General features: G+C 40.6%; 110 protein-coding genes (2 of these 110 only partly in view). 64 read left to right on the plus strand and 46 right to left on the minus strand.

Going from position 1 to position 115,343, the window contains the following annotated elements; translation table 11 throughout:
- Together FLL45_RS18295 and FLL45_RS18300 are read left to right on the plus strand one after the other, a co-directional pair.
- On the plus strand, window positions 1–267 hold the 3' portion of the coding sequence (locus tag FLL45_RS18295; protein ID WP_142943500.1) for a hypothetical protein. 255 nt of this gene lie to the left of the window's left edge; only the last 267 of its 522 coding nucleotides appear in the window; its start codon lies beyond the left edge, outside the window; it ends in the stop codon at window positions 265–267.
- 83 nt (window positions 268–350) lie between these two features.
- Complete coding sequence (locus FLL45_RS18300) at window positions 351–956, plus strand: SecDF P1 head subdomain-containing protein (protein ID WP_142943501.1); 606 nt, start codon at window positions 351–353, stop codon at window positions 954–956.
- A gap of 60 nt (window positions 957–1,016) precedes the next feature.
- Here the strand turns inward: FLL45_RS18300 and FLL45_RS23140 are convergent, their stop codons facing one another.
- Both FLL45_RS23140 and FLL45_RS18310 read right to left on the minus strand, forming a co-directional pair.
- Window positions 1,017–2,498: a methyl-accepting chemotaxis protein gene (locus FLL45_RS23140; RefSeq protein WP_142943502.1), complete on the minus strand. Its 1,482-nt coding sequence runs from the start codon at window positions 2,496–2,498 to the stop codon at window positions 1,017–1,019.
- Window positions 2,499–2,509: 11 nt separating this feature from the next.
- Window positions 2,510–3,058, minus strand: a complete 549-nt coding sequence (locus tag FLL45_RS18310; RefSeq protein ID WP_185964538.1) for a DUF6436 domain-containing protein — start codon at window positions 3,056–3,058, stop codon at window positions 2,510–2,512.
- A gap of 392 nt (window positions 3,059–3,450) precedes the next feature.
- On the opposite strand from FLL45_RS18310, the gene FLL45_RS18315 reads away from it, so the two are divergent.
- Window positions 3,451–5,232, plus strand: coding sequence for a Na/Pi cotransporter family protein (locus tag FLL45_RS18315; RefSeq protein WP_142943504.1), 1,782 nt, complete (start codon window positions 3,451–3,453; stop codon window positions 5,230–5,232).
- A gap of 116 nt (window positions 5,233–5,348) precedes the next feature.
- On the opposite strand, the gene FLL45_RS18320 is transcribed toward FLL45_RS18315, so the two are convergent.
- From FLL45_RS18320 to FLL45_RS18330, 3 genes are all read right to left on the minus strand, one after another.
- Window positions 5,349–6,971, minus strand: coding sequence for a M20/M25/M40 family metallo-hydrolase (locus tag FLL45_RS18320; protein WP_142943505.1), 1,623 nt, complete (start codon window positions 6,969–6,971; stop codon window positions 5,349–5,351).
- Between the two features lie 203 nt (window positions 6,972–7,174).
- On the minus strand, window positions 7,175–8,392 hold the full coding sequence (locus FLL45_RS18325; protein ID WP_142943506.1) for a pyridoxal phosphate-dependent aminotransferase: 1,218 nt from the start codon (window positions 8,390–8,392) through the stop codon (window positions 7,175–7,177).
- Window positions 8,393–8,705: 313 nt separating this feature from the next.
- A complete protein-coding gene (locus tag FLL45_RS18330; protein ID WP_142943507.1) occupies window positions 8,706–10,205 on the minus strand; it encodes an FG-GAP repeat domain-containing protein in 1,500 nt (499 codons plus the stop codon).
- A gap of 160 nt (window positions 10,206–10,365) precedes the next feature.
- Between FLL45_RS18330 and FLL45_RS18335 the strand changes: the two genes are divergently transcribed.
- The 5 genes from FLL45_RS18335 (at window position 10,366) to FLL45_RS18355 (ending at window position 14,106) form a co-directional block, all read left to right on the plus strand.
- Window positions 10,366–10,797 carry a hypothetical protein gene (locus FLL45_RS18335; protein ID WP_142943508.1) on the plus strand — a complete coding sequence of 144 codons (432 nt, stop codon included), beginning with the start codon at window positions 10,366–10,368 and terminating at the stop codon, window positions 10,795–10,797.
- 38 nt (window positions 10,798–10,835) lie between these two features.
- A complete protein-coding gene (locus tag FLL45_RS18340; RefSeq protein ID WP_142943509.1) occupies window positions 10,836–11,990 on the plus strand; it encodes a multidrug effflux MFS transporter in 1,155 nt (384 codons plus the stop codon).
- A 195-nt stretch (window positions 11,991–12,185) separates the two neighbouring features.
- A complete protein-coding gene (locus FLL45_RS18345) occupies window positions 12,186–12,944 on the plus strand; it encodes a thiol:disulfide interchange protein DsbA/DsbL (RefSeq protein ID WP_142943510.1) in 759 nt (252 codons plus the stop codon).
- 16 nt (window positions 12,945–12,960) lie between these two features.
- Window positions 12,961–13,644, plus strand: a complete 684-nt coding sequence (locus tag FLL45_RS18350) for a DNA-3-methyladenine glycosylase I (protein WP_142943511.1) — start codon at window positions 12,961–12,963, stop codon at window positions 13,642–13,644.
- A gap of 147 nt (window positions 13,645–13,791) precedes the next feature.
- The gene (locus FLL45_RS18355) at window positions 13,792–14,106 is read left to right on the plus strand and encodes a PilZ domain-containing protein (protein WP_142943512.1); all 315 of its coding nucleotides are present in this window, start codon (window positions 13,792–13,794) and stop codon (window positions 14,104–14,106) included.
- A gap of 9 nt (window positions 14,107–14,115) precedes the next feature.
- Here the strand turns inward: FLL45_RS18355 and FLL45_RS18360 are convergent, their stop codons facing one another.
- The 3 genes from FLL45_RS18360 to FLL45_RS23145 form a co-directional block, all read right to left on the minus strand.
- The gene (locus tag FLL45_RS18360) at window positions 14,116–14,568 is read right to left on the minus strand and encodes a GNAT family N-acetyltransferase (protein WP_142943513.1); all 453 of its coding nucleotides are present in this window, start codon (window positions 14,566–14,568) and stop codon (window positions 14,116–14,118) included.
- 59 nt (window positions 14,569–14,627) lie between these two features.
- Complete coding sequence (locus tag FLL45_RS18365; protein WP_142943514.1) at window positions 14,628–15,149, minus strand: SRPBCC family protein; 522 nt, start codon at window positions 15,147–15,149, stop codon at window positions 14,628–14,630.
- A gap of 207 nt (window positions 15,150–15,356) precedes the next feature.
- Window positions 15,357–15,485: a hypothetical protein gene (locus FLL45_RS23145; protein WP_281282217.1), complete on the minus strand. Its 129-nt coding sequence runs from the start codon at window positions 15,483–15,485 to the stop codon at window positions 15,357–15,359.
- A gap of 221 nt (window positions 15,486–15,706) precedes the next feature.
- On the opposite strand from FLL45_RS23145, the gene FLL45_RS18370 reads away from it, so the two are divergent.
- The 4 genes from FLL45_RS18370 (at window position 15,707) to FLL45_RS18385 (ending at window position 20,289) form a co-directional block, all read left to right on the plus strand.
- On the plus strand, window positions 15,707–17,095 hold the full coding sequence (locus FLL45_RS18370) for a Na+/H+ antiporter NhaC family protein (protein ID WP_142943515.1): 1,389 nt from the start codon (window positions 15,707–15,709) through the stop codon (window positions 17,093–17,095).
- 175 nt (window positions 17,096–17,270) lie between these two features.
- Window positions 17,271–18,179, plus strand: coding sequence for an oxygen-dependent coproporphyrinogen oxidase (hemF, locus tag FLL45_RS18375; RefSeq protein ID WP_142943516.1), 909 nt, complete (start codon window positions 17,271–17,273; stop codon window positions 18,177–18,179).
- Window positions 18,180–18,325: 146 nt separating this feature from the next.
- Window positions 18,326–19,336, plus strand: coding sequence for a porphobilinogen synthase (gene hemB, locus FLL45_RS18380; RefSeq protein WP_142943517.1), 1,011 nt, complete (start codon window positions 18,326–18,328; stop codon window positions 19,334–19,336).
- Window positions 19,337–19,452: 116 nt separating this feature from the next.
- Entirely contained in the window at window positions 19,453–20,289 is an 837-nt protein-coding gene (locus FLL45_RS18385) for a sulfurtransferase (RefSeq protein WP_185964539.1), read from the plus strand.
- A gap of 12 nt (window positions 20,290–20,301) precedes the next feature.
- Here FLL45_RS18385 and FLL45_RS18390 read toward each other — a convergent pair whose 3' ends face one another.
- Genes FLL45_RS18390 through FLL45_RS18400 form a run of 3 tightly spaced genes read right to left on the minus strand, consistent with a single transcriptional unit; the run spans window position 20,302 to window position 22,526 of the window.
- Entirely contained in the window at window positions 20,302–21,534 is a 1,233-nt protein-coding gene (locus tag FLL45_RS18390; RefSeq protein ID WP_185964540.1) for an MFS transporter, read from the minus strand.
- 11 nt (window positions 21,535–21,545) lie between these two features.
- The gene (locus FLL45_RS18395; RefSeq protein WP_142943520.1) at window positions 21,546–22,004 is read right to left on the minus strand and encodes a PaaI family thioesterase; all 459 of its coding nucleotides are present in this window, start codon (window positions 22,002–22,004) and stop codon (window positions 21,546–21,548) included.
- A 3-nt stretch (window positions 22,005–22,007) separates the two neighbouring features.
- Complete coding sequence (locus FLL45_RS18400) at window positions 22,008–22,526, minus strand: MerR family transcriptional regulator (RefSeq protein WP_142943521.1); 519 nt, start codon at window positions 22,524–22,526, stop codon at window positions 22,008–22,010.
- Between the two features lie 137 nt (window positions 22,527–22,663).
- On the opposite strand from FLL45_RS18400, the gene FLL45_RS18405 reads away from it, so the two are divergent.
- The 10 genes from FLL45_RS18405 to FLL45_RS18450 all read left to right on the plus strand — a co-directional run bounded on the left by FLL45_RS18405 (window position 22,664) and on the right by FLL45_RS18450 (window position 34,634).
- Window positions 22,664–23,260, plus strand: a complete 597-nt coding sequence (locus FLL45_RS18405; RefSeq protein WP_142943522.1) for a carboxymuconolactone decarboxylase family protein — start codon at window positions 22,664–22,666, stop codon at window positions 23,258–23,260.
- 91 nt (window positions 23,261–23,351) lie between these two features.
- Window positions 23,352–24,428 carry a TRAP transporter substrate-binding protein gene (locus tag FLL45_RS18410; RefSeq protein ID WP_142943523.1) on the plus strand — a complete coding sequence of 359 codons (1,077 nt, stop codon included), beginning with the start codon at window positions 23,352–23,354 and terminating at the stop codon, window positions 24,426–24,428.
- 19 nt (window positions 24,429–24,447) lie between these two features.
- A complete protein-coding gene (gene arfB, locus FLL45_RS18415; RefSeq protein WP_142943524.1) occupies window positions 24,448–24,861 on the plus strand; it encodes an alternative ribosome rescue aminoacyl-tRNA hydrolase ArfB in 414 nt (137 codons plus the stop codon).
- A 347-nt stretch (window positions 24,862–25,208) separates the two neighbouring features.
- Complete coding sequence (locus FLL45_RS18420; RefSeq protein ID WP_142943525.1) at window positions 25,209–26,189, plus strand: DUF4097 family beta strand repeat-containing protein; 981 nt, start codon at window positions 25,209–25,211, stop codon at window positions 26,187–26,189.
- A gap of 219 nt (window positions 26,190–26,408) precedes the next feature.
- Window positions 26,409–29,156 (plus strand): PKD domain-containing protein, encoded by a 2,748-nt coding sequence (locus tag FLL45_RS18425; RefSeq protein WP_142943526.1) that lies wholly within the window; start codon window positions 26,409–26,411, stop codon window positions 29,154–29,156.
- 279 nt (window positions 29,157–29,435) lie between these two features.
- Window positions 29,436–30,737, plus strand: coding sequence for a HAMP domain-containing protein (locus FLL45_RS18430; RefSeq protein ID WP_142943527.1), 1,302 nt, complete (start codon window positions 29,436–29,438; stop codon window positions 30,735–30,737).
- A gap of 253 nt (window positions 30,738–30,990) precedes the next feature.
- On the plus strand, window positions 30,991–31,281 hold the full coding sequence (locus FLL45_RS18435; protein WP_142943528.1) for a hypothetical protein: 291 nt from the start codon (window positions 30,991–30,993) through the stop codon (window positions 31,279–31,281).
- A gap of 170 nt (window positions 31,282–31,451) precedes the next feature.
- Entirely contained in the window at window positions 31,452–32,498 is a 1,047-nt protein-coding gene (locus tag FLL45_RS18440) for a helix-turn-helix domain-containing protein (RefSeq protein WP_142943529.1), read from the plus strand.
- A gap of 157 nt (window positions 32,499–32,655) precedes the next feature.
- Window positions 32,656–34,128 carry an amidohydrolase family protein gene (locus FLL45_RS18445; RefSeq protein ID WP_142943530.1) on the plus strand — a complete coding sequence of 491 codons (1,473 nt, stop codon included), beginning with the start codon at window positions 32,656–32,658 and terminating at the stop codon, window positions 34,126–34,128.
- A 125-nt stretch (window positions 34,129–34,253) separates the two neighbouring features.
- Window positions 34,254–34,634, plus strand: a complete 381-nt coding sequence (locus FLL45_RS18450; RefSeq protein ID WP_142943531.1) for a hypothetical protein — start codon at window positions 34,254–34,256, stop codon at window positions 34,632–34,634.
- 603 nt (window positions 34,635–35,237) lie between these two features.
- On the opposite strand, the gene FLL45_RS18455 is transcribed toward FLL45_RS18450, so the two are convergent.
- A complete protein-coding gene (locus FLL45_RS18455; protein ID WP_142943532.1) occupies window positions 35,238–37,427 on the minus strand; it encodes a S8 family peptidase in 2,190 nt (729 codons plus the stop codon).
- Window positions 37,428–37,816: 389 nt separating this feature from the next.
- On the opposite strand from FLL45_RS18455, the gene FLL45_RS22840 reads away from it, so the two are divergent.
- Entirely contained in the window at window positions 37,817–38,320 is a 504-nt protein-coding gene (locus FLL45_RS22840) for a helix-turn-helix domain-containing protein (protein WP_185964541.1), read from the plus strand.
- Window positions 38,321–38,438: 118 nt separating this feature from the next.
- On the opposite strand, the gene FLL45_RS18465 is transcribed toward FLL45_RS22840, so the two are convergent.
- Entirely contained in the window at window positions 38,439–39,308 is an 870-nt protein-coding gene (locus FLL45_RS18465; RefSeq protein WP_142943533.1) for an alpha/beta hydrolase family protein, read from the minus strand.
- A 202-nt stretch (window positions 39,309–39,510) separates the two neighbouring features.
- Complete coding sequence (locus tag FLL45_RS18470) at window positions 39,511–39,939, minus strand: MarR family winged helix-turn-helix transcriptional regulator (RefSeq protein WP_142943534.1); 429 nt, start codon at window positions 39,937–39,939, stop codon at window positions 39,511–39,513.
- A 528-nt stretch (window positions 39,940–40,467) separates the two neighbouring features.
- On the opposite strand from FLL45_RS18470, the gene FLL45_RS18475 reads away from it, so the two are divergent.
- Both FLL45_RS18475 and FLL45_RS18480 read left to right on the plus strand, forming a co-directional pair.
- On the plus strand, window positions 40,468–40,884 hold the full coding sequence (locus tag FLL45_RS18475) for a hypothetical protein (RefSeq protein ID WP_142943535.1): 417 nt from the start codon (window positions 40,468–40,470) through the stop codon (window positions 40,882–40,884).
- Window positions 40,885–41,039: 155 nt separating this feature from the next.
- On the plus strand, window positions 41,040–41,435 hold the full coding sequence (locus FLL45_RS18480) for a hypothetical protein (RefSeq protein ID WP_142943536.1): 396 nt from the start codon (window positions 41,040–41,042) through the stop codon (window positions 41,433–41,435).
- Between the two features lie 268 nt (window positions 41,436–41,703).
- On the opposite strand, the gene FLL45_RS18485 is transcribed toward FLL45_RS18480, so the two are convergent.
- Window positions 41,704–42,693, minus strand: a complete 990-nt coding sequence (locus FLL45_RS18485) for a right-handed parallel beta-helix repeat-containing protein (RefSeq protein WP_142943537.1) — start codon at window positions 42,691–42,693, stop codon at window positions 41,704–41,706.
- A gap of 508 nt (window positions 42,694–43,201) precedes the next feature.
- Here FLL45_RS18485 and FLL45_RS18490 point away from each other — a divergent pair.
- The gene (locus tag FLL45_RS18490; protein ID WP_185964542.1) at window positions 43,202–44,317 is read left to right on the plus strand and encodes a PQQ-dependent sugar dehydrogenase; all 1,116 of its coding nucleotides are present in this window, start codon (window positions 43,202–43,204) and stop codon (window positions 44,315–44,317) included.
- A gap of 273 nt (window positions 44,318–44,590) precedes the next feature.
- On the opposite strand, the gene FLL45_RS18495 is transcribed toward FLL45_RS18490, so the two are convergent.
- Window positions 44,591–45,373: a ParA family protein gene (locus FLL45_RS18495; protein WP_142943539.1), complete on the minus strand. Its 783-nt coding sequence runs from the start codon at window positions 45,371–45,373 to the stop codon at window positions 44,591–44,593.
- A 503-nt stretch (window positions 45,374–45,876) separates the two neighbouring features.
- Between FLL45_RS18495 and FLL45_RS18500 the strand changes: the two genes are divergently transcribed.
- The 4 genes from FLL45_RS18500 (at window position 45,877) to FLL45_RS18515 (ending at window position 48,942) form a co-directional block, all read left to right on the plus strand.
- A complete protein-coding gene (locus FLL45_RS18500) occupies window positions 45,877–46,230 on the plus strand; it encodes a hypothetical protein (protein WP_142943540.1) in 354 nt (117 codons plus the stop codon).
- A 353-nt stretch (window positions 46,231–46,583) separates the two neighbouring features.
- Window positions 46,584–46,922, plus strand: coding sequence for a hypothetical protein (locus FLL45_RS18505; protein ID WP_142943541.1), 339 nt, complete (start codon window positions 46,584–46,586; stop codon window positions 46,920–46,922).
- Between the two features lie 365 nt (window positions 46,923–47,287).
- Complete coding sequence (locus FLL45_RS18510) at window positions 47,288–47,632, plus strand: YciI family protein (protein WP_142943542.1); 345 nt, start codon at window positions 47,288–47,290, stop codon at window positions 47,630–47,632.
- A 35-nt stretch (window positions 47,633–47,667) separates the two neighbouring features.
- Window positions 47,668–48,942 (plus strand): RNA polymerase sigma factor, encoded by a 1,275-nt coding sequence (locus FLL45_RS18515; RefSeq protein WP_142943543.1) that lies wholly within the window; start codon window positions 47,668–47,670, stop codon window positions 48,940–48,942.
- Window positions 48,943–49,151: 209 nt separating this feature from the next.
- Here the strand turns inward: FLL45_RS18515 and FLL45_RS18520 are convergent, their stop codons facing one another.
- Window positions 49,152–50,501, minus strand: a complete 1,350-nt coding sequence (locus FLL45_RS18520) for a TRAP transporter large permease (RefSeq protein WP_142943544.1) — start codon at window positions 50,499–50,501, stop codon at window positions 49,152–49,154.
- Entirely contained in the window at window positions 50,498–51,040 is a 543-nt protein-coding gene (locus FLL45_RS18525) for a TRAP transporter small permease subunit (protein ID WP_142943545.1), read from the minus strand. Before FLL45_RS18525 ends, FLL45_RS18520 begins: the two co-directional genes overlap by 4 nt.
- 476 nt (window positions 51,041–51,516) lie before the next feature.
- Here FLL45_RS18525 and polA point away from each other — a divergent pair, with 476 nt between their 5' ends.
- From polA to FLL45_RS18550, 5 genes are all read left to right on the plus strand, one after another.
- On the plus strand, window positions 51,517–54,297 hold the full coding sequence (gene polA / locus FLL45_RS18530; protein WP_142943546.1) for a DNA polymerase I: 2,781 nt from the start codon (window positions 51,517–51,519) through the stop codon (window positions 54,295–54,297).
- A 568-nt stretch (window positions 54,298–54,865) separates the two neighbouring features.
- Window positions 54,866–55,390 carry an RNA polymerase sigma factor gene (locus tag FLL45_RS18535; RefSeq protein ID WP_142943547.1) on the plus strand — a complete coding sequence of 175 codons (525 nt, stop codon included), beginning with the start codon at window positions 54,866–54,868 and terminating at the stop codon, window positions 55,388–55,390.
- A 147-nt stretch (window positions 55,391–55,537) separates the two neighbouring features.
- A complete protein-coding gene (locus FLL45_RS18540; RefSeq protein WP_142943548.1) occupies window positions 55,538–55,921 on the plus strand; it encodes a DUF6768 family protein in 384 nt (127 codons plus the stop codon).
- 290 nt (window positions 55,922–56,211) lie between these two features.
- Entirely contained in the window at window positions 56,212–57,306 is a 1,095-nt protein-coding gene (locus tag FLL45_RS18545) for an efflux RND transporter periplasmic adaptor subunit (protein ID WP_185964543.1), read from the plus strand.
- Between the two features lie 26 nt (window positions 57,307–57,332).
- The gene (locus tag FLL45_RS18550) at window positions 57,333–60,419 is read left to right on the plus strand and encodes an efflux RND transporter permease subunit (RefSeq protein WP_142943550.1); all 3,087 of its coding nucleotides are present in this window, start codon (window positions 57,333–57,335) and stop codon (window positions 60,417–60,419) included.
- A 103-nt stretch (window positions 60,420–60,522) separates the two neighbouring features.
- Here the strand turns inward: FLL45_RS18550 and FLL45_RS18555 are convergent, their stop codons facing one another.
- Together FLL45_RS18555 and FLL45_RS18560 are read right to left on the minus strand one after the other, a co-directional pair.
- Window positions 60,523–60,984, minus strand: coding sequence for a GNAT family N-acetyltransferase (locus FLL45_RS18555; protein WP_142943551.1), 462 nt, complete (start codon window positions 60,982–60,984; stop codon window positions 60,523–60,525).
- Window positions 60,985–60,990: 6 nt separating this feature from the next.
- On the minus strand, window positions 60,991–61,395 hold the full coding sequence (locus FLL45_RS18560; RefSeq protein WP_142943552.1) for a hypothetical protein: 405 nt from the start codon (window positions 61,393–61,395) through the stop codon (window positions 60,991–60,993).
- Window positions 61,396–61,505: 110 nt separating this feature from the next.
- On the opposite strand from FLL45_RS18560, the gene FLL45_RS18565 reads away from it, so the two are divergent.
- The 4 genes from FLL45_RS18565 to FLL45_RS18580 all read left to right on the plus strand — a co-directional run bounded on the left by FLL45_RS18565 (window position 61,506) and on the right by FLL45_RS18580 (window position 64,568).
- Window positions 61,506–62,912 (plus strand): glycosyltransferase family protein, encoded by a 1,407-nt coding sequence (locus FLL45_RS18565; RefSeq protein WP_142943553.1) that lies wholly within the window; start codon window positions 61,506–61,508, stop codon window positions 62,910–62,912.
- 61 nt (window positions 62,913–62,973) lie between these two features.
- Window positions 62,974–63,333, plus strand: coding sequence for a hypothetical protein (locus FLL45_RS18570; protein WP_142943554.1), 360 nt, complete (start codon window positions 62,974–62,976; stop codon window positions 63,331–63,333).
- Between the two features lie 125 nt (window positions 63,334–63,458).
- Window positions 63,459–63,893, plus strand: coding sequence for an OmpH family outer membrane protein (locus FLL45_RS18575; RefSeq protein ID WP_185964544.1), 435 nt, complete (start codon window positions 63,459–63,461; stop codon window positions 63,891–63,893).
- A gap of 24 nt (window positions 63,894–63,917) precedes the next feature.
- Complete coding sequence (locus FLL45_RS18580) at window positions 63,918–64,568, plus strand: hypothetical protein (protein ID WP_142943556.1); 651 nt, start codon at window positions 63,918–63,920, stop codon at window positions 64,566–64,568.
- Window positions 64,569–64,592: 24 nt separating this feature from the next.
- Here FLL45_RS18580 and FLL45_RS18585 read toward each other — a convergent pair whose 3' ends face one another.
- The 5 genes from FLL45_RS18585 to FLL45_RS18605 form a co-directional block, all read right to left on the minus strand.
- Window positions 64,593–65,405 (minus strand): protein-tyrosine phosphatase family protein, encoded by an 813-nt coding sequence (locus FLL45_RS18585; RefSeq protein ID WP_185964545.1) that lies wholly within the window; start codon window positions 65,403–65,405, stop codon window positions 64,593–64,595.
- Between the two features lie 109 nt (window positions 65,406–65,514).
- Window positions 65,515–67,536: a DNA helicase Rep gene (rep, locus tag FLL45_RS18590; RefSeq protein ID WP_342778777.1), complete on the minus strand. Its 2,022-nt coding sequence runs from the start codon at window positions 67,534–67,536 to the stop codon at window positions 65,515–65,517.
- A gap of 164 nt (window positions 67,537–67,700) precedes the next feature.
- Window positions 67,701–67,901: a hypothetical protein gene (locus tag FLL45_RS18595; RefSeq protein ID WP_142943558.1), complete on the minus strand. Its 201-nt coding sequence runs from the start codon at window positions 67,899–67,901 to the stop codon at window positions 67,701–67,703.
- A gap of 310 nt (window positions 67,902–68,211) precedes the next feature.
- The gene (locus tag FLL45_RS18600; protein ID WP_142943559.1) at window positions 68,212–69,732 is read right to left on the minus strand and encodes a YifB family Mg chelatase-like AAA ATPase; all 1,521 of its coding nucleotides are present in this window, start codon (window positions 69,730–69,732) and stop codon (window positions 68,212–68,214) included.
- A 209-nt stretch (window positions 69,733–69,941) separates the two neighbouring features.
- Window positions 69,942–70,361: a hypothetical protein gene (locus FLL45_RS18605; RefSeq protein ID WP_142943560.1), complete on the minus strand. Its 420-nt coding sequence runs from the start codon at window positions 70,359–70,361 to the stop codon at window positions 69,942–69,944.
- 324 nt (window positions 70,362–70,685) lie between these two features.
- Here FLL45_RS18605 and FLL45_RS18610 point away from each other — a divergent pair, with 324 nt between their 5' ends.
- The 4 genes from FLL45_RS18610 to FLL45_RS18625 all read left to right on the plus strand — a co-directional run bounded on the left by FLL45_RS18610 (window position 70,686) and on the right by FLL45_RS18625 (window position 72,688).
- Window positions 70,686–70,880 (plus strand): CPXCG motif-containing cysteine-rich protein, encoded by a 195-nt coding sequence (locus FLL45_RS18610; RefSeq protein WP_142943561.1) that lies wholly within the window; start codon window positions 70,686–70,688, stop codon window positions 70,878–70,880.
- A 25-nt stretch (window positions 70,881–70,905) separates the two neighbouring features.
- Window positions 70,906–71,295: a GFA family protein gene (locus FLL45_RS18615; protein WP_142943562.1), complete on the plus strand. Its 390-nt coding sequence runs from the start codon at window positions 70,906–70,908 to the stop codon at window positions 71,293–71,295.
- Window positions 71,296–71,510: 215 nt separating this feature from the next.
- Window positions 71,511–71,783, plus strand: a complete 273-nt coding sequence (locus FLL45_RS18620; protein WP_142943563.1) for a hypothetical protein — start codon at window positions 71,511–71,513, stop codon at window positions 71,781–71,783.
- A gap of 203 nt (window positions 71,784–71,986) precedes the next feature.
- Complete coding sequence (locus FLL45_RS18625) at window positions 71,987–72,688, plus strand: 2OG-Fe(II) oxygenase (RefSeq protein WP_142943564.1); 702 nt, start codon at window positions 71,987–71,989, stop codon at window positions 72,686–72,688.
- A 6-nt stretch (window positions 72,689–72,694) separates the two neighbouring features.
- Here FLL45_RS18625 and FLL45_RS18630 read toward each other — a convergent pair whose 3' ends face one another.
- Genes FLL45_RS18630 through FLL45_RS18640 form a run of 3 tightly spaced genes read right to left on the minus strand, consistent with a single transcriptional unit; the run spans window position 72,695 to window position 74,642 of the window.
- Window positions 72,695–73,420, minus strand: coding sequence for an NUDIX hydrolase (locus FLL45_RS18630; RefSeq protein ID WP_142943565.1), 726 nt, complete (start codon window positions 73,418–73,420; stop codon window positions 72,695–72,697).
- A gap of 44 nt (window positions 73,421–73,464) precedes the next feature.
- Complete coding sequence (locus FLL45_RS18635) at window positions 73,465–74,034, minus strand: NUDIX domain-containing protein (protein WP_142943566.1); 570 nt, start codon at window positions 74,032–74,034, stop codon at window positions 73,465–73,467.
- Between the two features lie 5 nt (window positions 74,035–74,039).
- Window positions 74,040–74,642, minus strand: coding sequence for a nucleotidyl transferase family protein (locus FLL45_RS18640; protein ID WP_142943567.1), 603 nt, complete (start codon window positions 74,640–74,642; stop codon window positions 74,040–74,042).
- A 210-nt stretch (window positions 74,643–74,852) separates the two neighbouring features.
- On the opposite strand from FLL45_RS18640, the gene FLL45_RS18645 reads away from it, so the two are divergent.
- The 9 genes from FLL45_RS18645 to FLL45_RS18685 all read left to right on the plus strand — a co-directional run bounded on the left by FLL45_RS18645 (window position 74,853) and on the right by FLL45_RS18685 (window position 81,647).
- Window positions 74,853–75,491: an isochorismatase family protein gene (locus FLL45_RS18645; protein ID WP_142943568.1), complete on the plus strand. Its 639-nt coding sequence runs from the start codon at window positions 74,853–74,855 to the stop codon at window positions 75,489–75,491.
- A gap of 62 nt (window positions 75,492–75,553) precedes the next feature.
- On the plus strand, window positions 75,554–76,738 hold the full coding sequence (pncB, locus tag FLL45_RS18650; protein ID WP_142943569.1) for a nicotinate phosphoribosyltransferase: 1,185 nt from the start codon (window positions 75,554–75,556) through the stop codon (window positions 76,736–76,738).
- Between the two features lie 10 nt (window positions 76,739–76,748).
- Window positions 76,749–78,407 (plus strand): NAD+ synthase, encoded by a 1,659-nt coding sequence (locus tag FLL45_RS18655; protein ID WP_185964546.1) that lies wholly within the window; start codon window positions 76,749–76,751, stop codon window positions 78,405–78,407.
- 93 nt (window positions 78,408–78,500) lie between these two features.
- Window positions 78,501–78,860: a hypothetical protein gene (locus FLL45_RS18660; protein ID WP_142943571.1), complete on the plus strand. Its 360-nt coding sequence runs from the start codon at window positions 78,501–78,503 to the stop codon at window positions 78,858–78,860.
- A 139-nt stretch (window positions 78,861–78,999) separates the two neighbouring features.
- Window positions 79,000–79,548, plus strand: coding sequence for an RNA 2'-phosphotransferase (locus FLL45_RS18665; protein WP_142943572.1), 549 nt, complete (start codon window positions 79,000–79,002; stop codon window positions 79,546–79,548).
- 116 nt (window positions 79,549–79,664) lie between these two features.
- Window positions 79,665–80,216, plus strand: coding sequence for a riboflavin biosynthesis intermediates N-glycosidase (locus tag FLL45_RS18670; RefSeq protein ID WP_142943573.1), 552 nt, complete (start codon window positions 79,665–79,667; stop codon window positions 80,214–80,216).
- A 3-nt stretch (window positions 80,217–80,219) separates the two neighbouring features.
- Window positions 80,220–80,723 carry an O-acetyl-ADP-ribose deacetylase gene (locus tag FLL45_RS18675; RefSeq protein WP_142943574.1) on the plus strand — a complete coding sequence of 168 codons (504 nt, stop codon included), beginning with the start codon at window positions 80,220–80,222 and terminating at the stop codon, window positions 80,721–80,723.
- Window positions 80,720–80,971: a hypothetical protein gene (locus FLL45_RS18680; protein WP_142943575.1), complete on the plus strand. Its 252-nt coding sequence runs from the start codon at window positions 80,720–80,722 to the stop codon at window positions 80,969–80,971. Before FLL45_RS18675 ends, FLL45_RS18680 begins: the two co-directional genes overlap by 4 nt.
- Entirely contained in the window at window positions 80,958–81,647 is a 690-nt protein-coding gene (locus FLL45_RS18685; RefSeq protein ID WP_142943576.1) for a penicillin-insensitive murein endopeptidase, read from the plus strand. Before FLL45_RS18680 ends, FLL45_RS18685 begins: the two co-directional genes overlap by 14 nt.
- On the opposite strand, the gene FLL45_RS18690 is transcribed toward FLL45_RS18685, so the two are convergent.
- The 3 genes from FLL45_RS18690 to FLL45_RS18700 all read right to left on the minus strand — a co-directional run bounded on the left by FLL45_RS18690 (window position 81,640) and on the right by FLL45_RS18700 (window position 83,853).
- Window positions 81,640–82,194: a DUF1415 domain-containing protein gene (locus FLL45_RS18690; protein WP_142943577.1), complete on the minus strand. Its 555-nt coding sequence runs from the start codon at window positions 82,192–82,194 to the stop codon at window positions 81,640–81,642. The genes FLL45_RS18685 and FLL45_RS18690 overlap by 8 nt on opposite strands.
- 8 nt (window positions 82,195–82,202) lie before the next feature.
- Entirely contained in the window at window positions 82,203–82,823 is a 621-nt protein-coding gene (locus FLL45_RS18695; RefSeq protein ID WP_142943578.1) for a glutathione S-transferase family protein, read from the minus strand.
- A gap of 214 nt (window positions 82,824–83,037) precedes the next feature.
- Window positions 83,038–83,853 carry a UDP-2,3-diacylglucosamine diphosphatase gene (locus FLL45_RS18700; protein WP_142943579.1) on the minus strand — a complete coding sequence of 272 codons (816 nt, stop codon included), beginning with the start codon at window positions 83,851–83,853 and terminating at the stop codon, window positions 83,038–83,040.
- A gap of 230 nt (window positions 83,854–84,083) precedes the next feature.
- Here FLL45_RS18700 and dapE point away from each other — a divergent pair, with 230 nt between their 5' ends.
- Window positions 84,084–85,292, plus strand: coding sequence for a succinyl-diaminopimelate desuccinylase (dapE, locus tag FLL45_RS18705; protein WP_142943580.1), 1,209 nt, complete (start codon window positions 84,084–84,086; stop codon window positions 85,290–85,292).
- A 10-nt stretch (window positions 85,293–85,302) separates the two neighbouring features.
- On the opposite strand, the gene FLL45_RS18710 is transcribed toward dapE, so the two are convergent.
- The 3 genes from FLL45_RS18710 to FLL45_RS18720 form a co-directional block, all read right to left on the minus strand.
- Window positions 85,303–86,469 carry a hypothetical protein gene (locus tag FLL45_RS18710; RefSeq protein ID WP_142943581.1) on the minus strand — a complete coding sequence of 389 codons (1,167 nt, stop codon included), beginning with the start codon at window positions 86,467–86,469 and terminating at the stop codon, window positions 85,303–85,305.
- 256 nt (window positions 86,470–86,725) lie between these two features.
- Window positions 86,726–88,426: a bifunctional ornithine lipid synthase OlsF gene (gene olsF / locus FLL45_RS18715; protein ID WP_142943582.1), complete on the minus strand. Its 1,701-nt coding sequence runs from the start codon at window positions 88,424–88,426 to the stop codon at window positions 86,726–86,728.
- Between the two features lie 76 nt (window positions 88,427–88,502).
- A complete protein-coding gene (locus FLL45_RS18720) occupies window positions 88,503–89,837 on the minus strand; it encodes a DUF445 family protein (RefSeq protein ID WP_142943583.1) in 1,335 nt (444 codons plus the stop codon).
- Between the two features lie 190 nt (window positions 89,838–90,027).
- On the opposite strand from FLL45_RS18720, the gene FLL45_RS18725 reads away from it, so the two are divergent.
- Window positions 90,028–90,510 (plus strand): thioesterase family protein, encoded by a 483-nt coding sequence (locus tag FLL45_RS18725; protein ID WP_142943584.1) that lies wholly within the window; start codon window positions 90,028–90,030, stop codon window positions 90,508–90,510.
- 34 nt (window positions 90,511–90,544) lie between these two features.
- Entirely contained in the window at window positions 90,545–91,453 is a 909-nt protein-coding gene (rarD, locus tag FLL45_RS18730; protein WP_142943585.1) for an EamA family transporter RarD, read from the plus strand.
- A 5-nt stretch (window positions 91,454–91,458) separates the two neighbouring features.
- On the opposite strand, the gene FLL45_RS18735 is transcribed toward rarD, so the two are convergent.
- Entirely contained in the window at window positions 91,459–91,941 is a 483-nt protein-coding gene (locus tag FLL45_RS18735; RefSeq protein WP_142943586.1) for a DUF6174 domain-containing protein, read from the minus strand.
- A gap of 485 nt (window positions 91,942–92,426) precedes the next feature.
- Here FLL45_RS18735 and FLL45_RS18740 point away from each other — a divergent pair, with 485 nt between their 5' ends.
- From FLL45_RS18740 to FLL45_RS18750, 3 genes are all read left to right on the plus strand, one after another.
- Window positions 92,427–94,007 (plus strand): cation:proton antiporter family protein, encoded by a 1,581-nt coding sequence (locus FLL45_RS18740; protein WP_142943587.1) that lies wholly within the window; start codon window positions 92,427–92,429, stop codon window positions 94,005–94,007.
- A 408-nt stretch (window positions 94,008–94,415) separates the two neighbouring features.
- Window positions 94,416–95,927: a hypothetical protein gene (locus FLL45_RS18745; protein ID WP_142943588.1), complete on the plus strand. Its 1,512-nt coding sequence runs from the start codon at window positions 94,416–94,418 to the stop codon at window positions 95,925–95,927.
- Window positions 95,924–97,627, plus strand: coding sequence for a hypothetical protein (locus FLL45_RS18750; protein WP_142943589.1), 1,704 nt, complete (start codon window positions 95,924–95,926; stop codon window positions 97,625–97,627). The genes FLL45_RS18745 and FLL45_RS18750 overlap by 4 nt, the downstream gene beginning before the upstream one ends.
- 259 nt (window positions 97,628–97,886) lie before the next feature.
- Here the strand turns inward: FLL45_RS18750 and FLL45_RS18755 are convergent, their stop codons facing one another.
- From FLL45_RS18755 to FLL45_RS18770, 4 genes are all read right to left on the minus strand, one after another.
- Window positions 97,887–99,545, minus strand: a complete 1,659-nt coding sequence (locus tag FLL45_RS18755) for a S8/S53 family peptidase (protein WP_185964547.1) — start codon at window positions 99,543–99,545, stop codon at window positions 97,887–97,889.
- Between the two features lie 206 nt (window positions 99,546–99,751).
- Window positions 99,752–102,463: a CHAT domain-containing protein gene (locus tag FLL45_RS18760; RefSeq protein WP_185964548.1), complete on the minus strand. Its 2,712-nt coding sequence runs from the start codon at window positions 102,461–102,463 to the stop codon at window positions 99,752–99,754.
- A 156-nt stretch (window positions 102,464–102,619) separates the two neighbouring features.
- On the minus strand, window positions 102,620–103,699 hold the full coding sequence (locus FLL45_RS18765) for a hypothetical protein (protein ID WP_142943592.1): 1,080 nt from the start codon (window positions 103,697–103,699) through the stop codon (window positions 102,620–102,622).
- Window positions 103,689–104,417: an RNA polymerase sigma factor gene (locus FLL45_RS18770; RefSeq protein WP_142943593.1), complete on the minus strand. Its 729-nt coding sequence runs from the start codon at window positions 104,415–104,417 to the stop codon at window positions 103,689–103,691. The genes FLL45_RS18765 and FLL45_RS18770 overlap by 11 nt, the downstream gene beginning before the upstream one ends.
- 500 nt (window positions 104,418–104,917) lie before the next feature.
- Between FLL45_RS18770 and FLL45_RS18775 the strand changes: the two genes are divergently transcribed.
- Both FLL45_RS18775 and FLL45_RS18780 read left to right on the plus strand, forming a co-directional pair.
- Window positions 104,918–105,448, plus strand: coding sequence for a hypothetical protein (locus FLL45_RS18775; RefSeq protein WP_142943594.1), 531 nt, complete (start codon window positions 104,918–104,920; stop codon window positions 105,446–105,448).
- Between the two features lie 10 nt (window positions 105,449–105,458).
- Window positions 105,459–108,107 carry a VWA domain-containing protein gene (locus FLL45_RS18780; RefSeq protein ID WP_185964549.1) on the plus strand — a complete coding sequence of 883 codons (2,649 nt, stop codon included), beginning with the start codon at window positions 105,459–105,461 and terminating at the stop codon, window positions 108,105–108,107.
- A gap of 248 nt (window positions 108,108–108,355) precedes the next feature.
- On the opposite strand, the gene FLL45_RS18785 is transcribed toward FLL45_RS18780, so the two are convergent.
- Both FLL45_RS18785 and soxR read right to left on the minus strand, forming a co-directional pair.
- Window positions 108,356–108,829, minus strand: a complete 474-nt coding sequence (locus FLL45_RS18785; protein WP_142943596.1) for an NYN domain-containing protein — start codon at window positions 108,827–108,829, stop codon at window positions 108,356–108,358.
- A 3-nt stretch (window positions 108,830–108,832) separates the two neighbouring features.
- Window positions 108,833–109,282 carry a redox-sensitive transcriptional activator SoxR gene (gene soxR / locus FLL45_RS18790; protein ID WP_142943597.1) on the minus strand — a complete coding sequence of 150 codons (450 nt, stop codon included), beginning with the start codon at window positions 109,280–109,282 and terminating at the stop codon, window positions 108,833–108,835.
- 115 nt (window positions 109,283–109,397) lie between these two features.
- On the opposite strand from soxR, the gene FLL45_RS18795 reads away from it, so the two are divergent.
- Window positions 109,398–109,580 (plus strand): hypothetical protein, encoded by a 183-nt coding sequence (locus FLL45_RS18795; RefSeq protein ID WP_142943598.1) that lies wholly within the window; start codon window positions 109,398–109,400, stop codon window positions 109,578–109,580.
- A gap of 14 nt (window positions 109,581–109,594) precedes the next feature.
- Complete coding sequence (locus tag FLL45_RS18800; protein WP_142943599.1) at window positions 109,595–110,011, plus strand: VOC family protein; 417 nt, start codon at window positions 109,595–109,597, stop codon at window positions 110,009–110,011.
- Between the two features lie 114 nt (window positions 110,012–110,125).
- On the opposite strand, the gene argB is transcribed toward FLL45_RS18800, so the two are convergent.
- The 3 genes from argB to FLL45_RS18815 all read right to left on the minus strand — a co-directional run bounded on the left by argB (window position 110,126) and on the right by FLL45_RS18815 (window position 112,719).
- Window positions 110,126–110,956, minus strand: a complete 831-nt coding sequence (gene argB / locus FLL45_RS18805) for an acetylglutamate kinase (protein ID WP_142943600.1) — start codon at window positions 110,954–110,956, stop codon at window positions 110,126–110,128.
- 32 nt (window positions 110,957–110,988) lie between these two features.
- Window positions 110,989–112,047, minus strand: a complete 1,059-nt coding sequence (gene argC, locus FLL45_RS18810; protein WP_142943601.1) for an N-acetyl-gamma-glutamyl-phosphate reductase — start codon at window positions 112,045–112,047, stop codon at window positions 110,989–110,991.
- Between the two features lie 327 nt (window positions 112,048–112,374).
- Window positions 112,375–112,719, minus strand: a complete 345-nt coding sequence (locus tag FLL45_RS18815; RefSeq protein WP_142943602.1) for a TraR/DksA family transcriptional regulator — start codon at window positions 112,717–112,719, stop codon at window positions 112,375–112,377.
- A 252-nt stretch (window positions 112,720–112,971) separates the two neighbouring features.
- Between FLL45_RS18815 and FLL45_RS18820 the strand changes: the two genes are divergently transcribed.
- A complete protein-coding gene (locus FLL45_RS18820) occupies window positions 112,972–113,697 on the plus strand; it encodes a 1-(5-phosphoribosyl)-5-[(5-phosphoribosylamino)methylideneamino]imidazole-4-carboxamide isomerase (protein WP_142943603.1) in 726 nt (241 codons plus the stop codon).
- A 161-nt stretch (window positions 113,698–113,858) separates the two neighbouring features.
- Here FLL45_RS18820 and FLL45_RS18825 read toward each other — a convergent pair whose 3' ends face one another.
- Complete coding sequence (locus FLL45_RS18825) at window positions 113,859–114,509, minus strand: Crp/Fnr family transcriptional regulator (RefSeq protein ID WP_142943604.1); 651 nt, start codon at window positions 114,507–114,509, stop codon at window positions 113,859–113,861.
- A gap of 227 nt (window positions 114,510–114,736) precedes the next feature.
- On the opposite strand from FLL45_RS18825, the gene FLL45_RS18830 reads away from it, so the two are divergent.
- Window positions 114,737–115,279: a tetratricopeptide repeat protein gene (locus FLL45_RS18830; RefSeq protein WP_142943605.1), complete on the plus strand. Its 543-nt coding sequence runs from the start codon at window positions 114,737–114,739 to the stop codon at window positions 115,277–115,279.
- A 20-nt stretch (window positions 115,280–115,299) separates the two neighbouring features.
- Here FLL45_RS18830 and FLL45_RS18835 read toward each other — a convergent pair whose 3' ends face one another.
- Window positions 115,300–115,343, minus strand: the 3' portion of a protein-coding gene (locus tag FLL45_RS18835; RefSeq protein WP_142943606.1) for a DMT family transporter. 943 nt of this gene lie beyond the right edge of the window; only the last 44 of its 987 coding nucleotides appear in the window; the start codon falls outside the window, past its right edge; it ends in the stop codon at window positions 115,300–115,302.

The following is a 115,343-nucleotide window of genomic DNA, read 5'->3' on the forward strand; positions in this document are numbered from 1 at the left end:
GCGATTAAATCAAACTTTAAAGTGTTACCTAAAGATCGCTATCATCGTCAGTACATTGGTTATACCGATGAAGCCGGTGAATCGATCTATATCAATGTTTATCCTGTCTTAAAAGATAGTCGCATTAATGAAACCCGAACACCGATAGTAAGCTGTGATAAGTCACGATTATTTTGGGGGATCAGTTTTAGTATTGAGACATTTAAATTTGGCGAAATCCAGTATAATGACCGACTGGTGATTCCTTTGAGAGAACCTGATATATGAAAAAGCCATGCATTTTTCAGCGTGATTTGAATCATTACATTCAAAGAGCTTAGGAAAAATAAAAATAGGGTAAAGGTAATTGAATGAAAACGTTTGTCGTAATTTTATGCTGTATTTTTTTGTTTGGTTGTGATGAATTAAAGGAAATTAAGCAAAGTAAAGCTGTTTTTAAGATTGAAAACAAAACTATTATTGATAGCGATATTGCTATATTTATAGCTCGTTTAGAGCAGCACCCAGTTTCGATATTTTCTAGCATTGAATATAATCAAAAAACAAATGAAATTATTTTTATTAATGGCACCCCGGATGATGAGCTAGTCAATTATCTTGCCTTGACGATAGGAGACTTTTATTTGCGAGGAGAGCACCCTCTTGATAAATGGATTTTACAGAGTCAGATAGAAACCGCTGCAATCACTGTCAAAGATGAAGAGCGGTATTTAGCTTTAAGTTTAAATCAAAGAGGGGCTGATAAAATGAAAAGAAAGACACGATCAAACATGGGAAAAGCGATGACGGTCATGCTTGATGAAAACGAGCTCGCTTCGGCTTTAATTTCGACCACATTAGGAAAGCGTTTTCAAGTACCTATCAGAAATAAAAGCCCAAAAGAATTGATGAGAATTCTTACTATAATAAAAACTGGTAGGCTTAACAGTCCTATAAAGCTTCGCCAAGTAGCCTGATTATCTATAAGTAATAGTGCAATACCGAGAAGATAATTCTTCGGTATCACACTCGTTGTATTAAACCGAAAAGTTCTTCATTTCATCTTCAAGATTTTCAGCAAGCTTTGCGATTGCGATACCAGTTTGATTACTTTGATCGGCTAGTGCGACGTTTTCCTGTGCTTGAATGCGTATTTTTTCGATTTGCGAGCTGATTTCATTAGTTGCTGATGACTGTTGGTTAACTGACTCAAAAACTTGACTGACTAAACCGTCGATAGCAGCCATTTTGTTTGCCATATCAGTGAGCGCTTCCTCTGCTTGCGCGGCTCTTTCGGCACTTTGTTCAGCTTGACCTTGGCTTTTTTCCATTGAGGCTACGGCTTTCGCGCTGGCGCTTTGTAAACTTTCAACCATCTTTTGAATTTCTTCCGTTGATTGTTGCGTTTTACCAGCAAGATTTCTCACCTCATCAGCAACAACGGCAAATCCCCTTCCTTGTTCGCCTGCACGGGCTGCTTCGATGGCTGCATTTAGCGCTAATAAATTCGTTTGGTCTGCGATACTTTTTATGACGTCTAACACTGAATCAATTTGTTCGTGCTCTAGTGCGAGTTGATTTATTTCACCCGACAGTTGTTTAAAGTCATTCGATAGTTCAAGCATTGCTTCTTTGTTATTAACCACAGTGTCTTTTGATTGCATTGCGCGTTGATTAGTTTCTTCAACAGAACTATTCACTTGTTGCATCTGTTCGTTAACTTCTTGTAAAGAGCTGGTCATTTCTTCAATCGCCGCCGAAATCATGGTGACATGCTCTTGGTTTCGATTGACGCTATCATGGGTATCGCTACTTAAATTTTTGAGTTCGCCACTGTTCTCAGAGAGATGAGTGGCGCTATCGGAAACACTTGTCACCGTTTTAACCATTGAGTCAATAAATTGGTTAAACTGGCGGTTTTCTTCGTCGTCTAAACAACGGGTAGTCAAATCAAACTGTCCTTCATTACGCATAATCTTATGAATCGTTTTGGAAAGATCATCACTGGCTCTGGATTCTTTACCGACTTGAACGGCGAGGTAACATAAAATAATCGCTTCGACGACAACGTAAGCGGCGTGGATAAAAACCAAATTCCAACTCGGCTCAGGAAAGATAAAGACTGCAACTTCGGCCATTTGTAACCAATTAAACAGCATATGGTGAACTGCTATGACTAGCGCGCCGATGATAACTGGAAAAATGTCTCTGTAAATGACCAGCACGGCCATCAAAGCAAAGACACTAAAATGTGCCTCAATAGTCCCCATAGATTGGTGAATGTGTAGCGCCGAAATTACCATTAAGGCACTAGCGTAGAAAAACTGTGATAATCGAGTGGCCGCCGCATTGGCATTAATTAAGAACGTCAAAATCACCAGGGGAATTGTCACGACTAATGAGGAAACCCAAGTACTGTGAAGCGCACTGTACAATATCGAAAAAGCTGAAAGGACGTAAATCAGCACCGATAGAACTTCGGACGCGTGCTTAGTGAGTTTAGGGTTAAACTGGGTCATTGATAACTCCTCTACACATTAAAGGTATCGGTGGTTTCGTTGCAGAAACATCCCTTACCGATGGTGTTTAAAAAAATTGAAGGTTGATTTGAGCGCTCAATTAATCGTGCCCAAATCGATTCTCCTGTTGGCTGGCAGAACTGACCAAAACCATAGGCACCAAAGTATTTGGGTTGATTAGTTTCGCTGACAACCATGAGTGCGGGTGTCGCGGGTAAATTAAATGATAGATTTACCTTATCCAAATCAATCGTCAGTAACTTGACCTTGGCGTTCTTTTTCAGCTCAATTAAGTGTTTGTTAATTAAGTAATTACACCGACAACTACTGCGGTAAAAATGAACCGCGGTTTGCTCGGTGAAGTTTTGTTGCCTCAACCACGGCGTGACCATTTCAGTCACTGATTGTTCGTCATAGAAAACCTGATCGGATGTTTCCGTTAAAAACGGCGATAAGTGAGCGTCATTGAGTACGTAAATAGCCGCCATGCTAGTTGGCAACCAAATTAGCACGCAAAGTAATAACCATTTAGGCGCTTTTGTTCTATCGACCTGATCCATGAGTACTAGAAAATAAACCTTTATCCGAAAAGTTTAGTACAAATATTGAGTCCTGGATCTTTAATCGATAAAGAAATCGTTATATTACAGTTAGATGAGAGGTTGACGGGAGACTCAAATGGCAAATGTCCATTTTAGTTGTAAAGCCTGAATTAGTCGTTTATGAGAATTTTTCTTATTGGGGGGGCACGTTTTATTGATCCTTCTCAGCAAACTGAGACCAATAAAGCTCTAAGATAGTCATAATCAGTAATTTGATATCTCGATACGAGAACTTGTTAAGAAGATTATTGCGATAGTTTAATGGCGTATTTTCAGATGCCAAAAGATCATTAAATCCGAACAACTACAGTTTTTTGCTAAAGTCTGGATTGTAAACTGAAGGAGAGTCGATGAGCTGGATAAGCTTCCTGAATTTAATCGGAGCCCTTGGACTGTTTTTATATGGCATGAAAGTGATGAGCGATGCGTTGATGAGCATTGCTGGCCACAAAATGCGGACTTTAATGGTCAAACTTACTTCTAACCGATTTAAAGGTGTGCTTACCGGCTTAACAATTACAGGCCTTATCCAATCTTCGAGTGCTACGACTTTGATGGTCGTCAGTTTTGTTAATGCGCAGCTGCTCAGTTTAACCGAAGCAATTGGCGTAATAATGGGAGCCAATATTGGGACGACGCTAACCGCGTGGCTAATCACATTATTGGGATTTAAAGTAAAGATTAGCGCAATGGCGATACCATTGATGATTGTTGGCTTTGTTTTGTATATCAGTAAAGTCAAGAAGCGTCACGATATTGGCAAATTTATTGTTGGATTCGCGCTACTGTTTATTGGCTTGCAGTTTATGAAAGATGCAATACCCAACTTAGAGCAAAGTCCAGCCATTTACGAATTCTTTCAAGCCTCTTCAGATAAAGGATTTGGTGGCATTTTATTGTTTGTGTTGATTGGCACAATTTTAACCCTAATCCTTCAATCTTCCAGCGCTACCATGGCAATTACACTAGTGGCGGCGGCACAAGGGCTACTCAGTTTTGAAGCCGCTGCCGCGATTGTACTTGGTGAAAACATCGGCACAACGATTACCGCAAATATGGCTGCTTTAATTGCTGGCACTCAAGCAAAACGAACCGCCGCTGCGCATTTTTTATTTAATATTATCGGTGTTATCTGGGTATTGCTGTTCTTTTATTATTTTTTAGATTTGGTAAGTTTGGTCGCGGGTTATTTTCAGGGCGCTCAACCAATGAATAATCCTACGGATATTCCAATAGGGCTATCAATATTCCACACTAGCTTTAATATTATAAATACGGTCTTATTACTCGGTTTTGTTTCAGTGATTGCCAATCTCGTTACCCGGCTGATCCCCGAGAAACCTCAAGAAATAATCGAGTTTTCTAAGCCCAAATTTTTGAAGAAAAATTTTTTAAAATACCCAGAAACAGCCATTCATGTGCTCTTAAGGGAAACCAGAAGACTCTACCGAAAAACGGTTTTTGAAGCGGTGACTCACGCGCTTAATTTGCATAGAGAGGATGTGATTTCTTCTTTATCGCCGCAGCAAGTGGTAAAGCAATCTTCACAAAAAATACCCATTGAAATTCACTCATTTATTGGTTTGAAAATCAAACCAATTTATAGCGCTATATTAGACTATGCCTCTAAAATTCAAGAACGGTTGGAATTAAATGATGAGCAATGGGATCTGGTTTATCGACTAAAGATAACGGTAAGAGACATTCTACATATCCTACAAAATGCCGCTCGCTTTCGTCATGAAATGAAAAAGTATGCAGACTCAGATAATGAAGCGATGAAGCGAGAAATCGATTACATGCGGGAGCAGGTTGTGATTTTAATGCGTGGTTATCATGACTGGAAGCCGAACTCTTCGCTTAAAAAGCGAAAAAGATTTATTAAATCAATCAAGCGCCAAGCGAGGATTCAAGATAGTGAATTATTAACTCGTGTTGATGGACTTATTCGGAGCGAGGCAATTACCCCGGAGATGGGTGCGGCATTAATAAACTGTAGCTCTTTTATTTTGCACATGACAGAGCGTCTGAATGCAGCGGTAAAAACGCTGAGTTATGTTGCCGATGAATATGATGAGATTGGCCAGGTTCTACTTGAAAAAACACATTATCATGAAAGTATCTCGGCGTAAGCTGTTAGCAGCTGAATTTAGCATTGTTTCAGTCTTTTCCAGAGCGGCCGCTGATTAAGGGGCCTACTCTGGAAGAGTTGATAGCATTCACGTCAATCAATCTATGCTTTGCTCGATTATTTGTTCGCAAGCGCAAAAATGATATCCACATAAGCTTTTTCTATTTCAGCAAGACCAGCGGCTTTGGTTTGATCATTGGGTTTGATTAAAAGAAACTCATTGGGTGCATGGACGCCTGTACCATACCCAAGGCCAGTCGGAATCAAAGGTAAGTTTAAACGCTCAGTAAATTGATAGAATGGGGCGCTACCACCAATTCTTGGTATTACTGAGACGCCATTGGCATATTTATTATAAACCGAAAGTACCGCTTGACTAAGATCTGACTCGACGGAAGTTTGTGCACCAGGATAGCCTGATAATTTGCGAATTTTTATGTCATCAAATCCATGTTTGTCTAGATGCTTGCGTACTTTTTGAAGCATCACATCAGGATCTTGTCCGAGTGGTAATCGGCTATCCATTTTAGCCGTTGCTAAATGAGGTAGAACCGTTTTCACGCCTTCTTCGATATAGCCAGACCAAATACCGTTGATGTTTAAAGTGGGGTTGTAAAGTAAATCTACTGTCGCGGCCCGTCCGGTTTGTCCATCAATCCATTGGGAAACATCGAGGCTTTTTTGTAATGCTTGATCGTCACCCATACTAACCGCTTTATTGATGAGTCGTTGCTCCTCTTGAGTGGGGGGGCGAATATCATCGTAATAACCATCAATTAATATCGTGTTGCCCGTTTTATCAGTCATACTGGCGATTGCTTGGACTAATCGGATGGTGGGTGAATCAACTAAGCCTTTATAGGATCCATGAATCTCTGCTTTTGCAGGGCCACCCCATTCACCCCCTTGTGATTCTAACTCGAAATACAAAATACCTTTGACGCCGAGTAACATACGAGAGCTACCATCGGGTGACTGAGAGATCATCGGGAAGATCACACCTTTGGCGGTTTTCATGCGATCTTCATAGGCGTCGACAATTTGCGGATAGTGAGGAGAACCCAGCTCTTCCTCTCCTTCAGCTGCGATCATAATGTTGATAGGTAATTTTCCTTCAACAGCAATGATGGATTCTAAGGCATTTAAAAAAGCGCGTTGTGGGCCTTTTTGATTAACCGATCCTCTAGCCATCATCACTTGTCCGAGATCGTTTTCGATAATATTGGCTTCAAATGGTGGGCTTTGCCAATCATTCTCATTCACCGGTTGAACGTCATACATCATATAGACGAGCAGTGTTTCTTCAGCGCCAGCATCATAGTATCCCCAAACACCCGGATGGCCGTCTGTTTTGACCAAATTGCTTTCTTGAAATCCTAGGTTGGTTAGATCATCTCTCAGCATCTCTGCCATTTCTTGAATACCGATGTTTTGAGCACTGATGGAAGGTTGTCTCATCCATCGTTGCAAAGCCGCAGTGTGCTGTTCTATCGACTGATCGATATGCTTGTAAATGGCGGTGTGTTGGCCGCTGTAGGGGGCAATCGATTCTGAATCAAAGCTCTCTTCGGTCGAAAACTCATATTGATTACGAGTTTTTTCTTTGCTCAGCGAAGAAGAAATTTTATCCTTCGATTCCCCTTCAACGGCTTTATCGCAAGCAGTGATAATAGTAATGATAAAAAGGAAAAAGATAGCGCCAAATTGTTTTGCAACGGGTAATTTGAATGGGCTTTGCATTCATGCGTCCTTGTTCGGATTTATTATTCGGTTTATAGCAACTAAACTACCAAACCTGACTACAAAACTCAAAAGGATACTGCTCAAAAAAATGACGGTTCAAAAAAGTCTCTGCGCAAAAGCGCTGCTACGAAGACGGAGACTCAAGAAAGATTTAAGGCACAATCGAATTCCTAGTTATAGAATGCGGTGTAATTGAGTGGCTAAGATTGACGATAACTCAAGAGAAAATCTGCCATAGACTCAAGCGCGGTTTTAAGTTGATCTTTGTGCGGTAAAAACACAATGCGAAAGTGATCGGGTTGTTGCCAATTAAAAGCGCCACCAGGCACCAGTAATACCTGCTTATCGACTAAGTAATCGAGTACAAATTGTTCATCATCTTTAATATTAAATTTCTTAGTGTCGATCTTAGGAAAACAATACATTGCCCCCTTTGGGCGAACGCAGCTAAGGCCGGGAATATCATTGATTAAGCGATGACAAAGGTCCATTTGTTGATAAAGCCGACCAGCTGGTGCGACCAAATCTTGAATACTCTGATAACCGCCAAGCGCAGTTTGAATCGCATATTGCATGGGCATATTGGCGCAAAGCCGCATTGAAGAGAGCATGTCCAAGCCACTGATATAATCTTGCGCGACTCTTTTGGGGCCAGTTAAAATCATCCAGCCTACTCGAAATCCAGCGACGCGATAATTTTTTGATAAGCCACTAAAAGTTACACAAAAAACATCATCACTTAATGTTGCAATCGGAATATGCATTGCTTGGTCAAACAAAACCTTGTCATAGATTTCATCACTAAAAATAATCAGCTGATGTTCTCGCGCAAAGTCGGTTATCGCTTGCAAAATTGCTTTATCGTAAACAGCTCCCGTCGGATTATTGGGGTTGATGAGCACAATGGCTTTAGTTTTATCCGTGAGCTTAGCGCGAATATCGTCAAGATCTGGAAACCAATCGGATTGTTCATCACACACATAATGAATAGGATTTCCGCCAGAGAGTTTTATCGCAGCCGTCCATAAGGGATAATCTGGTGATGGTACGAGCACTTGATCGCCGTTGTTGAGTAACGCTTGCATCGCCATAACGATTAATTCACTAACGCCATTTCCCACATAGATATCATCGACCGTTGTATCCAGTAAACCATAAGTTTGATAATACTGGTGAATTGCAACTTTAGCAGAGTAAAGACCGTTTGAGTCTCCATAGCCTTGTGCCGTCGGCAAGTTATGGATGACATCTTTAAGAATATCTTCCGGTGCTTCAAAGCCAAATGGTGCTGGATTACCAATGTTAAGCTTAAGAATTTTGTGTCCTTCGTCTTCAAGCTGTTTGGCTTTTTGCAGTACAGGACCTCTGATGTCATAACTCACACCATGAAGTTTTTCAGACCGGTTAATCGGTTTCATAGTAAATAATTTTAAGTCTTCGATTTTATAGTTGGCTGTGACTGATGATAGGAAAATATCGCAAGAATGGGCAAATAGCATATAAGAATAAGGTGACTCAGATCATGGGAAATGACCATCATTTGACTGCGAATAGTGATAATTGCAGAAAACTTTAGCCTCGGGGGAAACTGTTGGTCGGTTGTTGATGGGTTGATTTGAGTTTTTATTGGCGAGCGAATAAGTGCAATTTTCGGCCCGAGTTGCTCCGCTATTGCGAAAAGTTGGCGGGTTATAGAATGATAGTGGCTACTAATTAACAACCGGTTGGATGTTAGCGAGACATCAGAATAACGACTTTGTTTTTTAACGCCTCATCATCTTGGCGGCCATATCGCACCATAAGGTCTTCTTTTCCATCGTTGTTCAAATCTTTAGTCTCCACGAACTCACCATCTTTGGGTACTGTCACTTTAAATTTGCTCGACTTTCGTTTAAACATGCGCTTTTTATCTGTCCCCATATAGATTTTCATCGATTTCGAACCGTTTGAAAACAATAGGTCTTTTAATCCATCACCGTTAAAATCTGCGGCTTTAACGACAGGCTGACCGCGCTTACCAGACGACAAGCTAAAGCTTAACTCGACATCTTTACTGACTTTGGGATCTTCTTCGTATTTATCGTCCTGATTCATTTTAAACACGTAAACATCTTGGTCGATACTACCTGAGAGCAATGCGCCAATAATTTGTGATACACCAATATCGAGGCTAGTCAGCAGCACCTCAGACTTTTTGTCACCATCGAGGTCAATGGTCTTAACCGCGACGGTTGTTCCGTCAACCTCGAGAACGCTATCAGGTTTGTCAGCAAAATCGACCTTGCTACCATTGGGTTTACCAAGATAAATCTCATAATTATTTTGTCGATCTAAAACTCCATCGGTTTTACTGAATCTCACCATCAAGTCAACGACTGAGTCATTATTAATATCTTTTAATTGAGAAACCGTGCGGTAAGCCAGTGAGCTTTGATCCATTTGCTCGCCATCCGACTCTCGAATTTCCCACCAATTCATCTCCTTAAAATCAATCGGTACTTGGATCAGTTGCGAGTCTGTTTTAAACGTACCGTTACCGTTTTGGTGAAAAACTTGAAAGCTCGCATCTTTAACAACAATAAGGTCATGTTTCTGATCGAGGTTTAGATCGGCGAAATAAACCGGTGTTTCTGAATAAGTGGCGGAACCATTGGACAGGCTTATTTTGGGATCGATTGGTAAAACTTGTTTGCTAAAATCGCCTTGCTCGTTCTGTAAAAAGACTTGGATGTTTCTAAAATCGGGTACAATAATGTCATCGATTTCGTCGCCATTGGCGTCTTTGACAAATTCCCTCTGAGCGAGAAACTGTCCCTTTTCTTTGAGATAGATTGAAGGACTGTCGATAATTTTGATGAAGTTGCGGGTCACCAAATCAAGTTCGTAAATTGCTTCGTTTGATTGAAAGAGAATTTTTTCAGCATCTTTGGTTTTCAGTAAATCAAATGCCAAGAAATTATCGGGTATTACTAACATGGCAATTTCTTGATATCTGAGCTTTTGGGTGTCAGCATCTTTTACCAGTTGATAGGTAGTAAGTATTCTTTGTTTACTCTCGTCTTCGCCAATGATGACTATTTGTGGTTCTTCACCCCCAAGCAAATTCGCAGTGATTACCGGGTGAGTAATTTTAAACTCTGTTTGCAGAAAATGTTCTTCAAATTTTAGTTGAGCCGAAACCGCAGAGCTTAGGCTGAATAGAGCGATACAAAGAAGCCAGCGTATTGTCATGAATAAATCCTCAAATTCTTTTTCTCTGGTAAATTGCGATTTTAGAGATTAGGACACGAATCCAATATTGCATTATACGACCAATAATTAGGTATCTGGTTCAGCAAATTGTTATATTTGATGTCATTAACCCCTGAAAATCTATTAATAGACCGCTATTATGCAATCCATTTCTAATATTGGCTTACCTCGGATGCAAGTTGATCCCGTCTTGGATTGGTTTGCGACTGCGATCAATGAACCGCAACAGCGAATCTTTTTAAGTTACGCATGCCACCGAGACTTTTTATCAGTACCAACCACGCATCAAATAATAGAACTGATTGGCACGTCAGACCGTCCGGCATTGATTTTTCCGTTAAATCAAAACCAGCCAATTGCTAACACTGATTCAGAAGTTCAGCAATTACAGCATGGCGAATATGAACCGGGGCTGTATCAAGTTGATAACCAGCAAGAAAACGGTTGGTTTTTAGTTGAAGAGTCGTCGATTTTTAAATTGAGATTTTCCGACTATAATTGCCTGGAAAAGTGCTACTACCATTTATCCGCAGAAGAAGCACTTGACTCATTCCTGCAAATTAACCCATGAATTAGCAGGCCCACTCGACAACCGATCTAAGGTTTTAGATGCGATTTTTACCGTTATTTGCCGCAATCTTTGCGATCACACCATTGGCTGTGGATATGTATTTACCTGCTTTGGTTCAGATTGCCGATGATTTTCAGGCGCCGATTCAAACCTTACAAAATTCGATAAGTATTTTTTTGGCCGGTTACGCATTGGGGATGTTTTTGTTTGGCCCGATGGCCGATCGCTTTGGTAGAAGGCCGTTATTGCTGATGGGGTTAACCGGTTTCGTCAGTTGCAGTGTCCTTTTAGCGATGACTCAATCGGCCGAGACGTTTTTGGTGTTGCGTTTTTTCCAGGCTTTTTTCGGCGGTGCCGCGACGGTTGTTATTCCTGGTGCTATCCGGATGATATTTGGGAAAGATACCGCCAAAGGCCTGTCTTATGTTTCAATGATAATGATGGTCGCCCCAATGTTAGCACCGGCGATAGGTGGCTACCTTTTACTACTCGACACCTGGCCGCTGATATTCAAAGTGATTGCTGGTTATGCAGGGTTCATTCTCGTAGTAGCGAGTATATTCTTTCCAAACCTAGAGGTGCAGCAACAGACACCAACACAAACCATTAATTTTATAGGTCGCTATAAGATAGTGTTAGGAGAGGCCGCTTGCCGACCGCTGCTGATGGTGACCATGATGACTTCGGTTGTGTTTTTTACTTACATTACTTCGGTATCTTTTTTATATATTCAAGTGTTTGGCTTTAATGAACAAACCTTTAGTTGGTTGTTTGCTGCCAATGTAATCGGAATGATGGGTGCCTCTTTTATTAACACGCGGATTGTCCCTTCATGGGGTTCAAAAAAGATACTTCGCCGGGTAGCGCCGATCGGTGGCTGTGCGGCTTTATCAGTGATGCTCTCGATGTTTTCTCATGCCGCGCCTGGATTGATTATCGCAAGTATTATTCTGATGATCGCGACCTTGATGATTATTTCTGCCAATGCCGATGCGTTGATACTTCAGCAGTTTGGTCAACATGCTGGAACGGCAACCGCGGTTATCGGTACCTTAAGGTTTGGTTGTGGTGCATTAGCGGGGCCCTTGTTAGCACTGGTGTTTGACCCTCAAGGTTATTCCATTGGCATCATTTATGTAACGTGTTTAGCTTTTATCGTCATTGGAATATGGCGTTCACAGCGGGTTTCCTGATGACTAACCTGGGTGACTAAGACTAATAATCGCGACTATCAAAATGTTTTCCTGGGTTGTTATTCGTTTTGTAATGAATCTTAACAATTGTGGAATTCGACACTCCAAATGTACTTTGCCTGCAACATCTAAGTTGCTATGATGCTTGCTGATTTGAAATGATATATGGTGTAACCACCATTTTTAGGAGTTAAGGTGAAACAGTTATTTGGTATTTTGGCTATAGTCCTCTTGTTGGTTGGATGCCAGGGTGAACAAGACGCTGCACAACAACCCGCTGAGTCTCAAGAGGCGAAACAAGAAACCACGCAAGCACAAGCTGAGACACAAGCACCAGCGGAAGATAAGCACCATGAGGCTGATGGACATGACCATGGTAGCCATTCGGCAATTCCTTCAGGTCAAGCTTACTCCGAAGTTGAACCGCAGTACGCCTGTGAAACGCCTGTGGTTTACGAATTTTTCGCTTATCAGTGTCCTCATTGTTACAACTTAGAACCCGAAGCTGAAAAGTGGAAAAAAGCGAATGCTGGCAAAGTAAAATTTGTCTCGGTTCCCACTCATTTAGGACGTGATCAATTCGGGTCTCTGTTATTAGTCCATCATGCGGCGGTCAAATTAGGTGTCTTGGATGGCGTTCAAAAAGCGCTGTTTGATCGGATCCATATCGAGAAAAAACTTTTTGCTTCACCAGATGAAGCTGCTGACTTTTTGGCAACCCACGGTGCCAATAAGGAGCAAGCGCTTACAGTTTTGGCAGATCAAGAAGCGATGACGGCAGCAATCAATAAAGATTTTGAAATGATGGCCAAATATAAAATTACCTCAGTACCTCGGGTGATTGTTAACCATCGATACATGACCGATATTACTGCTGCTGGCGGGACAGAAAATGTTTTCAAGTTAGTTGACGAGTTACTCGCCAAAGAACATAACTGTAAGTCTGGCTCATAGTCGACCCCAGAATATTATGGAAAAGTTTTCCATCATTTATGAGCGCGCCGCCGAGCGAAAAGGCGGCGAAGCTAACTTAGAAGCGCTCCTGCCAGAGATTAAAACGGCAAGTCAGTTAACGCAATTGGCCGACGCGGCCTATCTTTCAGCGATGTCTAAAAAAATATTCCAATCGGGTTTTGTGTGGCGTGTCGTTGAACAAAAATGGCCAGGTTTTGAGGAAGTCCTTTGGGGGTTCGCGCCTGAAAAGCTCGCTATCGCAAGTGATGAGCAAATAGAGCGGATGGCACAGGATAAGCGGATTATTCGCAATTTTACCAAAGTAAAGGCCGTTCGCGAAAATGCCTATTTTGTAAAGCTTGAATCTAAAAAACATAATGGCTTCGGTCGGTTCATCGCTGAATGGCCGGTGGAAGAGATTACTCAACTTTGGCTTTATCTCAAAAAACACGGCTCTCGGTTAGGTGGAAACACTGGCCCCTATTTTTTAAGGGCTGTTGGCAAGGACTCTTTTCTTTTGACTCGCGATGTCGTGGCTTACTTGATTGGTCAGAATATCGTGACGAAACAGCCGACCTCGCAACGTGATCTCAAATTAGTTCAAGAAGCTTTTAATCAATGGCGAGATGAAAGTGGCCGCACTATGGCGGATATCAGTCGAACGATCTCCATGTCAATTGGTGAGAACTTGGTCGTATAATTATCGACTATGGGTGGTCGAGCACGTTAATTGCGCTTTTACTCGGTAGCCCCCTGCAAGGCAGCCCCCCATGCAGCGCCGGATTCTGGAAAATCTCAGGTTTTAGACTAAACTAGTCTATAAAGTGAGATATTTTGAGATAGTCAGATGGCGGTTGAACAACATACTGCTTCGCAGGGAAATCAAACAGGTGGCAAAGACAAACGAAGACACAAGCGAATGCCTATTCGTACTCATGTGTTTGTTTCCGGCGAAAATTTCACTCGTTTTAAATCGCGAACCATGGATTTTTCTGATGGTGGATTATTTATTGAAGGCAAAGCGCTCGCCTTGTTGAGCATTAATACGATAATTCAGGTTCAATCTGCCGAAGGGTTAGAAAACCCGCCGATTCTGAATGCCCGAGTTGCTTGGACCAATCGCTACGGTGCCGGGATCGAGTACTTACAAGAAGCCAGTTAAGGTTGAGCTTTATAGTTCAAGACGCATCGGATAAGACAGAATCCCATTTTTCTCGATAGCACTCCCTTGCTTTTCAAATCCCAACTTTTCATAAAAACCAACCGCGATTTTCGATGAATTAAGGGTAAACTGTCGCTCAGTTGTCTGCTGCAAGTAGTCTTGCCACAGGGCGCGACCAATTCCCCGGCCATGAAGTGAGGGTTCAACAAATAAATGAAATAGATGGGATGGAAGCCTTACTCCCAATACCCCGACAATGTCATTGTTTTGGTTAATTGAAATACGATACCGATAGTTGCTGTCGATATTTCCTGCTATCGCCGAGGCAGTCAAAGAGCCTAGCATTAATTGTTCGCTTGGCTGAGCGAACTCATGACTAATGAACTGTTTTACTATCGGGTGGATAAACTCAGCAATTGCTCCAGCATCATCGGTAGTTGCTTGGCGAATAAGGTAATCCATCGATTAGCGGTTAGTGTCCACTGGTATGGCCCTAGCAGGCTGAACTAAGCTAACCAGGCTTAAACTGTCGACTCAACCAGTTCTTTGAGTTTGTTTAAGCCATCTTCATAGCTTTGACCAACAAATTTATCCATCAGCTGGGCGAAATAGTTACCAATAATGATGGGCTCCATTTTACCCTTCATAAACCAAGTAACAGTCGTCGCTTTACCATCCCATTGATAAGTTAAACCAGAGGTATAAACCGTCGAATCACCTTCAAAGTTCATACTATAGATAACCCCTTCCTCAAGTGAAGATTGAGTGATGGTCAGTGCGCCTGCGCCGCTCTGACCAGCCCAAGATTGCGACGCACCGACGCCTGCGGAAATGTTACCAATGGTCGTTTTCATTGATGGGTCGAGTTCCGCCCATGGTGTCCACTTTGGCCATTGTTTCAAGTCTGAAAGGTAGGGATGAATGGCTTGTGGCGCGGCTTCAATGACAACTTGCCGGCGGACATCAACGCTATTGTCCAACACCAATCCAACAATGATAAACAGTGCGAGTAATACGCCGAAGATCTTTAAAAATAATTTCATAGTCGTCCCAAGAGTTAATCAAGTTTGTTGTTATTAAAAAAAATCGCCAGGGTTTTTATTGAAGAGACTATAACATTTGTGGTTTTGGCGTGTTAAGCAATTTGATTGAAACCGGTGAGAGGTTGCTGAAACAAGTTGAAAAAACTGTCCGTACCCAGCACTTCGCCAGGCACGAACAGCAAGGTGAAAGCGGTATTAAAAGCGCGCTTATTCGGCGGTTTTGGACTTATTATCGTCCATCCAGCGAGAAATCTTGCGCTTGACGACGCGATAAAGGTGGCGCCAAAACTCAGCGAAAGTTGCTCCGATAATGATACCCATAATCAATTCAAACATTTAATCAAACTCCTTGCTTAATAACCGTATGAGAGATGCATAAAACTCAATCGAGCGTTGATTGGTTTTTGATAATTAATCTAAAGCAACTTCCGGACCAATCTATAAGCAATTGAATTTCTTTGAATTTATTGGATTTAACCCTGCGAATAGTGGTTTAATGTGCAACAATTTAGTCAAATTACTTACTACTCGAAGCAAAGAGTCTTGGGGAGCCTATTTTGGATTGGTTTACGTTATTACCACCAGCAATCGCAATTGGCGTCGCTGTGTGGAAGAAAGATGTCATCATTTCATTGCTGACAGCTTTGTTAGTTGCCGAAGTGTTGCTGCAGCAATTTAATCCTGGCCTTGGTTTTCTGGCTGTATTTGATCGCATTGTCGACGTGTTCTCGAGTGCCGGAAATACCCGAATATTAATCTTCAGCTTGCTGATTGGCGCGCTATTGAGCCTTATTAAATTGTCCGGTGGGGTTGCCGCCTTCGTTAATTGGGTTAGTGAGAAAGGCCTTGCTAATAGCCAGCGCAAAGTTGCTTCTATGCCAACCTTGCTGGGTATCGTTATTTTTATCGAGACTAATCTGAGTATATTAACGGCTGGTTTTATATCACGAGACTTGTTCGATAAGGTAAAGATGAGTCGAGCAAGATTAGCCTATATTATTGATTCAACCTGCGCCCCGATCTGCGTAATTATTTTGTTTAATGCTTGGGGAGCTTTTCTGTTAAGTCTCCTCGATGATTATCCGATTGATAACCCCGTGGAAACACTTGTTTATTCCATACCTTACAACCTATATTCTTGGCTCACACTGGCGTTAGTTTTTTACACGGTTTGGAGTGGCAGAGTATTTGGACCGATGAAACGAGCTGAGCAACAACTTGAACAATCAAGCAGTCCCCAAACTGGTAATAATCCGTCAGCGCAAGATGAGCCCGTCCAGCAAGCGACCAAAGTGAGTTTTATGCTGGTACCGTTACTAACGATGATTGGTGGAATTGTCTTTTTTATGTGGTATTCGGGTAATGGCGAGATTTTGAAGGGTTCGGGGTCCAAGTCAGTGCTATGGGCGGTATCGGTGGCGTGTTTGGTCGCTTTTGTAATGATTCGCTTTTCACGTTACAGCCAAAAAGCGACAACTTTAGTAAAGTGGAGCTTCCAAGGGATGTCTGATTTACTGCCGCTGGTAACCACTGTTTTGCTAGCTTTAGCGCTAGGCAACAGCATGAAAGCGCTAGGAACTGGCGAGTTTGTGTCGCAAATGGTTAGTCAGAATTTACCCTTATTTACCGTACCGGCACTAATTTTTATCAGTGCTTCGATTATCTCATTTACCACTGGAACTTCGTGGGGGACATTTGGCATTCTGGTGCCAATTGGCGTTCCAATCGCTTTATCACTGGGTATACCCGTGGAAATTATTATGGCCGCAATTGTCGGTGGCGGCGTGTTTGGTGATCATTGTTCACCCATATCAGATACAACAATTGTTTCGTCACTGGCGGCTGGTTGTGACCACCTTGAGCATGTGAAAACTCAAATCCCTTATGCATTAATTGCCGGTGGAATTAGCATTTTAGGGTTTTTAGTAATCGGTGCGACGGTTTAACCAACAGCAGCGTTCGTTTTACAAAATACACAGCGAAGTTGATAGCGATCAAGAGTAACCTGTCCCAGTATTCGAGTTCTGTTCGATAAAGCGTTAAAATACCCACAAGTTGCACTTCGGCTCTGTTTTTGGTGGCAGAGCCGGCTTTAATAAACAATCCAATCAAGGGATCACAATGGTCGATATCGCTGCGGTTAAGCAATATTTAATGGGTTTGCAAGACACGATTTGTGCTGGTCTAGAGCTGATTGATGGCGCCGGCAATTTTATAACCGACGAATGGCAACGAGAACAAGGTGGCGGAGGTCGTTCGCGGGTTTTGAATCGAGGTGGTGTTTTTGAAAAGGCGGGCGTGAATTTTTCGCATGTTTCAGGTGATAAGTTACCCAATTCAGCGACGGCTATTAGACCTGAACTTGTCGGCCGTAGTTTTCAAGCAATGGGGGTCTCACTCGTCGTTCACCCAAACAACCCCTATGTGCCTACTTCCCATATGAATGTCCGTTTTTTTGTTGCCGAAAAAGCGGGTGAAGATCCCGTTTGGTGGTTTGGTGGCGGTTTTGACCTTACTCCCTACTATGGTTTTGAAGAGGATTGTATTCATTGGCATCAAGTATCTAAAAATGCCTGCGAACCATTAGGTGATGCTGCTTATGATGAATATAAAAAATGGTGTGATGAATATTTCTATATCAAACATCGAAACGAACCGCGTGGCGTTGGTGGATTATTTTTTGATGATCTTAACAAGCCAGGATTTGATAAGTCTTTTGAATTTATGCGTAGTGTCGGTAACCACTATTTGGAGGCTTACGTACCGATCGTTGAACGTCGCAAAGGTGTAGAATTTGGCGATCGAGAAAAAGCGTTTCAAAAAATTCGTCGCGGGCGCTATGTCGAATTTAACTTAGTTTACGATCGCGGAACCTTATTCGGTTTGCAAACCGGCGGTCGTACTGAGTCAATACTCATGTCCCTGCCTGCCGATGTCGGTTGGGAGTACAATTGGCAGCCCGAGGCGGGGAGTGAAGAAGCCAAATTAACTGACTACTATTTGCAAGAAAGAGATTGGTTAAGTAATTAGCTGTTTGCCAGCAAATAGTGATTCAAACGAGCATTACCGATTGATATCTCGAGCACCAGTCGTGTAAATAGATGAGTTGTGTTGATAGATGACTCGGGCCGATACATGAATCGTGCCGATACTAGATTAAACATTAAGGAAAAATAATGGCGCAATATTCAACTGAGAGTCGCTTTCCATTTAAACGTCCACGTCGCATGAGAGCTAATGACTTTTCCCGTCGGTTGATGGCAGAAAACAAGGTTTCAGCCGATGACCTTATATATCCAGTATTTGTTCTAGAAGGTGAGAACAAGACGGAAGCGGTCGCGTCAATGCCAGGTGTTGAAAGAAAGTCATTAGATAATTTATTAGTCGAGTTACAAGAAGTTGTTTCGTTGGGTATTCCTGCAGTCGCTTTGTTTCCGGTAATTGATTCGGCTAAAAAATCATTAATGGCTGAAGAAGCTTTTAACGCGGATGGTCTAGTCCAAAAAACGGTTGCCGCAATAAAAGCTCAGTTTCCGGAGCTGGGCGTGATTACGGACGTCGCTTTAGATCCTTATACAAGCCATGGTCAAGATGGAATTATTGATGAAGATGGTTATGTTGTTAACGATATCACGACGGAAGTTCTAGTAAAGCAAGCTGTCAGTCATGCCGAAGCAGGTGCTGATATTGTTGCGCCTTCAGATATGATGGATGGTCGGATTGGTGCGATACGTGAGGCCTTGGAAGAAAAAGGGTTTGTTAATACTAAAATTCTTTCTTACTCAGCGAAATATGCGTCGGCTTTTTACGGACCATTTCGAGATGCCGTAGGGTCAGCAGGCAACTTAGGTAAAGCGGATAAAAAAACTTATCAAATGGATCCGGCAAATGGCGATGAAGCATTTCATGAAATGGCTTTGGATCTGAATGAAGGTGCAGATATGCTAATGGTCAAACCGGGTATGCCTTATCTCGATGTCATCTACCGAGCTAAGCAAAACTTTAAGGTGCCAGTTATGGCTTATCAGGTTAGTGGCGAATATGCCATGCTAAAAGCCGCGTCAGCAAATGGGTGGATAGACGAAAAAAAATGTGTTCTTGAGGCAATGGTCGGATTCAAGCGAGCGGGTACCGATGCGGTATTAACTTATTACGCGAAAGACGTGGCTCGTTGGTTGAAAGAATAATCATTGATGTTGAGTATTAAAAACTTGACGCCCAGCGGCCGACTGGAGTCGCTGGGTGTTTAAGCTCAGTCATTGCAAAATCGTTTTATATGATTAAGAGAATGGAGTCATTGACAGTGGCGTCAAACATTGTTTCGGTGAATTGGCTGAGTGAAAACCTCAAAAATCCTCAAGTCGTTATTCTTGATGCGACGATGAAAAAAATGCCTAACGGTGAGCCCATAGCAACACCCAAATTAAAAATTGCAGGTGCTAGGGCATTTAATTTTGATACAGAAATTTGCGATCATCAAACAATGCTACCGCACATGTTGCCGAGTGGTGAACAGTTTGAATTGGCGGTTCGAAAACTTGGTATAAATCAAGATTCGATCGTGGTTTGTTATGATGCAATGGGAATATTCTCTGCGCCACGAGCATGGTGGATGTTCAAAATTTTTGGCCATGCTAAGGTCGTTGTACTAGATGGTGGTTTACCGAGCTGGATTGCCGCTGGTTTTTCGACGAATAATGACTATAAACCTGCTGAAAATACCGGTAATTTCAAGAGTCGCTTCAACCGTGAAATGGTCGTTTCAATGGAACAAGTATTTGGTTTAATCAATGATGAGACTTCTCAAGTGATTGATGCTCGTTCGCTAGGACGTTTTAACGGAACCGAACCGGAACCGCGAACAGGCTTAAGCGGTGGACATATTCCCAACTCTTCATGTTTACCCTTTACCGAGCTGCTGCAAGATGGCCTCTTTAAATCGAAACCAGAACTCGCTAAAGTATTTAGCGAAGTTGTCAAAAAAGAGTCTAATCGATTAGTGTTTAGTTGTGGATCAGGTGTCACCGCGAGCGTTCTAGCGTTAGTTGCCGATGAAATTGGCTACCAGCGTTTAGCCGTCTATGACGGCTCTTGGAGTGAATGGGGCGCCAACAAAAATTTACCAACAGCGTCATCTTAAGTTAGTTCAAAATTAGCTTGCATCAGACTCCCTTAGTTGTTTCATTAAATAGTAGAACCCAAACCCTGACCCAAAAATCAACAAAACACAGATTACCGGGATGGCGATGCTCTCGGGTTCAATCACTTTTATCACCGCTTGACCTGCTTGTGCGACTAAGGAGATAAGCGCGATACTGGTTGCGACAAACCGAATATTGAGCTTTATCAGCAGTGCATGTAAATAAGGCTGACTAACCGCTTCTAGTAGACCGATGACCAACACGAAACTAAATATTTGTCCGTAGCCCAGTTGAGCGTAAAGTTGAAAGCTTTGCTGCCATAGCATCAGGCTAATCGTCATAATGGCAGTTAACCATAGCAAGCGCTTCCAACTTTTAACTGAATTGAGACCTAAGAATAAGAAGACGACTAAACAATTAATGGTGACAATTAGGGCAAAGTTTTCTAAGTTGGCCAAGTCAGTATTTAAATTGTTACTCATCAAGTTTTGAATGGAGCCGCCCCAAAATAACTCATCTAGAACGTTGATGGCAATTACGATAATAAAAAGTAATCCCAAGGTAGGTAACCTTGACTGGGTGCTTCTTGAAATATTCGAATAGCTGGCGTCTATCAGTAAAAATTTCTCGCGGAATACATGGAGTAGTAAGGCTGGTATCAGAACAACTAAGCTAAGAATAATAATTGCGCCTATCAACCCAATCGTCTGTGACGCGAGACCGATCACCAAGGCGGCAAGAAAAGCACCAATATTAATTGCCAAGAAGTTGGCCGAGTAAGCTCTAAACAAATGCTGCTTCTGGTTAAAATAAAGTTTACCAATCATTGCGGTGAGATTGGGATTAGCAAGCCCAATACCGATCGAGATAATGACGATTGGCACTAAGTATAAGTCATCAGTGAACTGCCAAGTCATCGCAAATCCGGCGGAAATTAGAAAAAAACCGATCATTGAAACACGACCATTATTATTCAGTTTATCTCCGATAAATCCACCCAAGAGCGACATTAGAATAGTTCCGATTATTACCACACCATAAATTTGTGAAATGTCTTGTTGGCTTAAGCGATTTTCGGTAGCAACGTTTTCGACTAAAAATACAAATAAAATACTGCGCCATCCAAAATAAGCAAATCGCTCGATAAATTTAGCGAGCAATAAGATCGAGACTAAGGACCCCTTGCGAATGTCTTTTCCAAAAGCTTGATTATTCTCTTGTGCTATTGAGTCTTGTTGATTCATGGCATGTCTCATTACTGTGTTATTGCTGGGCGGTCAAATACGGCCATCATCGTTCCGTTCATTGATGCAATGAGCTTTATTGATTCGCCACTCACTGCAAAGAGTTTCGCTTCAGTTACCGTTATCGTTTTTCCCGGCTTTATGACTGTCGCTTTCGCGATAAATTTTTCACCCTTAGCTGGCGATAGTAAATTAGTTTTGAACTCAATGGATAAAACTGCCGCATCAGCGGGCATCAACGAAAATGCAGCATAACCACACGCGGAATCCAGTATCGTTGAACTAATGCCCGCATGAATAAAGCCGTGCTGTTGAGTGAAATCTTCGTGATAGGGAAAGCTAATCTCTACTTCACCGGGTGCGACGCTTTCGAGTTTTGCATTTAATGTTGCCATGACCTTTTGTCGCTTAAAACTATTTGATACTCGCTCGGCATAATTAGGATCTTTAGGGTCAAAACTTGTGGACATAACTCACCTTGACATTTTTCTGATTTGTCGAATTTCTGTTTTTGGAATATTGAGCGACTCTAAGAAAGCCTGATGAGCCTGCGGTTCCATTTTTTCAAATTGGCGATGCCATTTCATCATATCATCATCATTCATACCAGAAGCGCGAAGAATCGCCGTCCATTTTTCTTTAGTCATCGATTGACTATTCGCGAACTCTGGCGAATCCATAAAGGTTACAATCGCTTTTTGTTGTTTCCTGAGAGAACGGATTTCTTGTTCGAGATGATCGAACTGCTTACGGAGAATCTTCTCTTGATCATTATCTTCAGTTTTATCGAGCAAATGTTTGATTTGAGTGATTGAAATGCCAAAAGAACGGTAGTTAACAATTCGTTTTAAGCGTTCAATTTCCTGTTCTCCATACCAACGATAGCCGTTGTCTGAACGAGTCGCTGGAAAAAGGAGCTCCGCTTGCTCGTAATACAAGAGAGTCGTTCTTGATATATTAAAGCGCTTTGCTAGTTTAGATACAGTAAGCAAGTTAAAACTCTTTAAGTGACTTGAAGTCGATCATAGACACTATTCTTCAGCAGATTGGTTTTGCTTGCAATATTCGTGATGAATTCTTATTATATTGCATATGCAATAATATTTGACTTTTAGCTCCGGAGCGACACATGGCACATATGAAACCCCTTGATAAATCTGCGACCCCAGAATTAGCGGACGACTTTGCAATATTCGAACAAATCCTCGGCTTTGTCCCGAATAGTCTATTAACCATGCAACGCAAGCCTGAAATGGTAAAGGGCTTTGGTGTATTGACTAAAGCGGTTATGTCTAAAGATGGTGATGTTGACTTGGGCTTTATGCGGCTCATTGCCCATTTTTGTAGCCGAGCTGCAGGGTGTCAGTACTGTGAAGCTCACTCATTGGTCGCTGCTCAAATTCATGGTATCTCGCAAGAGAAGTTAGATGCAATATGGGACTATAAAACGTCAGACTTATACTCCGACGCAGAGCGAGTCGCTTTAGATTTTGCTTTGGCGGCGGGTTCTGTGCCCAACGCAGTGACCCCTGAGCTCTTTGCAGCCATGCGAGAACATTGGTCTGAGAAGCAAATCGTTGAAATTTTGGGTGCAGTTTGTTTATATGGCTTCTTGAACCGCTGGAACGATTCGATGGCAACAGATTTAGAAGAATCACCTGCGGCAATGGGCAATAGAGTATTATCCCAAGGCGGCTGGGATGGTGGCAAACACCTCCAGAAGTAAGCTCCCGGATAAATTTTAGAAAAGCCCTCCAAGTGAGGGCTTTTTTAATCGTATTTCAAGAAAGCAAGATTTGCTAGGGACCATTATTTAAATGAAAAGAAGAAATTTTATCGCTGCAGCCGGCGCAGCGACCGTGTTAACGGCTTGCGGTCAGCAACAAGATTGTGCCACCGGAGAGGCTAACAATAAGCCTCAAGAAACGATTGAATGGAACATGGTTACCACCTGGCCGCCAGGTTTTCAAGGACTTGGAACAGGCGCTGAATACTTGGCGGCGTTAATTGGCAAGCTGAGTAATGGCAGAATCACAGTAAAAGTTTTTGGTGCGGGCGAATTAGTTCCAGCGCTTCAGGTTTTTGATGCTGTCTCTTCTGGCACGGTTCAAATGGGTCACGGCGCTTCCTACTACTGGAAAGGCAAAATGCCAGCGGCCTCTTTCTTTAGCTCGGTGCCTTTCGGATTAAACGCGCAGGAAATGAATGGCTGGTTACTCAAGGGCGGTGGTCTTGAACTTTGGCAGGAGCTTTATGCCCCTTTTAATCTTATTCCTATGCCAGGCGGGAATACTGATATTCAGATGGCTGGTTGGTTTAATAAAGAAATTAATAGCGTGGATGACTTAAAGGGTCTCAAAATGCGGATCCCTGGTTTAGGCGGCGAAGTGTTAAAACGAGCAGGTGGCAACCCTGAACTTATCGCAGGCGGGGAGATATTTTCTGCACTCGAAATGGGAAGAATTGATGCTGCCGAGTTTGTCGGCCCATATAATGATCTGGCTTTCGGGTTTTACAAAGCTGCAAAGTATTATTACTACCCTGGCTGGCAAGAGCCAGGCACTACCTTAGAAGCGTTAATCAATAAACAGGCATTTGAGCAATTACCGGCAGATCTTCAAGATGTTGTAAAAACCGCTTGTCTAACGGCCAATGCTGATATGCTCGCTGAGTTTACGGAAAAAAATAATGAGGCTCTCAGAATTTTGGTTGAAGAGCACGGCGTGCAAGTGAAAAAGTTACCGCAAGAAGTTCTTGATCATTTAGAGAGTATTTCTGAAAAGCTGGTTGAAGAACAGGGGCAAGCTAATGAATTGTCAAAACGAATTTATGCGTCTTACTTGGACTTTAAAAAGAAAGCAAACGCATGGAAGCAAATTAGCCAAAGCTTATAATTCGCGTCCCCGATAAACGATGTTAATTATCTCGCAGAAAGTCTCAATAGCTGATGAAGATATTGAGCTATCTGCGATTAGAGCACAAGGCGCGGGTGGTCAGAACGTCAATAAAGTTTCATCAGCTATTCACCTGCGATTTGATATCAAGCAGTCTTCCTTACCAGATCATTACAAACAACAACTACTTGGTGTGAGTGATAGCCGAATTAGCAAGGACGGCGTAATTGTTATCAAAGCACAAGAGTTTAGAACCCAAGAAAAAAACAAAGCAGGGGCGCTAAATAGACTCAAACAGATCATCAACAGCGCAGTTGCGGTTAAGAAAAAAAGAAGACCGACTAAACCTACTAAGCGTTCACAGATAAAAAGGTTGGATAAAAAAAGTTCTCGTGGAAGAGTTAAGGCATTGAGAGGTAAAGTAAGAGATTAAAGCTCAGAGAACAAACGGGAGAGTAAAGCTGAGTTATAAGGTAGAGGGAATCTATACTTGAAAAAAACTAGCGGCTTTTATTTTCAAGTCAAGTAGAATCAAGTTATTACTTCGATTCATCGTTAAAAATCATCGCCTGATCAGATAGAACTCGTTACGCGTAAAGGTGTTCGAAATAGCGAGTGAGTGCGTCGATAAAATATCTCTCTTTCATTATAAAAAAATCGATCTGTGGTTTTGAATGTTGAATAAACCAATTTGCAGGGATATGCTGTCAATATTCATTACGCTTGGTGCACACTTTAAATACCTTAAAGTGTTATAAAAATACTAATAAAGACTATCCCATGAAAAAATGCGCTTTTATTCATTTGATGATTGTTTTGTTGAGCATTAAATGCAGTGCCGCACAAAAAACGAATGACCAACTACTGAACAGTGAATCAAGTCAATCTCAACTTGCCAGCTTGGAGCAGGCGAAACAATTAGCGCATGAAATGAAAAGTAATCAATCTAGAAAATTTGAATTAAAGAGTTTTGATTGGAACGGAGAAATTCCACAGTCTCGATTGGTCGTCTTAAACAATCCTTTTGGTAGTATTCGCTCTCGCAACCACTTAGAGCAAAAAGTTTTTATGCATGCCACTATTCAAGAAATCGGCGATAACCCTCTGACGCCTGAATTTAGAATTCGAGAAGTAAATCATCAGTTATTTATTGATGTCGTTTACGATGAAAAAATTAAAAATGCTAATGGAGAGATGAGGGGAAGAGTCGATATCGCTATTTTGTTTCCTGGAGATGTAAGCATCGTCGCGAAAACTGATTTTGGGTTGATAAAAATCGATAAAACCGAAAGTCATGTTCAGGCAGAAAGTAACAGCGGTAACATCAAGTTAACTACTACTGGACTTTTTTCAGCGAAGACAGTCTCCGGTCAAATTGATCTTAGAATGCGGGGGTTTAAAGAATTTGGGTTATCATCTGCTGAATCTCGGTCGGGGAAAATTACGGCGTCTATTTTTAGCGATATGGAACTTTTGCTCAGCGCTGATTCGAAGCAAGCGGTTTTATTAAATGGCGAACAAAAAGCTAGCGGAATTGTTTATTCCAAAGGTAAACAAACTGCGGATGTCGACTTTAAATCTTATTCAGGTGAAATTATCATTGAAGTAGTTGATCCACCTGCATTAGTTCAATCAGTAAAACCGAGTAGTGTCAATATTGTCAATCTAGACTTGCGGGACCTGCCTAAAGCCAAGCCTTGGAAACCCGGAGATCCGGTCTATGATCGCGATGATAAAAGAATAAACAACCGAAAACCTTAAAAAATAATTCACTAAATAGATATTCTCAAAAAGCCAATTTAGTTGGTCTTTTTTCGATCTTTTTAAAAAACTCAATTTACGAATAACTACAAAAAGTAGACAGTGTTAAATTATTTTAAAAAGAGATGAAAATTAAAGTTTACCAGTTTTTGTTTTCATTTTGATTATATTGGTCCTGGTTATAAAAGATACAAAAACGAAACTCAATAGGACCAAACCATGACAATTAAAAAAAATCTCATCAAGCCAATGGTGAAATTTTCTTCTGCTATATTGTTGTCGACTGGTTTTTCAGTCGCTGCAAGCAACCAAGAAAATTCTCAGAATATAAAACCTTGGGTATCGCCACCCGTTAAGCCAACCCAGTTTAATCAAGATATAAGAACCTTGCCTGAGTCTTTGGCTTGGCAACCCGGAGATGAAACCAAGAATATTCCACGTCGTCGAACTAACCCAAATTTTAAACCCCCGGGGCCTCTTAAAAATCCGATCATTGACAAGAATGATCCATTAATCGTTAAACAAAAAGTGGCTAATCTAACACCTAATCAGAGAGTTGTTGAGCAGTCATTTGATGGTGAGGGATTTACCGGAGTGAACCCACCAGATCCCACTGGAGATGTCGGTTTAAATTATTATATTCAGTCGATCAACGGAAGCGGTGGTTCCATTTTTTCGATCTACAATAAAACCAATGGTGCTCGTGTTGCTGGCCCCACTAATATGGATAGTTTAGGTAGTGGAAACTGCGCTAGTGGTGCGGGTGATCCGATTATATTATTTGATGATATGGCACAGCGCTGGCTCATGAGTGAGTTTTCGCGGTCAGGTAATTTTTTATGTGTTTATATCTCACAAACTTCAGATCCAGTATCTGGCGGCTGGTACGCATACAGCTTTCAGTCCCCGACTTTTCCTGATTATCCCAAATATGGCGTTGGTGTTGACGCATATTATGTCGGAACCAATGAAAGCTCACCAACCGTTTATGCGCTAAATCGATCGGCAATGCTTAACGGCCAACAAGCCAACTTTGTTCGATTAACAGGTTCAAGTCTCAGTGGATTTGGATTTCAAATGTTAACCCCTGTTGACCATGATGGAACAACCCCAATGCCAGCAGGTACTCCCGGTTATTTCTTGCGCCAGCGCGATGATGAAGTCCATAACTCAAGCGCCAATAATCCCAATGAAGATTATATTGAGTTATGGCAGTTTAATGCGAATTTCAGTAACAACAATTCAAGCTTCACCAAAGTTATTGATATACCGGTTGCCGAATTTGACTCATCCTTGTGTGGTTTAGTTTCTTTTTCTTGCTTTCCCCAATCGGGTTCTTCATCACGGCTGGATCCGCTAAGGGAAGTGGTTATGTATCGTGCCCAATATAGAAATTTCGGCAGTTACGAAACAATTGTCGGCAACTTTGTCACCGATGTGAACGGTAACGATCGTGGCGGTATCCGCTGGTTTGAATTACGACGCTCAGGTGGTGGTAGTTGGGCACTTCATCAAGAAGGAACTTACTCGCCAGACTCAAAAAACCGTTGGATGGGCTCAATCGCAATGGATGTTGACGGCAATATTGCGTTGGCCTACAGCTGGGGGTCAAGTAGTGACTTTCCGGGTCTCCGATATACCGGGAGATTAGCGACTGATAGTAATGGAACAATGAGTCAACCGGAAGTGATTTTAGTCAGTGCATCTTCTAGCGTATCGAGCAATCGATATGGTGACTATAGTCATATGGCGCTCGACCCAGTTGATGGCTGTACTTTCTGGTATACCGGTGAATATGGTCGATCGGGTGGTCAATGGGGAACTTATATTTCGAGCTTTAAATTCGATTCGTGTGGCGGTGGAACTGGCGGTAATCAGCGACCGACTGCCTCATTCACAGAATCATGTACAGAGCTAGCTTGCAACTTTGATGGTACTGCGAGTTCCGATCCCGATGGTTCAATTGTCAGTTATGCATGGGCTTTTGGCGATGGAACCACTGCAACTGGACAAACCTCGTCTCACACTTATGCAAGTAGCGGGACCTATACCGTTAATTTAACGGTTACCGATAACGAAGGTGCGACAAATTCCACTTCTAAAGCGGTAACTGTCAGTGCTGCAAGTGATTCGGCCCTAGAAAATGGCGTACCGGTTAACAACTTAAGTGCATCAACCGGTGACGATGTTAATTACACATTAGAAGTACCGGCAGGTGCGACCGATATTCGGTTTGAAATCAGTGGTGGATCTGGCGATGCGGACTTATATGTTAGATTTGGTGCGGCGCCAACTGACTCAGTTTATGACTGTCGACCATACCGCAACGGCAACTCAGAAACTTGTACTGGAAGTGATTCTGGCGGGACTTATTTTGTCCGAGTTAAAGCCTATCGAACCTTCTCTGGCGTAAGTCTAGTTGGGAGTTACGCGCTTGATACGAGTCCTAGTTGCCAAATTGAGGAAAGTTTTGAATCAGGAATTGGTGGCTGGACGACTGGTGGTTCGTGTAGCACGGGTACCTTCGTCACGGGTTCACCCACTGAAGTGGTAAATGGTGGCGTGACTACTCAAGTTGGCGGTGCGCAAAGTGGCTCATCCGCATTGTTTACTCAGCCAAATTCAAGTGCTGGAAATGCCGATGTTGATGGTGGAGAATGTACCGCGACTTCTCCGACTTATAACGTGACAGCAGCGTCTGATGTTTCGCTCTATTACTTCCATGGTCAAAGAGATACTGGAGATGATGCCAATGATGGCTTCAATCTAGAAGTATCTGTCAACGGCGGTAGTTATCAATCACTCGTCTCCATTGGTGATGTTGCTACCAATGCGGCTTGGACTTTGGAGAGCTTTTCAGCAAATGCTGGAGATAGTTTACAGTTGCGTATCAGAGCATCTGATGCAGCTGGCGCCGGCGACTTGATAGAAGCAGGTATTGATAATTTGAAAGTATGTGCACAATAGCGGTAGCTTAACCATTCTTATTATTAATTAAGTTTCAGTGTACTTAAGCAACTTCCTACTTAAAGCAGTTGTGCGAGTACACTGAACCTAAAGTATTTTTCATTACTCATTACTCATTACTCATTACTCATTACTCATTACTCATTACTCATCAAGTGACTACTGTTATTATTGGACATTCGTAACTTGATTAGATAATAAAAAAATTAAATTCTCTGTAACATTTTCCTGATTAACGCTTTCTATAACTAAGGATGTCACTCAACTTGGGTAGAGCAAGTGTTTAAGAAAATTAATAAAAGTATCTTTCTTCAGTTTATGCTGGCGATCGTCGTAATGGGAGCAATTTCGGTTGCAATATCAATCAGTATTCAAAACATAGGCGCGCAATCTGTTAGGCTTCTGACCGAAAAAAATCGCGTGGTTAGATTAATCGATGCGGTAACAGAAATCGGTAGAAGTAGCGAAATCTATCAATCAAATGCTGCCCGAGACTATGAGAGTTACTATCGAGATTTAGAAGTTTATTATAAAGTAATAATTAGTCAGCTCGCATTGATAGACAATTCATTTAAAGCCTTAGAGGATTCTAGATCGACGATACTTGCAGTGGCTAACGCTCCCTTTAGCATTGCCTCAAAAGAAGATAGTTTGAGGCTTCTTGAACATATTCAAGACTCGAATAAAAAATGGCAAGCTTTCCAGAAAGGACTCAATGAAAAGTTTGGAGATAATACCGAGGAGCCTCGGCTAGAATGGGGCGCTGAGTTTATCGTTGAAAACGTCGGTAATTTGAATTCAGCCCTGGCACAAATGGGTAGTCAATTTTCAACAATTAGTGAAAAGCAACTAACCTTAGCGCAACGTAGTGCTCAAGTTGAGCTATATAGCATTGTTACGTTTATCATTGCGATAGCTGTGTTTTTTTACTTTCGAATTTCAAATCCAATTAACAAAACCAAGAAAGCATTTCTTCGAGTATCTAATGGTGATTTTGGTCATCAAATAGAAAGTTCATATAATAATGAAGTTGGTCAGCTAGTCGATTCCTTCAATGAAATGTCCTCTCGTTCGCAAACGGTACTTTCCATACTTGGACAGCTACAAACCGCTCAGTCAGCGCAACAAATTCTCCAGTTACTGCATGAAAATATTACTGACTATACTGGATGTGACTTGGTTGCAATGATAACAAGAGAGCAAGGAAAAAATATTTATTCCTATCAAAGTATCGCCCCAGCAAAAGACTTTAAAAACTTAATCAGCAAAAAGATCGTTGCTGAGAGCCAAGCTAGTATTAAAGCGACTGATATAATTCATGAAAAATCAATACCAATTAATATGTCAAATATTAGGGATTATCTAGAGACTGAGGGTGACCTGCCGATTCTCAGTAATTTGGTCAAGTTATACCCATTGAAGTCGGCTATCGTCTTTCCCGTGCAGTCAGTTGAGCAACAAACCTTCCTTATCTTATCAAGTTACCATGAAAGCAAACTTAATCAGCAGCATATGGAGCTCTTGTTGCAGTTAATGCCATTTATCGAATACAAGTTTGCGTCTATTGAACAAGCAGGCTAATGAAATTGGTGTTTGTTAACGTTATTTCGCCTTAGCGACTATAAGAAATTAGGGTGAAGATTGATAGCGCGCGAAATTATCGATATAGTGACTATCATAGATTACTTTCTCTTTAATTAGTTTTTCTTTGATTAGGTTAATAATCTAGATTGATTCGTACCATTTCGTGGATCAGATTTAATTAGATAAACGTTTTGTTTAAGGCTTCGCTGACTTTAATAGGTGATGCCAACAACATCCAATAAGGATCACGATGTCTTTTTTGTGGGTTACAATCGGCGCCTTTTTTCAATTAGGACTCGCTTTTATGCTTTTTATGCTAGCGGCCTTTGCGGGCGGGGGCGTCGCTAATGGAAAAAACTTGTCAGAGTTACAACTCAAGATTCTCGGGATATTCATTTACCTACTACCTTTGCTCTCGGTGATTGCAGCAGCAATTATCATTTATCAATATAGGCAAGGGGGCTCTAGCGCTGCTTATTGGTGGCATGGGTTACCCATTCTCGGTGCGATTATATATCTTGTTTGGATTCGTCGATTATGAGTTGAGTTTTTAGAGAATTAAGTGTCGCTGGTTTTGGTGTATGGGCCGATTGCACAGTTAATATCTGTCGTCCTAAAATACTTTATTTTGTTTAATATGAATCTATCTCACTTAATAATTAGTATTACCTCAATTCTTGATTGTCCCTTAATCAATCGTCTTTTGTCAGTATGCTAGAAATACAACCGATAACTATTTTACAGATCGTCTTTTTCGTTCAGGTCTGTTTTGGCGCGATATTAATCGCCAATCAATCAAGATACCAAGGGTTGAGAAATCTACTATTATTAACGGCAACACTTTTAGTCTTCAATGTTCTCGAAGAAAATAATATCACGCGTTCTATACATTTAGTCACACCAATTTTTTCTTTGCTTACCGGCCCATTGTTTTTTTGGTTTGTCCACCGACTTGTTAAACCGAGTGTGCAACTGACTTCACGCCGAATCATTCATGTGCTCCCTGCGTTACTTTGTTTACCCTTTACTCATTGGGTACAAGTGATTCTGTTTCTGGGAACGTTTAGCCAGATTTCCTACATGGTTTTTAGTATTAAACTTATTCGAAGCTATCATTATGCGACTGCAAATCTTACTGCAGATAGTCACGCTTACCGTATTGATTGGTTAAGAAAGTTACTAGTCGTCGCAGTTACGATAGGGGTAATTGACCTAGTTCGATTGAACCTACAACCAATACTTGCATTAGATTTTGCGATTAAATGGTACTTTGCCACGCAAACCGGTTACCTCATCATGTTTAGTTGGATGATATATAAATCGATAAATCAACCTGAATTGTTTGAAGCGTGGCAGGATAAGACCGTATGGAGCCCGGATGGGAATTTGACTGTTCAAGATGAAGGAGAAACCGCACAAGCCCAATCAATTTTTAAATGGCTCGATAGTAAAGTAATCAATGAACATCTGTATCGACTACCCCGATTAACTTTGCGCCAATTAGCGATTGAAGTCGATATGAATGAAAAAGATCTGTCTTGGGCAATTAATTGCGGTGGAGGCGTGACTTTTAGTGATTATATTAACCGCTTACGAATTAATGAAGTTCAGGCAAAAATTGTAGAAAAACCAAACGCTAATTTTCTTGATCTGGCGCTTGCTGCTGGTTTCAACTCAAAGTCGACCTTCAATGCCGTCTTTAAACAGCAAACTGGATTAACTCCCACACAATACTCTGAGTCTGTTGCTCGTAATTAAAGTTCAATATTATCAATAACCTACTAATTCTGGACGTCCAGTATTCTTATTTCGGACGCCCGCGGATAGTACCATGTGAATAATCCTACTTGTCGATAATCATTCCTTTCGAATGAGTCCCTTTAATATTTAATCAATGTGGTAGGAGTTTTGCTCAGTGAATAAACGAAATAAATTCGATCTTCTAGCAGGTAATTGGCGCTTACTGATACTCAAGTGGCTTTTCAAGCTACTGTTATCTTTGTTGATATTACTGGCGTTAGTCGCAGGCGCCTCGGTTCTCTTTGCTAAACTAAACTCTCCAAATTTTGCAGCACTCGGACAAAAAAAAGAATCTTTAGTCATCCAAAATATCGCCATTGTGGGTAAGTCCGAGGATACAAATGGCTATCAATATGATGTGGTAATACGAGGTAACAAGATTGTCCAAATTTCGCCGACTCCTTATTCAGTAACGCCATCAGATACCGTCATTGATGGTAACGGCAAGTATTTATCGGCTGGGTTGGTCGATATGCATGTGCATGTTTACGACCGATCTGAAATGTTGCTTGCGTTAGCGCATGGTGTAACAACGGTTCGCAATTTACATGGCATGCCTCATCACCTCCGTTTAAAAGAAGAAATTGCTAGTGGTCAATTAGATGGGCCAGAACTTTTTACATCCAGTCCGATTCTCAATCAAAAGAGCCAATACGCTTATGGAGACCATCATTGGTTTCCTGAGTCAACTCAGCAAGCAAGAACATGGGTCAAGTACTTTAAAGAAATTGGTTACGATTTAATTAAGGTTTATGACGGTCTTAGCATCGAGATGTACCGCGCCATTCAAGCTGAGGCTAAGCTGCAAAAGTTGGCTGTGACAGGGCATCCCGCATTTGGATTTTCGTTACAAGAGTTTATTGAGCCAGGATTACAATCGATAGAGCACGCAGAAATGCTTTTTCAAGCATCGCTTAATTATTCTAAAAATCCAGAAGACTTGCCGCAGTTAATTGATACCATTAAACAATCAGGAATTCCCGTTGATATTACGCTTTACAATTTCCATGAACTTGCTGAACTAGCCGTTCACAAAGAAGGTTTTTATAACACGCTATCGGTCAGTTACCTTAATCCAATGATTAAAGAAATGATGCAGCCGAGTATTGATTTCGCGATGTCGGTTAAAAATGCTCAATCTTGGATGAATAAGTCTAATTATATGGGAGTCATCGCGAGGCGGTTGAGTGAAGCTGAAGTGCCCTTGTTGGTTGGTTCCGATGCGGGCGCTGGCTTTACTTTGATGGGAGACGGACTAATCAGAGAGTTGATGAGAATGGAACAAGTCGGAATTTCGAGTGATGTTATTTATACCAGTGCGACAGTGAATGGTGCGCTTGCATTGGGAGCAGGTGAGCGTTTCGGTAAAATTGCAGAAGGCTTTGAGGCTGATTTAGTCTTAACTGAGCAAAATCCATTGGATAATTTTTCGACTTATCTTAAACCATATGGCGTCGTTAATAATGGAAAATATTTTAATAAAAAGGATGTTTTAAAATTAAAAGAACAAGCAAAACTTCATATGAGTCGATTTGAACTGATGGGTTGGTACTTGATTGAGCAATGGCACAGGATCTTGGCTAGGTGATAGTGTCGAGTATTGAGCGCTTTTTATCTTCACTGTTTTTGAATTATCCGAGTCGTAATATTTTGCCCGTTGTTCTCGATTGTGAGTAGTCTTTGTATGAAAAAGTTATGGTAAGCGAGAATCTTATGTATATTAGATTTGTTACTGAAGCGATCCATACAGATTTGAATCAAAAAATCGGTATTTTTCATGCGATACGATATTTACGTGATGATGGTGAGTTGACTGAGGAAGAGTTTAGAGTTGCTGACTCGCTGAAGAGTTGGTTTGAGAAAAGCATGGATTCACCATTTGAAAATATGAGCAGTAAAAAACTAAAGGGCCCAGATAGATACATTAGTTGGTTTAAAGATTCTGCTATTGAGCCTATTAAAAAGGTAAGAGTACTTTCCAGCCTTATTGAAAACAAGGGCTTTGCTATAATTTTTCTTCGGACCAAGCAACCCGGACAGATTGTTTATGAGGATGATTTCCAGATGTTTGCAAAACAATATGGTCGATTCTAGTTTTCTACAGAATGATAGAAATCACTGACAAATCGATTAAGAGTTGGATTAAGGAACTATACTTCAAATTATTTTGACATTATATAAAAAATAGATAGACCGGGATGCAGTAAGTTATGAAAATTAAAGGTTAGAACTACTTACGGAATTTAACTTCGATATTTGTTAATCTCAATTTAAGTTAATATTGAAACAGTGTATATCAGGAGTTTATAGTTAAAGTCAGACTCTTATTTAGTAACCCGCTTACACCACCTGAGCATATTTCTCACATGTATCATTTAAGCTAAAGATATTCGCTACTAATGTTCAAGTTAATCATAGGGTTGTGTCTCTCATAATTTATTTTTTGAACCGCAGATTTAATAATTAAACGAGTAACTCGACTAACAATGCAGCTAGTCTATCGGATCAAAAAGTTATTGATTTCATACTCAGATTTGTACTTAAATAAGTCATTGCCCAATAGTTGATGCCGTAATCAGAATCAGCTCTCAGGCTAAAAGGACGGGTAGAACAAAAACACACAACCCGTTGAGTGTATCGCCTTTTAAAAACAATTAAATATTTACTGGAAGTACCAAAAGTTAGAACGCACTTTATTTAAGGTAGTGGCGCTTCAAGTAGAAGAGCAGCATCAAGTATTCCCGTTCCATAACCCGTTTTGGGAAAATTTTTTGTCCTAAACACGCCGTGTTCCCGTAATATTTGCTTAAAAATGGCTGGGACATTTTTTGCGCCATATTGGCTAACTAAATTATCCTTACCATGATAACTCAGCCATAATGCAGCAGCTCCGCTAACCAATGAGGCGGCGTCTGATGTACCTCTTGCTTTCTTAACGCTATATTCAATCCTACCATCGTTCCGTTCAGTCCGCGCATGAAATATATTGACGCCCGGCGCGCTAATATCAATCCAGGGACCAAATGCGCTGCCAATCCAAGGCGTAAGTGATTCTCGAACGGCTCCTACAGCTATGGTTGTTTCCCAAGCGGCAGGTTTAACTGGAATGCTCGCGGTAAAGTTACTGCCGGCGGCAATAACGATAATCCCTGCATCGTTGGCTCGCTGGATGGCTTGGTGTAATTCAGGAAGGTTTCCCACCCCACCCATTGAGATAGAAATTATATCCGCACCGATATCGACCGCATGATCGACTCCTTTAGCTAACCGCTTACCAGTCGCAATAATAACCGCGTCACTGACTCGTATAGGGACTAACTTAGCGTATGGTGCCGCTCCAGTGACGCAAGGTTCACTAAAGCCCGTAGGACAACCAATTGGGCTGACTATTACACTTGCCGTTTCGGTGCCATGACCGTGGCGTGGAATTAAATTTATAGCGTCAAAGTTATGTTCTGGAAAGCCATCACCATCAACATAGTCTTTTGCTGAACTGATGTCGATAGGTGAGGGTGTAAAGTTGTTCCCTTCCAGTTCTGGGTGCTCACTTATCCCCGTGTCTGTGTGCGCGATAACGACTCCTTCGCCTGGTAATATATTTTTTGAGTGTAATATTTGCCAAGCTTCTAACATTCTTGTTTTTCTCAAACCCCAATTATTATCTGCGGCTCGTTGTTCTTGTGTCGATAGTTGATAGCTGCCTTCTAATGGATTGTTAGCGTGTTTCTTATTTTTATTAGCGAGTCGACTTGAATACCGGTATCTGTCGTCAAAAGGGCTTTTTGTTGTCGCACCATCTATTTGCACAACTGAACCAGTCATGTTATTGGACTGCATTTGCTCAATTCTTAAATCTGAAGTACTGGCACTGGGGGCAGGTAACTCGGCTTGTTCGATTTCAGGTGCTGGGTAATCGATGCTCCAAAAATATCGCCAAGGTGCCGCTAGGTGTTTTTTTCGAAAGTCGAGCGGACCGAAATAATCATTTTTCATTTCAACAAATGCGGTCATATCGTTCAGTTCTTTGTTCTCATCACCAACAAAAATAGTACTCGTAGTAGCTGATGTTCGATAAGATTCAAACACAACACCGAAAGATTGAAGGCTTGCGACATAGTCTCGCATAACTTCACCGACCCAACGACGATTAAGATACTTCTTCTTACCATTTGAAGAAAAAGCGTCCAACAACGCTATACGGTCTGGAATTAGCTTTGGGCTGACACGACCCGACAAACTAGCATCAAGCAAGTTTTTACTCACCGAAATAGCAACCTGACTGCCTAAAGAGTGTCCAACAATTCGTAGATGGCTCCCATCAAAGTTACTCAAATTATTGACTAGGTTATTGCTTAGTAATTCACTAACGTTTAAATCAGTATCAAAGTCTTGGTAATTCCCTGCGACATCTCTCCACCTCATCCTTTTCTTTCCAGTTGCCGTCCAAATTTTAGCTTCGGCATTTTTTACTTGTCGCTCATTAGCGAATTGATTCCAATATAAAATTCCGACATTCCATCCTTTGTTAATCCAAAAATCGGCAAAATTGATATTTGGCCCACCCGCTTCGAGTTGGATCGGATTGAATGTTTCGCGAAACTGAACTTTATCTTTACCGCTGTGCAGTCCATGAATAAAAATTAGGGTTTTATTCTTCGGATTATAAAATTCATTTTGATTATTGCTATCGGCTTTTTGACATTGGTTTTCGGTGCCAAACCAATATAAACCATAGTCGAGCTGTGAATAGACCTCATCATTAAAATTGCAGGCCACGCTATTGTGGCTAACGAACAGGAGTACGACCGTAAAGAAGTACTTATGGTTTCGCGCGGGTAAATTACTTAATTTTGATAGTAAGAGGAACGATAACAGTTGCCTTAACATATAAATCTCCTAGAAATACTATAAATTTTTTGAACAGTGAGCGTTACTTTTGAATCGGCTTTACTACAGAGACTTCAGTGTCGATAGTCTGTGTGAATCATTATCGGTAAGCTGATAAGTCAGGTACATGGTTATCTAAGACAAATGTATGGCATTTAACGACAAGGATAAGAGATAAGGAATTGGTTCACATGGTTTTTTGAGATATGAAAGGTCGTTAACGTAGCGTTTATGATGAGCTAATCACCCCCCAAAAAAAACAACCTAAGGACAGCTAAGATAGTTAGATTAGCAGAGCTCGATCGGGTAGCTGTCGCCTTTCTGTCATTCCCGACAGCCCTTTTTTAGTGTATGTTTAGCAAATATTCAAAACATCGTTAGCTAAGTAAATGAAGTCACTACGATTAAGTAAAGGTTGGTCGCAAGATCAACTTGCCCAAATGAGTGGATTAAATGTTAGAACCATTCAACGGGTAGAAAAAGGCGATACGGTTGGAGCTGAAACACTAAAGTCTTTGGCGTCTGTGTTTGAAATCTCGACAGAGGAGCTATTACAACGTATTGAGGCTGAGAAAGAGCCAAAGTCAATAACAGAAACCGAGCAGGTACAAATCGATTCTAATCGTGAGCAGATAGAAAAACGCGTTGATGGAATAAAGTATTTCTATGCCTTTAGCGCTTTTTTAATCACAGTGTTCGTGCTCTTTATGTTGCCAAACTACAATGAAGGTGAAAACACAGGCCCACTTATTGTGGTATTTTTGTCATTTGCAGTTTTAATTGGTGGACTTGCCATTGTTGTATACCAACCGTTTGGTGAACAATGGAAGAAAAAGAAAGTAGAGCAGATTTTAAAGCAGCAGAGCAGTCACGATCAGGGCAGCGCTGATTAGCCATGCCCTAGCTTGCTTAGGCATTCAAGGTTGATGCAAAATGCTCCCCTCCCCAAGCTCGTAATGCGTTGGTAATCGGAATACAGCTTATATATGTCTTTATATATTTGACTAATTTTTAAGCTGAATGTTTTTCTAGCCATTCGAGTGGTAGTTTCCACAGCGCCTGAGACTTTCGGCTAAAAAATTTCATATGACCAATTTCTGTTAAGTCATAATCTTCAGGTTTTAATGTGAGAGTTTGAGCAGATAATTTAGGGCATACTTTCAGCATATCTTGGACATTAGCATCATTGGCAATGTCATCGTCAGTCGCATTTACCCACATTGAAGGCGTAGTGAGTTCTTCATAGTAGTGTTGTTCAATCGATTTATTAAAAGCCATTTTTACATAGCCACTACCGTTACACCACGTTTGCCATTGTTTAGCGACTTGCTTTGGTAGCGGCTCTCCCATGCCAACCCATTGAGCTTTTGTGTGACCAAATAATGCATTAGAGGTAGGAATGAAAAAATTCATAAAAAAGTGAGCTTTTAACTGATGAGAAAGCCTCATATTCCATAACCGACCTGACGAGCAAGCATAATTAAAAATAGATTTTAATTGTTTGGCGTTCGGGAGTAAGCCAAATAGCTGTCCTCCAGCACTGTGTCCAACTAAATGATAGTGTGTTTTCGGAAAACACTTCATTAATTCATCAAGCGCTGCTGGTTGGTCGAGTTGTCCCCAACATTGCAAGCTAGCCTTACTGTCTTTAACGCTACCATATAATGAATCGCCAATTCCTCGATTATCATAGGTTAAAACAGCAAAACCGTTTTTAGCTAAAAATTGAGCGAAGTTAGCATAAAACTGCCTTTTAATGCCTGTTGCAGGGCCAATTAACACAGCCCCCTTAATGTTTTGAGTAGGTTTAAAAATAGTAGCAGCTAACTGATAGTTGTCTTCACAGATAACTTTAATGTCACGTACAGATATTTCGGTCATGTCAGGTCAGTAGTATTAAAAAGCTTGATATTCTCTTATTAGGCTCATTCATTTATCAATAATGACGAAGCAGAAGATTGAAATGTAATTATTACGATATATTTAATTTTAATTTGGCGCAGTCCACAGCTGGCTAGTGTTTGAGTAAGTTTACAGTGAGCTCAACAATACCAATCAAATTATCAGCAATTATTTTAATTCACTAATCATTCGAAAACGTTGACCTTAGATGCTCCAAAAACCTTGAAACAATGACTAGCTCGTCTTCAGTAAATCCTTCAGATATTTGTTTATTGACACCTTTAAGTAATTTAAGGCCTAGCTCTATTTTTTCATTCCCTTTTGCTGTTACTTTCAAAAGGGAAGCTCTGGCGTCATTTTCACTTGGTACTCTAACGATAAGCTCATTTGCTATCATTCTTTTTGCTAAGCCTGTAACTGCTGACTTATCAAGCATTAAGACTTCAGCAAGCTCGCTCATCAATAAGCCACCGTTTTCTCTTAGCGCCATTAATGCAGTTAATTGCGTCGCTGACACGCCGAGTGTTTCCCGGCTACCTGCATCTAGGTATTTCATCATAGCGTGGCGCGCGACATTGATTTGGTAGATTAAACGTCTTTTTTTTGTCATGTAGTATTCAATTCATTCTATCTTGTAGTCAGATACATCATAATTAATTACTACTCACCTTAATACAATAAAACACCACTTTTATAACTTATTGAGAAATAAGCATGTCTTATTCAATCATGAATATAGTTGATATGTCAACTATATTCATAGGGTGGATGGTGAATAGCTTTGGTTAAGACTGATTTTAAAATGGTACAGAAATAGTTCCGAAATAGTTTAAGACATTCGCTACTTGTGTTGTAGGTTAATCATGATATTGTGCCTGTCTATTTTTTTGACTGCATAATTCAATATTGATGTGTGTGAGAGCGGTCAGAGAACACCTAAGGATTATGATCCAGCTATATGTTAATTTGGGAAGGTAGTGAAGCAAAGAGTTATTGAAGCACAACACATTATAAAGTTAGTAGAACCAGAGTAAATTGATTCAGAAATAGAATCATGAGGTTAGAATTGTTAAAATGTTCGTGTTGCTAACATTAATTTCTATAGCAGAGAAAAGAAATTGTAAAGAGAGTACTAAGAATGAACTTTAATAATGAGCAGTTAATTAAAGACGCAGTCAATGTTTTTAACGAGTTTATGGGGCAGGCCAATGTTGACTATGATACTAGCTACGTTCGATACGCAGAGTTTGGACCTGAACACGTTAGGTTGCAATCTAACTTTGTGAAGGAGTCAAAGTTATACCTCACTAATGTCGAGGATAAATTGAGCGATCGTTATTTTTCAGCTCTCGCTGCATTGTTTAAAAAGATATTTTTGGAAATGGAAAAAACAGAAAGTGGGCGTCCTACCGTAGCGATTATAAAATTATCTAACGATGGTGCGTATGACTTGATATTTGATTATGGAAATCCAAGAGCGTTAGAGATAAATGTATTGTCTCTGGGCCAGGAGAATTCTTATTTTAAAGGGAAAAGCATAACTCGATTTCGCTAGAAAATCGCTACTAGTCTTGTAAGTTAATCATGATATTGTGATTGTCCGTAGTTGTTTGGTAGTTGTTTGGTAGTTGTATGGTAGTTGTATGATAGTTGTTTTTACAAGAGTTGTTTTCCTTTGAAGGATAAAAACACAACAAAGCAAATTAAAATATGAAACAAGAAGAATATACTCCCCCTAAATCTGACATTATCGATACTAAAAGGCTAAGTATCTACCAAGCTTGTATTTTAGTTTTTTCTGTTCTAATTGCTGCTGGGTGCTACTATATTGCTCATGTTTTTCCTATTAAATTCATGGAGGTGTTTGAGAGTTTTAATGTTGAACTTCCTGTTGTAACAGGTATTGTTATTAAAACTTATCCCTTATTTATATTTTTAAGTTTTTTTAGTACTGTTTTATTGATAGGACTTGCAAGTTTCATGATAAATTATCGAAACCAATTGCTTATCTATAGAATTGCGAAAATCAATGCATTTTTATCATTTATTTTATTGATTGTTGTAGTTATTTCAATGTATTTACCTGTGCTAAGTGTAGAACAATAAGAGTTCGGTATGCTTATAGTTAGGTATATTTATAAAAAGTATCTACTAGGTATCCCTGACTAAATTAATCACAAACCTGATTCAGTTGACAGTAGAAATACTTTTTAAAGTAGAGAAAATATAACACGTATATTTTTTGTCTTTTGTTGGTGGTTAGCTACGAAAGAAAGATTGCTTCGAACAAGCAAACAAGACCGCATTGAAATATTAAAGCCGGGCTAATTTATACACTGCTTTTAAAATTAACCCGTTGTCCAAATGTTGATTACTAGCGACGGCGGCAAGCTATCGGCCCACTGTCGTAATTGGTGTTGCCAAATAGTGTTACGTTAGTCAGGTTACCCCGCACATTAATGGCAGGGCAGTTCCCAACACCACTGTAATTGTTACTGCCCCAGAATTGGTTATTTGAGAAAACGCCTGGACCATTGACATCTTCGTGGAAAATCACCGCAGAGAAGCGCGCGCCGTCAACGATATTGCCTGAAGCACTGAAGTTATTTGAGCCACCAACCACATCAAGCCCCCAACCGTCGGCATTGGCAACTCGAGTATTGCGAATGGAGCAGTTATCGCAGTTAACTAGATAAATACCCGATGCACCGGAATTCCAAACGTAGGTGGAGTCAAAGTTCACAAAAGTCGAATCATAAGCGGCCAGTTCACCGTCGCCGCCCGGTTTGTAACCATCGGCCTGGCCATAGTAATTACCGTATTTTACATCCACAAATTGGCTTTTACTGATCCAGATGTGCGGATCGGACCCGGAAGTCCCACCGGCAGACTCATTGTTTGGATCACCGTTGTGATTTGCCCAAACATTACTTATTTTGACCTGGCTCGATAAGTTAACGCCAACCGAAATTTTGAATTGCTCAATGTCCAAAGTCCAGATATTAACGTTCGAAGTGTCATAACTTAGGATGCCAAATGTTCTAGATGCCCGGGTACCACCATTACCAATTAAAGAAAAACGGCTTAATGTCGCGTTTTTACCGCGAACCGAAATGCCTCGACTACCGGAGGCGTAAACTGTCGTCTGCCCTCGACCTTGTCCCTGAATATGCACATTATCTTTGGTCAATCTAAAATCGCTTATAAAGTAAGTGCCGTTTTGTAAGCACACCTTACCGCCTGATGTACTCAATGAGTTAACCGCGTTCGTGATGCTGCCACCACTTGGCACAGTAACATCGCAAGCCATTGCTGTAGTTGATAGCACGCTTAAAGCAAGTGCAATGAATAGTTTGAATGACATAATTTATCTCCTTCTTGATTTATATTTGTTACTTAAAGAAGAGAAAAATTATAGGAGCGGCGTTAAAAAACTTGTTATCAATATCGTGCCAATCGACTATCAAAATTGGGACATTTTCGAATTAGTTATTCATATCGAAAAGTTAGAAGCACAATAAACAAAAAATAAAAAAAAATAAATAAAGACCGAATAAATAAAGACAGTCACTATTAAGTGATTTCTCTCAACCACCTGAGTATATTTCTGACAAAGCCTATTTAGGTTAAAGATATTCGCTACTTGTGTCGTAAGCTAATCATGATATTGTGACTGTCTGTGTTTGTTGTCTGTATCTGTTTGCGCCAAATAAAATATCTTTTCGAATCGACTATTGAGATAGTTCAATAGCAGATTAGCGCGTTTCGAACGAACTATCGTAAAGCCAAGTATATTCATCGATAAAAATTCGAGAAATCGCCTAGTTCGAGGTAACATCGACGCACAAAAATTTAATTTCAGGGACGGGAACGTGCAAAAATATTGTTTTTTCTTAGTCATCTGTTTGTCATACTGTATTTCTTACTCAAATCACGCACAGCAATTAGCGTTTGGCCTTGAACTTTCCAATCGAATTGTCAATCTAGACCGTCCCTGGGGAGCAGCGTTTCTTCCCGATGGTCGGTTGATCGTATCTGAAATGGAGGGCACGTTAAAACTATTTGGCAAGAATTATCGCCTGCTAGACAAACTAGAAAAACCACTCGACCTTGATCAGAGGCGTATTGCACGTTTTGATAACTCCGGCGCTTTCGATGTCGCGGTCGACCCAAACTTTGATACAAATGGATTTATCTATTGGTCATACGCAGCCAAAAGCGAAAAGAACAGTTTTCTTAAAGTCTCTCGAATACACGTTACCGGCAATAAGCTTGTTTTTGACCGTGAGGTATTTAGCGCTACCCCTGCAAACGACGATCGGTTTCACTTTGGCGGTGCGCTAATTTTCGATCATCAAAAAAACTTATTAATCGCAATAGGCGAAAGATTTTCATCGGCAAAAAAACAAGGACAAGAACCGGTGGCTCAAAATCCTGCAGACTCACGGGGTAAGATATGGTCGATTAAAAAGCCTGCAAAAGTTAGCAAAAGCGAAAGTTTTGAAGCCATACAGGTTGCATCTGGACTCCGTAATGTTCAAGCAATGGAAATCATCAGTAATAACGTTTGGATTTCAGACCATGGTCCTATTCTCGGCGATGAACTCAATATTCTTAAGCCCAATGCCAATTATGGTTGGCCTTACCTGACAACTGGAAATTACAAAGACAAAGACTACTTACCTGAAAAAGTAAGCGAGGATAAGTTTGTCGCGCCTGTATATTCCTGGCAAGAATTTACCATGGCACCGAGTGGTTTATTGTTTTATCAGAATAGCAGATACAGATCTTTGAATAACCGTTTATTAGTCTCAGGACTAAGTAGCGGTCGACTATTAAGTTTTACGCTTAACAATGGACGCGTCGTCGATGAACAAGAGCTGATTTTGGGGATACGTATGAGGGATATTATCGCATCGCCCGATGGTCGAATTTTTATCCTCAGCGATGAAACGCAAGGAAGGGTTATCGAGCTTTTGGTAAAGTAAATTCAGTTATCGCAAGGTCATTTCAAAAAGTGGTTTTAAATTGCCTTGTGTTATTCTTGCCTACTCTATCTGACAGCTGAACTCGATTAACCATTGACGTCCTGACTGCGGGTAGTCTTCTGGAATTGACCCAATACTCGGCTCTCTGGTATCTTCGTCTAAAAGATTATTAGCGACTAGGAAAATAAATAAGTGAAGATAGGCACTAATAAGTGACCTTCCTCAATCACCTGAGTATATTTCTGAAAAAACTATTTAAGTTAAAGACATTCGCTATTGTTCAAGCACTTGGTATAACTCAATAAACTGTTGTGTCAACTTGTGCTTGGGAGCATAGTTGATCAATGGCTTTTGTACTCGATGCGACTCTTTCATTTTCACCGAAGAAGATAAAAATGCATCGACTATCGGAAACTTTTCTTGTTTCAATTCTTCGATTAACTCTCTTGGTAGTCTTGCTTGAGAATTAAACTGGTTAACGACAATGCCTTCAATTTCCAGTTCTTTATTATGATCGCCTTGTAGTTCGCTGATATTATTCATTAAGTTAAAGAGGGCCTGGCGCGAAAAACTGTCACAATCAAAAGGGATTAGTACAGTATTGGCGGCAATTAAAGCAGATTTACTATAAAAGTTAAAATTTGGTGGAGTATCAATATATATCCTGTCGAAGTGCTCTTCTAACTCGACTAGCGCCTCTTTCATTTTGTATATGATGTATCGGCTTTCGAGTTCTTTTTCAATTGCGCCAAGCTCTGGGCTTGCTGGCAATAAGGACAAGTTGTCAAAAGGTGTTTGGTGAACAAACTCAATTGGCTTTTTCTTTGTTGAGAAGAATCCCGACGTTTGTTTTAACATTTCTGCAACTGTATTTTCTGGTTTTTGATTGGTTTCGCCAAAAGGAAAGTCAAATCCCGCGTAATAACTACAATTGCCCTGAACGTCTAGATCAATTAATAAGGTTTTTAAGCCTTTCTTTGCACTAATCGCCGCCAGATTACAAGCAATGCTCGATTTACCAACGCCGCCTTTTTGATTAAATATGACTCTTCGCATTGTATCCCTATACTCACTAAATAATTGAAAACAGAAGATGTTTACAGCAATGAGGTTTATTGGTTATTGACTGTACCAGTAAAAATTAGAAATTGCTGCCCAATTATGTTTTGGGTGAGCATCAACAAGTTTCTGATAAGTGCCTGCCAATCATGGAATCTATCTGAGCAAAGCTTAGCTTAACTCGATATTTGAAGGCATTAGAGAGTCGAAACTAAAATAGATCAAAAATAGAACAAGACAGTCACTATTAATTGATTTCTCACAACCATCTGCGCAAATTTCTCTCAAAAAATAGAGAAAGACACTCACTATTAAGTGATTTCTCTCAACTACCTGAGTATATTTCTTACAAATACTATTAAAGTTAAAGGTATTCGCGACTTGTGTTGTAGATTAATCATGATATTGTGACTGTCTGTATTTGTTGTCATCGTAGATTGTGAACCACATGATATTGTGACTTCCGTATTTGTTCTAGTATTTATTAGGGAAAAATTTAAATGAAAAAATTAGTTAGTCTTTTGTTTGCTTCAGTATTCTTAGTAACAAGTCATAATGCTTTCGCGAGTAATGCTTGGTATTGGGGCAAAGTAAATAAAATACAAACTCTTTCACCCGATGGAAGTTTTTTAATATATTTGGAAAATAATACATTAAAAAATACCTGCAGAGATAATAGAGTTGAATTTCACGTGGCGCATATGGGCGCAGAGAGAACACAAGTAGCCATGTCTATGGCGCTTACTGCCTTCACAGCCGGAAAAGAATGGGGTGTTGTAGTCAACTTGCCAACAACAGCCGAATCAGTTTGCTATGCCTCTTCGACTGCTAGTCAAGGTGCAGGCATAAGATAGTAGGTAGGTTGGGGTATAGCATAATCAATTACTGACAGGCACCTTGGAATAAGGGCAAAACTCTCGGGTAGAAGATGCCGCTCAAGCAACAAGAGATTTGGGCTATTTGTATAAGATTGCAGCTAAATCCAGATTTACATGGTTTAACACTATTCAATCTTGCCAATGATAGTAAGTTACATAGTTATGATTTAGCAATAGATCAAGACAGTAACCATTGAGAGATTTCTCTCAATCATTTGAGTATATTTCTCACAAATACTATTAAAGTTAAAGATATTCGCGACTTGTGTTGTAAGTTAATCATGATATTGTGACTGACTGTATTTGTTTTGTATACGGGAGAAAAGGATATGGATGGGCAGTATTTTTCGCGTAATTTGACTTGGAGTATGCTGGATGGGCAACTAGTAGTTCATGATAATATTAGTCCAATGGCTCCCCGAATGGTAACTATGGAAGAATGGCATGAACTTGTATTCTTTTCTGCTGATGGACAGCACACCATCGGTGAATTTGTTAACGCAGTGGGTTCTAAATACGAAGGAACTCCCCCTAATGGACTTCGTGATCAAATCCATAATGTCATTGGTGAGTTGCTAGACCAGCAGATAATAATATTGCATGATGAAGCCGTTCCATTGCCAATGGAATATGCTAATGAATTTGTTCCTAAAGAGTCAATTAAATAAAAAATTACCAAAATGTAGAGTAAGAGTTGCCGGATTCAAAAGCTTGGGAATGGATATACTCTCCTTTACAAGAAGGAGATGAATATTCAGAATGAAACGTAAAACCTAATAGAATAATTAAGTCATATTAGACTCAAATCATCACGTTGAGGGCAGTTATAGACTGGGATAATATTTTAAATAGTGTTTAGTCGACATACCAAGTGAGCTAATAACCCCCTTGGTTCACTTAATATTAATAATAAATTAACAAAAAGTGTCCAAAACTAAAACCTTCATACGTTATGTAAGTATCAGAGCAATATAGCTCTGAGTTGATTTAACTAAAATCAGATTTTAAAGTTACTTATTTAAGGAGCGAAAAGATGGAAAACAAAACTTACATGTGTCTGCTGCGTAGCGAAGAAGGTGGTTGTAAAGAACCCGCTACACCGACAGACATGGAAGCGATGTTTGCGAAATATGAGGCTTGGCAGAAGGAATTTGCAGAGAATATATTGGACATGGGAAGCAAGTTGGGTGGTGCCTCTTCTGTTGTTAGGCATGACGCAGTTAAAGACGGCCCATTTATCGAACTTAAAGAAATTGTAGGCGGGTACATGATGTTAAAAGCGGACTCTATCGAACAGGCATCCGAAGTCATCAAAGCGAGTCCTATGGTTGAAAATCCCGGAACGAGTATTGAGATTCGAGAGATTTCTCGTTCTTAAATTATTCAGACTTTCTAGTGAATTAGACCGTTAGTTTGAGCCATCAAGCAGTAGAGCATTTGTTTCGTCATGAGTATGGACAGCTTGTGGCGTTACTGACTCGTCGTTTTGGGATCGAGCACATCGAAACGATAGAAGATTCTGTGCAGTGGTCGATGGCTCAAGCACTTGAAAAATGGACTCACACAGAAAGCAATCGAGCAACTGTACCGGAAAACTCTTCAGGGTGGTTGTATAAAGCTTCATATAATCGAATCATATCCGAATTAAGGGCGGTTAAGCGACACAACGAGTTATTGCAGAAACAAGCCGATAATCAAACGGCGCTTGCTATTAAAAATTCGGAGCAAAATGAACTATCAGATTTAACTCTAAGTGGTGAGTTAAAAGACTCATTGTTAAGAATGCTCTTCTTTGCCTGTAACTCTGCGCTGCCTGTGGAATCGCAACTTGTATTTACGCTTAAAACGCTCTGTGGTTTTAGTATTAAAGAGGTGGCTTCTAGATTGTTTATCAGCGAAGAAAATGCTTATAAACGCTTTTCTCGAGCCAAGGTTATATTGAAAAAACTTAGTAAGGAATTTCCAGAAATGCCAGAAGAACAACTGAATGATAGGTTAGATTTGGTATACCGAGTTCTTTACCTTATATTTACCGAAGGCTATTTATCTTCTCATGGTAAGGAAGCTATTAGAACTGAACTCTGCGATGAAGCGTTGAGGTTAGCGCTAGTTTTACTGGATAGTAACGTTGGACGTAAGCCGGAGTCGTATGCATTAATCGCCCTAATGTATTTACAGTCGGCTAGGATTAATACCAGGAAAAACTCTAGTGGTGCATTACAATTACTAGAATTTCAAGAACGATCGAAATGGAACTCTGATCTAATTACCAAAGGACTACACTTTCTACACGCTTCTACAAATAGCGAATCAATTTCTCGTTATCATATCGAAGCGGGAATAGCTGCAGAGCATTGTATAGCGAAGTCTTATGAAGACACTCGTTGGGAAAAGATTGTCGACTCTTATTGTCTTCTTGAGAAATTATCACATTCTCCTTTGCATACTTTAAACAGGGCAATTGCTACCGCAGAATGGAAAGGTGCAAAAGCAGGGTTAGATGTTCTAGAGCGCACTAAAGCGCCAGGATGGTTGACTAAGTCTTATCATTGGTATGCAGTTATGGCCGACTTGAACTTTCGGAGTGGTAATAAGGAGCTTGGAACAGAATATATGAATCTAGCTTTTGATACTTCTCCAACTAAAGAAATTGAAGACTTACTCAAACAACGTCTTGAACAATATTGAAGTGCATTAGTTCAGCTTGTCACGGTACTTAATATGTATCGGCTGTTTATTGAAAAGCACATTTCGTCCTTCTCAACTCAGCATTGAATATCCACTTTCGGTAAGGCAAAATAGCCAAAAATCCTCGGCTTTCGGCCGTCCTAAATATGGCACTTCCCGCCGTCAAAAATTATTAAAAACGCCTTACTATCTTAAGTAACTTTAAATCACTACCCATAAATCTTATTCGGTAACCACGTTACTATCTCAGGCCAGATAGCCATAATGATTAACATCACCACTTGAATTAAAATGAACGGTAAAACCCCTTTATAGATTTGAGCAGTTTTAACTTCTTTGGGAGCGACACCTCGCAAGTAAAATAATGCAAAACCAAATGGTGGTGTTAAAAATGAGGTCTGCAAATTGACCGCTATCATAATCCCGAGCCAAATTGGATCAACGCCCATAGCTAATAATGCTGGTGCGGTAAGAGGCACAACAACAAATACGATTTCAATAAAATCGAGAATAAATCCCAGTAAAAACATACTGAACATGACAAGCAGCATGGCTGTGAATAAGCCACCAGGTAAACTGCTTAAAATTGATTGAACCGCATCGTCTCCCTCGAAGGCTCGGAATACTAATGAAAAGATCGACGCGCCGATCAAAATCATAAACACCATCGATGAGGTTTTAGTGGTTGAGCGCGCCACCTCCTTTAACCGTTGCAATGTAAACTCACGATAATAGATAGCTAAAATTACCGCGCCAATTGCACCGAGTGCTGCGGCTTCGCTGGGTGTAGCGACTCCAGAAAGAATTGAGCCAAGCACGGTTAAAATTAACACCAACGGTGGCACCAAAGAGCGCCAGTCAAATTGACTGTCATGTGAATGATTCTTGATAACTGGTGCTTGTTCAGGTTTTAGCTTGGCATAAAAGTAAACATACAAAATATAAAAGACGACCAAAATTAATCCGGGGATTAACGCACCCGCAAACAAATCACCCACTGACACAGGTGTGCCGCCAACGCCTGCGTCGCGATTGGCGCTGGCAATTACATCCCCGAGCAAAACCAATACAATTGAAGGGGGAATAATTTGACCTAAAGTGCCTGAAGCACAAATAACGCCGGTCGACAAACTGGGTGAATAACCATTCTTTAACATCACTGGCAGAGACAATAGACCCATAGTCACAACCGTTGCTCCAACAATGCCTGTGCTCGCCGCGAGCAGCGCACCAACAATAACCACAGAAATGGCCAGCCCACCAGAAGTACCAGCAAATAAGCTCGCCATACTGGTAAGTAAGCGCTCAGCAATCCGTGACTTTTCCAGCATCACGCCCATAAAGACGAATAAGGGCACTGCGATTAAAGTTTGGTTTTGCATGAGGCCAAATAGCCGACTAAACGCAGACTTCAAGATTGCTGGGTGAAGCTCACCGGTGGCCACGCCGATCCCAGCAAACACCAATGCTGTGCCAGCCAATGAAAATGCGACCGGATAACCTGCCAGCAACACTAAGCAGACTGTCAAAAACATTATTAGCGGGATCCACTCCATCATAAGGATTTCTCCGCTTGACCCGTGGTACTTTGGTCATTCATTAAAACCGATAAGTTTTTAAAGAACTGGGCTATGCCCTCAATAATTAATAGTACCGGCATGACAATTAAGAATCCTTTGAGGATCCAAAGGAACGGGAGCCCGCCAGCTTCTGCGGATACTTCACCGATATTCCAACTCAGCAATACAAACGACCAACTTGACCATAGGATGAAGGCACAAACGGGTAACAGTAGAAAGAGCGTCCCCAGTAAGTCCACCAATGCTTTGCGCTTGGCGGTCATTTTCGCGTAAAAAATATCCACTCGGACGTGTTCACCGCGATTCAGGGTATAAGCAGCCGCTAAAAGAAAGTTAGCACTGTGCATCCAGGTGACAGATTCAGTCAGTAAAATCGCACTAACATTAAACAACCAGCTGGAGATCACATTGAACGACAAGATGACAACCATGCCGATGGTAAGCCAACTGACCAGTCGTCCGGTAAAAACCGATACTTTTGATAGGTGATCGGCTAATAAATTAAAAGAATATTTCATTTTGATTAATTTTTATTCTGGAGTATCAATTTGACGTTATTCACACCGGTGTTCACATTATCCACAGGTTATTCAAAATCGCGTTTTACGCTACAAAAATAATATAAGTCATTGATTTTAATCGCAAGAAGCATCTATTTTTAGAGATGATTGATTTTTGAACAATCGTTCTTCCCGAAAATCAGTGATTTTTATACACGATTTTATCCACAGGATCTTCGATATGATTTTTATCCTTATTATTTAATAAGTTAACGCTATTTGTTAGAAATGTCATTAACTTGAAACATTAGTGAAACCACTCACAATTGGGGGTCGGTTCTCACTTAATTCTGAGTTAGAATAACCGCCCTAAGTTGAAGCGAAATCCACCATAACGATTGCAACAATAATGGTCAATGAAAACCGGCTCTCAGGTGGGAATTAATTCAAAGCATCCTTAAGCGCCATAACACGGACATCAAAGTAGAAAAACTATGCAAAATAACACACCACTGATTTTGGTTGACGGTTCCTCTTATCTATTCAGGGCTTATCACACGCTAAACAATGAAAAACTGGGTCGCTACATGGCTACCAGCGATGGTAAACCGAGTGGGGCTATTTACGGTGTAGTGAACATGTTGAAAAGCCTGTTCAAGCAATATGGTCCGGAACAGATTGCCGTCGTTTTTGACGCGAAAGGAAAAACTTTCCGCAACGATATGTACGCCGAGTACAAAGCCAATCGTCCACCAATGCCCGATGACCTAAGGTGTCAGATTGAGCCTCTTCACGAAATCATAAAAGCCATGGGATTGCCGCTTATCTCGGTTGAAGGTGTCGAGGCGGATGACGTTATTGGAACCTTAGCAAGAATGGCCACGGAAGCCGGCCGAGAAACGATTATATCGACGGGCGACAAGGATATGGCCCAATTAGTCAACGAGCATGTCAGTCTTATTAACACCATGAAAAATGAATTTTTAGATGTTGAGGGTGTGACTGAAAAATTTGGGATTCCACCCCATTTGATTATTGATTATTTAGCGCTGATGGGCGATAGCGTTGATAACATCCCGGGTGTTGCTGGGGTCGGGCAAAAAACAGCGTTAGGGCTGTTAAACGGTATCGGAAGCGTAGAGGAAATTTATGCCAACCTTGATAAAGTAGCCACTTTAGAATTTAGAGGTGCAAAAACGCTTGCGGAGAAAAAGCTTATTCCTCACCAAGAAGATGCCAAGTTGTCCTATGAGCTAGCAACCATCAAATTAGATGTTGAGCTCGATTTTGGTTTGGATGACCTTGGGATTAATCCAGAGGATCAAGAGAAACTCAGGGCACTGTTCGGCGAATATCAATTTAGAACATGGTTAAAGCAAGCGGAAGACGGTAAGTCATCATTACCTGAAAAATCAGATGATGCGAGTGTTCCCACTAAACCGGAAAAACCAGAAAGTAAAATTGATACCAGTAAATACGAAACTATTCTCAGCGAAGAGCAATTGAACCTATGGGTTGAAAAACTAAATGCTTGTGAGTTGTTTGCGGTTGATACCGAAACCACCAGCTTAAATATAATTGAAGCCGATCTTGTCGGGATATCTTTTGCTACTCAAGCAGGAGAAGCTGCTTATCTTCCGATCATTCATCAATATGCCGGCGCGCCGGAACAGCTAGCGATGGATTCAGTGATTGAGAAACTTAAGCCGGTTTTAGAAAATCCTAGCATTCACAAGGTCGGTCAAAATATTAAATATGACCAAAGCATTTTCGCCGCCGTTGGAATCGAATTAAAAGGTGTTCAGTTTGATACGATGTTGGAGTCATACACACTCAACAGTGTGGCTAATCGACATGATATGGATACCTTAGCGCAAAAATATTTAAATCATGAATGTATCCACTATGAGGATATTGCTGGTAAAGGCAAAAAACAAGTAACTTTTGATCAAATAGATTTAGAGATTGCCAGTAAGTATGCCGCTGAAGATGCCGATGTGACTTTGCAGCTTCATCAATCGATTTGGCCAGAACTTGAAAAAGAAGAGGGCCCGAAAAATATTTTTAATCAGATCGAAATTCCGTTGGTTAATGTGTTGTCTAAAATGGAGCAACGCGGCGTTTTAATTGACGCAGAATTTTTGAGAAATAAGAGTAATGATTTTGGTAAACGGATAATTGAGCTCGAACAAAAAGCCCATGAGCTAGCGGGACAACCGTTTAATTTAGGATCGCCAAAGCAGCTGCAAGAGATTCTCTTTGAAAAACAAGGATTACCTGTATTAAAGAAAACCCCCAAAAAACAGCCTTCTACAGCGGAAGAAGTGCTGGTTCAGTTAGCGCTAGATTACCCGCTACCCAAAGTGATTATGGAGTATCGAGGACTCACTAAATTAAAATCAACCTACACGGACAAACTACCGTTGATGGTTCAACCCCGTTCGGGAAGAGTGCACACTTCGTATCATCAGGCGGTGGCGGCAACCGGACGTTTGTCTTCGAGCGATCCGAACTTACAAAACATACCGGTTAAGACTGAAGAAGGTCGCTCGATTCGAGAAGCGTTTATCGCGCCAAAAGGCTACAAAGTCATTGCTGCAGACTACTCTCAAATTGAGTTGAGAATCATGGCGCACTTGTCGCAGGACCCTAACTTGATTAAAGCTTTCCAGAATAATTTAGATGTTCACAGTGCGACTGCAGCGGAAGTTTTTGCAACTGATATCGATGCTGTCACTGCTGATCAACGACGCCATGCTAAAGCGGTTAATTTTGGACTCATTTATGGGATGTCTCGATTTGGTTTAGCGAAACAATTGCAAATCACTAATGATGAAGCAGCCCATTACATTGATACTTATTTTGCACGCTATCCGGGCGTCAGCGATTATATGGAGTCGACCAAACAAAAAGCCAAAGAGCTTGGCTATGTAGAAACCTTGTTTGGTAGAAGACTGTATTTACCACAAATTAATGCATCGAATGGCATGCTGAGACAAGCCGCAGAGCGAACCGCAATTAATGCACCAATGCAAGGTAGCGCTGCAGACATTATTAAAATTGCCATGATTGAGATTCAAAAATGGCTCGAAGAGGAAAAGCCTGACTGCTATATGGTCATGCAAGTTCACGATGAACTGGTGTTTGAAGTCGCTGAAGATAAATTAGAAGAATACTCGGCAAAAATTAATGAGCTCATGGCAAGTGCAGTTGAGATCTCAGTGCCTTTAGTGGTTGATGTGGGTGTGGGTGATAACTGGGAACAAGCGCACTAAAAGAAGAAGCGGAGCGCGACTCTTTTTTATTTTGTAGGTTGGGTTGACGTAGGAAACCCAACTTGTATTTGATCGGTGTCGACTCTGCCGAGCGGCTTTAACGCCCCGCGGAGTTCATGAAACTGTTGAAGAAGTGGACTAACTTTCCAGGCTTTTGCTGTCATTTTTCACTGTTAGTCTGTTGTTTCGCGGCACAAGCTTTCCCGCGAGTTCCTTTTGTCCAAAGTCACAAAAGGAACCAAAAAGTCTTTTTCGCTGAATTAACTTTGCTAGTCTTGTTGTTAAGTGAATCCATGCCTTGGAGCTACCTTGTTTTGATAGCGAAACAGTGGGTGGGCTAAAACTCCCTGCGCTCAAACAATTAGCCCACTAGTTCCTCTGTTTCATTGATTCCACAATGCGTTAAGGCCGCTAGGCGAAAGAACATGAAAAGCCAATTATAAGGTTAAAACTTTTTGCTGTCTTATCTGAGCTTCAGCTTGTTTATCAGACTGCTTATTAAAAAAAATGAACCAAAAACCCCTCCCATCCGTTACTATCTATAACAAAACATTTTAGAGAACAACAAATGCATCAAGCCGAAGAAGACTTATTGGTTCTTGCCGCACAAGCAGGTAACCGAAAAGCCTTCAATTTGATCGTCAAGCGATATCACCAGCCCTTATTGCGATTTGCATTTAAGATTTGTGGTGATGAACAAATCGCGCAGGATGCGGTTCAGGAATCTTGGATTAAAACCACATCAGGGATCCGAAAACTAGACGACCCCAGAGTTTTGAAGAGTTGGTTGTATCGGTTAGTGCGTTGGCGTACGACAGACATAGTTCGTAAAAGTGCGCAAATCAATCAGTCGTCAGAAGAGTTTGATGAATCACAATATGCGCAACAACTTGAATCAACGATTGACCAAAGTGAGGAATTGGAAGCGGCGATTAGTCGGTTGCCTCCACTAGAGAAACAAATGATTCACTTATTTTATTTGGATGAGTTGAAGGTGAGTGAAATTGCCAGTGTTCTTGAAACTCCTATCGGGACAATAAAGTCGCGATTGAATAGAGCGCGTAAGCTGCTGAAACAAAAATTTGAATTATAGGTGTTAGTTTTGAGCGAAGAAGTACCTGAATTATTGCGTACCTGATTTATTAAGCACTTGGGTAATTAAGTAACTGAATTATTAGGTAACTGTTTGAAGACATCATTGCGCTAAGAACTAATGCGGGTAACAACAGAGGAATCTATTATGAATATTGATCAACGTATTAAGCAAGAATTGGAAAGTGAAGCCGAATCGATCGATGAAATCTTAAATGATAAACAAGGGTTATTTGATCTGGTTGCTGGGTCATTTAAAGCTGGATTGGGACCATGGGTTGTAGTGATTAATATTATTATATTGGTCGTTACTGGTTTAATGGTTTGGTCGGGGTATGAATTTTTCACCGCAGAACAAATGCAAGATCAAGTATTTTGGGGTGTTTGTTTAGTGATTGCGGCGATGGCTCAAATCGCGATGAAGCAATGGGTATGGTTAGAAATGTATCGTGGTTCATTATTAAGAGAAATAAAGCGAGTCGAAATTGCGGTTGCTAAATTATCGAGTAAAGTGAATTCACAAAACGAGTAATCTTAAAACTCGGATCGATATTTTGCGTTGCAAAACTCGAGGTATTCACCAAGCCTAGTCGCGATAAACTGTCGTTGATAGCAAGCGCATAACAAGACGCTAAAAAAGACCTAACTGGTCGGACATATGTAATTTCATACCGATTAATTATGGCCGCAGCAGCGGCCGATCACCCTTTGTAACAAATTCTGTCTATAATTAGTCATTAGACAAATCTTTTTATGCGAAAATATCGGGTCTTCGTTTTACCGCTTTTCCGTTCAAGCAAAACAACTAATTTCGGATTGTTTATGATACTTCACAAACAAACTTTATACCTCAAGATCATTGCTACTTCGTTGATGATCTCCTTTTGCATTCACGCCGCCGATTCACATGCACAAGGATTTCCCGCACCGAGTGTTAATGTTGTTGATGCCAAAAAAACACTGATTGCGCCGGTTGCCTGGGTATCTGGTTCGGTGGTTAGCAGAAATAATTCACAAATTGCTGCGGAAGTGTCGGGTCGATTGGTAAGTCTAGCTGAGCTTGGTACACGCGTAAAAGCGGGTGATGTAATTGCGCAAATCGATGATACGACGTTAAAAATCCAACTGACTGAAGATAAAGCAAGCGTTCAAAACGCTGAGTCACGATTAAACTTTTTAGAATCAGAAGTTAAACGCAAATCGACTTTGGCAAAACGAAATTTATCGGCAATAACTGACTTAGACGAAACAATATCTCAAAGAGATGTCGCAAAAGGCGAATTAACTGCAGCCAAAGCCCGCTTGGCAAAAACCGAGCAAAATCTTGATTACTCTCAATTAAAAGCGCCTTTTGATGGACTCGTCGCCCAACGACTGCGCAATCAAGGGGAGTATGTTAATAATGGTACCGCGATAATTCGCCTCGTGGAAACGAGTCATTTAGAAGCTTCAGTCTATGCCCCTTTAACCGCTTACCGTTTTTTAAAACAATCAACAGAGTTGCAAGTGGACTCTCCGCTGGGCAAAGGCGTTGCGCCCATTAAATCTTTAGTGCCTGTTGCGGATAACCGGTCTCATCTGATGGAAGTGCGTTTGGACCTATCAACATTTGATTGGCCGGTAGGACTAAATGTAAGAGTCGCGGTCGCCAACGGTGAATCAAAAGAAGTCATTGCCGTGCCGCGAGATGCATTGGTTTTGCGCCGAGAAGGGACAAGTATTTTCCGCGTTAAACAAGATAATACGGCAGAACAGGTTTCAGTATCCGTCGGAATGGCATCAGGAGAATTAATTGAGGTCATTGGTGATATTAACCCTGGTGACAAAATAGTGGTGCGCGGTGCAGAGCGATTAAAGCAAGGTCAAGCTGTTCAGGTTAAAGCAGATAACCAAACCTTGATATCAGGAAAGCAGTAGTTCAATAAACAATCGGATTTAGCAAAATGGTCATTACATCGTCAGCATTAAAAAATCCTACTGCGGTAATCGTCGCAATATTGTTAGTGGCACTTTTTGGAGGGATCAGTTTAGTTAAACTTCCAGTGCAGTTAACCCCCGATATTAGCCAGCCAATGATCGCAATTAATACGAGTTGGCGTGGTGCAGCGCCTGAAGAAATGGAAGCTGAAATTATCGAGCGTCAGGAAGATGTTTTAAAAGGCATTCAAGGACTTGTGACGCTTGAGTCAAATTCAGGTTCGGGTAATGGCAGTATAACGTTGAGGTTTCGCACAGGGATTAACTTAGAAAGAGCGCTAATTGACGTCATGAATGCGCTTAATCAAGTTCCCAGCTATCCGCCAGATGCGACTGAGCCGGTTTTGTCGGTTGGTGGTGCTAGTTTTGCTGATGCCATTGCCTGGTTCGCTTTAAAGCCGACGGCGGACAATACCCGCGATATTACCACCTATCAAGATACCGTTGAGGAGGTTATTCAACCTCGTTTAGAGCGAGTTGCTGGTGTCTCAAAATCAGATGCGTATGGCGGTTTACAAAGCGAATTAAGAATCACGTTTAATCCCTACAAAGCGGCTGCGCTCGGCTTGGATATTCCGGCACTGGCAGCAACACTTCAAGGCAACAATGACGTCTCTGGTGGCTTTAATGATGTCGGCCGTCGCAAGTACACGCTGCGATTTACCGGAAAGTACGGCGTAGATGAGTTACAAAATATGGTTCTCGACTGGCGTGATGGTCAACCCATATTGCTGAGAGATGTGGCTGATGTCGAACTGACCTTTCAAGATCGAACCGGCGTATTGACGCTTGATGGTGAAGTAGCGATCGCAATGAATGCGCATGCAGAGCAAGGTGTTAATGTTATTCAAGTCATGGATGGACTGAAACTCGCTATTGAAGAGCTCAATGAAGGCGCATTGAAAAGAGAAGGATTGCAACTGATACAGATGTACGATGAGACCGTCTACATTGAACGCTCAATGAGCTTGGTTCGTAATAATTTATTTATCGGTGTATTGCTCGCTGTAAGCGTGCTTTGGTGGTTTTTAAGAAAGTTTCGGGCTACCTTGATTGTTGCTGCCGCCATCCCAATTTCAATTGTCGTCACGCTGGTTGTAATGTACGCAACGGGACGCACTTTAAATATCATTTCGATGGCTGGATTAGCATTTGCTGTCGGTATGGTTTTAGATGCGGCGATCGTTGTTCTTGAAAACATTGTGCGCTTGCGCGAGAAAGGTGAGTCGCCACATACCGCATCATTTAAAGGAGCGACTCAAGTATGGGGAGCTTTACTTGCTTCGACTTTAACATCGGTTGCCATCTTTTTACCCATCGCATTTTTAGAAGAAGTTTCTGGACAACTTTTCGCTGACTTAGCGATAACTATTGCAGTTGCAATTGTTGCATCATTACTGATTGCAGTAACCGTGTTACCGACTGCCGCTCGCCGATTACTTAAAGAGGTATCAGAAGAAGATCCTCACAATCATTGGTGGGAAGCAATTACCAAAAAAATTATGTTTATTACCGGAACACCGCAGCGTCGTTATGCTTGGATTGGCGGGTTGATGGCTATTGCATTTTTGGGTAGCTGGTTAATTTTTCCAAAAGTCGATTACTTACCCAAAGGCAATCAGAATTCTTTTCGAGCGTTTATTTTACCGCCCCCTGGATTGAGTTATCCGGCTGCACGTTATGAAATGGCCGATGAAATTAACCGAAGATTAAAACCCTATCTAACTGGTGAAAAACAACCGCAAATTGCACATAACTGGATGGGCTTTTTTGGTAATTTCGGCTTTATGGGTGGTTACGCTGATGATGCGGATGATATCGCGGGTGTTATAGATGCTTTAAACAACGATATGTTAGCAGGCTTTCCTGATACCATCGCTTTTGCTTCTCAAGCGCAATTATTCGAAAACCTTGGCGGCGGGCGCAGAATCGATATTGATATTCAAGGCAATCAAGTCGAAGAATTGCTTCAAGCCGGCCGAGTTGGTTTTGGGGCCGTAATGCAAGCATTACCTGGTTCGCGTGTTCAGCCAACGCCTGGGTTAACTATGGCAGAACCTGAATTAAGAATGAACCCTAATGAAAGACGCTTAGCGGAAGCGGGTTGGACACGCTCGCAAATGTCAGCCATGTCGAGAGCATTAGGCACGGGATTATACGTAGGCGATTATTTTAATGGTCAAAAACGACTCAATGTGTTCTTGCGCTCAACGGATTGGGAGTCTCCAGAAGAGTTGGCGGCGATTCCATTATTTACGCCACAAGCTGGCGTGCAGCCTGTCGGTGAGCTGGTTAATCTTGAACGCACGGCTGGTCCAAGTTCGATTAGACGAATCGACCGAAAACGTACAATCACTTTGCAAGTGACGCCGCCGGACAATGTCAGTTTGGAGGAAGCGATCGACCTTGTGAAAGAAAAAGCCGAGCCGGCCATTTTGGCGCAACTGACCGATAACGGTAGTGTCGCTTATCGCGGTAGTGCCGCAGCTTTAAATGAAGCGCTAGCCAATATGAGCCAGAGCTTTATTTTGGCATTGATCATTTTATATTTACTGATGTCAGCTTTGTTCCGCTCGTTTAAAGACAGTATTCTGGTTGTGCTAACCATTCCACTTGCAACGATTGGTGGGCTTGGTTTACTGAGAATTACCGACGAAATCATTTTTCAACCGCTCGACTTGCTCACCATGATTGGATTTGTCATATTGCTCGGATTAGTCGTGAATAATGCGATCCTATTAGTTTATCAGACGCGATTGGGTGAGGGAGAAGGTCTATCTAGACGTGAGGCAGTTGAGCAAGCCGTAAGGTTACGTTTAAGACCGATATTGATGAGCACCTTGACCAGTATTTGTGGAATGTTGCCGCTATTAATCATCCCCGGTGCTGGCGCCGAACTTTATCGTGGTATCGCCGCGGTAATCGTTGGCGGAATGAGCGTGAGTACTATTTTCACATTAATCTTTTTGCCAAGCTTACTCCAATTAGGCAATGTTTCTGATCAATTAAAAGGCGCTAAAGCCGAGATGAATAAACGTTTCTCAACGACATAGCAATATATCTTTTATGTGAGTTATTTTGCAAAGAAGGGGCTTATGCCCCTGTTCTTTTTTTCATGACTATCGCTTTACGTGTTGAAAATTAAGAAAAAGCACTTTATAAATTTAACTTAAAACCTTCGTGGCTAGCTGTAAATCCTAAACGATTGTAAAACCGGATCGCATCGGGTCTTTTTTTGTCTGAGGTTAACTGAACAATACTGCAACCTCTTTGTTGTGCGCGATTGATTGCCCACTCAAAAAACTGTGTTCCCAGCCCCTTACCGCGAAAGTCCTTGTGAATACGCACACCTTCAATAAGACATCGCCATGAGCCGGTGTGAGTTAAGTAGGGTATAAAAGTCAGCTGCAACATACCGACAACCTGTGAATGTTGCTTAACGATGATTAGCTCATTATTTGGATCTTGCTCTATCGCTCTAAAATTATCGATATACGACTGATTTAATGGTCGACGGGTATCTTCTCGTTGTTGGCCGAGTTCATCGTCCGCCAACATGGTAACTAAAGTATCAATATCGTGAATGGTTGCAGGTGCAAAGGTTAGATCAGTTGTCATAGATAGTTATTCTAGTGTTTTTGGATTAGATGATCCTATTTTCTCAATTGTGGCCTCTATTAATTGCATTGATTTTAGGCTTGGCTTTTGTAAATTAGCGTAAGCTTTTGACGAGCAATAGTAAAAAACAACTTCCTCATCTTGGTTGATGTTCTTTAATTGAGTGAGGAGTAAAACAAGATCACTTTTTAATTCGAGGTTGTCCTTGTACTTAGCCAAAAATGATTGCAATGATGTCAACTCGTGGCCGGATTGTTGACTATTAGCTAAGCCTGCGACATCGTCTGCGAAGGCTAAATCACAACTGTAGGCTTTAACTTCTGGATTTTCTGTAGCGACCGAGTGAGAAATACTGGCGATGTTTAAATCTATAATCGATGTTAGTATTAACCAATAAACAAACTTAAACATGTTAATGGGCCTCGTTTCAATTGCATCTGAAAACCGATGCTTGTTTTATATAAGTGACAATATATAAGATAAAATCGATCAGATGCAATATATTTGATGTAATACACTTGATGCAGTATATAGCTGGCTTAGTTGCTCAATTAAAAATTTTTAATCAAAAGTTCGTTCACACCCAAACGATTCCCTTTGTGGTAATTGTTAGTTACTCAGTTTGCCTTTTTTATTATCTGGTCAATATCACTCCTCATCCGATGGGGATGGATGGTTATTACTACCTTTTACAGCATCGCGCCATTATTGAAACTGGTGAACTTTATGTTAACGACGCACCAATTACATTTTTGATAGTTGCCTTACTGTCATTTCTGTTTTCACCCGTTATCGCGGTCAAACTGGTTAGCATACTGGCGTTAGCGGCTTGTCTTTATTTTTGCTCTCGAATCATTTTTGAATTAACTCATAATGCTTGGTGGAGTCTGCTCGCTGTATTATTAATTTCAACGAGTCCGAATATTGAGTTTTATCTAACTGAGTTTATTAAAAACGGTTTAGGGTTAGCAATCGTAGCTTGGGTAATATTGAAAACGCTGCAATTCAATCGCGAAAAATCAAAGGGCACGCTCGGTTTGATAGCATTATTAATCTTGTGCTTATGGCTGACCCACAAAGCGGCTTTTGGTCTTGCATTAGGTTATCTTATTAGCTGGTCCTTAATTAACTTTACCCTGAGAAAATCACCTGTTCATTTGTTGACAATCTTTTACCTAAGTTTATTTTTAGTTGGGAGCTTAATTGGCTATGGAACGCTCGGCATCGATGACTTTATTAGTCAATCGCAGCCGACAATTCTGAATGCTTCTAGTGACTTATGGCCCTTTGGCTATCTAATTGAAGGTTATTTTTCGCTGATTGCTATCGTTGTTGGACTTTTGGTACTAGCGCTTACTTGGTCACATATTACCCGAAGCGAACTGTGTTTATTACTACCGTCTATCGTTTATTGCTTGGTTACAGTGGTTATTTGGTGGGGGGAATCTTTGAACCCAGAAGGTGTTAAAGCGCGGTTATACTTGATGACGATGATTCCGACGAGCTTTGTCATCACCTTAGGACTGTCGATAATACCTCGTATTCAACTTGCGGTCGTTTTGGCGTTAATGCTAGTCGCGGCTAAACTCATGTTGATCAGTCAAACTCAGTTCCCTCTCAAGCAATATACTAGTCCCGAAAAAGCAGTTAATGAGTTAATAACTAGTATAGAAAAATATATACCGCGAGATGCCGTAATCATTTTCAGTGAGCGATTTTTTGTTTACCGAATTGCCTATGAAACTCGGCGAGCGACACGACTATGTCGCTATGAAAATGATGATCGTCAGTACTGGCGCGTTGATTTAGCTAAAAAAGAAGGTCGACTGCAGTCAAATCAAATTGACTATAGCGAGTACTTTAGTTATATGCCCATGGATGTATGGTTAGCGAATGTACCGAAGGAGAATGATTATTGTCGCCGCTGAAAGCTGTGTTATAGTCGAAGACATTGGATGAGGTGAAGCATGGTTTTTACAGGGTTATGCGGTGTTAAAAGCGAGTGTATTCGTACTTTTCTCTTTATTTGCGGTTATTGATTCGTTAACGAATGATACCTATGCGGTTGTGGCAATCGATAGGTATGGTGACCAATCGAATAATGAGTTTCTCAATGAGACAGGTTACTGGGTCTATGGATTTGAACAAAGTCTGTTTTTAACTTGTGAAGGTAAGCTTTACTGGATGTGGACACCAAGCGATTTTAAAGGCAAATATAGCCAAGAAGGAAGCAAGAATCCGGTGTTGATCGAAGGGTATATTAAGCAGCCTAATCCGATAGAAAATATGGGTTCCACCTTGGAAACTATTGTGATAAAAAATATTCAGCATGTTCAGTCGGTTTGCTAGACAGCCCGTCTCTGTTCAGTTGAATGTTGTATTTGATAAATTTTGGAGTTAGTCAATTGTTATATAAATATTTGATAGCGACAGCACTGTTGCTTGTTAGTTTTGAGTCGATTGCGGGAAAGATTGTGACCTTTGATGCACAACAAGCATTATTAAGAACAAAGGTTGCCCAGAAAAAATTTGAGCGGCTACGAGCGAAGCCCGAATTCGCAAAAATTATGAAAAATGCTGAGGAATTACAAGCCAGCTTAAAGAAACTTGATAAAACAGGAATTGAAAAAGGAATGACCTGGACCGACCAAGAGCGAGTAGAACATCGAAAAAAAATGGAATTTATTCAGGCGGATTTGAAGTTGGCCGGACAAAAGATTCAATCTGAGCAAAGCGCTTTAATGAATACCATAATGACAGAATTAGAGCCTAAATTAGGCAAAGTATTAAGTGATTATATGGAACAGCAAGATATCGATATTATTTTGCGAAAAGAAGCGATCTTTATCTCTAAACCGGTAGCTGATATTACTGAAGATATTATTAAGGAATTGGATAAGCTTAATTAGTCTTTGTTCTAATAAGAAACTAATATGAAAAAAATAATAATAACACTCTCATCATTATTCGCGATATTTTTAGCGGTTCGTTATTCGCCGATGAGCGGTCAGATATTACATCAGCTTATCGCTGACATTTATCCAGCGTTTAGTGGTGAGACGGATAATATGAGTACCAGAGGGGGGCAAACATTTTTACTATTAAATGTTTCCTTTTTGGTCTTTAGCTTAGTTCTAGGTTTAGTTGTGTTATCAGGCTTAGCGATGAGAAAGCATATCGCTATTTACGCATTTTTTATTTTAATATCGATATGCTTGGTCGCGGTTGCTTCACCGTTTTTCTGGCCTCGAGAAGTATTGATGCGTGTCTCCGGTATGCTTTTATTGTTGTTCGTGTTAGCGTTTACTGCTGGTTTATGGACACTGCTTGGTTATTATTATGCTAAGTTAAATGACTTTGCAGAATGGCATCAGTTTGTCCGAATCGCTTTTAAAGGAAGCTTCTTTCTTGTTGTCAGCTTTGGTCTTATGCTGGTCGCTATCTACTCAGTTATTTTATCTTGGGATCTATGGGGAGATTTATCGGCTGGTCTAATGTCAATTGAAAGTATTGCAACTGCTACATCAGTTATTTTTGGACTATTAATTACTTGGAAAGTATTTGCCAATGATTGTCAGGATTAACCGTGAGTAGAATAGGTTTTTCTACTACAAATGAATGTAAACAGTTCCTGCATAAGCATAGGTGATTTCTAATCCTTTATCAGACGCCTCAATGTCAACTCTTGTCGAAGCATACTCGATGTCTTCATAAGGCTCCCATACACCACTAATGCTGTAGGGATTAGTAAAGTCGAAATCACAGCTTTCGTTGCAAGCTGTTTCTACTTTGGTTAAAACCAAACTTCCATCGGATTTAACTTTTTTTACTTCGCCGCGATATTGATAACCTTCGCCAACTGAGTGTGAGTAAAATGTTTTGCCAATGAGGTTCATGGTGAGTAGGTCGGATAAATTAAGCTTTCCTGGTTTATATTTGCCGGTAAAGCCCGGCGCAAAAAAATCTCCCCACTTAAGTCTTTCGAAGCCTACTTGCTCACTGGTAACATCACGCAATGATTCTAAATATTGATGAGACTCTACCGCATCAAATGTCAGATAGCGAAGCAATGCATAGGTTATCATGCCGGTACGATGAATTCCTGCTGCGCAGTGGATATAAAAGTATGCGCCACCTTCCAGTAATGCTTGCCACTGACTAAAAACGCGTCGAAAACTTTGATCGTTTTCACTTGCCGGTGGTTTTGCATTCTCGAGTGGTAACCATAACCAATTGATTCCGGCTGCTTCTACTGCTTTCTTTACCGCTAACGCTCCTTCTTTCTCTGAAATTAAAGTAACGACATGAGTAACACCTTGAGCCTTAATATCGGGCAGTACTTTGGTCTTCAGCCGATGACCGATGGCTATTGCACCGTTATTGATATAAATTGGTTTGAGAAGGTGTTTTGCTGATGACAAACTTATAAAATCCTCGAGTGTTGGTTGTTAAATTAGTTGATAGAGCGGTTTACCAGTGCGAAAGATTACAATATCACAGTATTCTAATAAGCGCGGGAAAACTAGGTGTTTAAGAAGATAGCATCTTACGTAAATTTTCCATCTTAGATTTTCCGCTTTCACGCTTTTCATCATCGGAAACTTGTAGCCGATCTTCTTCCCAATCAAGATCATCTTGCGGCATTTCTTCTAGGAATCGAGAAGGAACTGAGTTGACCATTTCGCCATAACGCGCTCTTTGTTTAGCGACCATAATAGCCAGTGTTTCTTTGGCTCTTGTCACGCCGACATAAGCTAAGCGTCTTTCTTCCTCAACATTATCCTCTTCAATGCTCGATTTATGCGGTAATAATTCTTCTTCCATACCTAATAGGTAGACATGAGGAAATTCGAGGCCTTTGGAAGCATGTAAAGTCATCAACTGAACTTCATTGTTTTCTTCTTCGTCGTCATTGTTTCTGTCGAGCATTTCGCGGAGACAAATTTTATTAACGGTCTTGGCAAATGGGTCATCCTCGTTTGCATTGTCTTCAATTCCCCGCTCGATCCAGCTTAATAACTCGGTGACGTTTGCCCAGCGAAACTCAGCAGCCTTCGGTGAACTCGACGTTTCAAACAAATAGCCGTGATAGCCGATGTATGCCATCAACTCGTTAAGTACCGCAACGGGATCACCACGCTTAATGTTATCACTCGCTCGTGTCATTATTTCGCCAAATTTTCTGACCGCACGAAGTCCTTTACCAGATAAATGCTCTTCTAAACCAACTTCAAAAATTGCCTCGAATAAGCTGATATGTCGGTGGTTGGCGTAAGTGCCGAGTTTTTCTAAAGTTGTAGCGCCAATTTCTCGGCGTGGCGTATTTGATATTCGAATAAAGGCATTGTCGTCATCAGGGTTAACTAATAGCCGTAAATAAGCTAGTACATCTTTTATTTCTGCACGCGCAAAAAATGAGGTATTGCCGCTGACTTTGTAGGGTACCTGTTTATTGACCAGTGCACGCTCGACTAATCGTGATTGGTGATTGCCGCGATATAAAATGGCAAAGTCACTAAATTTAAAATTGCTGCGAATCTTGCGAGCGAGAATTTCACTGACAACTCGCTCCGCTTCATGGTTATCTTCTTTGACTGAAAGAATTCGAATTGGCTCACCATATTCTTTGTCTGACCAGAGAGATTTATCAAACAAGTGTGGGTTGTTAGCAATGAGGACATTCGCGGATTTTAGTATCCGTCCGCAAGATCGATAATTTTGTTCAAGCTTCACGACTTTTAAATTCGGGAAGTCATGTTGTAATAATTCTAAGTTTTTCGGCTGCGCACCGCGCCAGGAATAAATCGATTGGTCGTCATCGCCAACAACAGTGAAACTGCCAAGTTTTCCTGTGAGTAATTTTACCAATTCATATTGGCTTGTATTGGTGTCTTGATATTCATCGACCAATAAATAGCGGATTTTGTTGTGCCATTTAATTCGTATATCATCGTGGTTTCTCAGCAAGAGTGTTGGGATAAGAATCAAGTCATCAAAGTCGACTGCGTTGTAGGCTTTGAGACTTCTTTGATAAGCCTCATAAAGTTTTGCACTTATCAGTTCGTCATTATCCTTTGCTTGTGCAATCGCTTGTTCAGGTAATAGCAGGTCATTTTTCCAAGCCGATATTCGGTTGAGGATGGCAATCAATTCACTTTTATCGGCATCTACGCCAAGTTTGGATAATTCCCGCATCAGTGCGAGCGAATCTTGATCATCAAAAATGGTGAAATTCTGTCTGATACCAAGCGCTTGATGCTCGCGCCGTATAATATTCAGCCCGAGATTATGAAAAGTCGATACAATTAGTCCTTTCGATGCGCCGTCCCCAAGTAATTTAGTCACTCGAGCCTTCATTTCTTTAGCCGCTTTATTGGTGAAGGTCACTGCCGCAATTTGATTGGCTTGATAACCACAGTTTGTGACTAAATGTACAATTTTTTGGGTAATAACGGCGGTTTTGCCACTTCCTGCGCCTGCTAACACTAACAACGGCGACGAGGTTTGTTTGACGGCAAGCGTTTGCTGTGGATTGAGGCGAATAGTCGACAAATGAAATACTTCGGTTAATGCTGTCTGGCTATGACATAGGTATAAGGAATTGAAAAGTATTCTATTGAATCAATCGGAGGTTGCCAAATAAAAAATCAACAAGAAAAGGTTTATCCATTGAATAGGACTATTTTACTCGCTAAGGTGTTGAAATACTGAAATTTTTAATCATCAAACAATGGTTGCCACTCACCGTGTTGCGCAATTTTTTCGACATCAATGGCTTTGCCATCCCAACTTGCCTTAAGGCTCTTTGGGTCCTCTTCGTGTTCCTGATAAACACGAACATTAACCCAAGGCTCAAACGGATTTGGTCGAAATTGATACTTGCCTGGCATCAATTGCCTGACTTTGTGTGAGTGCATACTTCTTCCCTTGTCCCGCTAGTCTTCCAGACCCATCAATGCATTTCCTTGTTATTAGTGATCAGAAGTGAAAAGTGAGTTCTTTTTTATGTTGTCTGCAGATCAAACAAATTAACGGTTCAAATGAACAAATTATTTGTTTACTTGTTCGGATTAGATTTGTCGATAAAGCTTCACTGGATGAACACGACTTTGTGACTTCTCACTGTCACTATAGACAATTCTTTTGAGATAAGCTGATAGATTTCAGGTAGGCCTTGAATAAAGGGGCGTTTTTGTGCGATTTAATCTCAATTTAATGAATACTTGCTCAAGCCACTTGCATTAGCATTCTCTCAAGACGCCGATAACTCAAGGCTTCGGCAAGGTGCGCTTGAGTAACCTTTTTGTGACCGCCCAGATCGGCAATAGTGCGCGACACTCGCAATATTCGGTGATACGCTCGTGCAGAGAATTTAAGCTTTTCAAGGACAGCCAAAATGAAGTCCTCTGCGCCCTCGTCAAATTGGATCTGTTTTTCTAATTCTCGTGGGTTCAGCATTGAATTATATTTCCCTCTGGATTCGATTTGATGTTCCATCGCCGTGATGACTCTTTGGCGAACTATCTCCGACGGTTCAGCGTTAGTGTCGGGAATCGCTTTCAGTTCCTCTTGAGTCATCGCGGGAACATCAACATGCATATCGATTCTGTCGATGAAAGGACCTGATAGTTTAAGGAGATAACGTCGAATCTTGTCAGAGGTACAACGGCAAACCCCTTTAGGATTGCCAAAATGGCCACAAGGGCATGGATTCATCGCGGCAAGAAATTGAAAGTTTGCCGGATACTCAGCTTGACGCGTTGCTCGAGAGATGGTTACCGTTCCTGACTCTAAGGGCTCACGAAGAACCTCAAGAACGTGTCGATCAAATTCCGGTAATTCATCCAAGAATAAAACCCCATGATGGGCCAGGGAGATCTCTCCAGGTTTTGGATTGCTACCTCCGCCAACCAGCGCAGCCGCCGAAGCGGTGTGATGAGGACTTCTGAAGGGGCGTTGTCGCCAGTTATTGGTGTCTAAACCTTGATGGCTGACCGAAGTTATTGCTGCAGATTCAATTGCTTCTTGCTCACTCATCTCAGGTAGAATGCCAGCTAGGCGAGTTGCTAGCATGGTTTTGCCGGTACCTGGAGGCCCAATGAATAACAAGTTATGTCGACCTGCAGCGGCGACCTCAAGGGCCCGTTTGGCTGCATATTGACCTTTGACTTCAATTAAGTCGGGCTGAGGCTCAATTACTTTTTTAGTAGCAGGTAGATCTTCAATGTCAATTTCTCGTTGGCCATGAAGAAAGGCACAGACTTGAAGCAAGTGATTGCACCCGACCGCTTGACTGGAGCCTACCAATTGCGCTTCAGACAAGTTTTGTAGCGGAACCATTAGTTTGCGTTGGGCTTTTTTGGCGGCGAGTGCCCCGGGTAAAACACCGTTAACAGAGCGTAGCTCTCCAGACAGTGCCAGCTCCCCCATAAATTCGTAGGCTTCAATATCATCGACTTTGATCTGCCTTGACGCAAGCAGGATTCCGAGGGCAATCGGTAGGTCAAATCGTCCACCATCCTTCGGAAGATCGGCAGGAGCTAGGTTAATAGTGATGCGACGTGCCGGAAATTCAAAGTTAGCGTTGATTAGCGCACTTCGAACTCTATCTTTGCTTTCCTTTACGGCGGCTTCAGGCAAGCCCACAATATTCAGACAAGGTAATCCATTCGATAAGTGGGTCTCGACGGTAACTAGCGGCGCTTCAATACCAATACCGGCTCTAGTATAAACAATTGATAATGCCATTCAGCCTTCCGTGGCAAGTTCGTGGACTGTTATTAAACGCTAAGGTAACGGTGTAAAACTATCGCTAATCAATTAATTTTGTGTGAGACATACTTAATTCTTAGTGTGAGAAATTTTTAGTAAGTTGACTGTCTGGAATTGAATATCTTCGCTCTACTTAGGCGCATTGGCTTTGATAGAGCTGGTGAGCTTTTTTTGAGTAAGTGAGATTAACCGATAATATTAAACAAGCGTTCTTTAAACGCTTCTTGTATATCTTTAATAATAGATTTCCAAGACGACATCTGATCTTCATTTAATACTCGGGATAATTGATACTCTTGATTATCACTGATTTTTTTCATGGTGGTGAGCAACTCATGCTTTTCTCGAAAATTAAGTCTGACTTTGCGACTGGATTCTAGCGAGATTCGAAATTTCTTCAATAGGCGATCTCGTTTGCGAGTGCTCGAATCGATAATCTTTACCATTTCTTGATGTTGTTCAGAGGTCAAGTCAAAAGTCTTCGCAAATTCGGCTAAATTGGCTCTAGTTTCTTCAGGTTTTGGCAGCGATAAGCTGTTGGCCGATGCGGAGAAAGCCATGGCGTGAAGCGTGGTCATAACAATAAAGAACAATAGCGTTTTCACTTAAAACTCCTGCAAACCAATAATTTGGATAACTATTAAGGAAATAAAATACCATAATATCAGCATTGAAGTAGGATTTTTTACACTCAATTATAGTGAAAGTAATAAACTATTCGATTGTGAGCGATTTGCAGCTAGTTAAAATAGAAACGGCGTCACCACGAATAGGTGGACTTTAAGTTGTAAGTATTCTTTAGTGAACACTCTTTGGCATGTCGACAGAAAGTTTTAAGTCAGATACTCATTCGACTCATAAAATGGCAGACAAGTAACTAATGATTTGTTTAAATAATAAAGCTGAATTCACACTACATTCAATCATCAATGAATAATGAACTTTTAGAACAATCTGTCCAGTGTCCTTATTGTTGGGAGACTATTAACGTACTCGTCGATACATCTGATGCTGATCAATCATATATCGAAGATTGTCAGGTTTGTTGTCGCCCAATTGTGTTTGAAATCAGTCAAGACATGGCTGGGTACTGCCAGGTTATCGTCAAGTCAGAAGATGATTAAGTCAACTAAGCACTGAGGAAGTATTATGAAATTTCAAGGTAGCTGTCACTGTAAAGCGATTCAATTTGAAATCGAAGCACCCAATGAAATTGAAGTCGAAGACTGCAATTGTTCGATGTGCTCAAAAGCGGGATTTTTACATCTGATTTTACCGCTCGAACATTTCAAGTTACTGTGCGGCGAAGAATATATCTCTACATACACATTTAATAGCGGTGTTGCTAAGCATACGTTTTGTAAAAAATGTGGTGTAAAACCTTTCTATACACCTCGCTCTAATCCGGATGGCATTGATGTAAATGTAAGATGCTTGGATACCAAACCCACGACGATTAATGTTGTAAAATTTGATGGTCAGAATTGGGAAGACAATGCCCACAAAGTCGCACATAAAAGTCAGGTTAAAAATCAATAGAAAGTGATTTATTTTAGTATTGGATTTGGCGTGTAGACAAACGGTATCTATCCTATGACCAATGGTTTTTATCGATTCTCTTTTGTATTTTCAAATCTTAATCTCACCATTTATCCGAAAACATCTAACTAATATCTGAGTTAATTTGAACTTTCTTGGGTTCAGTTGAACAATGAATACTCTATTTATAATAAATCGGTTTAGAGGGTAGTAACATGAGCCGTAATCAAGTCAATCTGCATTTAGTTCCGGGTGACGAAAAGGAAGTTGAAATCCATGTTACTGTAGAGCAAGAAGAAGATATTGCTGCATATATGTTTTCTTCTAATCAAGCGCATTTCGCCGAAGTTTTTATTCGTTGGTTGCGAGAGCGTGTTGACCAACCTGTCAGTGATTTCGACTTCAACTTGGCTGGGACAGATCCGGTAAATACTCGCCTGAAAGAAGAACTCGCTAAATCAGGCGCTAATGTCAAACTAGCCGGTTAGTTTATCGTATTCGATATTCTTTACCAATCAGCATCGTTACGCTGTCAATGGTAGTAACCCCAATCACAGTGTCTCGGGTTAGGAACGAGTCTTCAGTCTACTATTCACTAATCAATTAATGTAATTTATTTACATGACAGTAAGCGGATAAAAAAATATACTGTCGATCTGTTGATACAATAACTACATCAATTCAAACAGATATGCATAATTTTATAATTGAATTTAAACAAGCTCTCACTCCTGAGTTCTGCGACTCTTTGATTGCAAAGTTTGAGCAAGACTCCAACAAACAACCGGGTCGTACTGGAGCCGGAGTTGATGTAACCAAAAAAGATAGTATTGATCTATTCATCTCCGAGCAACCGGACTGGCAAAATGAGTGTACTGCGATTAATCAATCAGTGACTCGTGCAATGATCGAATATGTCAAACAATATCCAATGATGTTAACCGGCGCTATCTCGCCGAGCTACGTTGACCCAAAAACAAAGCAACCAAAAGCATTTAGCCATACGGATATTCAACAACTTTCCGAGCAACAGCTCCTCGAATTAATCGGTGCGATTTATCGCCTTGATGCCATTAATATGCAAAAGTATTTCAAGGGCAAGGGTGGTTATCACCACTGGCATTCAGAGCACTATCCTCATCCAACCGATCCTGGTCAAAAATCGCTTCACAGAGTGCTTCTATGGTTAATTTATTTAAATGATATAGAAGAAGGTGGGGAAACGGATTTCTTCTATCAAAATGCCAAAGTAAAACCAACTAAAGGCAGTATAGTTGTTGCCCCTTGTGGTTTTACTCATACTCATCGCGGGTCGATTCCTGTTTCTTCAGATAAATATGTATTAGCGAGTTGGGTGATGTATCGACCTGCAGGTGAGTTATATGGTCAGTAGAGCTATCTATTTCGCGTAAATCTCACGCATGTAAAAATGTAAATCTTCATCTTCTGATTTCCGATAAAGCTGTGCTTTGCGGGTTGCGGTTTGTTTTGATTCGCCCTCGACTTCTTCAACTACATTACCTTTAATTATTCGTCGCCTAAAACCTGATTTATTTAGTTTCCCGCCTAATATAATTTCAAAACTTTGTTGTAATTCAGATAGAGTAAATTTCTCCGGTAAAACATGGAGTGCAATAGTGGTGTATTGCGCCTTGCTACGTAAACGTTGAAAAGCTTCTACGACTAATTCATTATGATCAAAGGCAAGTTCCTCACTGATATTTCCTTCATCATCAATTTCACACCAACGGCTATCATCTTCATAACTTACATCTTCAGCGTTTACTAATGCAAAATAAGTAACTGTTACAGACCACCCTCGCGGGTCGCGAAAACCATTTCCAATCGCGCCGAGTTGTTCGAGGTAAGGTACTTGGTAGCCGGTTTTTTCTTTTAACTTTCTAAGTGCAGTTGCCTCAATTGACTTGTCATGATTAATATCAATAAATCCACCGGGAATTGCCCATTGGTCTTTAAATGGAAAATCTTTTCGCTTAGTAATGAGTACCTGCACTTTTTCATCAATAATCGTGAAAATAACCGTATCCACACTGGTTAATGGCACATCGTAATCATGGATGTTGTAGTTATCTAAAAAAGCTTGTTCCTGAGGATTGGTATTCATCAATATTCTCTATGTTGGGTTTAGCCATGTCACCTAAATTCGAATCATTTATTTTGCGCAAGCCACAAAATTCCGATTGCCGCCGAGGCACTCAACTTTTTGCTTTGGATAAAGCCCAAGGCTTCATCGAGTGGTACGATATGAGTCTTGATATCTTCATTCTCTCCGGTTGCACCAAATACACCTGATGTATCAAGGCTTGCTTCGCAATAAAAAACACTCGTCAATTCAGAGGAACCACCTGGGCTCATATAAAACTCGCCAATTAGTTCTTTCACTTGGCAGCGGTAGCCAGTTTCTTCTTCGATTTCCCGGGCCATTGCGTCGGCCTTATCTTCTCCTTGCTCAACAATGCCTGCAGGTAATTCAAATATCCATGGTGTTTCATTATTCTCCAGAGGACCTATCCGAAACTGTTCGGTAAATAACACCAGCGCGTTCTCGGGATCGTAAACGATAGCACCAACAGTTGGCTCTCTGACAAACAATTCGCGCTTATGCACTTTACTTAGCGAACCATCAAATTTTGGGTATTGGACAGTATGACGTTTCAATTGAAAGAAACCATCATGGCAAACTTCGCTTTGTAAAATATAATCAGATGAGTTGGGCATTGTGTTTAATGAACTCCATATAATTTATTTTCAAAAATGTAATGAGCAATCATATCGTCTAAGTAATTTTTAAACCGAGCAGCAAACAAAAAGCCTGGCCTTGGGTATTCAGCAATCAGCTCTCTTATCATGGTGCTATGAACAGAAACCCGTTCACTTACCGGGCGTATATTCCACCGCTTTAAAATTTCATCGCCTTTATAAAATTTACGCCAAGTTTCAAAACTCGCGTTATCTGGGCCGATAATAAAAGTCAGCTTTGGTTCGATATCAGCCGAACGATATCTCTCTTCTAGAGCTTCCAGTAGATTGAAGGTGAACACTGGAGCTTTATTTTTCTCACCCAGCTCTCTCTCGATCGAGGAAGTTGCGATTGGAGTACTTTGCGTAAATTTGAGGTATTTCTCTTGATGAAATGCTTGCCCTAGCATACTTGCCATATAAAGTCGGTACTGATAAGGGACCATTGATTTTCCAAATGCGTGTCGATAGCTAGGTACTAAAAGGATTTCATCATAATCCCGATACACTTGCTCGATAATGTCTTTATGCCCCAAGTGGGGTGGATTAAACGCCGATCCAATAATGCCAACTCGCTTTGAAATCATGTTTTACTCCTATGCTTGACATAATAGTATACTGTGTGTACTATTAATAGTATATCAAGTGCACTATTAAAGCAAGCGTTCGAAATAACACTTAAAAAATTGTCTCAATTGAGCTTTAATAGTTAAATAAAACAATAGGTTATAAGAATTCTAGTCGATGAGAATATTAGATAAGCTTATTGGTTAAAGCTAACATCAAGGAGTTTAAACATGAACCAGCTTAGTTTTGAAAATACCGCCGCTTTTGATGTTGATGCGCAATATACTTTTACCCCAGAGTGTCCAAAGGAATTGCCTGTCGCAGGTGGCACAGAAATTGTTCCAGCGCTAAATCAGCAAGCTAAGTTAGCAAGGTTACGAGTTGGCTCGAAAGATGCTCATAGTCCCAAAGCGGTATGGGTTGCTCATGAAATACAACCGATGTTTTCTGAAGTGAAAGGTGACAACGTTGATATTGCCTGGAATGAACATGCGGTCCCAGGGACCAAAGGGTTTGAGTTAATCGATGGTTTGCCTCGACCAGCGGAGTATGACTTCTTTGTTTGGAAAGGGATCGAGTTAGATATGCACCCTTATGGTGCTTGTTATCACGATTTGGCTGACCAGATGAGCACTGGTGTTATTGAGTATTTAAAACTGAACGAAATAGAAAATGTGATTGTGGGTGGGTTAGCGACAGATTACTGTGTTAAGACTACGGCTTGCCAATTACGAAGTGCAGGATTTAACGTTATTGTTAATTTATCCGCATGTCGTGGAATTGCCGAAGATACTATCGCGTCAGCAATTGAAGAAATGAAACAACAAGGTATTGTGATTGTTGAAAATATCGAGCAGTTGCAAAATTAACAAGTTGTCAAAAGAATTGACCGATGTAATAACTGGTGAAGTCGTTAAATAAGGATAAAACCATGGCAGTACAACCGATTATAAAATCATTATTGGATACCGATCTTTACAAGCTCACAATGATGCAGGTCGTACTTCATCATTTTCCTGCGGCTGAGGTGGAGTACACATTTAAATGCCGAACTGAGGGTGTTGACCTCGTGCCACTTGCAACGGAGATTCAAGATCAGATCAGACAGTTGTGTGAACTACGATTTACGGAAAACGAAATCCACTACTTAAACAATATTTATTATTTGAAGTCGGATTTTGTCCAGTTTTTAAAGTTATTTCAGTTAGATTTTAACAATGTTCAGTTTGGCCGGGACGAAGCCGGTCAACTTGAAATTAAAGTGGTCGGTTCTTGGTTGCATACCATCCTTTTTGAAGTACCGATTCTTGCAATAGTTGAAGAGGTCTATGCTAAACATTACCACGCACAGCATGATCTGAAGGAAGGTCAAAAACGACTCAAAGAAAAAACTGATTTAATTAAAAAACACCCATTGGGTAGCCAGTTAAAGATTATGGAGTTTGGTACCCGGCGGAGGTTTAATCGAAAATGGCAGAAGCAGGTGGTTGAACATCTTAACCGGAGCGTTGAGGACAATTTAGTAGGAACCAGTAATGTGTATTTTGCGAGAGAGTTAGGTATTACACCGCTTGGAACGATGGCGCACGAATATCTTCAGGCATTTCAAGCTTTGGGTCCAAGGCTGATTGACAGCCAAAAAGCAGCGCTTGATATTTGGACCAAAGAATATCGCGGTGATTTAGGGATTGCCTTAACTGATGTCGTCGGTGTCGATGCGTTTATAAGAGATTTCGACCGTTACTTCGCTAAATTATTTGATGGAGTGCGACATGACAGTGGTTGTCCTTTTGAGTGGGCTCGGAAAATGATAGCTCACTATGAGGCATTAGGTATTGATCCTAAGACAAAAACATTGGTATTTAGTGATGGTTTGGACATTCCGCTAGCATTAGAAATTCTCACTGAATTTAATAAAGTGACTAATGTGGTTTTTGGCATTGGAACTAATTTGACGAATGATGTCGGTATCAAGCCACTCAGTATTGTGATGAAAATGACTCGCTGTAATGGACAGCCGGTTGCGAAAATAAGTGATAGCCCCGGTAAGACGATGTGTAAAGATGAAGCTTACTTAAGCTATTTAAAAAATGTATTTCAAATTGAAGAAGCATAAGGAGGGCAGCATGAAGATAACACTTGCCCAATTAAATTATACCGTCGGTGATGTTCAAGGGAACTTTAAGAAGATACTTAAAGAATATGAGAAAGTTGCTGATGAAGCTGGTTTGTTGATTTGCTCCGAATTAGCGATTAGCGGCTATTATCCACAGGATTTGATTTTAAGAAAGGTGTTTTTAGATAAACATGATAGCGCTCTAAATCAACTAATCGAGGCTACAAAGGGTAAAGCCTGTAAAATCGTTGTTGGGTTTATTGCGAGAAACGAAACTGATGGGAACAACAAGCATTTCAATGCACTAGGGTTAATTGCTAACGGCAAGCTCGTGTTTGAGTATCATAAGCGACTGTTACCGACTTACAATGTCTTTGATGAGGCCAGACATTTTAAACCAGGCGAAGAAACCGGTGTGTTTGAAGTTGAAGGCAAGCGAGTAGGCTTTTTAGTCTGTGAAGATGCTTGGGCTAAGTCGACGCCATTTGAATACGCTCAAGATCCGGTAGAAGACCTACGTAATCAACACCTTGATCTCGTTATAGTGATTAATGCTTCACCCAGTAATATCGGTAAGCAACAAGAGCGATATCAAGTGGTAAGTGAAGTCGCTGAGGTGACCAAAGCCCCAGTGGTTTATCTGAATCAAGTTGGTGGTAATGATGAGTTAGTTTTTGATGGTGCAAGTTTTGTCGTCGATAACGTTAACCAATTAGCGATACAGCTAGAGGCATTTGTTGAGCAAACTAATAGCTTTGAACTTTCTGAATTGGTTAACCTAAAAGCCAACCCAATAGCTTTAATTGAAGAAGATTTCTATTGGCAACAGACTGTTTTAGGCATCAGGGACTATGTACGAAAATGTGGCTTTGAGAGAGTTGTTATTGGCTCTTCAGGTGGAATTGATTCTGCAGTAACAATTGCGATTTGCGCTAAAGCTTTAGGCCCAGAAAATGTCACTGCGGTTACTATGCCATCAAAGTTTTCTTCTCAAGGTAGTGTTGATGATTCGGTCGATCTTTGTGCCAACTTAGGTGTGAAGTTACTCAACGCGTCAATTGCTGAAGAATTTAAATTGTCTGTTGAGCGATTTGAGTCAGTAACCGGTGAGGTTCCTTCAAGAATCACACAAGAGAACATTCAAGCGAGAATTCGTGGCCGGATTTTAATGGAGTTTAGTAATCACTATGGCGGGTTAGTTATTTCTACCGGAAATAAAAGTGAGATGAGTGTTGGTTATGCAACGCTGTATGGCGATATGAACGGTGGTGTTAATCCCTTAGGTGATTTGTACAAAATGGAAGTCTATGCCATTGCGAAGTATATAAATAGCAATGCGGGAAGAGAAATTATCCCGATTAATATTATTGAAAAGGAGCCTAGTGCAGAACTATCTGAAGATCAAAAGGACAGTGACTCTCTTCCGCCGTACCCTCTGTTAGATGCAATTTTAGAGCTTTATATTGAAGGGGATTTGTTAATTCCAGAAGAACGAAGCCGATGTGAACGAATCGTCGAGGAATTTGCTGCAACGGAAGAAGAAATAAGCCGAATTCAACGCATGGTGAATAACGCTGAATTTAAAAGAAAGCAAGCACCACCGATTATTCGGGTACAGAAACGTAGTTTTGGAATGGGACGATGGTTACCGGTCGCAGCGAGGTATTAGCTTGGGTGACTGGACATTAATTGAGTCAATAATAAAGAAAGAATTAGAAGGAGAAGATTACACTCTAGTGGTGTATGAATAGGGAGTAGTAAAATGAAAAATACACTTAAAACAGTAACAATGTATCGGCCAACAGGAAAAAATGAGCTTCAATTAGTTATTGATAGTGGCTACAAAAAGTGGCCACCAAGACTACCTGAGCAACTTATTTTCTATCCGGTTACTAACGAGCGTTATGCAATTGAAGTCAACAACTGGAATGTTAAGGAAAAAGGTATTGGTTTCGTAACTAAGTTCGAGGTACAAAAGTCGTTTGTTGATCGCTATCCAATAGAAACTGTTGGCGCTCGACATCATACAGAATGGTGGATTGTGGCTGAGGATTTAGAGGAGCTTAACAATAACATCGTCGGTAAGATTGAAGTGATCGGCGAATATCATGAGGTAGTATAACCATACCTATCTCTTGCGCGTTAGCTAAGAGATAGGTTTGCAAACTTTTGTGAGCTTATGAAAATCAGAAATACAGGGGTAGATAAAAATACAGGGGCCTATAAAAATACAGGAACCTATCAAGATACAGGATATTAAGATGAGTAATATCAATCTAAAACAATACTCAAAATTTTTAAGTTATGTATTGAGACATAAACCTGAAGAGATCGATTTAAAACTCGATGATAACGGCTGGGCTGATATTGAGAGTTTAATTGAAAAAGCGAGAAATCAAGGTAAACACTACTCTTTTGAACTCATTCATAAGATAGTTGAAGATAATGATAAGCAGCGTTTTGCAATCAGCGAAGATGGCAGGAAGATACGTGCTAATCAAGGCCATAGTATTAAGGTGGAACTTGATTTAAGAGCGATTGAACCACCAACAATTTTATTACATGGAACTGCGCAAAAAAACCTATCGGCTATTAGAGAAGAAGGTTTAAGTAAAAAAGATAGGCATCATGTTCATCTTACAGAGAATAAACAAACCGCTTTAGCGGTTGGCCAACGGTACGGTAAAGTTGTTCTATTGCAAATCGATAGCGGAAGCATGCATAAAGAAGGATTTAGTTTCTATCGCTCAGACAACAATGTCTGGCTAGTTGATTCAGTCCCCGCGGAATACATTAGTGAAATTGATTAGGAGACTTATTAGAAATGAAGTCCTAATTATACTGGTGGAAGCCGTTAAATAGAATTAAGAAACCAAGAAGATAAAAGTAAGTAAAAGAACTAATTAAATAACTAGAAAGTGTAGTCATGGATATTAAGAATAAGGATGAATTATTAGCATATCTTGCCAGAGAAAAGCGCATTAAGTATGTATTCTTTTGGGGGCATACCAATAAAAATAAAGCTTTGGTTAACAAAACCTGTTTTAGTCAATGGTACCCATCATCATTTGAGCTAGATGGTGTTACTTATCAAACCGCTGAGCATTACATGATGGCAGAAAAAGCGAGAATCTTTGGCAATAGCGAACTTGTTTCAAAAATAATCGAAGCCACAAATCCTTCTAAGGCTAAAGCTCTCGGTCGTCAAGTTACTGGTTTCACAAATGAAATTTGGAATCGGCATCGATTTGAGGTCGTCGTTAGAGGTAATTTAGCTAAGTTCTCACAGAATAAAACAATGAAGGAATATTTATTGAGTACCAATAGACGTGTGCTAGTTGAAGCTAGTCCAGCTGATAATATCTGGGGAATCGGTTTAACTGAAGATCATAAAGATGCGTCAAATCCGTTTAAATGGAAAGGTTTAAATTTACTCGGGTTTGCGCTGATGGAAGTAAGAAAATTATTAAAGGAATAGAAAATGAGCATTGAAATAATAAACGGAGACATTACCGCGCTTGAGGTGGATGCGATAGTTAATGCTGCTAATCGTTCGCTTTGTGGGGGAGGCGGCGTAGATGGTGCAATTCATAGAGCTGCCGGACCAGAGCTATTAGCTGAATGTCGGACACTAGGTGGCTGTGATACAGGCGCTGCAAAGATAACGCAGGGATATCAATTGGCTGCTAAATATATAATCCACGCAGTTGGGCCAGTTTGGTATGGTGGAAATAAGAATGAGGAAGAGTTGCTTCGTGCTTGTTACCGAGCATGTTTGGAATTGGCAAAAGACTATCAAGTCGAGACAATTGCTTTTCCAGCGATTAGCTGTGGTTCTTACCGCTTCCCGATTGAGAAAGCCTGTGAAATCGCTATTGAGGTTATAAAAGACCATTTGTTGGAGGAGAGAAATCTAAAGGTTTTACTTGTCTGTTTTGAAGACAAAATATCTAGAACATATTCGAGAATACTAGACAAAAAATGAAATACGAAATTATAGAAAAATCCTGGTCTAAACGACGCAAACTAGACGAACAAGTAGAGATAACTGATATTGAATTTAAAGATTTCGCTAAGGTCCACAATCATTTTTGTAAGATGATTGTCACTTATAGTGATGGGAAAAGTGAACGACTCGTCGCGAGGGTAGTCTATAGTGATATCAATCAGCATTGGATTGTTGATGGTATGTCGGTCGCTGTACGTTTGAAGGATGAAGATGAAGCTCAATAAGGCAATTATTTTAATCTTAGTAATTTTTCTAACTGCCGAAGTTTCTGCGAAAGAGAGTATTTGTTATGGCACGACTTCGAATGGAAAGCTGAAGAATGGGGTCGAGCTTCCCTCTGGCGGTGCCAATTACGTATCTTACTCTTCAGTTGCTCGTATAGCTGGGCGCACCTATGTCCATTCTGCGGTAAGAGATATTATTGTCGCAGCCTATAAAGAACTAGAGATAGAACAACCGAGAAAAGTCTACAAATATGCGGAAACGGGCTTTGAAGAAGGAGGCCAATTTAAACCGCATAAAACTCACAGAAATGGTTTGTCGGTTGATTTTATGACGCCGGTTACTAATAAAAAAGGCGAGTCGGTCCATTTACCGACTAACCCTTTTAATAAATTCGGTTATAACATTGAATTTAATGCGAAAGATGAGTACGACGACCTTAAGATCGATTACGAGGCGCTTGCGGCACATATCGTTTCGTTAGATAAACAGGCGAAAAAACTCGGTTATGGAATTTGGCGAGTAATATTTGACCCCAAATTGCAACCTAATCTACTTAAAACTCAATATGCCGACTATTTAAAAAAGAATATTGAATTCTCTAAAAAGCCTTCCTGGGTGAGACATGATGAACATTATCATGTTGATTTCATAGTACCCTGTGAAAAGCTTAATTAGCACTCTCTTTCTTACTATCGGTTAGAATTTTTTCAAAAACTTCAGCTCCCGTTTCTCGGGCAAGCTCAATATTGTTTTCAGGAATCGACTCTGGATCTAAATATCCTTCTAATACTTTTTCTAAACTTGCTTCTCGTAAAATATGGATTGCCGGGTAAGGAGACCGATTAGTAAAGTTAGACGGATCTTCCTGAGTCACATCATTAAAACAATAATCAGGATGAAAACTGGCAAGTTGATAAGTGCCCTCATAACCCTCTTCAATTAATAAGTCATTGGCAATTTCAAGAAAGTCAAGATAATCAAAAAAGCTTTCTAGGCCAACTGGGTAGATAACGATAGTCGTTTCAATTTCAGAGCTTTCATCTAGACGCTTAAATTCATTGACTAGCGAATGCAGTTGCTCCTCAGTATTCGCATCATTAACGAGTTCAAAATGAATACTACCTCTATCAAACTCACGTTTAGCAAAAGGGCAAAAGTTATATTCAATAATGGTATTCTTAATCCAGTATTTAATCGCATTAATGACTTGTTGCTCGTCCATTGTTATTTTTAACCTTGATGCTCTGGTTTTAGTGACATACCAACATGATTTGGATGTGATTCGATGCGCTTAAACCATGCTGCTATTGCAGGATAATGGGAAAGATCAAATCCACCTTCCTCGGCGACATGGGTATAGGCATAGAGTGAGATATCTGCAATAGTATATTGGTCACCGACAAGGTAGTCATGAGATTCGAGTCTGGCATCCATAATTGACAAAGCTTTGTGCCCACCAGGTTGCTTAGATTCATATTCCGCTTTTCTTTCGTCAGGTAGACCTTGATACTTGTTGATAAATCTTGCCACTGCAATATATGGCTCATGACTATATTGCTCAAAAAATTGCCACTCTAGAACTTTAGCTCGAAGGAAACGGTCCTTGGGTAAAAATTCTGTACCTTCAGCTAAGTAGTTTAAAATTGCGTTAGACTCAGAAAGGTATTCGCCTGAATCTAATTGAAGAAGCGGTATCTTAGCGTTTGGATTCATTTGTCTAAACTCATCCGTAGCAGCCTCACCTTCAAGTACATTGACATTAACCCACTTAAAATCGATTTCGAGCAAATTGAGTAAAAGGTAAGCTTTATAACAATTACCGGAAACAATATCGCCAAACAAAGTTAACATTTGCTTGAGGTCCCATAAGTAAACTGTAAGAGAACCACTATTTTATGCTTTTCATACTTGAAGGCAATAGCTAACCTATCTCTTTTGGTTATTGAATTAAAATTTCAATAATTAGATTCTAAATAATTAGTTTTTAAGCACTAGTTGTTAAACACTCAGATTGGGAAATGTTTTTACTTTTCAATTTGCTGAGTCTTCAATCGATATAAAGAAACTAAGCTGTCTTTCTTTCCGGCTCAAATGACTCCGGTTGAATAGGCGTGTTAGGTTTAAGTGAGTGTTGAAATCTTACCAACTCTATTCTGCCACTTTCATCCTCAATCAAAGCAGTTTTGTTCTCAATCCAGTCGCCATCGTTCATATATTTAATTCCGTCAATCTCCCGAACATCAGGGTGATGAATATGACCACAGATAACGCCAGTGCAGTCGCGTCGTTTCGCTTCTTGGGTTGCAGCCTGCGCATAAGAATCTAAAGCAGTTTTTGCTTGCTTAACATTTTCTTTTAAGTAGCTTGATAGTGACCAGTAAGGGTATCCAAATTTATTTCTAATCTTGTTGTATGAACGGTTTAACCACAACAGAAAATCATAGGAAATATCACCAATCCATCCATAAAAGCGATTAAGTCTCACTAAATTATCAAAACGATCGCCGTGGAGTAGTAAGAACTTTTCACCAGATTTGCTGGTGTAGACATATTCCTTATAGATTTTAATATTTCTATAGCGATAACCAATAAACTTTCTTAAAGTTGCGTCGTGATTACCCGGTATGTAAAAAATCTCGCAACCGCGTTTTGCCATTTTGAGGAAGTGTTTAAATAGTTTGGTATGGCAATGAGGCCAGCGCATACCCGATTTAAATTCCCAAAAATCGACTATATCACCGAGCAAGAAAAGTTTTTTTGGCTTAACCGTTTTTAGGAAACTAAGAAGTTCCTCTGCTTTACTCTCTTTATGTCCTAAGTGAATATCCGAAATCCAGATTGATTCACATTCCCGGACAAACTGCACTTTTTGGCTTTTCATGTGATTATTCAACTAATTACAAATAGTTAACTAAGCTTTTCTAGATACTCGCGAATTATCGGGTCGAAAAATGACCAGTAGGTGACAATTATTTTTCCGATTGATGACGAAGATTTGATGAATATGACGATAGAAATAGTTTTAATGACGAATTGTTTTAAAGATTTCAAAAGAATGTCATATGACAGAAATAAAATAGCTGAAATTAAGACTAATGTTAGGTTCGGATAATGTTCGCGATTAAAAGATTACAGCAATTTAACAACAAAGTTGATGTACAACTACCAACTGCAGAAGATTTACAGCAAGCCACTTTGAGCCTCACAAACGCACTCGTTGAAAAGCCATCGGTCACACCGAATGATGCAGGATGTTTGACGATGATTGAAAATCGACTGCGTAAAATCAATATGCTGAATGAACGTTTCGATAGTGCGCCGGTCACCAATTTATTTTCTAGTTATGGGAATAATAAACCACTGTTGGTTTTGGTTGGACATGTTGATGTCGTACCGCCTGGCGACCTAAGTAACTGGCACACGGATCCTTTTGTACCAGTTGAAAAAGATGGCTATTTGTATGGTCGTGGTTCGGTAGATATGAAGTCATCTGTTGCAGCGATGGTTGTCGCGCTAGAAGAGTTTGAAAAATTAAAACTGCATAAAAATATTGATATAGGTCTGGTGTTAACCAGTGATGAAGAAGGTGAGGCAACTCAAGGCGTAAAGTACTTAGTAGAACAATTACAGTTAAAAGGAAAACGTGCGCAATGGGCGCTGGTTGGAGAGCCAAGTTCTGAAGAAACTTTAGGTGATTCAATTAAAGTCGGTCGACGCGGTTCGTTAACAGGTAGAGTGATATTAAAAGGCCGTCAAGGTCACGTAGGTTATCCAGCGCAAATTATCAACCCAGTCAAATCGGCGAGTAAACTGTTAGCGAAGTTTGAATCCAAACAATGGGATTTACCTTCGCGTTTCTTTCCCGCAACCAGTTTTCAGACGGTAAAGTTTATTTGTGACAGTGGTGCGGAGAATATATCACCTGCAAGTTTAGAATTTATCTTTAATCTCCGATACTCACCAAAACAGACGTTAGAAAAACTCCGAGGTTATATTGAAAAGAAGATCCAAAAAACTGGGCTCGAATATGAGATTGAATGGAAAGTCGATGCTGAACCATTTTTGACCCATCGGTCTCCTATTCGAAAGTGTGTTGAACAGGTGATTGAGCAAGAGTTAGCAATTAGTCCCAAACTTTCAACGGCAGGTGGTACTTCTGACGGACGTTTTTTTGCTAAAACCGGTACGCATGTTGTGGAGCTCGGATTATGTAATAAAACTATCCATCAAGCGAATGAAAGAGTTCCAGTTGCAGATCTTGGCAAATTAGCCGCTCTATATCTTAATATCTTAATTCAAATGAACCAAGCTAACGCATAGCTTGATAAAACTAGGCGCTAGCTCTTCCGATTCGGAAGGCAGTGAGAACACCCAGGAACAAAAACATAGCATCGTATATGTCGAAGTTCCGAGATATTAAATCAAAAGACGATGTCCCTTGAATATCACTGACAGTATTACTGAGCCACTGGTCAAAAGTCGGTGCCGTTGTTGCAATTCGCATTAGCCTGGGCTTCGAATAGATTTCGAAATCCTGCAGCTCTTGTTGAGAAATGTGATTGATACTGCGTGCAAAACTGAATTGGTGTTTGAGCATAAATCGCTTTAGTGCATTTTGCGTCGGATCCAGTGTGATGTATTCTTGAGCAATTTGTTTTTCCTCAAGATAAACTTTCTCTAATTGAGAACGCTCAGCATTAGAAATATCACTTAGGTTAGTCGCGACAACTTGAATAGTTTCAAAGGCTAGATACTTACCGCTGAAAATTGCAAACAGAGTAAACATCGCACATATTATTCCAGTAATTTGTCCTTTCGACCCAGTCATTGTCGAGGCATAACCAATTATTGCTCCTATAAGCAAAGCAACCAAGCTAGTTTCGTAATCGAACAATATCAACATAGCTAACCAAATTAGGCTACCTAGCGCCGCAGCTATGGAGCAAGTAATCAACATTACTGGTTTGAAGTCTTTCTCATGTACAACTTCATTGTTATCTTGAAAATCATTTTCATGGGTAAGAAGACTATCTTGTCGATAATAGTCATTAGTGAGCCCATTTTCCTGGATTAACCCTAGTTCAACGAATGACGCGCCACAACTAGTGCAGAACTTTCCAACATCCTGAGTTTGTTGACATTTTGGGCATTTTATTTCGCTAGTCATGTTTTCAACACGATCACTCGCAGGTTCCCCTGGAATAGGCACGAGCGTTAGTCCTACTGTCGCAGCAGGTTGGTTATGTTTTGCTACCAGATCTACTTCAATACCGAAAGACTCTAGAATACTTTTATATTGGTGAGCTTTATTTACACTTAAGTTTTGTTTGAGTACTCGTCTTTTAGCAATATAGCTGAGTGATTTGTCTTCACTAAGCTTAAATTGCTTAGCAAATCCTTTTGCAGCTTCATCAGCAGAAAAGCCCAATAAGCGCTTTCCAGTGATTATGACGCTATATCGGATGTCCTTGCTGACTTCTGAGTCGAGTAATTGCATATCATTCCGTGATAATAGTGGTTAGACGCGCGATCCTAGCGCAAGTGATAAATAATTGCACTGCTATAAGTGAAATTTAATGCCATTAATGGCATATATTCTATTTAGGGATACCAGGACCGATTCAGGGATACCAGCAGTGATTGAGGTACCAGCATTGTTTCAATGTGAATAAGGACGACTAAAGACCAGATGTAGAGAATGATAGGAAAATTTTGCTGCGGGCGTGATGATTCTCGACCGCAGCGAAACTACTCTATGCTTCCGGCATATATTTTTTACGCTTTTTGGCTAGTAATCTATCCATATCAACAATAACTAGTCCATCAACACAATTATTAAACAATGGATCGATATTAAATGCGGCGAAGTTTACTCCACCTGGTTCGCACAACTCAGTATACTGTTTAAATAAGGTCGGAACGGTTTTATTAAAAATTTTCAACTGATATTTAAGGTGACGGAACCCTTCTTGAGCGTCACTGGTTGAGAATACCTGGTTCAACATTAATGTATTTTGCGCCGAGAAACTGAAAGGGTTTTTCGCGCGTGCGAGTAGTTTGTCACCTGAATAGAACTCGTTGTAGTAATACACCATCCATTCAATGAGTTCTTTACTAAATTCTGCACTGATTGAAACTGGACCAAACATAAAACGAATTTGAGGATTTTTGGTGAGGTAAGCACCAATTCCATACCACAAGTAATCTAAGCTGCGTTTTCCCCAGTATTTGGGTTGCACAAAGCTTCGACCCAACTCAAGGCCTTTTTGACGAATCGGATCAAAATCGTCTGTGAAATCGAATAACGTGCTGGTGTAGAGCTTCGACATATCAACATTACTTGTCTGGGCCACACGATAGGCGCCAACAATTTCCAACTCACTTGGATCCCACAAGACAATGTGATCGTATCGGTTGTCGTACTCATCAATATCAACTCGCATTCCGGTGCCTTCGCCGACAGCTCGGAAAGAGACTTCTCGTAAACGACCAATTTCGCTTAACAAGCAGGTATCTTTAGCATTTTCTAATAAATAAATTTGCTTGCCATCTCGGGTGGTTGTGAGTAACTCACAATCTTCAAGTTCATGTTTAAGTGCTTTTCTTGGCTGGGGATGTGCAATTGGTTTAACGGTATCGAAAACTTTTTTCTTACCATTGGCAAGTGCGTAAACATGCTTTCGAAAGAGCTGTGCGCTGACCCGATTATTGCTGGGTAGTTTTTCTACTACATGACTAGGAATTAACTCACCAATTTTCATTGGCAAGGTAATCCGTGTTTTGCGGAACATTTCTTTCGCTAACAAAAGAACGCTTACAGGCTTGGAAATAAGACTTAAACCATAGAAGAAACGCGAGTTTTTTCCGCCTACATGAATCGGTAAAATTGGCGAATGCGTTTTTTTAGCCATTGATAAAAAGCCGCTTCGCCAATGGCAGTCTCTAATACCTTCGAGTCTAAATCGAGACACTTCTCCTGCGGGAAAAAATATGACCGCTTGATTGTCTTCCAATGCTTGCTCAATCGCACTGTACTGGGCTTTGCTAGTACTGCCGGTCATATTTTTAACTGGCAAGAAGAATGGAGCCAAAGGTTCTAAATGAGACAATAGCTCATTGGTGACTATTTTTATGTCGCTCCGTACCTTCGAGAACATTTTTAGTAGAGCGATGCCATCAAGTGAGCCCAGCGGGTGGTTGGCAACCACCACTACTCTACCTTCAGCAGGAATATTCTCGAGTTCCCAGTTATCAACGTTATAACTTAAGCCCAATAAGTGCATTGTCTTATCAAGAAACTCATTAGCACCCAAATGACCATTGTCTTTTAAAAAGCCATTAATCTCTTCTTCATGCAGCAGTTTCTTACAGACCTTGCTGACATTTTTTTTCAAGTTTGGGTGCTGTTCGAGCGATGGGATTTGCTCGGTTAGTATATTATCTACATTAATCATAAATCACCTGAAAGTACTTCTCACCGGCGATCCTGAAGTTGATTTATGACAGGTTAATGATCGAAATGTGTCTGTTTTATGACCAGGTTTTGTCGGTAACGCGAGGATTGCGCTGAGTTAGAATTAAATCAATAAGATAGAAAGCTAGAAGCGCACCGGCGAAGCTCGCGAAATATCGCATATCGATCAATGCCAAGCCGCTTAAGCCACCTAAAAGTGCGCCTAATAGCTCAATAAAAACCAGTTGATCTTTGATCATATTATGAAAAATGGATTCCATTTTTTGTGGTGAAAATGAAGCGGCTTTTTCTTCGACGATTTCTCTTAAGTCAATGTGTTCAATTAATTGAATGACTTGCTGATTGATTGTCAAACGATTCTCCGGCTTTTCTAAATGTCGATTAAGCCAAGTAAAAATATCTGGGGTAGTGGATTGGAGAAATTGAACAATCTGCTCGGCAATATTGGTTCGTTTGAGCTTTCTTTGCAGATATTCGGCAATATTAAATTCTGATAGTTGGTATTTAATAAAGTCGTCCAACAAGTCACTGATACTAATAGCTGAATTTTGGATATCAGGCTGGCTAATCCGATATTGGTTAACCAGCGATCTCAGTCCTTCAAACAAGGTTTTACGAAACTCAAAACTGGCGACCATTCTGAAAAGGTAATGTTTAATATCGTCTTCGTTAATATTCGCGGACCATTTAGCGGCTTTAGCGATCCCGCGCCTAATGGTATCCTGACTTTCAATATGAGTATCAATCGTGTCGTGAAGCTTCTGCGCAATGAGTGGGATATTTTGTGCCAGCGTTCTTACAATCGGTTCAATCAAAAACTCCATCTCTCGTGGTTTTTCTTTGAATTGAGTTTCAAGCCAGTCAAAGCTTTTTTGAATCAAGCTTTCTCCATCGACAGTCTCGCCGAGATCATGAATCAGACTATGTTGTAATTCGGTAAACAAGCTTTGCAGCTGTTGTTGGTTATTTTCAATATATTCTTCGAGGGCGTCAGCGAGTAATTGTTGGTTTTCGGTTTGGGCTAACCAATCGTCGACAAAAGCTTGTGAACTAGAGAGCAGTTTGCCGGTTAAGTCTGCGTTATCGAGGTATTCATGCCAATGTTCGCTAGCTAAAAAATGATCGCTCAGGGTATCGGATAATGCTTTTGCCAATTTAGGTTGATTTTTCGGGATTAAACCCTGTCTGCCAAGTGCTGTTCGATAGTAAGGTTTAAACAACATTTTGATGGCGATGAAATTGGTGAAATAACCAATATTAGCCGTTAACGCGAGAATATAAATAGAATCTGCAAACGGAAAATCAGCAAATCCAAATTTGAGCGTCGCGGCGACCAATAGAAAGATCGGCAATCCGAATAAGCAGAAGTTACGGATCCAGTGTAATGCCATGAATGCTCCGGGTGTGTGAGGTCGTTAACGCTAAAAACAAGCTTGTACAGTTTTCCTGCTGCAAATAGTCTGCCAGAGCTAAATAACTGAATTGAATAGAAATACTATTGGATTACAGTGATTAGACTGGGTAAACTGGCCACATTCTGGTGAATTTAACAATTGTAAACTGAAATAACAATGGTTGCTTATGACGGATCAGTTCGAAGAGAAATCGGAGAAGTATCAACAGCTGCTTGATAGGCTCACCCACGTTTTTTGTCATAAGATTCCTTTCCACAATTTGATTGGCTTTCGGTTTGATGAACTAAATTCAGAATCTTGTCGAATCAGCTTCGACATGAAGCCTGAACTCGTTGGTAATTTTGTCCATGGAATGCTTCACGGTGGAGTTACCGCGACAGCGCTCGATATGGTAGGTGGGGCGCTGGCAGCAGCAGCGATGCTGAATAAAAATCATGATGCTAGCGATGAGGAAATTGCTCGTAAGATGTCCAAAGTCGGCACGATTGACTTGCGCGTGGATTATGTACGCCCTGGTAAAGGTAAGAGCTTTTATGCAAACTCGCGAATTCTACGCAGCGGCAACAAAGTTGCCGTTGTTAGAATGGAATTGCATAGTGAAGACGATACTCTGGTCGCGCTAGGTACCGGTACCTATATGACAGGCTGATGGCCTGATTTTTCTATTAATTATTGAGAAGTAAATGTCTACAAAAACTGAAACCAGTGGTTGGTTATTCGGCATTGGCGCATTTGTCGCATGGGGCTTAGTTCCCATTTACTTTAAAGCGGTTGAGTCGGTTTCTGCAGAAGAAATTCTAGCCCATCGAATTGCTTGGTGTGTGCCTGTCACACTGCTATTGATGATACTACTCAGAAAAAAAATTGAAGTCATCCAAGTTTTTAAAAATAAGAAAGTCTTTTTGGGTTTAGTGGCCTCAACAGCGTTGGTATCATCCAATTGGTATATCTTTACTTGGGCGGTGACCAATGAACAAATATTAGCGACATCATTAGGCTATTTTATTAATCCGATTATGTCGATTCTGTTAGGCGTTATCTTCCTCTCTGAAAAACTATCGAAGCTCCAATGGGCGGCAGTAGGTTGTGCAACTTTAGGTGTTGTGAATCAAATGATTAATTATGGTGAGGTACCATGGATCGCATTGAGTCTTGCGACGACATTTGGCTTGTATGGCTTTATTCGTAAACAGTTGGCGGTTGATTCACTAAATGGATTACTAGTGGAGACTATGATTGCTTTTCCTGTCGCCGCGGGCTATGCGATATGGGTTTTAATTAACCAACAAGCGATGTTTTTAAATGCGTCGCTGAATATCGATTTATTATTAGTTTTTGGTGGTTTTGTTACCGCGGTTCCGCTTATTTGGTTTGCTGCAGCGGCGAAAAAAATTCCGCTAAATAGCATTGGCTTCTTGCAGTTCATAGCACCATCAATGTCATTTACTTTAGCCACTCAATTATACAACGAACCTCTGGGCTTCGAGCAGTTTTTGAGTTTTGCGTTTATCTGGCTAGGCTTGCTTTTGTATTTGATAAAGCCGATACAGCAGGTCTTTACTAAACCAAAAGCTACATTATCTAGGAAGTAAACCTGTCAGTTAATAATCAACAAATTTGATGTTGTCATTGTATATCCACCATCAACGGGGATAAGGTCTTCATCAATGATAATGAGTGTTGGGTAGTAGAGTGTTTGGTCAAACCCTAAAGACAATTGTCTATCTTGGTCGAATGCGAGTTGAATTTGTTCGAATAGGTCGTCGATTGTATAGAATTGGGCAAACAATTCGGCCTCGATAAAGACGCCACTGGCATTTCTAAAGATCGTAGTAATATTTTTATTTCTGACGCTGACCGAGTACTGCCCGGCAATCCCACAAAAACAATCAATGGTGAATTCAAAATCATAGTCGGTCGCATTTAGTTCAACCCATCCAGCTTTGTTTTGCAGGTAAAGCTCATAAAGATCTTGCGAGTTAGCATTCAAATTATCTTCGACAAGGTCGTTTTCATCACATCCTGACAGCAATATAGTAGCTAATATAACGACGAAAAATAAATGATAAGTAGTACGCATGATAATGCCTCGACGATTGATTATTGGAAGTCTATTAATAGCATTAACCTAGCTGGTATTTTGTAAGTTATTGTCAGCTTTTTGTTAAGCCAGGTGAGAAATGGACAAATACAATGAGCAATATAAAGATTTTCTCGCGTTTCTGAGATACTTAGGTTTTGTTCCCGCGTGGTACTTGTTTTGTGAAAACTGTTTTAAGTGAACTGCTTTAAGACAGGCACTGTTTAGTTAATTTCTTCCTACCAACCCAGCGAATGTCTCACATTATTGATAATTTATTAAGACATTTGCTTAGCGAGTTGTCAGCTAAGTGTGACTTTGTGCCTGTCTGTAACTTCCTTTGCTTGACAGGCAAGGTTAAGTCAATAGCCTTGATTTAATTGGGTTTATCTCTCTGGTTAATGGCTTGTATATAAGACATTAACTATTTGTACTGTAAGATAATCATGGTATTGTGCCTGACTGGATTTAGTGAGGAGGTGACAGTGGATTTTATTTGGATTCTTTTTGCGTTTGCTCTAGGTTTTTCGGCGAAAATAATTTCATTACCACCATCAATAGGTTATCTAGCAGCGGGGTTCCTTCTTAACTACTTAGGCTACTCCCCCAATGTAGGCTTACAGACGCTTGCCGATATAGGGATAACCCTAATGTTGTTTACTATAGGGCTCAAGCTCAATGTTAGAGATCTCGCTAAGACTGAGGTTTGGGGGGGCTGTCTTTCCCACTCAATTATCTGGGTGCTTCTCGCGCTCTTCGTGGTTAAAGTATTAAGTGTATTATCTTTAAGCTATTTTGCTGACTTATCCAGTGGGTCGGCATTCATCATTGCATTCGCGTTAAGTTTCAGTAGTACAGTTTGCGTTGTTAAGCTGATGGAAGAAAGTGGTGAAATGAGAACTCGCCATGGTAAATTGGCGATCGGCGTGTTAGTTATACAGGATATTATTGCTGTTGGATTTATTGTTGCTGCCACAGGAAAAATACCCTCTATTTATGCTTTGGGTTTAATTGCAATTTTTCCGCTGAGAGGAATCATATTTAAACTCATTAATCAGGTCGGACATGGAGAGCTTATACCTTTGGGCGGTTTCTTTATCGCGCTTGGTGCCTACGAACTATTTGAATTAGTCAGTATAAAAGGTGATTTGGGGGCGTTGTTAGCCGGGATGTTTTTGGCTACCCATACAAAGGCAAGTGAGATTACTAAGTCCTTACTCAGTTTCAAAGACCTCTTTTTAATCGGTTTTTTTCTAACCATTGGATTTAGTGCGCTGCCCACTATCGAAATGATATTTATTGCTAGCGTTTTATTTTTACTTATACCGGTAAAATTCTTTCTCTTCTTTTTATTATTTAATCAACTTAAATTGCGCTCACGAACTTCCTTCCTATCATCGCTTGTGTTGAGTAACTTTAGTGAGTTTGGCTTGATCGTTGCAGCAATTAGTGTCAAGTCGGGTTGGTTGACCAATGACTGGCTAGTAATTTTATCTTTAGCCGTTACTTTTTCGTTTATATTCACCAATGTTGTGTATAAATATGCGCATGGTTTCTTCACTGAATACAAATCCCTCATTAAAAAATATCAACGTCCGGAGCGACTAGCAGAAGATGTTTTTATTCAACCTTGCTCTGCCCCTATTGTGGTTATTGGATTGGGACGCGTAGGTATGGGGGCTTATAAATCATTAGAATTACACCATAGCAAACAAGCGTGGGGGCTAGATGCCGATAGTAGTAAAGTCGCCTGGCTTAGAAGTCAAAACCTTGATGTCTACAAAGGTGATGCGGAAGATATTGATTTTTGGGAAAGCATCGATCTTGATAAAATTAAATTGGTGTTGTTAGCTATTCCGTCGGTTCAAGACTGTAAAATCATTACGACTCAACTTAAGGCTGCTAACTATCAAGGGAAGATTGCGGCAATAGCGCGCTTTGATGACGAGAGAGTTCAATTACAAGAATATGGTATCGATAAGGTATTTAACTTCTTTAATGAAGCCGGTGTTGGTTTAGCTGACGAAAGTATGGAAATGGTTAAAGCTGATTTACGACCCGGCTAATCAATCGATTAACATCAATCATGACCTATGAATATCAATCGCGACAAAAAGATTGTGAGTGGCTTTGCTTGTATTAGCTTAGCAATGAAAACCGTGCATCAATAACTCAAGTTCTGAGAGTTGATTGAGCAAACTCCTCTCATTATTGACCGATAACTAAGACATCCCATATTTATCATTAAGATTCTCGCTAGTTTGATTGTAGGTAAAAGTAGGTATTGTGCCTGTCTACATTTAGTCTTCATCGTTCATTTTAAGCGTTGTCGGCAGCGCTTATTGCCGATGTACTTGCCTTGATGGATCTGGAAAAGAATGTTCAACATTAGTTCAATTTAAGGTATTGGGATTTGCGATTTCAATACAGGCTGGGCTAGTATTGGTTAAGTTCCTTCAGAGAGTTAGCGCATAATGAGAATAAGCCACCGTCTGTTATCTACCATTAAGCCTGCATTACTGCTTACTGCATTCACGTCTGTATCTGCTCAATCAATGGATCTTGCGATATTAGCAGAGGTTGAGCGTGAACGTTCTACCAGCTGTATCTTGGATGCCGTTCCCATAAAAGAGTACACCAAAGCACGTTCTGGGCAATATGCAAATGCGCAACGTCAACAACAGGGAGGCGGGTCCAATCCATGGAATGGGGTTGACGAACGATTAGCAGAGGGAAAAGAAGATACTAGTTGGTATGAAAAGCGTTTAGGCATTTCTGGGGACGATCCCATTCTTGTTGCATCAAGAGAGATAAAAAAGCTCAAAGTCGATAAGATGCGAGTGTATATGAAGCACTTTAAAACAGAAATGAAAAAGTGCCCCGGACTATGCACGAGTCGAAATGATGTAGATTGGGATCATGATAAAAGCTATTTAGATAATTTAAAGGCTCAGAACTGTAAGATTCATCCAAACTACACTTATAAGGAATATGGTGGAAGGCTGAGCCACATGTCAGTTTATGAATGCAAGGATAAAGGGATTGCCTACAAATTACAGAAGAAAGATCCGGAGTTTATACGCTTAGAAAAAGAGACTGAGAAAAGAAAAACATTAATCAATGAACGAGTTAAAGAACAAAAGCGTATCGTTGATGAGCGGCTTAAAAATAAAAATATCATTAGTACCGAAAATAATGAATTAGTCATGAGGAAATTTGATGATTGGACGCTTAAATGTATTAATAAAATAATCCTATCAAACCCTGCTAAAGAAGCTTGCTCGAGCGCGAGTAAAGATAATCCAATATGCAGCACTCGTGATAAAAATAACCTATTACCGGAGTCAATATCGATTCCTGTTTTCCGCTCTTCTCTTACATTAAAAACCGCAACCGATGTTGCAAAACTGTGGAGTTATGAAGAAGCACAGCCATGGTCCGAGTTTCGCCAGTTTACTCGCGATGGTAACTTGTTTACTCCGCCAAGCACATTTATGCGCAAAAGAAAGGGTAACCTGACGATAACTGTCCAAATGGGCTTTTATATTGCGAAAGTTAATGAGATTGATGCACCGCTTCGGGAATACATTAATTCGCTTGCTAAAGAAAGCAATTTAGTCGCTGAAAAAAATGGCTATATTGCTTGGCCAATGATTAACGCGGGTACTGACTTTCCATCACCTTATACCCTTGAAGACGCTTACTCGATTAGCATTAGTGATAAAGGAGCGATAGTTAGTCGACAGCCGCAAGTTGGCGAGTCGCCAATCTTGCAAGAACTCCTACAGCCCAAAACAATTACCGCGCTTAAAAATGGCGAGCAGCTTCGTTTTCATGCGTGGGATACTTTAATGGGAGAACCGAAAGAGCTATGGAGTTTTGCGCTTGAAAGTCAGCACCAAGGAAAAGCCATTCAGGCCATGATGGATTATTATAAAGGAGAACTATTCGACCATATTAAAATTGTTAGCGAGGCTAAACGATGAAAAAACGCTTTAATATTATCTTCATCTCGAGCATCGCTGTTTTAACCTTGCAGCCAGTTTATGCTAAAGACTGGGCGTTCGATGCTCGCGATAAAGCCCTGCTGGCGCGTGTACATCAAGACAGAGCTGCGATATGCACGGTGATTCAAAGCGTAAAAAATCCAAAGAAATTTCTTCAATCCAAAGGTAAAAGTACGGAGGTCAAAGGTCCTAATCGCTCTCGACAAACAATTTATAATTTTCTTAATCGAGCGAGTAAAACTAAAAACTTCGACATTGACGATGTTTGGTCGTCAAATGTGGTGCAGCCGAGTCGATGTGATCGGTTTTTATTTTGGGAAAAACCGATATCTGCAATGTGCGAGTCTAGGCCTGATGTGCAAGGCAGCGTATGCGAAGCGGTTAAGGCTTTTAAAGCTGGTGAACCTGCTTCAATGCGTTTTCTTTATGAAGACGAGCTACCTGAGTTGATTACACGCCAAGAAATCCAAGCTTGGCGTATGGATGGACAAGTTGCACCACCTTTTGAAAAGTCGCCTGTGATTTTTACGGAGACCATGGTTAATAATAGTCCAGTGAAACTGAGTGTCACTGCAACACTTGAACCCATGCCATGGTGGGATGGGTTAGAATCGAGCGATCCAATGCCAAAGAAGTCTCATCAATTAGCCCGATGGGAGGAAGGGACTCGTGCCTGGGTTGAACCTGTTTTAATGCTGGAGGTCAATACCCAAGAGCTATGGTTAAATCGTGGTCGACGGATTAAAAGTTTTTCCCTTTACTCTGAACGCCGGGACGGTAGAGTTGTTTATGCCAATGAAAAAAGTCGCGGATATCTACCGCCGCCCTGGGGAAGAGATGTAGCTCGTAGCCGATTAGGTAATCGTTTAATCGTACCGATTGATGTAAAAACCTTTGATCGATTTGGGGCTGGTCAGTTTTTTCTAGAGGTGACTTTCGCAGATAATTCGACAACCAAGATAAAATTTGGTGCACGCAGCTCGGCATATTATGCGATAGAACTCGAAAAATTTTGGAAGAATCGCGATCAGTCGCTTGTCCGGTTTGTTGCAGCAGAGGAAGCGAGAGAAAGAAGGAAAAAAGCAGCAACTGAGGCTGAGTCCAAGCGGAAACGACAAGCCCGAGCAAATACAAATTACAAAAAAAGAATAAAACCGTTACAAGACAAAGCCATTGCATCGATTAATCGATTTATGAATAGTATCTCAAGAAATAGTAGCTGTGGTCGAGCGCCAGCCAATCCTTCGTCCCTCGACGCAAGTGATAGTTATTTAAGAAGGCTCGATAAAGATACGAGAAGATGGGCTGATTGTGAATTTAGATATCAAAAAAGTCTTTCGAAGGGATGGGACAGGTTGAATAACGAGCTAGTTAATTTAAAGCATGATGGTATTAAAGGGGGTATTCGTGGTGATAGGGTTGTCAAATTTTATAATAACCAACTCGCAAAACTTAACGGATATATTCGTAGCTCACAGGATCGTCTGAGCGATAATAATCGACAAATCGCGCGTTGGAATCGCCGCATCGGTGAATACAACAGTTCGGTGAGTAGGCGTAATCTTACTAACGATATACTTCGGGGAATGCAAGACGCATTAGATAGAAACGAACGTTGGTATAACCAATCGACTAATTTATATAATAATTCAATATACATTACGCCAAGTTATAATTAAGATATTTATTAAACCGCTAATTGTTTGTGATAATTGAATAGGCTTTAAGCAATTTGTTAGACATATTATTTAATCGCTTTACTAGTCAGATTTCATCGCGCTTCAGCGAACGTCTTTATGGGCTAGTTTGACAAAGACTGATTAATCGCAGCTAGTTTACTGAGCCAGTGATCTGGCTCTAACTGATTTCCCCAATAGCTCATTGATTACCTCATCAAACTACTACCTCATAATTAAGGTAGTAGTGCGGTTAATTTTTTTATTGAGAAATTAAAAGCGGGATAGTTGTTCTAAATTCTCCATCGATTAGCACACTAATATAGGCATGATGTGTTGCGGGATCGAGGTTGAAATTTTCGATTTTTAATCGGTCCCCTAAATTAAAATTAGGGAGTGTGTAAACGGTATTGTCTACGACTAATTCTGCTTGAGTAATAGTGCCCGAATAGGTCGGTGAAGTTTCGAACACTAGCTCTGCTTGGCTCTTTATATACAAGCAATTAGGACAAGGGATAGGATCTGGTTGTGGTAGAATCCACGGTGAAATAACTCCACTTTTTACTTGGCTAATTTTACAGCTACGCCCGTTAATGGTACAGGACGGAATATCGCTAAGCATGAAATGTTTATTAATTGGATCAGTAAAAAGTGATGTGGCTGAGTAATTAGCATGAGTTCTTGGCCATTCACACGCTGCTGGCATATTGCAATAGCCACCGCTACACGCTTCTTTTAGCGCGTTACACATCGAAACACGACGAGCTTGTTTATCGGTTACCGCAACGTTGTAGAAGTCTGCGGTATATTCGAGTTTGTCTGCGGATTGATAAATGATATCCATGACTTTAGCGGCAGAAAAGTCGGGTCGATTTGCCCAGACCAAAGCGGCTGAACTCGATAAAATTGCAGTTGCAATTGAACTACCCGTCATCGATTCTTCTTTGTCGGTAATAGCGCTATTTACAGTAACATGATCAGCAAATGTTGCTAAACGCGACTTTGCCAGTGGTCGAGTATTCTTTAACGGTTGACCTAAGCTATCAATACCGGATACTGAATAGACTAAGCTGCCATTATTTTCTGCTCTGTGCTTGTCCGATGGGTATTCGCCAGTTAATTCTATACAACGTTTATCGGAAGGAGCGGCGATCTCTTCCCATCGTGCGGGCAATAGTGGTTGTTGATCATGTGTGGAATCGTTACCTTGATTGCCAGCTGCTGCAATAACTAACGCCCCGCGACAAACGGCATCTTCAATCGCGTCATAAACACTGGCGACGTCCGCTTTATAATCTTTGGGTTGGTTGTTTATTCCACCCCAAGATTCGGGATCCCAACCGAGTGATAAATTTAGAATCAAACGGCTTCTGGAAGACTGTTCTTGCCAACTGATAATTTCATTGCGGATAGCTTGCGCTAAGTCTGAGATCGATCCAAAATAGCCGCCATTATATACGTCTTGGTATACATGAAATTCGCCTTCGTGTTCGACAGAGATATAAGGCATCGCTAACTGGCTAGATAAACTGGCATAACACCGTTCATTTTTATCCTCGCAAGTCAGTTTATGAATTATCGCTGCAATAGTCGCGCCGTGAGGAGAGTGAGTTGACAGGTTTTGTGTCGCATCATTGGCGGAAGGTAGCGTATCTAGCAAAGCAATTCTTACCGGATAAATATCGCTACTAATGGCCGGTAGAAATTTTTTACCGGACTGAATGATTAATTCGTTTTCTTGAACGCTAGCGACATCGGGTGCAGCCATTGGCCCAACAACAAGACAATCCTTGGCAATATTTGATTCAAGTTTGTCGTCATCAATAAGTTGTTGAAGTTCTTGTGGTACGATATCTGTATTTGGTGAAACTCCAAACAATAATTTTTCATACACGCAATAGTTTTCTAAGTTGGAATTCACGAGATCGGAGTCTCTATTGAATAAATGAGAAGCCACCCAGCCATTAGTGCTTGGGCAGCTTTTTGAACGAAAAGTTTTTTTTGCTATCCATCTGTTATCTAAGCAACCTTCTTTAAACTGAGATGCACTAACGGTCAGACTGAATAGGGCTACAAAAAAAACGAGGATAGAATTTAGATACTTGAACATAATGATGCTCTCCATAATTATAATTCCAGAATTCTGAACGCTAGCCAGTCTGCTTCTGGATCTTCCTTAATTAATTCAATTTGAGTTTTTCTAAATGACGCTGAAAAATCACCGGAGCTAATCCACTTTTTGTAAAACTTAGTCATTAGAACGTTTGCCTGTTCATCTAATACCGGCCTTGAACTGGCTATAACCTTTTCACTTCCTGAAATGATGAAAGCTTGAGCTAACCCGACTGATTCAGCGATAGCGCTAAAACTACTCTTCGCAGAATTACATGCTGATAGCACGACCCACCTGGGTGCTTGTTTTAAGATAATGATATCGTTGATATCTAAGTAGGCATTGTCTGCAAGGGGAAGAATATACTGTGTCGATTGATTTTTATCTTTGAAGATATGTCCCGCGTAATGAAAATGTTGCGAGCGTTCTAGTTGATTCTTAACTAGAGTAAATTGCGTTTCTTGCGTTTTCAGCAAATGACTTTGCCAATTAACCTGTTTAGTGAATCGAGTAATTGTTGTTGCTTCATTTTCAGTCTCCTTTAAGTCACCGAGAGAGTTAGCGACGATTAACGAATTGATCGAATCACCTCTTTCTGGCTGCATATTGCTTGGTCTCACTAAGTCAACACCATAATGTACATTTTTATGATTAATTAGTAAGTCTTTTTTATAATTTAGTGATTGAAAATCAACGTTCTTTAACGCGCCGAAAGGGTAGATTTTTAAGTCTTCTACTTGGCTTATTTTTGTTGCGAAACTATCAATCCATTGTTGTGCTAACTCTTGAGTCGAAAGGTTAGTAGCTTGTTGATTAGTGACTAAATGCGTTGATATCTCATTGTCACTTTGGGCAAACCCTAACCATCCATTGATTGTCGGATAAAAGAAAAGATATAGCTCATTTTTTCTGGGTGCCAGGAGATTAACGCCATCTTTTATGGCAGTTTGATTAACGATTGATACGGCCAAATCAAATAATTTCGCTAACTCTTTTTTCTTCTCTAAAAGTGCGGTATCAGAGAGATGAATACGGTCTTTGGGCAATGTCCAAATTATTGATTGATGTTCTACAATATCGTTACGTATTTGTCTGATTCTCTTAAGTGTTGCTATCCATGTCGCATTATTATTTAAATTTTGGCTATTAATTTGTGAAAAACGAAACAAGTCTTGCATCCAGTTGGCTCGAAATTTTCGAGAAACTCTTAGTGCATCTTCGATTCTATTGTTACGGTAGAGAAATTCGACGTACTTATGACTAAAATTTGAAAGATTACTAATAAAGTTAGGTTGTGATGAAGATATAGGCACCGTTAGCGAGTGATTAAAGACTAACTCTGAAGCATGTTCATAATGTTTGATCGCTGCATTAGATTCACCTAGACGTTCATAAGTTTGGGCCAAGCCGACTAGAGATTTAATGGTTGATTTAGAGTACTTTAACGCTTCAGAGTACTTTAAAAGCGCGTTAAAACTGTTTAGTGCTTGGTGTAATTTATCAGAGTTGAGATGGAGTTGCCCTTGAATCTCTTGCAGATCAAGCTTTTGTTGATACGATAACTTTGATTTAAGCTGATTGATTCTTTCTACGGTTGCCTGCGCGCGTTCGAAGTCTTGGTCATGCACATAAGCCATCGCTAAATTAATGAGAATGTTCACCTTAAGTGAATCTCTTGTTTTGCAATCAGCTTCAGTTATTGATATTGCTTGTTTTAAGGTATTAATCGACTCTTTTAGGTGGGCCTTATTAGAATTCTGAAAACTATCAGCTTGTTGCAGTTTTGCCCAGCCTAGCCCATCTAAGTAAAGCGCTTTTTTGCACTGTTCGAGATTATTGGAAAGCAAAGATTTTCTAATCTCGACCGCTTTTTCTATGCGGCCGCTCTCGATAAGAATCTTCGAAAAAATAAACCTAGCATCACCGAGGTAGCTTTGTAACTCGAAATCTGAAGCAATTTTGATCGCTTCATTGATATAAGACTCTGCTTTGCGGTGATCGCCTAGATAAGCATATAAAGTGCCTTTATAATAATTAACGAAAAATAATGAACTCGCATCATTAGATGTTGCAACCAGAGAATCAATTGTTGATTTGGCTAAGACGAGATCATCAACGAGCTGTAAATAGATGTAAGCAAGCAATGTCTGGTTGTCTAAAACCTTGTTAATTGAACCTAGCTGGTTAAATAGTTCTGAAGAGCGATCAAGTGCATTTATCGCGTTTTCTGTATTTCCTTTCGCTAAGTAAACCCTTCCTAAGTAAAAATATTTTAATGCATGCTCTATGTCGCTCTTGGGAGCTTTTAAACTTGTCAAAAGTTCATGCAGTGGTGCTATTTTACCGAGTTTTCGCAATTGATGTACCTCAGAAAGCCATGCTGGGGCATGCAAGGTATTAATATTGAGGCTCCAGGTTGATTGGTTAAGATTATCTAGTAACTCTAAGGTGTTTAAACTATTTTCAACATGTATTGAGATAAGATAACCTTTATTTTTAATTTGAAGGCTAATGGCTTTAGTCGTAGAAGTGTCTTTTTTCGCTGCCAGATCGGATAATAGATACCGTTGGTCGTTATAGTTAATTTTTAAATCTTCAGCATATTCTGTTGGAATCCATAGTTTTATTTTTGTGTTAGATATTTTGGAACGTTCGGCTGTGTTAGTTTTATCCAATGTTTTATTTTTGCCCGATACAATTACAATGCAGCCTAATTCTTCACTCAAAAGATCGCATCCTGAGGTTACAATGCTTGAAGCGCTAGATGTTTTTGTCCGTATCGAATTTTCTAGATAATAATTAATAAGGTAGAGGCCTCCTAACAGAGTGAGGCCAAACGAAGTGACGAGAGTGAAAAATATTTTATGATTGTTCATTGGGTATTATTGTTTTAGATTGATTTTTTGTGAAAGGTATATCCAATCAGTACTTTGATAGGTTGGATTGCCCTTGTCTATTTGTTCGATAATTTGTTGGTGACTGATTTTTGAGTTTTGGTTTTTTATCACTACTGCTAAGACAGCTTTATTACTATTTGTAGAGAATGAATTTATAGGGATTTGAGGCGCTATCTTGAATGTGCCCGTTGGAGCACGCATTATTTTATTGGATATTTCTATTAACTCGTTGTCTTGATAAAAATAGGTTTGTACGTCTAATTCTTCTTTATGTGATGAATTAGGTCTAAGAATGATATTCAACTTGTTTTGTGAAAAAACATCAATCGCATTGTCTTTTTGATCGGCGTGTTGACTGATTTCTATGATATTACGTTCACTTATTGCTCTGTAGTGGTTATTGTGCCCGCTTATTAACATCGCATATTCTGGAATCTTTGATGTGTTGGGTTCGCTTGAGTACCAAGTGGCTAATGTAATAAACAAGGCAGAGCATGCCGCGATTGCATAGGGTGATGGCTGTAGGATGTTTCTTATAACACGCAAGAAATTACTTTTTGGCGAATTTTGTGGATGTGCCTTTTTTGTTTGCTCGTCATTTATTCTCTCGTTATTTATTTGCGATGTATTTCTTTGTTCTTTGTTTGTTTGTTCTTTATTTAGAGCGATTGGGATATCAGTCAAACTTTTTTCAAACCAGGTTGGTGATGATTTTACTGCTTGATACTCCTGATACTCTTGCTCGGATAAGTCTGGCAGAAATGAATCGCACACTTTTTTGGGTGACTTAGCATTTACTGGTTGGTAGATTTCTCTTTCCGCTTCAAGCTTGTTAATAATTTGGTCTTCTAGTTGAAAAGCAAAATCTTTACTGATTGGCTTAAACAGGCGAAACTTATTTTCTAACTCAGGAATACCGGAGATTTTTACTTCTAACTGATTTATTTCTTTGGCACTCAATCGATTCTCTGCGAGATCAATAAAAACTTGATCGAGCTCAGATTGACTAAGCTGTTCTATCTTTAATGCAGTTAATGCGAGTATATTTTGGTTATTATTTGACATTAACTTCCCTCTTGGATTCTATGTGTTGTCGTGAAGACATATCATTATTTACTGAATCCCAGTCCCTTGCGATAGAACGAGCTTGATTTCTGATTCTATTTTTCCAGACATAAATAGCGTTTTTACTTAGTCCAGTACTCTTTGAAACTTCTTCAATACTTTGCTCATACAAAAATAGCATGACAAAGACTTCATAGCCTTGTTCGCTAATAGTGTCCTTTAAGGCTCGGATTAAATTGATTAAGAAATTATGATTGGAAAATCGATGTTGTTCGTTAGGCGTTTTTAACGTATCGATTTTTTCGTTGATTATTTTTTCGTCCAGAATATCTGTCTTTTTATGACTTCTTAAACATGAGATTACTCGTCGTTTGGTGATTAAACTGATAAAACTTTTTAGTGACATCCCTTTCTGTGGGTCCCAGCTTAGCAAAACTTTGCACTGTTTATCGAATAAATGCATAAAGACATCTTGGCAATAATCAGCTATCTCTGCGTGAGTATGTGTACTTTCGTTTTGAAAAGAATAGTTTGATATGGTTTGAGCTGCCGAGACTTGAATAGTTGGCGTGATTCGTTTGATTAATTCTCTAATCGATAAACGATCACCTGCAGCAGCCTGTTTGACTAGCTGCGTTGGACATATTAAAGATAAGTCCGATATGTATGACTCGTAGTCCGCAATTCCTTTGCGATCCATGCGATTATTTTCAACCATTCCATTTGGTTTCCGCTTTGCAACAGTCGGGGATAGTATATCAATTAGCTTTTGATGTAAAAAACTAACTGGGTAACATTGCAAAGTATTTGCGTCTTCTATTTTCACTGCCGCTCTATTCCATGCGCTTATTTTGCTTCCTCTTTCGCAATTCTGTTTGAAATCTTACAAAGAAATTCATTTATTAAAAAATTAATTGTTCTATGAGATTTGCGATGACTTAAAAACAAACGCTTAGATAGTTTTTGTTTTCGAAATGAGATAAAGGGGGCTGTAAGAAAAAAAATAATATTAATTAATATCAGTTATGCAATTTTAGAAAATAATACAAATTGAGATTTATAGTTACGTTTTGATTGGTTGGTGTAAGAAATTATTAGGCCGATGCGAAAGAGGTCTTGTGACGTCACGATGCTTAAGGAATGTAAAAAATTTAACGAGAAAGACTTGAGCGGTCTTTGCTCGTTTAAATTAAATCTAAAAATACGAGGAACTTAAAAATGAGTCGAATCGCTAAGTTACAAGCCAAGGAATATATACTTCTGCTGGTGTTCTTTTCATTGTTTATAGTTGGGCCTGCTATTGGTTCAACCCAAAAATTTGAACAAAAGCACTCACAACTACAAAAGTTTTCCGCTATGGGTAGTAGCAGTCAACAAGTCGTCGTGGGAAAAGTTAAATCATTATCTTCACGATGGATAGGCAATGTTATCGTTACCACGGCAGAAATTGAACCTGTTGAATATCTTAAAGGACGTGCATCGAAGTCATTATTTAACCTGTCTTATGTTGGCGGAAGAATTGGTGTAATCGAGCAGCAGTTAAGTTACCCAATGCACTTAGAACAAGGAGAAACAGCGGTGTTTTTTATTCAGGACGCACCTCAAAAGACCGCGCTTGCCGGCAATAAAATGTTTAGCAATTTTGAAGGCAAAATACCATTACTCAACAAAGATCAAAGCTTGACACTTCTCGATGAAAATTCTCGGATTGTCAAATTACTTGAAGAGCTGCGTAGTTCGGTACGATAAGGAGAAAATGATGGAAACAAAGATTATTAAAACAGGTATCAAAAATTCTTGTTTGTTTGTTGCCCTAATGTGTAGCTTTAATACTTTTGCTGGCGACAACACAGAAACATTAAATAACACGCAAACTCAAATCATACACAGAGTATGGAATGATGTTGCTATGCCTTTAGAATGGTATTTGCACGAAGATGGTGTAATCACTAATGATGTAAATATGCAAGGTACGCCAGCAATTAACAACGCGACTGCTGTCACTGAACTTAGCGATGCATTTCAAGCTTGGGAAGCTGTTGTAACTTCGGATATTTCAGTTTCATACGCAGGAGAAACCTCAATTGCTGATGCTGGTTGTGACTTGGTAAATCTAGTTACTTGGTCTGATACCGCAATTCCGTTGCCCGCAAATGCTATAGCTGCATCGTTAACAACAATGTATGTTGGCCCTGACATCGTGTTAAATGCGGGCAATCGAAATCTGCCTTGCGGATTTCCTGGGAGCCCGAACCCAAATGTGAATCTTCCTGTGGCCACTTACCCCAACGGAACCTTACTAGAAGATGGTAACATTTTGGATATGGATATGATTTGGAACGCTGCGGTGTTTGATTTCTCGACTAACCCGAATGCGACGCCTGATGTGTTTGATATTCAAGCAATTGCGACTCATGAGTTTGGTCATCATTTTGGATTTGCTCATACCAGTATGTCTTTTAATGGTGTAAATGCTGCAACGATGTTTCCTGCCGTTAGTGATACGGACATTGCATGGCAAAATAATGTTCGCACTTTAAATGCCGATGATGTTGCGGTATCCGGGCTCAATTATCCTGGTATCGGGTTTTGGCCGGATGGCAGCGCGCCCTATACTACAGGGGCGATAAGTGGTTGGGTAAGGCAACCAGATGCTTCTGCAGCTGTCGGTGTCAGAGTTTGGGCGTATAGCACTGCCGATCCATTACAACCTGCCTATGAAACTTTTACGGTGCATCCTGCGGATTGGGATCCGAGTCTTTCTGCTGGCGATTATATTCTTAAAGGACTTACGCCAGGAACCTATAATGTTTGTATTGTCTCTTGGTTAAATGGCGTGCCGTTTGCCGGACTAGATGACCCAACCAACCCTGCAAGTTCGCCCTATAACATCACGCCCTTAAACGGTAGTGGGCATATAGGTTTCCCTACGGAATGTTATGACGACGCGCCTTCGATTACCGATGATCCAACTATACATGTTGACTTGGTTGAAGATGTGTTAGTGGTTGCTGGTAATACAACACCCGATATCAACTTTGTCACGGGGATCGGCGATGTCGATGTAATGTTAGTATTAGATCGAAGCGGCTCCATGAACTTGTCAGCGACTGGCGGTGCGATGACGAAGATTGAAGCGTTACAATTGTCTGCAAATTCATTTATTGATTTTCTCGACCTTGATGGCGGACATCGATTGGGTTTAGTGCAATTTAATGACGCTGTTGTTCCTTTTGCGCCACCTTTTGATTTACAAAACCTCAATGCAGCTTCTCGACCTAATGCGCAAACTGCGATTAATGGTATGCTGGCAGGTGGTATGACAAATATAATTGATGGCGTTGATGAAGCTGTTAATCAGTTAACAAGCGTTGCGGACCCTCATGATCGACAAGTGGTATTTGTGTTTTCCGATGGGATGCATAATTCGCCATGGGGATCTGATTTAATGGATATTAACGCGCCGATTGTTTCGAATGATTTAAATCTTTATAGCTTAGCGATTGGTACGAGTGTTAGTGGCGCCATACTTTCTACTGTTGCTATGAATAGCGGTGGTGATCATTTAGAACATCAATCGGCAACTCCAGCTGATCTCCAAAAATTCTTTATCTCAGTAGCCGCACAGGCAGTTGATTTAGCTACATTGGTGGATCCCTTATATGAAATGAGTGCCGGTGATGCAGATTCGCTGACCGCATTTGTTACTAATGCGGACAAAAACTTAACTTTCACGATGAATTGGGACACTCCTAACCAAAATCAGTTTAATGTCTCAGTTGAAACACCTAGTGGATGCACCATAGGCACTATTTTTACTGTGCCAGGAGTTGACATTAGACGTGGTGAAACTCACAGACATATAAAAATCCCTTTACCTTTCCGCTGTGGTAAAAATTGGGATAAAGCCGGAGAGTGGGTATTAAACTTTACTTCACAAAAAAGCGAGCACGAACAAACTCAGTTAATTGCTCAAGCTTATAGTGATTCTAATTTAAGAATGTTTTCCGAGATAAGTATTATCGAGGATGTTAATGTAGTGACAGCTAGATTGGTCAATGAAGGAGAAATAATCAATGAAGCAGCGTTCACTGCAGATGTCGTTATTCCGGTTCCTTCGACCGATGATAGTTATCAAGATGATCAAGGTGAAGGAGGGAAACCTCGTCCGATTGAACCTGAAGAAAAACGTACGGTACGTTTAGTTTTAACCGATGATGGTCGTGGTATGGATCAAAAAGCGGGTGACGGAATCTTTACTGCTAAATTACCGATTGGTGAAATTGGTAGTCATCGTATGCTAATAAAGAGTGAGTTTAAAGCCGAGGGTGACTACGGTAAACGTGAGCATGTGACGGCTTATTTCTTTGATGGCAAAAATGTAATTCAAGCTGACAGAAAACGATAATAGCTAATATTGACACCTCACTATAGCGTTATATAGTGAGGTGCTTTTAAGTGTAAGCATAAAAAATGTTGTTTTAAGCAGTGAGAGTTTTAAATGATTTTTCTGCAATGCCAGTTATTTTTTGACATTGAATGTTTACTATCAAAAAAAATTCCATCGTTATTTTCTACAACATTATCTACGACAACATTATTTACTACAGCATTGAGTGACTTGTTTATGATCAAAAATAGCTTTCCCAAAATGTTCTAAAGCAACAAACGATCTTTAATCGGAATAAACGCACTCGCCGATTCAATCAGTGATTTCGCCGTCAAACTTTCTACACCATATACTTCAAAACTGACTTCAAATTTATCTCGAACTTTCTTCGCTAGTAAATCAAAGTCCCCGTCACCAGATACTAAAACAATTACATCGCTTTGTGCTGCAAGCTCTATTGCGTCGATAGCAATACCGACGTCCCAATCGCCTTTTGCTGAACCGTCAGAGCGTTGAATAAATGGTTTTAGTTTTACTTCAAAACCAATAGCTTTAAGAATATTTTGAAATTCTCTTTGCTTGGTATCACCGCGGTCAATTGCGTAAGCAATCGCTTTAACAACGGTTCTGTTTTTAGTGACTTTTTCCCAAAACTGGTTGTAGTCAAAATTACGTTTAAAGGTTTGTCGGGTCGTGTAGTAGACATTTTGCACATCGACTAAGATAGTTACTCGCTGCATTACTTACTTGTGCCTCCCATCTAAAATTACCGGACCATTACCTTTTAAATTCATTGCGTCATCAGGGTTATGAATCGGACAATTTTTTAAAGACATGCAGCCACAACCGATACAGCCACTTAATGAATCTCTTAACCGCTCCATATAAGCAATCCGTTGATTAAGTTGTCGTTGCCATGCGCTTGACAGTCTTTTCCAGTCTGTCTTTGTTGGTGTGCGGTTTTCGGGTAGCTTTGCGAAGGCTATTTTGATTTCTTCCAGGGTAATCCCCATTTTTTGTGCCGCTTTAATGATTGAAATTCGGCGGATGACGTCACGTTTGTATCGACGTTGATTCCCTGAATTACGCCAGCTTTGGATCAATCCTTTCTCTTCATAAAAGTGTAAAGTCGAAACTTTCACTCCACATCGATCAGCGACAGCGCCAACGGTTAAGTTAGTCTCATTAAGCATCTATTAATCCTATTAAAAATAACTATCAGTAAACGCTTTACCTCAAGTTAAGTTGAGGTATTAGTATAACCTCACAGATTAAATAAATCACATACATTTCATTCGGAGGTTAGTGATGAGTACCTACATTAATGCGATTCAAGCAGAAGCAGTCACCAAGGAAAAAGAGAAAGTCAATTCAACGCTGTCGGGGATCGGTTTTGATTTTCTCCGTCAACCATCGACCGAAGTCATTGAAAAAGAGCGCTTTGCCAAGATGTTCTGCAAAGTTTTTAATGATGTTATGCGCTTTAAGTAAGCAAGGAGACCAGTATGCTTAGGTTAGAACATATTAATATGGTTGTTACCGATCTCGACCAATCGTTAAAATTTTATCACGCGGCGTTTCCCCATTGGCGAGTTCGTGGTAGTGGCTCGATGGATTGGTACGGTAAAACCAAGAAATGGCTCCATTTTGGCGATGATTACTTTTATTTATCGATCAACGATGGTGGAGAAGGAGAGAACCGACACTTAAAAGGTCATAGCGTTGGTTTAGCACATATTGGTTTTGTTACCGAGAACTTGGCTGCGTTAATCAAACGCCTTGCTGACGCTGGCTTCGAGGTTGACCATGGCGGAGAAAGCAAGTTTCGAAATAATGCCTATTACATTGACCCAGACGGATTCGAAATCGAGTTTGTTGAGTACTTAAGTGATCTTCCTGCTGAGCGAAATGGATATGAGTAAATGGCGATCTACTCTGAAAATTGTCGCTCTCCAACTCGCAGTTAAGACTGAGAGTTGGAGACTAAAAACCAAGCGGCATTCGTTATTACAAAGAACATTGATTACTATTTTAAGCTAATCAACAATTCGAGTACCTGACTCTCCAGTGCCATTGGCCACTGATAAGAACGCGCCTGGATTTCGACCGGAAACGATCGCAATAGAGTTAACACCTTCGCTCAACAGTTTCATTGCTTCTTCTACTTTGGGAATCATTCCGCCTTGTATGATACCTTCAGCAATCAGCTTATTGGCTTGTTGACGACTTACTTGAGCGATGCGGCTTTCGGGTTGCTTAAGATCTCTAAACACCGCGCCAACTCCGGTGGTTAATAAAAGTAAATCAGCCTTCAATGCGCGAGCGATTTGCACCACGGTGGTATCAGCATTGATATTGAAGATACGACCGCCCTCTGAAACCCCAAGCGTTGCGATAACCGGTATTTGGCCTAAGTCGAGTAATCCCTGAAGTAATTCAGCGTTGATTCCAGTGACATCACCCACTTCGCCAAAATCAATTGGCTTATCACCAGCGCCAGTAACGATAACCGGCGGGCGTTTACTCGCTCTGATTAAATGTCCAGAAGCGCCGTGACACCCAAAAGCAGGTAATCCAGCCTGGATCAAGGTCGCGGTTAAGTTAACGTTTACTTCGCCTGCAATCGCTTGTTTAACAACAACTAGGTCTGCTTCTGAAGTAATTCTTCGCCCAGCAACTTTGTTGGGAGTTAAGCCATGCTTCTCTTGAAGCGCATTAACTTGGGGGCCCCCACCATGCAATAAAACAACTGACCAGCCTTCTGCAGTCAGATCCTTGATGTTGGCTGCCAATCCTTCTCGCTCTGCTTTATCAAGCAAAACATCGCCGCCGACTTTAATGACGGCGGTTTTTTTAGTATCAGTCATGATTAATCCTTCTTGGTAGAAAGGAAATTGGCTTAAGGCCACAATCCAGGATTATCAAGGCCGTAATGAGCCGGTTTACCAGTCATCAAATTAAAACTCTGTATTGCTTGGCCTGCGCCGCCTTTGATTAAGTTATCGATTGCGCTGGTTAAACATAAGGTGCGTTTGCCGGTGTCTTCGTCAATCCGAGTATCGATGCCGATTTCAACTCTCGCTGTTCCAGACACGGCCACTACCTCAGCTGGTGCCCCTTTGGGACGAACGGTAGTCAGGAGATGATCCGCATAGTAATCTTGATAGATTTTCTCGATATCTTCGTGGCTTTTATCTTCAGGTAAATCGATTTGTGAAACCGCTAGTATGCCACGAACTAATGGAGCGGAAACTGGAACAAAATCCAGTGAAATACCTTCAGCACCTGCGTGACTTAACGTCTGCACAATTTCTGCTCGATGCTGATGATGAAGAGTCTTGTATGCTTTTAAATTATTCACACGTACAGCGTGGTGAGTACCGGCCTGCGGTTTCACCCCTGAGCCAGACGAACCTGTCATCGCAACGGTCCTAACATTGGTTCCTTTGAGCAATCCAGCTGCAGCGAGCGGGAGAAGACCCATTGCTATACCTGTTGCAAAACACCCCGGGCTTGCAACGTGTTTTGCATTTTTAATTGCTTCACTATTCAGCTCTGGCATGCCATAAACAAAAGTACCTAGTCTTTCCGGACAAGGATGCTCCGGCGCATAATCTCGAGTGTAATCTTGTAAGTTCTCCAACCGGAAGTCTCCAGATAAATCGATGATTTTGACGTCCAGATCGAATAGCTCCATAGCAACCCGAGCGGTAATAATATGAGGCATTGCCAGGAAAACAATATCAGCACCTTCGGCACATTCTTGCGGTGTAATATCCTGCATTTTGATATCGTCATAGCCGGGCAGATTGCGGTGCACCTGACTGACCGATTGACCGATAAAGTCTTTACTCGAAATGCGGAGTAGCTCGACATCTTCGCGAACTAAAACGTGACGGAGGATTTCTGCAGCGCCATAGCCAGCGCCACCAATAATCGAAACTTTGGTTTTACTCATGATAAATTTTCCTACGAGAATTAGTTAATTAAATCAACATGCCTTTCGCCGATGGCGAGACAGTTTCTAATTACCACCGCGTCAGAAAGTACCGAAAAGGCTTCCGGTCACCTGCCGTCATTCCCGCGGCCATCGCTGCAACCTTAGTGGTATTAGCTTATGGACAGTGTCGCTCATAGCTGTGACAGAGCGACAGCTCAACCTTCGAATTTCCAAGCGATTGTTGAACAAGACAGATTATGCCTAAAGCGATATCAAGTTGCCATAATAAAATGGCTTAAAGGAATGAAAATTTGAATTGAAACGAAGACCTAAAGCAGAGGCAAATTAATGCTTGGCCTCTGCCTTTTCTGCACAGTGAGTGCAGAGAGTTGTGTAGGGGACTAGTTTCAAGCGCTCGAAAGGAATCTCTGCATCGCAAGTTTCGCAAATCTCATAGCGCCCGGTATCCATGCGGTGAAGGGCATTTTTAATTTGTGCCATTTCTTTTTGCGAAGCATTGCCAAGTGCTTCGAGGACTTCTTCGTTCTCTCGTTCAACCGCTTGCTCGCTCCAATCGCTTGATAAAGGTTGATTTTGGTGAGTGATATCAGCATTGATTGCTTGAACACGAGATTCCAACTCGCCGAGTCTTGCGTGGAGTGTTTGTTTGATTTCGTCGAAGCGTTGCATCAGAACTTCCTCATATATCCGTCATTTTTATGGCTTAGAATTAGAGTCTATCGCAAATTCACTTGAACTAATTGACCTAAGTCATTGATTAGTAGTCATGTGGTTTTTTACGAATTTTCAAGGATGGAATAAAAAATCGCTAAATTATGATTAGTTCTAAAATAAGTGTTTTTTTAGCTGACGAAATGAAATTTTATTTCTATAGTTGAATTAAGAGCAAACACAAACCATCAATCAAAATGGAGCCTATTTATGCAGTTAGTTCCAGTTTTAGAAATTCGACATGGTAAGGGCGTACATACGCGTCCCAAGAACAATTTTGTTGATGAAGTGGTTAAAGAAGATGCGATGCAAGTGGTTACCGGTTGGTATCAAGAGGGCGTTCGCCGAATTCATGTGGTTGACGTTGACGCCGTTGAGAGCGGCGAGCCGGAAAACGTCGATCTAATCGCGAAAATCAAACAAACCTATCCCGATCTGTCGCTGCAAGTTATTGGTGGTATTAAGTGTATTGAGTCTGCGTATGTGTGGATTGATGCCGGCGCTGATTTTTTGGTTCTCAATGGCAAAGCCATTCGCCAACGAAATTTGCTCGATGATATTTGTGTTGAATTTCCCAACCGGGTATTGGTGGAAATTGATTGCCGCCGGGGACAGGTGGGCGTTAATGGTCAAACATTAACTCACCTTGCCCAACAATTAGAAGACGATGGTGTTGTTGGTTTGGTTGTCACCGATGTTGCGAATCATAACGGTGAAGTTAATGCTGGGTTGGCGAGTATAAGTGAACTCAGCAGTGCAATCGAAATTCCGGTTTTTGCTAATGGGGTTGTTGATAAGTTAGACGATTTAAAGCGATTACTCGACTCGCAAAGCGCAAAGCCTTCAGGCGTGTTAGTGGGTAAGGCGATATATAACGGTGGGATCCGCCTTAATGAAGCCAACTCAATGCTAGCCCAATATCAAGAGGCGTCTTGAGGCCTATCTGTGCGAATTGCGTTCTAACACTTCGAATAAAGGCCTGCCCCAAGTACCTGCCTCAAGAATCGGTTACGTGTAATATATCAGTGTTTCAGGCCTGGTGTTTGTAAGAAGAGATTAGAAGCGCTTGCATGAATGAAAACGCAGCGATTTAATGTTTACCAAGAATGCGGCAAGGATTTATGCAGAATAATCTTGTTGTCTTCCTGAGAAATATATCCGCCAGCTCTTAAATCTTTGAGAATTCGCGCGACCATCTCCCTTGACGCGCCCACCCGACTAGCGATGTTCTGTTGAGTGAGTTTTTCGTTGATGACTCTGACCCCATCGATTTCTTCCGATAAATTGAGAAAAGTAACCGCAATTCGTCGATACACGTCCATCAATCCCAACTTTCGGATAGTCTCTGTGGCTTCAATTAATCGAGTCGATAGGTTTTCAATCAAGTTGATAGCAAAACTTGGGTAGTTAGCAAGGCATCGCCGGAAGTCAGACTCAGGCATAATCCCCAAACGAGAGTCTTCTAAAGTCAAAACAGACGCGGTTCTGGGAATCGATTTGATCAGCCCCAATTCACCAAAAAACTCGCCTGCTTCATGGATATTTACGATAATTTCCTTGCCATTGTCATCGTCCAAGTAGACCTTAACACGTCCATCGAGCAAGAAATAGAGACTGTGCGAATCGTCTCCCTCGGTCACAATTTGGGTCTTTTTTGGGAAGCTTCGAGTATGAATATGCGAAAGAATACCGTCCACGGTCTCCTTTTCGAGATCATTAAATAGCTCAAAATTTCGCAATTGTGACATAAAATACCTTTAACCCTTTTAAACTTGAGTCTAGTTTACGCTAAAATGTAGTGCAAGTGCTGATTGAGCATGTAAATATTTCACAAAAAAACAACAAAGTAATCACCTAGTTAGGCGCTCTTGTTAATTTATAATGAACCATATTGGTGTAATTGTATCCAGCGTTTGTAGGAAAATAATTATTAAAAGTAAATGTCTGGTTTCCCGTAAGGATTGTTTTGCAGCTATTGGATAAAAATTGGCTCTTGCTACTGCTGCTACTGATGGGGTTGTGGCTTCTGCCCAGCGAAGCAGAGACGGTAAGAGAATATACAGGTCAAAAAAATGTTTATGTGACTGAGTGGTCTAAGCTCAAGCACCGGGCAGAGTTAGGTGATCCTGAAGCATTATTTGTCCTTGGCAATTTTTATTTTGACCCACCCAAAGGCAGTGGCTTTCGAAAAAACTACCGAAAAGCCGCCGAATATTATTTCCAAGCCAGTTTGCGAGATTATCCAGCCGCCCAATACAACGTCGCTTTGATGCTTGCCCAAGGTTTGGGCTTTGAGCAAGATGTCGTTGAATCCTACGCATGGTTTTACATTGCTTCTATCAATCCAAGTCCTACCGCCAAGCACATCAATAACAAAACGGCGGTGATTGTCGAACAACTGCGCACCGAAATTCCCTCAGAGCAGCTCTCAATTGCCGAACAAAAAGCCGAAACATACCTGGGTATCATTAAATCTAAGCGTTTCCGCGAAGCGAAAATGCCGCTACGAAAAAGCTAGCGACCCGTTCAAACATGCTGTCAAAGCGTCTCCTCAGCGGCGCGCTCAAGCGCTTTCGACTCCT

The organism is Aliikangiella marina (assembly GCF_007004765.1).
In the GTDB taxonomy this organism is placed as follows: domain Bacteria; phylum Pseudomonadota; class Gammaproteobacteria; order Enterobacterales; family Kangiellaceae; genus Aliikangiella; species Aliikangiella marina.

What these genes read in the sequence shown, in the direction of transcription:
- FLL45_RS18455 (WP_142943532.1), bottom strand. Translation starts at nt 37,427, where the DNA reads ATGTTAAGGCAACTGTTATCGTTCCTCTTACTATCAAAATTAAGTAAT.
- FLL45_RS18815 (WP_142943602.1), bottom strand. Translation starts at nt 112,719, where the DNA reads ATGCAACGCTTCGACGAAATCAAACAAACACTCCACGCAAGACTCGGC.
- FLL45_RS18640 (WP_142943567.1), bottom strand. Translation starts at nt 74,642, where the DNA reads ATGATTTCAAAGCGAGTTGGCATTATTGGATCGGCGTTTAATCCACCC.
- FLL45_RS18655 (WP_185964546.1), top strand. Translation starts at nt 76,749, where the DNA reads ATGAAGATAACACTTGCCCAATTAAATTATACCGTCGGTGATGTTCAA.
- FLL45_RS18475 (WP_142943535.1), top strand. Translation starts at nt 40,468, where the DNA reads ATGAACTTTAATAATGAGCAGTTAATTAAAGACGCAGTCAATGTTTTT.
- FLL45_RS18355 (WP_142943512.1), top strand. Translation starts at nt 13,792, where the DNA reads ATGGCGGTTGAACAACATACTGCTTCGCAGGGAAATCAAACAGGTGGC.
- FLL45_RS18360 (WP_142943513.1), bottom strand. Translation starts at nt 14,568, where the DNA reads ATGGATTACCTTATTCGCCAAGCAACTACCGATGATGCTGGAGCAATT.
- FLL45_RS18315 (WP_142943504.1), top strand. Translation starts at nt 3,451, where the DNA reads ATGAGCTGGATAAGCTTCCTGAATTTAATCGGAGCCCTTGGACTGTTT.
- FLL45_RS18560 (WP_142943552.1), bottom strand. Translation starts at nt 61,395, where the DNA reads ATGTTTAAGTTTGTTTATTGGTTAATACTAACATCGATTATAGATTTA.
- FLL45_RS18535 (WP_142943547.1), top strand. Translation starts at nt 54,866, where the DNA reads ATGCATCAAGCCGAAGAAGACTTATTGGTTCTTGCCGCACAAGCAGGT.
- FLL45_RS18465 (WP_142943533.1), bottom strand. Translation starts at nt 39,308, where the DNA reads ATGACCGAAATATCTGTACGTGACATTAAAGTTATCTGTGAAGACAAC.
- FLL45_RS18365 (WP_142943514.1), bottom strand. Translation starts at nt 15,149, where the DNA reads ATGAAATTATTTTTAAAGATCTTCGGCGTATTACTCGCACTGTTTATC.
- FLL45_RS23145 (WP_281282217.1), bottom strand. Translation starts at nt 15,485, where the DNA reads ATGTTTGAATTGATTATGGGTATCATTATCGGAGCAACTTTCGCTGAG.
- FLL45_RS18710 (WP_142943581.1), bottom strand. Translation starts at nt 86,469, where the DNA reads ATGCAATTACTCGACTCAGAAGTCAGCAAGGACATCCGATATAGCGTC.
- FLL45_RS18725 (WP_142943584.1), top strand. Translation starts at nt 90,028, where the DNA reads ATGACGGATCAGTTCGAAGAGAAATCGGAGAAGTATCAACAGCTGCTT.
- FLL45_RS18600 (WP_142943559.1), bottom strand. Translation starts at nt 69,732, where the DNA reads ATGGCATTATCAATTGTTTATACTAGAGCCGGTATTGGTATTGAAGCG.
- FLL45_RS18765 (WP_142943592.1), bottom strand. Translation starts at nt 103,699, where the DNA reads ATGTCAAATAATAACCAAAATATACTCGCATTAACTGCATTAAAGATA.
- FLL45_RS18300 (WP_142943501.1), top strand. Translation starts at nt 351, where the DNA reads ATGAAAACGTTTGTCGTAATTTTATGCTGTATTTTTTTGTTTGGTTGT.
- FLL45_RS18595 (WP_142943558.1), bottom strand. Translation starts at nt 67,901, where the DNA reads ATGCACTCACACAAAGTCAGGCAATTGATGCCAGGCAAGTATCAATTT.
- FLL45_RS18550 (WP_142943550.1), top strand. Translation starts at nt 57,333, where the DNA reads ATGGTCATTACATCGTCAGCATTAAAAAATCCTACTGCGGTAATCGTC.
- FLL45_RS18775 (WP_142943594.1), top strand. Translation starts at nt 104,918, where the DNA reads ATGAGTCGAATCGCTAAGTTACAAGCCAAGGAATATATACTTCTGCTG.
- FLL45_RS18820 (WP_142943603.1), top strand. Translation starts at nt 112,972, where the DNA reads ATGCAGTTAGTTCCAGTTTTAGAAATTCGACATGGTAAGGGCGTACAT.
- FLL45_RS18720 (WP_142943583.1), bottom strand. Translation starts at nt 89,837, where the DNA reads ATGGCATTACACTGGATCCGTAACTTCTGCTTATTCGGATTGCCGATC.
- FLL45_RS18520 (WP_142943544.1), bottom strand. Translation starts at nt 50,501, where the DNA reads ATGATGGAGTGGATCCCGCTAATAATGTTTTTGACAGTCTGCTTAGTG.
- FLL45_RS18405 (WP_142943522.1), top strand. Translation starts at nt 22,664, where the DNA reads ATGGCACATATGAAACCCCTTGATAAATCTGCGACCCCAGAATTAGCG.
- FLL45_RS18395 (WP_142943520.1), bottom strand. Translation starts at nt 22,004, where the DNA reads ATGTCCACAAGTTTTGACCCTAAAGATCCTAATTATGCCGAGCGAGTA.
- pncB (WP_142943569.1), top strand. Translation starts at nt 75,554, where the DNA reads ATGGCAGTACAACCGATTATAAAATCATTATTGGATACCGATCTTTAC.
- FLL45_RS18665 (WP_142943572.1), top strand. Translation starts at nt 79,000, where the DNA reads ATGAGTAATATCAATCTAAAACAATACTCAAAATTTTTAAGTTATGTA.
- FLL45_RS18620 (WP_142943563.1), top strand. Translation starts at nt 71,511, where the DNA reads ATGAGCCGTAATCAAGTCAATCTGCATTTAGTTCCGGGTGACGAAAAG.
- FLL45_RS18540 (WP_142943548.1), top strand. Translation starts at nt 55,538, where the DNA reads ATGAATATTGATCAACGTATTAAGCAAGAATTGGAAAGTGAAGCCGAA.
- FLL45_RS18470 (WP_142943534.1), bottom strand. Translation starts at nt 39,939, where the DNA reads ATGACAAAAAAAAGACGTTTAATCTACCAAATCAATGTCGCGCGCCAC.
- FLL45_RS18310 (WP_185964538.1), bottom strand. Translation starts at nt 3,058, where the DNA reads ATGGATCAGGTCGATAGAACAAAAGCGCCTAAATGGTTATTACTTTGC.
- argB (WP_142943600.1), bottom strand. Translation starts at nt 110,956, where the DNA reads ATGACTGATACTAAAAAAACCGCCGTCATTAAAGTCGGCGGCGATGTT.
- arfB (WP_142943524.1), top strand. Translation starts at nt 24,448, where the DNA reads ATGTTAATTATCTCGCAGAAAGTCTCAATAGCTGATGAAGATATTGAG.
- FLL45_RS18435 (WP_142943528.1), top strand. Translation starts at nt 30,991, where the DNA reads ATGTCTTTTTTGTGGGTTACAATCGGCGCCTTTTTTCAATTAGGACTC.
- FLL45_RS18825 (WP_142943604.1), bottom strand. Translation starts at nt 114,509, where the DNA reads ATGTCACAATTGCGAAATTTTGAGCTATTTAATGATCTCGAAAAGGAG.
- FLL45_RS18485 (WP_142943537.1), bottom strand. Translation starts at nt 42,693, where the DNA reads ATGTCATTCAAACTATTCATTGCACTTGCTTTAAGCGTGCTATCAACT.
- hemB (WP_142943517.1), top strand. Translation starts at nt 18,326, where the DNA reads ATGGCGCAATATTCAACTGAGAGTCGCTTTCCATTTAAACGTCCACGT.
- FLL45_RS18770 (WP_142943593.1), bottom strand. Translation starts at nt 104,417, where the DNA reads ATGGTTGAAAATAATCGCATGGATCGCAAAGGAATTGCGGACTACGAG.
- FLL45_RS18335 (WP_142943508.1), top strand. Translation starts at nt 10,366, where the DNA reads ATGCAATCCATTTCTAATATTGGCTTACCTCGGATGCAAGTTGATCCC.
- FLL45_RS18510 (WP_142943542.1), top strand. Translation starts at nt 47,288, where the DNA reads ATGGAAAACAAAACTTACATGTGTCTGCTGCGTAGCGAAGAAGGTGGT.
- FLL45_RS18800 (WP_142943599.1), top strand. Translation starts at nt 109,595, where the DNA reads ATGCTTAGGTTAGAACATATTAATATGGTTGTTACCGATCTCGACCAA.
- FLL45_RS18785 (WP_142943596.1), bottom strand. Translation starts at nt 108,829, where the DNA reads ATGCAGCGAGTAACTATCTTAGTCGATGTGCAAAATGTCTACTACACG.
- FLL45_RS18700 (WP_142943579.1), bottom strand. Translation starts at nt 83,853, where the DNA reads ATGAAAAGCCAAAAAGTGCAGTTTGTCCGGGAATGTGAATCAATCTGG.
- FLL45_RS18545 (WP_185964543.1), top strand. Translation starts at nt 56,212, where the DNA reads ATGATACTTCACAAACAAACTTTATACCTCAAGATCATTGCTACTTCG.
- FLL45_RS18745 (WP_142943588.1), top strand. Translation starts at nt 94,416, where the DNA reads ATGAGAATAAGCCACCGTCTGTTATCTACCATTAAGCCTGCATTACTG.
- FLL45_RS18565 (WP_142943553.1), top strand. Translation starts at nt 61,506, where the DNA reads ATGCAGTATATAGCTGGCTTAGTTGCTCAATTAAAAATTTTTAATCAA.
- FLL45_RS18690 (WP_142943577.1), bottom strand. Translation starts at nt 82,194, where the DNA reads ATGGACGAGCAACAAGTCATTAATGCGATTAAATACTGGATTAAGAAT.
- FLL45_RS18735 (WP_142943586.1), bottom strand. Translation starts at nt 91,941, where the DNA reads ATGCGTACTACTTATCATTTATTTTTCGTCGTTATATTAGCTACTATA.
- FLL45_RS18525 (WP_142943545.1), bottom strand. Translation starts at nt 51,040, where the DNA reads ATGAAATATTCTTTTAATTTATTAGCCGATCACCTATCAAAAGTATCG.
- FLL45_RS18580 (WP_142943556.1), top strand. Translation starts at nt 63,918, where the DNA reads ATGAAAAAAATAATAATAACACTCTCATCATTATTCGCGATATTTTTA.
- FLL45_RS18635 (WP_142943566.1), bottom strand. Translation starts at nt 74,034, where the DNA reads ATGCCCAACTCATCTGATTATATTTTACAAAGCGAAGTTTGCCATGAT.
- FLL45_RS18450 (WP_142943531.1), top strand. Translation starts at nt 34,254, where the DNA reads ATGTATATTAGATTTGTTACTGAAGCGATCCATACAGATTTGAATCAA.
- FLL45_RS18420 (WP_142943525.1), top strand. Translation starts at nt 25,209, where the DNA reads ATGAAAAAATGCGCTTTTATTCATTTGATGATTGTTTTGTTGAGCATT.
- FLL45_RS18685 (WP_142943576.1), top strand. Translation starts at nt 80,958, where the DNA reads ATGAAGCTCAATAAGGCAATTATTTTAATCTTAGTAATTTTTCTAACT.
- FLL45_RS18440 (WP_142943529.1), top strand. Translation starts at nt 31,452, where the DNA reads ATGCTAGAAATACAACCGATAACTATTTTACAGATCGTCTTTTTCGTT.
- FLL45_RS18670 (WP_142943573.1), top strand. Translation starts at nt 79,665, where the DNA reads ATGGATATTAAGAATAAGGATGAATTATTAGCATATCTTGCCAGAGAA.
- FLL45_RS18555 (WP_142943551.1), bottom strand. Translation starts at nt 60,984, where the DNA reads ATGACAACTGATCTAACCTTTGCACCTGCAACCATTCACGATATTGAT.
- FLL45_RS18320 (WP_142943505.1), bottom strand. Translation starts at nt 6,971, where the DNA reads ATGCAAAGCCCATTCAAATTACCCGTTGCAAAACAATTTGGCGCTATC.
- FLL45_RS18660 (WP_142943571.1), top strand. Translation starts at nt 78,501, where the DNA reads ATGAAAAATACACTTAAAACAGTAACAATGTATCGGCCAACAGGAAAA.
- FLL45_RS18500 (WP_142943540.1), top strand. Translation starts at nt 45,877, where the DNA reads ATGAAAAAATTAGTTAGTCTTTTGTTTGCTTCAGTATTCTTAGTAACA.
- FLL45_RS18695 (WP_142943578.1), bottom strand. Translation starts at nt 82,823, where the DNA reads ATGTTAACTTTGTTTGGCGATATTGTTTCCGGTAATTGTTATAAAGCT.
- FLL45_RS18780 (WP_185964549.1), top strand. Translation starts at nt 105,459, where the DNA reads ATGGAAACAAAGATTATTAAAACAGGTATCAAAAATTCTTGTTTGTTT.
- FLL45_RS22840 (WP_185964541.1), top strand. Translation starts at nt 37,817, where the DNA reads ATGAAGTCACTACGATTAAGTAAAGGTTGGTCGCAAGATCAACTTGCC.
- FLL45_RS18480 (WP_142943536.1), top strand. Translation starts at nt 41,040, where the DNA reads ATGAAACAAGAAGAATATACTCCCCCTAAATCTGACATTATCGATACT.
- FLL45_RS18495 (WP_142943539.1), bottom strand. Translation starts at nt 45,373, where the DNA reads ATGCGAAGAGTCATATTTAATCAAAAAGGCGGCGTTGGTAAATCGAGC.
- polA (WP_142943546.1), top strand. Translation starts at nt 51,517, where the DNA reads ATGCAAAATAACACACCACTGATTTTGGTTGACGGTTCCTCTTATCTA.
- dapE (WP_142943580.1), top strand. Translation starts at nt 84,084, where the DNA reads ATGTTCGCGATTAAAAGATTACAGCAATTTAACAACAAAGTTGATGTA.
- FLL45_RS18630 (WP_142943565.1), bottom strand. Translation starts at nt 73,420, where the DNA reads ATGAATACCAATCCTCAGGAACAAGCTTTTTTAGATAACTACAACATC.
- FLL45_RS18645 (WP_142943568.1), top strand. Translation starts at nt 74,853, where the DNA reads ATGAACCAGCTTAGTTTTGAAAATACCGCCGCTTTTGATGTTGATGCG.
- FLL45_RS18410 (WP_142943523.1), top strand. Translation starts at nt 23,352, where the DNA reads ATGAAAAGAAGAAATTTTATCGCTGCAGCCGGCGCAGCGACCGTGTTA.
- FLL45_RS18390 (WP_185964540.1), bottom strand. Translation starts at nt 21,534, where the DNA reads ATGAATCAACAAGACTCAATAGCACAAGAGAATAATCAAGCTTTTGGA.
- FLL45_RS18675 (WP_142943574.1), top strand. Translation starts at nt 80,220, where the DNA reads ATGAGCATTGAAATAATAAACGGAGACATTACCGCGCTTGAGGTGGAT.
- FLL45_RS18505 (WP_142943541.1), top strand. Translation starts at nt 46,584, where the DNA reads ATGGATGGGCAGTATTTTTCGCGTAATTTGACTTGGAGTATGCTGGAT.
- FLL45_RS18750 (WP_142943589.1), top strand. Translation starts at nt 95,924, where the DNA reads ATGAAAAAACGCTTTAATATTATCTTCATCTCGAGCATCGCTGTTTTA.
- FLL45_RS18330 (WP_142943507.1), bottom strand. Translation starts at nt 10,205, where the DNA reads ATGACAATACGCTGGCTTCTTTGTATCGCTCTATTCAGCCTAAGCTCT.
- rarD (WP_142943585.1), top strand. Translation starts at nt 90,545, where the DNA reads ATGTCTACAAAAACTGAAACCAGTGGTTGGTTATTCGGCATTGGCGCA.
- soxR (WP_142943597.1), bottom strand. Translation starts at nt 109,282, where the DNA reads ATGCTTAATGAGACTAACTTAACCGTTGGCGCTGTCGCTGATCGATGT.
- FLL45_RS18425 (WP_142943526.1), top strand. Translation starts at nt 26,409, where the DNA reads ATGACAATTAAAAAAAATCTCATCAAGCCAATGGTGAAATTTTCTTCT.
- argC (WP_142943601.1), bottom strand. Translation starts at nt 112,047, where the DNA reads ATGAGTAAAACCAAAGTTTCGATTATTGGTGGCGCTGGCTATGGCGCT.
- FLL45_RS23140 (WP_142943502.1), bottom strand. Translation starts at nt 2,498, where the DNA reads ATGACCCAGTTTAACCCTAAACTCACTAAGCACGCGTCCGAAGTTCTA.
- FLL45_RS18615 (WP_142943562.1), top strand. Translation starts at nt 70,906, where the DNA reads ATGAAATTTCAAGGTAGCTGTCACTGTAAAGCGATTCAATTTGAAATC.
- FLL45_RS18340 (WP_142943509.1), top strand. Translation starts at nt 10,836, where the DNA reads ATGCGATTTTTACCGTTATTTGCCGCAATCTTTGCGATCACACCATTG.
- FLL45_RS18680 (WP_142943575.1), top strand. Translation starts at nt 80,720, where the DNA reads ATGAAATACGAAATTATAGAAAAATCCTGGTCTAAACGACGCAAACTA.
- FLL45_RS18350 (WP_142943511.1), top strand. Translation starts at nt 12,961, where the DNA reads ATGGAAAAGTTTTCCATCATTTATGAGCGCGCCGCCGAGCGAAAAGGC.
- olsF (WP_142943582.1), bottom strand. Translation starts at nt 88,426, where the DNA reads ATGATTAATGTAGATAATATACTAACCGAGCAAATCCCATCGCTCGAA.
- FLL45_RS18795 (WP_142943598.1), top strand. Translation starts at nt 109,398, where the DNA reads ATGAGTACCTACATTAATGCGATTCAAGCAGAAGCAGTCACCAAGGAA.
- FLL45_RS18325 (WP_142943506.1), bottom strand. Translation starts at nt 8,392, where the DNA reads ATGAAACCGATTAACCGGTCTGAAAAACTTCATGGTGTGAGTTATGAC.
- hemF (WP_142943516.1), top strand. Translation starts at nt 17,271, where the DNA reads ATGGTCGATATCGCTGCGGTTAAGCAATATTTAATGGGTTTGCAAGAC.
- FLL45_RS18625 (WP_142943564.1), top strand. Translation starts at nt 71,987, where the DNA reads ATGCATAATTTTATAATTGAATTTAAACAAGCTCTCACTCCTGAGTTC.
- FLL45_RS18610 (WP_142943561.1), top strand. Translation starts at nt 70,686, where the DNA reads ATGAATAATGAACTTTTAGAACAATCTGTCCAGTGTCCTTATTGTTGG.